The 115,343-nt window shown below is 38.1% G+C and carries 119 protein-coding genes, 1 pseudogene, 1 riboswitch and 1 other annotated feature (2 of these 122 only partly in view); of the genes and pseudogenes, 101 read left to right on the top strand and 19 right to left on the bottom strand.

Annotated elements, in window-relative coordinates; genetic code table 11:
• From F4694_RS08005 to F4694_RS07895, 23 genes and pseudogenes are all read left to right on the top strand, one after another.
• Nucleotides 1-609, top strand: partial view of an acyl-CoA carboxylase subunit beta gene (locus F4694_RS08005; RefSeq protein ID WP_179596622.1) — the end only. Its footprint begins 942 nt before the window's first position; the window shows 609 of its 1,551 coding nt (coding positions 943-1,551); its start codon lies beyond the left edge, outside the window; the stop codon is at nucleotides 607-609.
• A gap of 71 nt (nucleotides 610-680) precedes the next feature.
• Nucleotides 681-1,802, top strand: coding sequence for a tripeptidase T (locus F4694_RS08000; RefSeq protein ID WP_179596620.1), 1,122 nt, complete (start codon nucleotides 681-683; stop codon nucleotides 1,800-1,802).
• A gap of 164 nt (nucleotides 1,803-1,966) precedes the next feature.
• Nucleotides 1,967-2,122, top strand: a pseudogene (locus tag F4694_RS07995) (twin-arginine translocase subunit TatC); the annotation flags it as partial.
• 517 nt (nucleotides 2,123-2,639) lie between these two features.
• A complete protein-coding gene (locus F4694_RS07990; protein WP_179596618.1) occupies nucleotides 2,640-3,401 on the top strand; it encodes a DeoR/GlpR family DNA-binding transcription regulator in 762 nt (253 codons plus the stop codon).
• 339 nt (nucleotides 3,402-3,740) lie between these two features.
• Nucleotides 3,741-4,709 carry an ABC transporter substrate-binding protein gene (locus F4694_RS07985; protein WP_179596616.1) on the top strand — a complete coding sequence of 323 codons (969 nt, stop codon included), beginning with the start codon at nucleotides 3,741-3,743 and terminating at the stop codon, nucleotides 4,707-4,709.
• A gap of 100 nt (nucleotides 4,710-4,809) precedes the next feature.
• Nucleotides 4,810-6,369: a sugar ABC transporter ATP-binding protein gene (locus tag F4694_RS07980; RefSeq protein WP_179596614.1), complete on the top strand. Its 1,560-nt coding sequence runs from the start codon at nucleotides 4,810-4,812 to the stop codon at nucleotides 6,367-6,369.
• Nucleotides 6,369-7,346 carry an ABC transporter permease gene (locus tag F4694_RS07975; protein WP_179597107.1) on the top strand — a complete coding sequence of 326 codons (978 nt, stop codon included), beginning with the start codon at nucleotides 6,369-6,371 and terminating at the stop codon, nucleotides 7,344-7,346. The genes F4694_RS07980 and F4694_RS07975 overlap by 1 nt, the downstream gene beginning before the upstream one ends.
• A 207-nt stretch (nucleotides 7,347-7,553) precedes the next feature.
• Nucleotides 7,554-8,366 (top strand): Cof-type HAD-IIB family hydrolase, encoded by an 813-nt coding sequence (locus F4694_RS07970; RefSeq protein WP_179596612.1) that lies wholly within the window; start codon nucleotides 7,554-7,556, stop codon nucleotides 8,364-8,366.
• 132 nt (nucleotides 8,367-8,498) lie between these two features.
• The gene (locus F4694_RS07965) at nucleotides 8,499-9,473 is read left to right on the top strand and encodes a LacI family DNA-binding transcriptional regulator (protein ID WP_179596610.1); all 975 of its coding nucleotides are present in this window, start codon (nucleotides 8,499-8,501) and stop codon (nucleotides 9,471-9,473) included.
• Between the two features lie 175 nt (nucleotides 9,474-9,648).
• Nucleotides 9,649-10,605: an ABC transporter permease gene (locus F4694_RS07960; RefSeq protein WP_179596608.1), complete on the top strand. Its 957-nt coding sequence runs from the start codon at nucleotides 9,649-9,651 to the stop codon at nucleotides 10,603-10,605.
• Nucleotides 10,606-10,620: 15 nt separating this feature from the next.
• Nucleotides 10,621-11,535 carry a carbohydrate ABC transporter permease gene (locus F4694_RS07955; RefSeq protein WP_179596606.1) on the top strand — a complete coding sequence of 305 codons (915 nt, stop codon included), beginning with the start codon at nucleotides 10,621-10,623 and terminating at the stop codon, nucleotides 11,533-11,535.
• A gap of 34 nt (nucleotides 11,536-11,569) precedes the next feature.
• Nucleotides 11,570-13,207 carry an ABC transporter substrate-binding protein gene (locus F4694_RS07950; protein ID WP_257029173.1) on the top strand — a complete coding sequence of 546 codons (1,638 nt, stop codon included), beginning with the start codon at nucleotides 11,570-11,572 and terminating at the stop codon, nucleotides 13,205-13,207.
• Between the two features lie 167 nt (nucleotides 13,208-13,374).
• A complete protein-coding gene (locus F4694_RS07945; RefSeq protein ID WP_179596604.1) occupies nucleotides 13,375-14,862 on the top strand; it encodes a glycoside hydrolase family 32 protein in 1,488 nt (495 codons plus the stop codon).
• A gap of 31 nt (nucleotides 14,863-14,893) precedes the next feature.
• Nucleotides 14,894-15,511, top strand: a complete 618-nt coding sequence (locus tag F4694_RS07940) for a YesL family protein (RefSeq protein WP_179596601.1) — start codon at nucleotides 14,894-14,896, stop codon at nucleotides 15,509-15,511.
• 60 nt (nucleotides 15,512-15,571) lie between these two features.
• On the top strand, nucleotides 15,572-20,977 hold the full coding sequence (locus F4694_RS07935) for a GH32 C-terminal domain-containing protein (RefSeq protein ID WP_179596599.1): 5,406 nt from the start codon (nucleotides 15,572-15,574) through the stop codon (nucleotides 20,975-20,977).
• A gap of 182 nt (nucleotides 20,978-21,159) precedes the next feature.
• Nucleotides 21,160-21,294: an aspartyl-phosphate phosphatase Spo0E family protein gene (locus tag F4694_RS32090; protein WP_308806320.1), complete on the top strand. Its 135-nt coding sequence runs from the start codon at nucleotides 21,160-21,162 to the stop codon at nucleotides 21,292-21,294.
• A 941-nt stretch (nucleotides 21,295-22,235) separates the two neighbouring features.
• Nucleotides 22,236-23,570, top strand: coding sequence for an ABC transporter substrate-binding protein (locus F4694_RS07925; protein ID WP_179596597.1), 1,335 nt, complete (start codon nucleotides 22,236-22,238; stop codon nucleotides 23,568-23,570).
• 93 nt (nucleotides 23,571-23,663) lie between these two features.
• Nucleotides 23,664-24,551, top strand: a complete 888-nt coding sequence (locus tag F4694_RS07920; RefSeq protein WP_257029171.1) for a carbohydrate ABC transporter permease — start codon at nucleotides 23,664-23,666, stop codon at nucleotides 24,549-24,551.
• A 23-nt stretch (nucleotides 24,552-24,574) separates the two neighbouring features.
• The gene (locus F4694_RS07915; RefSeq protein WP_257029170.1) at nucleotides 24,575-25,462 is read left to right on the top strand and encodes a carbohydrate ABC transporter permease; all 888 of its coding nucleotides are present in this window, start codon (nucleotides 24,575-24,577) and stop codon (nucleotides 25,460-25,462) included.
• 75 nt (nucleotides 25,463-25,537) lie between these two features.
• Nucleotides 25,538-26,881: a NosD domain-containing protein gene (locus F4694_RS07910; RefSeq protein WP_179596595.1), complete on the top strand. Its 1,344-nt coding sequence runs from the start codon at nucleotides 25,538-25,540 to the stop codon at nucleotides 26,879-26,881.
• A gap of 59 nt (nucleotides 26,882-26,940) precedes the next feature.
• Nucleotides 26,941-28,689 (top strand): cache domain-containing sensor histidine kinase, encoded by a 1,749-nt coding sequence (locus F4694_RS07905; protein WP_179596593.1) that lies wholly within the window; start codon nucleotides 26,941-26,943, stop codon nucleotides 28,687-28,689.
• A gap of 13 nt (nucleotides 28,690-28,702) precedes the next feature.
• Nucleotides 28,703-30,247 carry a response regulator gene (locus tag F4694_RS07900; protein ID WP_179596591.1) on the top strand — a complete coding sequence of 515 codons (1,545 nt, stop codon included), beginning with the start codon at nucleotides 28,703-28,705 and terminating at the stop codon, nucleotides 30,245-30,247.
• A gap of 208 nt (nucleotides 30,248-30,455) precedes the next feature.
• On the top strand, nucleotides 30,456-31,733 hold the full coding sequence (locus F4694_RS07895) for a DNA polymerase IV (RefSeq protein WP_179596589.1): 1,278 nt from the start codon (nucleotides 30,456-30,458) through the stop codon (nucleotides 31,731-31,733).
• A gap of 45 nt (nucleotides 31,734-31,778) precedes the next feature.
• Here the strand turns inward: F4694_RS07895 and zwf are convergent, their stop codons facing one another.
• The gene (gene zwf / locus F4694_RS07890; RefSeq protein ID WP_218895580.1) at nucleotides 31,779-33,248 is read right to left on the bottom strand and encodes a glucose-6-phosphate dehydrogenase; all 1,470 of its coding nucleotides are present in this window, start codon (nucleotides 33,246-33,248) and stop codon (nucleotides 31,779-31,781) included.
• A 194-nt stretch (nucleotides 33,249-33,442) separates the two neighbouring features.
• On the opposite strand from zwf, the gene rnz reads away from it, so the two are divergent.
• Complete coding sequence (gene rnz, locus F4694_RS07885) at nucleotides 33,443-34,366, top strand: ribonuclease Z (RefSeq protein WP_179596587.1); 924 nt, start codon at nucleotides 33,443-33,445, stop codon at nucleotides 34,364-34,366.
• Between the two features lie 30 nt (nucleotides 34,367-34,396).
• Here rnz and namA read toward each other — a convergent pair whose 3' ends face one another.
• From namA to proC, 3 genes are all read right to left on the bottom strand, one after another.
• Nucleotides 34,397-35,419 (bottom strand): NADPH dehydrogenase NamA, encoded by a 1,023-nt coding sequence (namA, locus tag F4694_RS07880; RefSeq protein ID WP_179596585.1) that lies wholly within the window; start codon nucleotides 35,417-35,419, stop codon nucleotides 34,397-34,399.
• Nucleotides 35,420-35,506: 87 nt separating this feature from the next.
• Nucleotides 35,507-36,646, bottom strand: a complete 1,140-nt coding sequence (locus tag F4694_RS07875) for a glycosyltransferase family 2 protein (RefSeq protein WP_179596583.1) — start codon at nucleotides 36,644-36,646, stop codon at nucleotides 35,507-35,509.
• Nucleotides 36,647-36,698: 52 nt separating this feature from the next.
• Complete coding sequence (gene proC, locus F4694_RS07870; RefSeq protein WP_179596581.1) at nucleotides 36,699-37,544, bottom strand: pyrroline-5-carboxylate reductase; 846 nt, start codon at nucleotides 37,542-37,544, stop codon at nucleotides 36,699-36,701.
• Nucleotides 37,545-37,595: 51 nt separating this feature from the next.
• Nucleotides 37,596-37,815 (bottom strand) — a binding site (T-box leader).
• A 386-nt stretch (nucleotides 37,816-38,201) separates the two neighbouring features.
• Here proC and F4694_RS07865 point away from each other — a divergent pair.
• Complete coding sequence (locus F4694_RS07865) at nucleotides 38,202-39,155, top strand: MBL fold metallo-hydrolase (RefSeq protein WP_179596579.1); 954 nt, start codon at nucleotides 38,202-38,204, stop codon at nucleotides 39,153-39,155.
• Between the two features lie 19 nt (nucleotides 39,156-39,174).
• Nucleotides 39,175-39,972 (top strand): SDR family NAD(P)-dependent oxidoreductase, encoded by a 798-nt coding sequence (locus F4694_RS07860; RefSeq protein WP_179596577.1) that lies wholly within the window; start codon nucleotides 39,175-39,177, stop codon nucleotides 39,970-39,972.
• Nucleotides 39,973-39,996: 24 nt separating this feature from the next.
• On the opposite strand, the gene F4694_RS07855 is transcribed toward F4694_RS07860, so the two are convergent.
• Entirely contained in the window at nucleotides 39,997-40,191 is a 195-nt protein-coding gene (locus F4694_RS07855; protein ID WP_179596575.1) for a YqzH family protein, read from the bottom strand.
• A 165-nt stretch (nucleotides 40,192-40,356) separates the two neighbouring features.
• On the opposite strand from F4694_RS07855, the gene F4694_RS07850 reads away from it, so the two are divergent.
• Together F4694_RS07850 and F4694_RS07845 are read left to right on the top strand one after the other, a co-directional pair.
• A complete protein-coding gene (locus tag F4694_RS07850; protein WP_179596573.1) occupies nucleotides 40,357-41,616 on the top strand; it encodes a Y-family DNA polymerase in 1,260 nt (419 codons plus the stop codon).
• 26 nt (nucleotides 41,617-41,642) lie between these two features.
• Complete coding sequence (locus F4694_RS07845; RefSeq protein ID WP_179596571.1) at nucleotides 41,643-41,972, top strand: YolD-like family protein; 330 nt, start codon at nucleotides 41,643-41,645, stop codon at nucleotides 41,970-41,972.
• 74 nt (nucleotides 41,973-42,046) lie between these two features.
• On the opposite strand, the gene F4694_RS07840 is transcribed toward F4694_RS07845, so the two are convergent.
• Nucleotides 42,047-43,171 (bottom strand): cupin domain-containing protein, encoded by a 1,125-nt coding sequence (locus F4694_RS07840; RefSeq protein ID WP_179596569.1) that lies wholly within the window; start codon nucleotides 43,169-43,171, stop codon nucleotides 42,047-42,049.
• Nucleotides 43,172-43,252: 81 nt separating this feature from the next.
• Nucleotides 43,253-44,203 carry a fumarylacetoacetate hydrolase family protein gene (locus tag F4694_RS07835; RefSeq protein ID WP_179596567.1) on the bottom strand — a complete coding sequence of 317 codons (951 nt, stop codon included), beginning with the start codon at nucleotides 44,201-44,203 and terminating at the stop codon, nucleotides 43,253-43,255.
• Between the two features lie 294 nt (nucleotides 44,204-44,497).
• Between F4694_RS07835 and F4694_RS07830 the strand changes: the two genes are divergently transcribed.
• Both F4694_RS07830 and F4694_RS07825 read left to right on the top strand, forming a co-directional pair.
• A complete protein-coding gene (locus F4694_RS07830) occupies nucleotides 44,498-45,691 on the top strand; it encodes an FAD-dependent monooxygenase (RefSeq protein ID WP_179596565.1) in 1,194 nt (397 codons plus the stop codon).
• Between the two features lie 77 nt (nucleotides 45,692-45,768).
• Nucleotides 45,769-46,263 (top strand): DinB family protein, encoded by a 495-nt coding sequence (locus F4694_RS07825; RefSeq protein ID WP_179596563.1) that lies wholly within the window; start codon nucleotides 45,769-45,771, stop codon nucleotides 46,261-46,263.
• A gap of 51 nt (nucleotides 46,264-46,314) precedes the next feature.
• Here the strand turns inward: F4694_RS07825 and F4694_RS07820 are convergent, their stop codons facing one another.
• From F4694_RS07820 to F4694_RS07810, 3 genes are all read right to left on the bottom strand, one after another.
• Complete coding sequence (locus F4694_RS07820) at nucleotides 46,315-46,521, bottom strand: CDGSH iron-sulfur domain-containing protein (RefSeq protein WP_179596561.1); 207 nt, start codon at nucleotides 46,519-46,521, stop codon at nucleotides 46,315-46,317.
• Nucleotides 46,522-46,681: 160 nt separating this feature from the next.
• A complete protein-coding gene (locus F4694_RS07815) occupies nucleotides 46,682-47,593 on the bottom strand; it encodes an alpha/beta hydrolase (protein WP_308806319.1) in 912 nt (303 codons plus the stop codon).
• Nucleotides 47,594-47,741: 148 nt separating this feature from the next.
• The gene (locus tag F4694_RS07810; RefSeq protein ID WP_179596560.1) at nucleotides 47,742-47,882 is read right to left on the bottom strand and encodes a hypothetical protein; all 141 of its coding nucleotides are present in this window, start codon (nucleotides 47,880-47,882) and stop codon (nucleotides 47,742-47,744) included.
• 190 nt (nucleotides 47,883-48,072) lie between these two features.
• On the opposite strand from F4694_RS07810, the gene F4694_RS07805 reads away from it, so the two are divergent.
• The 4 genes from F4694_RS07805 (at nucleotide 48,073) to F4694_RS07790 (ending at nucleotide 51,253) form a co-directional block, all read left to right on the top strand.
• Nucleotides 48,073-49,260 carry an acetyl-CoA C-acetyltransferase gene (locus F4694_RS07805; protein ID WP_179596558.1) on the top strand — a complete coding sequence of 396 codons (1,188 nt, stop codon included), beginning with the start codon at nucleotides 48,073-48,075 and terminating at the stop codon, nucleotides 49,258-49,260.
• A gap of 27 nt (nucleotides 49,261-49,287) precedes the next feature.
• On the top strand, nucleotides 49,288-49,977 hold the full coding sequence (locus tag F4694_RS07800; protein WP_179596556.1) for a CoA transferase subunit A: 690 nt from the start codon (nucleotides 49,288-49,290) through the stop codon (nucleotides 49,975-49,977).
• 21 nt (nucleotides 49,978-49,998) lie between these two features.
• The gene (locus F4694_RS07795; RefSeq protein ID WP_179596554.1) at nucleotides 49,999-50,655 is read left to right on the top strand and encodes a CoA transferase subunit B; all 657 of its coding nucleotides are present in this window, start codon (nucleotides 49,999-50,001) and stop codon (nucleotides 50,653-50,655) included.
• 343 nt (nucleotides 50,656-50,998) lie between these two features.
• Nucleotides 50,999-51,253: a YqkE family protein gene (locus F4694_RS07790; protein ID WP_179596552.1), complete on the top strand. Its 255-nt coding sequence runs from the start codon at nucleotides 50,999-51,001 to the stop codon at nucleotides 51,251-51,253.
• A 22-nt stretch (nucleotides 51,254-51,275) separates the two neighbouring features.
• Here the strand turns inward: F4694_RS07790 and F4694_RS07785 are convergent, their stop codons facing one another.
• Both F4694_RS07785 and mciZ read right to left on the bottom strand, forming a co-directional pair.
• A complete protein-coding gene (locus F4694_RS07785) occupies nucleotides 51,276-52,187 on the bottom strand; it encodes an aldo/keto reductase (protein WP_179596550.1) in 912 nt (303 codons plus the stop codon).
• 63 nt (nucleotides 52,188-52,250) lie between these two features.
• Nucleotides 52,251-52,382, bottom strand: coding sequence for a Z-ring formation inhibitor MciZ (mciZ, locus tag F4694_RS07780; RefSeq protein WP_179596548.1), 132 nt, complete (start codon nucleotides 52,380-52,382; stop codon nucleotides 52,251-52,253).
• Nucleotides 52,383-52,454: 72 nt separating this feature from the next.
• On the opposite strand from mciZ, the gene F4694_RS07775 reads away from it, so the two are divergent.
• From F4694_RS07775 to F4694_RS07685, 19 genes are all read left to right on the top strand, one after another.
• Entirely contained in the window at nucleotides 52,455-53,009 is a 555-nt protein-coding gene (locus F4694_RS07775) for an NUDIX hydrolase (protein WP_179596546.1), read from the top strand.
• Nucleotides 53,006-54,169 (top strand): endonuclease Q family protein, encoded by a 1,164-nt coding sequence (locus tag F4694_RS07770; RefSeq protein WP_179596544.1) that lies wholly within the window; start codon nucleotides 53,006-53,008, stop codon nucleotides 54,167-54,169. Before F4694_RS07775 ends, F4694_RS07770 begins: the two co-directional genes overlap by 4 nt.
• Nucleotides 54,170-54,296: 127 nt before the next feature.
• Nucleotides 54,297-54,941, top strand: a complete 645-nt coding sequence (gene spoIIM / locus F4694_RS07765) for a stage II sporulation protein M (RefSeq protein ID WP_179596542.1) — start codon at nucleotides 54,297-54,299, stop codon at nucleotides 54,939-54,941.
• Between the two features lie 110 nt (nucleotides 54,942-55,051).
• On the top strand, nucleotides 55,052-55,516 hold the full coding sequence (gene fur, locus F4694_RS07760) for a ferric iron uptake transcriptional regulator (RefSeq protein WP_179596540.1): 465 nt from the start codon (nucleotides 55,052-55,054) through the stop codon (nucleotides 55,514-55,516).
• Between the two features lie 148 nt (nucleotides 55,517-55,664).
• Nucleotides 55,665-55,892, top strand: coding sequence for a YqzK family protein (locus tag F4694_RS07755; protein ID WP_179596538.1), 228 nt, complete (start codon nucleotides 55,665-55,667; stop codon nucleotides 55,890-55,892).
• A gap of 5 nt (nucleotides 55,893-55,897) precedes the next feature.
• On the top strand, nucleotides 55,898-56,824 hold the full coding sequence (xerD, locus tag F4694_RS07750; RefSeq protein WP_179596536.1) for a site-specific tyrosine recombinase XerD: 927 nt from the start codon (nucleotides 55,898-55,900) through the stop codon (nucleotides 56,822-56,824).
• Nucleotides 56,825-57,040: 216 nt separating this feature from the next.
• Nucleotides 57,041-58,225: a phosphopentomutase gene (deoB, locus tag F4694_RS07745; protein ID WP_179596534.1), complete on the top strand. Its 1,185-nt coding sequence runs from the start codon at nucleotides 57,041-57,043 to the stop codon at nucleotides 58,223-58,225.
• 13 nt (nucleotides 58,226-58,238) lie between these two features.
• The gene (locus F4694_RS07740; protein ID WP_179596532.1) at nucleotides 58,239-59,060 is read left to right on the top strand and encodes a purine-nucleoside phosphorylase; all 822 of its coding nucleotides are present in this window, start codon (nucleotides 58,239-58,241) and stop codon (nucleotides 59,058-59,060) included.
• A gap of 22 nt (nucleotides 59,061-59,082) precedes the next feature.
• The gene (locus F4694_RS07735; RefSeq protein WP_179596530.1) at nucleotides 59,083-60,387 is read left to right on the top strand and encodes a pyrimidine-nucleoside phosphorylase; all 1,305 of its coding nucleotides are present in this window, start codon (nucleotides 59,083-59,085) and stop codon (nucleotides 60,385-60,387) included.
• Between the two features lie 125 nt (nucleotides 60,388-60,512).
• Nucleotides 60,513-61,682 carry a D-alanyl-D-alanine carboxypeptidase family protein gene (locus tag F4694_RS07730; protein ID WP_179596528.1) on the top strand — a complete coding sequence of 390 codons (1,170 nt, stop codon included), beginning with the start codon at nucleotides 60,513-60,515 and terminating at the stop codon, nucleotides 61,680-61,682.
• Nucleotides 61,683-61,845: 163 nt separating this feature from the next.
• Nucleotides 61,846-62,196 (top strand): anti-sigma F factor antagonist, encoded by a 351-nt coding sequence (spoIIAA, locus tag F4694_RS07725; RefSeq protein ID WP_179596526.1) that lies wholly within the window; start codon nucleotides 61,846-61,848, stop codon nucleotides 62,194-62,196.
• 1 nt (nucleotide 62,197) lies between these two features.
• Nucleotides 62,198-62,638: an anti-sigma F factor gene (gene spoIIAB, locus F4694_RS07720; protein ID WP_034677305.1), complete on the top strand. Its 441-nt coding sequence runs from the start codon at nucleotides 62,198-62,200 to the stop codon at nucleotides 62,636-62,638.
• 12 nt (nucleotides 62,639-62,650) lie between these two features.
• Nucleotides 62,651-63,409: an RNA polymerase sporulation sigma factor SigF gene (sigF, locus tag F4694_RS07715; protein ID WP_034677308.1), complete on the top strand. Its 759-nt coding sequence runs from the start codon at nucleotides 62,651-62,653 to the stop codon at nucleotides 63,407-63,409.
• Between the two features lie 87 nt (nucleotides 63,410-63,496).
• Entirely contained in the window at nucleotides 63,497-64,117 is a 621-nt protein-coding gene (locus tag F4694_RS07710) for a stage V sporulation protein AA (RefSeq protein ID WP_179596524.1), read from the top strand.
• Nucleotides 64,107-64,529 carry a stage V sporulation protein AB gene (locus F4694_RS07705; protein WP_179596522.1) on the top strand — a complete coding sequence of 141 codons (423 nt, stop codon included), beginning with the start codon at nucleotides 64,107-64,109 and terminating at the stop codon, nucleotides 64,527-64,529. Before F4694_RS07710 ends, F4694_RS07705 begins: the two co-directional genes overlap by 11 nt.
• 152 nt (nucleotides 64,530-64,681) lie before the next feature.
• Entirely contained in the window at nucleotides 64,682-65,281 is a 600-nt protein-coding gene (locus F4694_RS07700; RefSeq protein ID WP_179596520.1) for a stage V sporulation protein SpoVABEA, read from the top strand.
• Nucleotides 65,244-66,728 (top strand): spore germination protein, encoded by a 1,485-nt coding sequence (locus F4694_RS07695; protein WP_306073515.1) that lies wholly within the window; start codon nucleotides 65,244-65,246, stop codon nucleotides 66,726-66,728. The genes F4694_RS07700 and F4694_RS07695 overlap by 38 nt, the downstream gene beginning before the upstream one ends.
• 164 nt (nucleotides 66,729-66,892) lie before the next feature.
• Nucleotides 66,893-68,197: a diaminopimelate decarboxylase gene (gene lysA, locus F4694_RS07690; protein WP_179596518.1), complete on the top strand. Its 1,305-nt coding sequence runs from the start codon at nucleotides 66,893-66,895 to the stop codon at nucleotides 68,195-68,197.
• Nucleotides 68,198-68,620: 423 nt separating this feature from the next.
• Nucleotides 68,621-68,971, top strand: coding sequence for a GNAT family N-acetyltransferase (locus F4694_RS07685; RefSeq protein WP_179596516.1), 351 nt, complete (start codon nucleotides 68,621-68,623; stop codon nucleotides 68,969-68,971).
• 27 nt (nucleotides 68,972-68,998) lie between these two features.
• Here F4694_RS07685 and F4694_RS07680 read toward each other — a convergent pair whose 3' ends face one another.
• The gene (locus tag F4694_RS07680) at nucleotides 68,999-69,520 is read right to left on the bottom strand and encodes a DUF309 domain-containing protein (protein WP_179596514.1); all 522 of its coding nucleotides are present in this window, start codon (nucleotides 69,518-69,520) and stop codon (nucleotides 68,999-69,001) included.
• Nucleotides 69,521-69,644: 124 nt separating this feature from the next.
• Nucleotides 69,645-69,734 (bottom strand): YjcZ family sporulation protein, encoded by a 90-nt coding sequence (locus F4694_RS07675; protein ID WP_179596512.1) that lies wholly within the window; start codon nucleotides 69,732-69,734, stop codon nucleotides 69,645-69,647.
• 197 nt (nucleotides 69,735-69,931) lie between these two features.
• Between F4694_RS07675 and F4694_RS07670 the strand changes: the two genes are divergently transcribed.
• From F4694_RS07670 to F4694_RS07585, 18 genes are all read left to right on the top strand, one after another.
• Nucleotides 69,932-70,705 carry a segregation/condensation protein A gene (locus tag F4694_RS07670; protein ID WP_179596510.1) on the top strand — a complete coding sequence of 258 codons (774 nt, stop codon included), beginning with the start codon at nucleotides 69,932-69,934 and terminating at the stop codon, nucleotides 70,703-70,705.
• Nucleotides 70,692-71,279 carry an SMC-Scp complex subunit ScpB gene (scpB, locus tag F4694_RS07665; protein WP_179596508.1) on the top strand — a complete coding sequence of 196 codons (588 nt, stop codon included), beginning with the start codon at nucleotides 70,692-70,694 and terminating at the stop codon, nucleotides 71,277-71,279. The genes F4694_RS07670 and scpB overlap by 14 nt, the downstream gene beginning before the upstream one ends.
• Before the next feature lie 101 nt (nucleotides 71,280-71,380).
• Nucleotides 71,381-71,800: a hypothetical protein gene (locus F4694_RS07660; protein ID WP_179596506.1), complete on the top strand. Its 420-nt coding sequence runs from the start codon at nucleotides 71,381-71,383 to the stop codon at nucleotides 71,798-71,800.
• A gap of 33 nt (nucleotides 71,801-71,833) precedes the next feature.
• A complete protein-coding gene (locus F4694_RS07655; protein WP_179596504.1) occupies nucleotides 71,834-72,322 on the top strand; it encodes a YpuI family protein in 489 nt (162 codons plus the stop codon).
• 103 nt (nucleotides 72,323-72,425) lie between these two features.
• A complete protein-coding gene (locus F4694_RS07650; RefSeq protein WP_179596502.1) occupies nucleotides 72,426-73,316 on the top strand; it encodes a superoxide dismutase in 891 nt (296 codons plus the stop codon).
• Between the two features lie 146 nt (nucleotides 73,317-73,462).
• A complete protein-coding gene (locus F4694_RS07645; protein WP_179596500.1) occupies nucleotides 73,463-74,608 on the top strand; it encodes a D-alanyl-D-alanine carboxypeptidase family protein in 1,146 nt (381 codons plus the stop codon).
• Complete coding sequence (locus F4694_RS07640) at nucleotides 74,601-75,188, top strand: nucleoside recognition domain-containing protein (RefSeq protein ID WP_179596498.1); 588 nt, start codon at nucleotides 74,601-74,603, stop codon at nucleotides 75,186-75,188. The genes F4694_RS07645 and F4694_RS07640 overlap by 8 nt, the downstream gene beginning before the upstream one ends.
• A gap of 5 nt (nucleotides 75,189-75,193) precedes the next feature.
• Nucleotides 75,194-75,730 (top strand): spore maturation protein, encoded by a 537-nt coding sequence (locus F4694_RS07635; RefSeq protein WP_179596496.1) that lies wholly within the window; start codon nucleotides 75,194-75,196, stop codon nucleotides 75,728-75,730.
• A 208-nt stretch (nucleotides 75,731-75,938) separates the two neighbouring features.
• Complete coding sequence (gene rluB / locus F4694_RS07630; RefSeq protein WP_179596494.1) at nucleotides 75,939-76,676, top strand: 23S rRNA pseudouridine(2605) synthase RluB; 738 nt, start codon at nucleotides 75,939-75,941, stop codon at nucleotides 76,674-76,676.
• Between the two features lie 103 nt (nucleotides 76,677-76,779).
• On the top strand, nucleotides 76,780-77,304 hold the full coding sequence (resA, locus tag F4694_RS07625) for a thiol-disulfide oxidoreductase ResA (protein ID WP_179596492.1): 525 nt from the start codon (nucleotides 76,780-76,782) through the stop codon (nucleotides 77,302-77,304).
• Nucleotides 77,305-77,327: 23 nt separating this feature from the next.
• Entirely contained in the window at nucleotides 77,328-78,959 is a 1,632-nt protein-coding gene (gene resB / locus F4694_RS07620) for a cytochrome c biogenesis protein ResB (protein WP_179596490.1), read from the top strand.
• Nucleotides 78,960-80,144 carry a c-type cytochrome biogenesis protein CcsB gene (ccsB, locus tag F4694_RS07615; protein WP_179596488.1) on the top strand — a complete coding sequence of 395 codons (1,185 nt, stop codon included), beginning with the start codon at nucleotides 78,960-78,962 and terminating at the stop codon, nucleotides 80,142-80,144. It begins immediately after the preceding gene.
• A 173-nt stretch (nucleotides 80,145-80,317) separates the two neighbouring features.
• Nucleotides 80,318-81,034, top strand: coding sequence for a response regulator (locus tag F4694_RS07610; protein ID WP_179596486.1), 717 nt, complete (start codon nucleotides 80,318-80,320; stop codon nucleotides 81,032-81,034).
• The gene (locus tag F4694_RS07605) at nucleotides 81,031-82,812 is read left to right on the top strand and encodes an ATP-binding protein (RefSeq protein ID WP_179596484.1); all 1,782 of its coding nucleotides are present in this window, start codon (nucleotides 81,031-81,033) and stop codon (nucleotides 82,810-82,812) included. Before F4694_RS07610 ends, F4694_RS07605 begins: the two co-directional genes overlap by 4 nt.
• Before the next feature lie 166 nt (nucleotides 82,813-82,978).
• A complete protein-coding gene (gene sigX / locus F4694_RS07600; protein WP_179596482.1) occupies nucleotides 82,979-83,551 on the top strand; it encodes an RNA polymerase sigma factor SigX in 573 nt (190 codons plus the stop codon).
• Nucleotides 83,526-84,695, top strand: coding sequence for a hypothetical protein (locus F4694_RS07595; RefSeq protein ID WP_179596480.1), 1,170 nt, complete (start codon nucleotides 83,526-83,528; stop codon nucleotides 84,693-84,695). The genes sigX and F4694_RS07595 overlap by 26 nt, the downstream gene beginning before the upstream one ends.
• A 368-nt stretch (nucleotides 84,696-85,063) precedes the next feature.
• On the top strand, nucleotides 85,064-85,786 hold the full coding sequence (locus F4694_RS07590; protein ID WP_179596478.1) for a peptidoglycan DD-metalloendopeptidase family protein: 723 nt from the start codon (nucleotides 85,064-85,066) through the stop codon (nucleotides 85,784-85,786).
• Nucleotides 85,787-85,876: 90 nt separating this feature from the next.
• Nucleotides 85,877-86,009, top strand: a riboswitch (FMN riboswitch).
• A gap of 175 nt (nucleotides 86,010-86,184) precedes the next feature.
• Nucleotides 86,185-86,742, top strand: coding sequence for an ECF transporter S component (locus F4694_RS07585; RefSeq protein WP_179597091.1), 558 nt, complete (start codon nucleotides 86,185-86,187; stop codon nucleotides 86,740-86,742).
• Between the two features lie 105 nt (nucleotides 86,743-86,847).
• Here the strand turns inward: F4694_RS07585 and F4694_RS07580 are convergent, their stop codons facing one another.
• On the bottom strand, nucleotides 86,848-87,096 hold the full coding sequence (locus F4694_RS07580) for a ferredoxin (protein ID WP_063251244.1): 249 nt from the start codon (nucleotides 87,094-87,096) through the stop codon (nucleotides 86,848-86,850).
• A 235-nt stretch (nucleotides 87,097-87,331) separates the two neighbouring features.
• On the opposite strand from F4694_RS07580, the gene F4694_RS07575 reads away from it, so the two are divergent.
• The 5 genes from F4694_RS07575 (at nucleotide 87,332) to F4694_RS07555 (ending at nucleotide 91,666) form a co-directional block, all read left to right on the top strand.
• A complete protein-coding gene (locus F4694_RS07575) occupies nucleotides 87,332-88,369 on the top strand; it encodes a YpbB family protein (protein ID WP_179596476.1) in 1,038 nt (345 codons plus the stop codon).
• Nucleotides 88,369-89,877, top strand: a complete 1,509-nt coding sequence (locus F4694_RS07570) for a RecQ family ATP-dependent DNA helicase (RefSeq protein ID WP_179596474.1) — start codon at nucleotides 88,369-88,371, stop codon at nucleotides 89,875-89,877. The genes F4694_RS07575 and F4694_RS07570 overlap by 1 nt, the downstream gene beginning before the upstream one ends.
• The gene (locus tag F4694_RS07565) at nucleotides 89,874-90,482 is read left to right on the top strand and encodes a CPBP family intramembrane glutamic endopeptidase (protein ID WP_179596472.1); all 609 of its coding nucleotides are present in this window, start codon (nucleotides 89,874-89,876) and stop codon (nucleotides 90,480-90,482) included. Before F4694_RS07570 ends, F4694_RS07565 begins: the two co-directional genes overlap by 4 nt.
• Nucleotides 90,475-91,122: a LysM peptidoglycan-binding domain-containing protein gene (locus F4694_RS07560; protein WP_179596470.1), complete on the top strand. Its 648-nt coding sequence runs from the start codon at nucleotides 90,475-90,477 to the stop codon at nucleotides 91,120-91,122. Before F4694_RS07565 ends, F4694_RS07560 begins: the two co-directional genes overlap by 8 nt.
• An 88-nt stretch (nucleotides 91,123-91,210) precedes the next feature.
• Nucleotides 91,211-91,666 (top strand): DUF2663 family protein, encoded by a 456-nt coding sequence (locus F4694_RS07555; protein ID WP_179596468.1) that lies wholly within the window; start codon nucleotides 91,211-91,213, stop codon nucleotides 91,664-91,666.
• 33 nt (nucleotides 91,667-91,699) lie between these two features.
• Here F4694_RS07555 and F4694_RS07550 read toward each other — a convergent pair whose 3' ends face one another.
• The 3 genes from F4694_RS07550 to F4694_RS07540 form a co-directional block, all read right to left on the bottom strand.
• Entirely contained in the window at nucleotides 91,700-92,269 is a 570-nt protein-coding gene (locus F4694_RS07550; RefSeq protein ID WP_179596466.1) for a manganese catalase family protein, read from the bottom strand.
• 76 nt (nucleotides 92,270-92,345) lie between these two features.
• Nucleotides 92,346-92,606, bottom strand: a complete 261-nt coding sequence (locus F4694_RS07545) for a spore coat protein CotJB (protein ID WP_179596463.1) — start codon at nucleotides 92,604-92,606, stop codon at nucleotides 92,346-92,348.
• Complete coding sequence (locus tag F4694_RS07540) at nucleotides 92,603-92,833, bottom strand: spore coat associated protein CotJA (RefSeq protein ID WP_179596461.1); 231 nt, start codon at nucleotides 92,831-92,833, stop codon at nucleotides 92,603-92,605. The genes F4694_RS07545 and F4694_RS07540 overlap by 4 nt, the downstream gene beginning before the upstream one ends.
• 142 nt (nucleotides 92,834-92,975) lie before the next feature.
• Between F4694_RS07540 and F4694_RS07535 the strand changes: the two genes are divergently transcribed.
• From F4694_RS07535 to fni, 16 genes are all read left to right on the top strand, one after another.
• Nucleotides 92,976-93,608 carry a CBS domain-containing protein gene (locus tag F4694_RS07535; RefSeq protein WP_179596459.1) on the top strand — a complete coding sequence of 211 codons (633 nt, stop codon included), beginning with the start codon at nucleotides 92,976-92,978 and terminating at the stop codon, nucleotides 93,606-93,608.
• 57 nt (nucleotides 93,609-93,665) lie between these two features.
• Entirely contained in the window at nucleotides 93,666-93,908 is a 243-nt protein-coding gene (locus F4694_RS07530; RefSeq protein ID WP_179596457.1) for a hypothetical protein, read from the top strand.
• A gap of 73 nt (nucleotides 93,909-93,981) precedes the next feature.
• Nucleotides 93,982-94,749, top strand: coding sequence for a metallophosphoesterase (locus F4694_RS07525; protein WP_179596455.1), 768 nt, complete (start codon nucleotides 93,982-93,984; stop codon nucleotides 94,747-94,749).
• Between the two features lie 45 nt (nucleotides 94,750-94,794).
• Nucleotides 94,795-95,706 (top strand): MerR family transcriptional regulator, encoded by a 912-nt coding sequence (locus F4694_RS07520; protein WP_179596453.1) that lies wholly within the window; start codon nucleotides 94,795-94,797, stop codon nucleotides 95,704-95,706.
• Nucleotides 95,707-95,777: 71 nt separating this feature from the next.
• A complete protein-coding gene (locus tag F4694_RS07515; protein ID WP_179596451.1) occupies nucleotides 95,778-96,359 on the top strand; it encodes a genetic competence negative regulator in 582 nt (193 codons plus the stop codon).
• 209 nt (nucleotides 96,360-96,568) lie between these two features.
• The gene (locus F4694_RS07510) at nucleotides 96,569-97,846 is read left to right on the top strand and encodes a Glu/Leu/Phe/Val family dehydrogenase (protein WP_179596449.1); all 1,278 of its coding nucleotides are present in this window, start codon (nucleotides 96,569-96,571) and stop codon (nucleotides 97,844-97,846) included.
• An 87-nt stretch (nucleotides 97,847-97,933) separates the two neighbouring features.
• On the top strand, nucleotides 97,934-98,905 hold the full coding sequence (locus F4694_RS07505) for a YpdA family putative bacillithiol disulfide reductase (RefSeq protein WP_179596447.1): 972 nt from the start codon (nucleotides 97,934-97,936) through the stop codon (nucleotides 98,903-98,905).
• An 8-nt stretch (nucleotides 98,906-98,913) separates the two neighbouring features.
• Complete coding sequence (locus tag F4694_RS07500) at nucleotides 98,914-99,870, top strand: asparaginase (RefSeq protein WP_179596445.1); 957 nt, start codon at nucleotides 98,914-98,916, stop codon at nucleotides 99,868-99,870.
• 95 nt (nucleotides 99,871-99,965) lie between these two features.
• Nucleotides 99,966-100,655: a glutamic-type intramembrane protease PrsW gene (gene prsW / locus F4694_RS07495; protein WP_179596443.1), complete on the top strand. Its 690-nt coding sequence runs from the start codon at nucleotides 99,966-99,968 to the stop codon at nucleotides 100,653-100,655.
• Between the two features lie 89 nt (nucleotides 100,656-100,744).
• Nucleotides 100,745-101,626 carry a spore cortex-lytic enzyme gene (gene sleB, locus F4694_RS07490; RefSeq protein WP_179596441.1) on the top strand — a complete coding sequence of 294 codons (882 nt, stop codon included), beginning with the start codon at nucleotides 100,745-100,747 and terminating at the stop codon, nucleotides 101,624-101,626.
• A gap of 12 nt (nucleotides 101,627-101,638) precedes the next feature.
• Nucleotides 101,639-102,991, top strand: a complete 1,353-nt coding sequence (ypeB, locus tag F4694_RS07485) for a germination protein YpeB (protein ID WP_179596439.1) — start codon at nucleotides 101,639-101,641, stop codon at nucleotides 102,989-102,991.
• Nucleotides 102,992-103,054: 63 nt separating this feature from the next.
• The gene (locus tag F4694_RS07480) at nucleotides 103,055-103,231 is read left to right on the top strand and encodes a YpfB family protein (protein ID WP_179596437.1); all 177 of its coding nucleotides are present in this window, start codon (nucleotides 103,055-103,057) and stop codon (nucleotides 103,229-103,231) included.
• 152 nt (nucleotides 103,232-103,383) lie between these two features.
• Complete coding sequence (cmk, locus tag F4694_RS07475; protein ID WP_179596436.1) at nucleotides 103,384-104,058, top strand: (d)CMP kinase; 675 nt, start codon at nucleotides 103,384-103,386, stop codon at nucleotides 104,056-104,058.
• A 2-nt stretch (nucleotides 104,059-104,060) separates the two neighbouring features.
• Nucleotides 104,061-104,642, top strand: a complete 582-nt coding sequence (locus F4694_RS07470) for a lysophospholipid acyltransferase family protein (RefSeq protein WP_179596434.1) — start codon at nucleotides 104,061-104,063, stop codon at nucleotides 104,640-104,642.
• 127 nt (nucleotides 104,643-104,769) lie between these two features.
• A complete protein-coding gene (gene rpsA / locus F4694_RS07465; protein WP_179596432.1) occupies nucleotides 104,770-105,909 on the top strand; it encodes a 30S ribosomal protein S1 in 1,140 nt (379 codons plus the stop codon).
• Nucleotides 105,910-105,921: 12 nt separating this feature from the next.
• Nucleotides 105,922-106,980, top strand: a complete 1,059-nt coding sequence (gene fni, locus F4694_RS07460; protein ID WP_179596430.1) for a type 2 isopentenyl-diphosphate Delta-isomerase — start codon at nucleotides 105,922-105,924, stop codon at nucleotides 106,978-106,980.
• A 30-nt stretch (nucleotides 106,981-107,010) separates the two neighbouring features.
• On the opposite strand, the gene F4694_RS07455 is transcribed toward fni, so the two are convergent.
• Complete coding sequence (locus tag F4694_RS07455; RefSeq protein WP_095247280.1) at nucleotides 107,011-107,154, bottom strand: YpzI family protein; 144 nt, start codon at nucleotides 107,152-107,154, stop codon at nucleotides 107,011-107,013.
• Nucleotides 107,155-107,263: 109 nt separating this feature from the next.
• Here F4694_RS07455 and F4694_RS07450 point away from each other — a divergent pair, with 109 nt between their 5' ends.
• The 9 genes from F4694_RS07450 to mtrB form a co-directional block, all read left to right on the top strand.
• Nucleotides 107,264-107,872 (top strand): YphA family membrane protein, encoded by a 609-nt coding sequence (locus F4694_RS07450; protein WP_179596428.1) that lies wholly within the window; start codon nucleotides 107,264-107,266, stop codon nucleotides 107,870-107,872.
• A 229-nt stretch (nucleotides 107,873-108,101) separates the two neighbouring features.
• Nucleotides 108,102-109,412 (top strand): ribosome biogenesis GTPase Der, encoded by a 1,311-nt coding sequence (gene der / locus F4694_RS07445; RefSeq protein WP_179596426.1) that lies wholly within the window; start codon nucleotides 108,102-108,104, stop codon nucleotides 109,410-109,412.
• Between the two features lie 22 nt (nucleotides 109,413-109,434).
• Nucleotides 109,435-110,490: an NAD(P)H-dependent glycerol-3-phosphate dehydrogenase gene (locus F4694_RS07440; protein WP_179596424.1), complete on the top strand. Its 1,056-nt coding sequence runs from the start codon at nucleotides 109,435-109,437 to the stop codon at nucleotides 110,488-110,490.
• A 474-nt stretch (nucleotides 110,491-110,964) separates the two neighbouring features.
• A complete protein-coding gene (locus F4694_RS07435; RefSeq protein ID WP_179596422.1) occupies nucleotides 110,965-111,150 on the top strand; it encodes a DUF2768 domain-containing protein in 186 nt (61 codons plus the stop codon).
• A gap of 30 nt (nucleotides 111,151-111,180) precedes the next feature.
• Nucleotides 111,181-111,891, top strand: a complete 711-nt coding sequence (locus tag F4694_RS07430) for a hypothetical protein (RefSeq protein ID WP_179596420.1) — start codon at nucleotides 111,181-111,183, stop codon at nucleotides 111,889-111,891.
• Nucleotides 111,892-112,216: 325 nt separating this feature from the next.
• Entirely contained in the window at nucleotides 112,217-113,695 is a 1,479-nt protein-coding gene (gene spoIVA, locus F4694_RS07425) for a stage IV sporulation protein A (RefSeq protein WP_179596418.1), read from the top strand.
• A gap of 359 nt (nucleotides 113,696-114,054) precedes the next feature.
• Complete coding sequence (gene hbs, locus F4694_RS07420) at nucleotides 114,055-114,327, top strand: non-specific DNA-binding protein Hbs (RefSeq protein ID WP_034676225.1); 273 nt, start codon at nucleotides 114,055-114,057, stop codon at nucleotides 114,325-114,327.
• A gap of 264 nt (nucleotides 114,328-114,591) precedes the next feature.
• Nucleotides 114,592-115,158 carry a GTP cyclohydrolase I FolE gene (gene folE, locus F4694_RS07415; protein ID WP_179596416.1) on the top strand — a complete coding sequence of 189 codons (567 nt, stop codon included), beginning with the start codon at nucleotides 114,592-114,594 and terminating at the stop codon, nucleotides 115,156-115,158.
• 12 nt (nucleotides 115,159-115,170) lie between these two features.
• Nucleotides 115,171-115,343 carry the 5' portion of a trp RNA-binding attenuation protein MtrB gene (mtrB, locus tag F4694_RS07410; RefSeq protein ID WP_179596414.1) on the top strand. The gene runs 64 nt beyond the window's last position, so the window shows 173 of its 237 coding nt (coding positions 1-173); the start codon lies at nucleotides 115,171-115,173; the stop codon falls past the right edge of the window.

Below are 115,343 nucleotides of genomic sequence, written 5' to 3'. Positions count from 1 at the left end.
AGGCTTAAAGGAGAAACAGTGGGTCTTGTTTGTAATCAGCCAAAGGTTATGGCTGGCGGGCTTGACATTAACTCCTCTGATAAAGCAGCAAGATTTATTCGTACCTGTGATTCATTTAATATCCCGATTATCACATTTGAAGATGTCACCGGCTTCTTCCCAGGGGTACAACAGGAGCATGGTGGGATTATCCGCCACGGTGCAAAGATTCTGTATGCTTATTCGGAAGCCACTGTTCCGAAACTAACTGTTATTTTAAGAAAAGCGTATGGAGGCGCATATGTAGCCCTTAATAGCAAGTCGATCGGAGCTGATTTAGTCTTTGCTTGGCCAAATGCCGAGATTGCTGTAATGGGCCCACAGGGTGCTGCTAATATCATTTTTGCGAAAGAGATCCAAAATAGTGATAATCCTGAACTGGTTAGGCAACAAAAAATCGAAGAATATCGTGAAAAGTTTGCCAATCCATATGTGGCGGCAAGCAGAGGGATGGTCGATGATGTCATTGACCCGCGTGAAACGAGGATAAAAATAATCCAAGCATTAGAAATGCTTCGAAACAAAAAAGAATCAAGGCCGTATAAGAAACACGGGAATATACCACTTTAATCAATCATTTGAAGACAAGTATCCGAAGGAGTATACTTACAGTGAGTACATAAAACGGAGGGTTTATTCAGATGATTAATCATGAACGTCTTTTAAATGAATTTTTAGAGCTTGTACAAATTGATTCTGAAACTAAATATGAAACAGAAATTGCAAAAGTTTTAAAACAAAAGTTTACAGATTTAGGTCTTGATGTTTTCGAAGATGATACAACCGCTGTAACCGGGCATGGTGCAGGTAACTTAGTTTGTACACTTGCCGCCACTAAAGATGGCGTAGACCCTATTTATTTCACTTCTCATATGGATACAGTAGTTCCAGCAAGAGGTGTTAAACCATCGATCAAAGATGGCTATGTGGTGACAGATGGAACAACTATTTTGGGTGCTGATGATAAAACAGGTTTATCTGTTATGCTTGAGACCATCCGCGTCTTAAAAGAACAAGATATTCCTCACGGACAAATCCAATTTGTTATCACGGTGGGTGAAGAATCTGGCCTTGTAGGGGCAAAAGCACTTGAGCCTTCCTTGTTGAAAGCAAAGTATGGCTATGCCTTAGACAGTGATGGTTTAGTAGGTAATATCGTGGTTGCTGCTCCTACCCAAGCTAAGATTAAAGCAGTCATTTACGGAAAAACTGCTCATGCTGGTGTGGCTCCTGAAAAAGGAGTTTCAGCGATTACGATTGCAGCAAAATCGATTGCGAGAATGCCATTAGGCAGAATTGACTCAGAAACAACGGCAAATATTGGCCGCTTCGAAGGCGGTACACAAACGAATATCGTTTGCGACCGTGTAGATATTCTTGCAGAAGCACGTTCCCTTATTGCTGAAAAAATGGAAGCTCAAGCGGAAAAAATGAAAAAAGCCTTTGAAACAGTAGCGGCTGAAATGGGTGGAAGAGCTGAAGTTGAAGTTCACGTTATGTACCCTGGATTTAAATTTGGCGAAGGCGATCAAGTAGTTGAGATTGCACGAAAGGCAGCGGCAAAAATTGGGCGCAGCTGTGAATTACAGCAAAGCGGCGGCGGAAGCGACGCCAACGTTATTGCAGGCTTTAACATTCCAACGGTTAATCTGGCTGTCGGTTATGAAGATATACATACTACAAATGAACGTATGCCGATTGAAGAATTAAACAAGCTTGCAGAAATGACAATTGCTATTATTGAAGAGGTTACGAATCAATAAGGATTTTCACTTACAAAAAAGTCGGAAATAGACAAAAAATAAAGAAATTTAATACATTCATTATGTTTGACTGTTATTTTTAAACCATAATCTAGTATAAAAGACAAAATCAAAGGGCCCTAACTGAATATTGGTTAGGGCCTCTTTAATATATGAAGGGGAACTTTACTACTTTCTTTACAACGGAGAAATACTTCCAATTTTTTCTTCACCTGACATAGCCTTTTGGATTTCTGTTTGAACTTCCCGTTGTCATTATGTTTTTAACAAGTTTAGGAATTATAAATCCATACCGTTTGCATAAAGTTAGGAAATATGCATAATTTCTGTTAATCTTCGTTTTAATTTTGATTACGCCTCCAGACTTTCTTTAAGATATCCTGGTGGTTATACTTTATACTCTTATATGTCGAAATTGATTACAATCATCGGATGACTGGGCTCCTAAACAAGGAGTCTATTTTCATTATCCTCTCCTTACTCGGGGGAGGATTTTTCATTTGCTTTTATACATGGATTCTATAATCTTTAACACAAAATCTATGTGGTAATACAGATTTAGTAGAGATTAGATATAACGTTTAGTAGGGCACTCGCGGCTTCGGCATTTGTTAAAACTATATCTATGTTCTACTTTAATTATCCCGATACAAAATCTAAAGGCACTCTATTTATGAAAAAATATTTTACATTCTTGTGAATTTTTAAAATATTTATTGTGTTTTGGAAAAAATGCACATATAATCAAAAGTGAGCATAAGTAAGCAAATTCATTCAAAATGATTATCTGAAATAATCATTATTTACATTCTAAAAAAATAGGAGGGAAATGATTTTGTGTACGGTATAGAAAGAAAATCTGCCATATTAGATTTACTTAACAAAAATTCTAGAGTGGATGTGCAAGAATTAAGCCAATACTTTAATTTGTCTGAATCAACCATTCGCAGGGACCTAAAGGAACTAGAGGAAGCCCAATTGTTAAAAAGAACACATGGTGGTGCTGTCCTTTTCCAAAGTGTGACGTTTGAACCGACTTACAACGAGAAAGAAGTGACTTTTCAGGAAGAGAAAAAGGCTATAGCAAAGGAGGCTGCTAAGTTTATAGAAAACGGAGAAAGCATTTTACTTGATTCGGGTACCACAACTTATTATCTTTCTCAAGAACTACGAAACTTTTCAAGCCTACGGGTTGTAACGAATTCAATCCTCTGTGCCAACGAGTTAAAGGATGTACCAGGAATAGAAGTGGTTTTATGTGGAGGAAGTCTACGCTCTGAAACTCTAGCGTTAGTCGGTCCTTTAGCCGAGATTTGTTTTGACCAAATCCGTGTAGACAAAACCTTTATTGCTACGAATGGCGTTGATGTTGAAAATGGTTTAACCACCCCAAACTTAACTGAGGCAGCAACAAAAAAGAAAATGATCGCTTGTGGGAAAAAGGTAATTCTCATCACCGATCATACCAAAATAGGTCAGGTAAGTTTTGCAAAGTTTGCGGATATTCATGACATAAATTATTTAATAACCGATAGTGCAGCACCTAATACGGTAGTTAATCGCATTAATGAAGCGGGTATTACGGTTCATATTGTCTAACCATGGTGGCCTAGTAAACTACCAAGATAAATGAAAGTGTTTGGAAATGAAAGCGGTTTAAAGGGGTTTGATTGAAGTTTAGGAGGTGAGGCCTATAAATATAAGGAAAGGAACAGCTCTTTCATAAGGTATGAAAATGAGAAAAATTCACAAAAAAAGATGCGATTCAGGCTCCCACGACCAAATGGAATTTAGCCCTAAATCACACCTTTGCTTGAGTTTGACTAAAATTAATAAAATTTTAGCACTCATTTTCATAGTAGAGCATAACTGATTTTTTTACAAGGATTGACTTATTTAAAAATCTTTTACTAACTATTATTCGGGGGTTTGCACACTATGAAAAATATAAAAATTTTTAGCATTGTACTAGTAATTGTCACTTTATTCTTATTAAGTGCATGTGGCAGTAATGAAAACGTTTCTGGTTCTGATAATAAAGATAAAAATAACGATACTGATAAAAAACTTAAAATTGGATTAACTGTTCCAACATTAGGTAATCCGTTCTTCGTAGCAATGTCCAAAGGTGCTAAAGAAGTGGCTTCTAAGTATGATGCGGAAGTGATCACGGTAAGTGCGGATCATGACCTCGCGAAACAAACAGCACAAATCGAAGATTTCATTACAAAGAAAGTTGATTTAATCTTGTTGAGCCCATTTGATTCTGCTGGTATCGCAGGTGCGGTTGCTCAAGCAAAATCAGCAGGCATTCCGGTTGTGGCTCTTGATGGTTTTGCAGAAGGTGGCATTGACACAGTCGTTATGTCTGATAACGTTCAAGCAGGTAGATTAGCGGCAGAGTACCTTGTGAAGCAGCTTGATGGAAAGGGCAACATTGTAATTATTGATGGTCCTCCCGTTTCTGCAGTAACAGACCGAATAAAAGGTTTTAACGAAGTGATTAGCAAATATCCAGACATTAAGGTTGTTGCAAAACAAAACGGTGAAGGAAACCGTGAAAAGGCACTAACGGTAATGGAAAGTATCCTTACTGCAAATAAAGAAATCAATGCAGTTTTTACCATCAATGATGAAGAAGCTACAGGAGTACAAATTGCTCAAGAACAAGCAGGCAGACAAGATGAATTCTTCGTGGTAAGTGTGGACGGCGCACCTGCAGCGGTGGATGCTTTGAAAAAAGGTGGAAGCTTTGCGGGTACTTCCGCACAATTCCCCAACCAGATGGTGATCGATGGTGTCGCTTTGGCATTAAAAATCATTGACGGAGAGAAAGTCGAGTCAGAGGTTCTTATTCCAACTGAATTTATCACTCAGAAAAATGTTGATTCCTATAAGGGATGGTAATCATACCCCTTAGTGGTGTATTAATATATGGTGCTCTTTCTAGAGCACTATATTTACATCATGGAAAAAACACATAAAAGTGACCTAGGGAGTGGAATTAATGGCAGTATCTCAAATTCAGGAACATACCAATCGTCAATCACAAATACGATCACCTATCATGAGTATGAAGGCAGTAAACAAACAATTTTCCGGTGTTAAGGTGTTACAAAACGTTAATATAGAACTTTTTAAAGGGGAAGTTCATGCACTAATGGGCGAGAATGGTGCAGGGAAATCTACCTTAATGAAGATCATGGCAGGTGTGTATCAGCCTGATGCTGGAATGATTGTATATAAAGGTCAGGAAGTGCATTGGAATAATCCAATGGAGGCTAGAAATAGGGGAATTAGTGTTATTCACCAAGAGATAAGCCTATCACCCAATTTGTCCATTGGCGAGAATATTATGATGGGTACAACCTTTAAGAAAAATAGGTTTGGCCTAATCAAGTGGAATGAAATCTATGAAAAGGCGGGGCATGTTTTAAAATCAATCGGATCAAATTTAGATCCTCGTGCGGATGTATCTACCCTAAGTGTAGCACAACAACAAATGGTTGAAATTGCCCGTGCCTTATCCCTTAACTCTGAGATTCTAATTATGGATGAACCAACAGCCTCCCTTACGGATAAAGAAATAGAAAAGCTATTTGGTATTATTGAAGAATTAAGGCGAAAAGGCGTAGCGATCGTATATATTTCACATCGGATGGATGAAATATTTAAAATTTCAAATCGCTTTACTGTCCTTAGAGACGGGCAGTGGGTTACTAGTGGTCCGATATCAGAAACAAATCCCAAGAACCTAGTAAGGCTTATGGTAGGAAGAGAGTTAAATGAGCTGTTTGTAAGAGAAAAAAACAATAGTATGGTTAGGCCTGAGGAACGGAAACCAGTGCTTGAGTTGAAAGGTGTCTCTGACAAAAAGTTTGTGAAAGATATATCGTTGAAACTATACCCTGGTGAAATTGTAGGTTTAGCAGGCCTTGTCGGTGCCGGAAGGACAGAGCTTATAAGAACCATCTTTGGCTTATCGGAATTGTCAAATGGTCAAATCATCATGAATGGCCAGCAGGTCCATATAAAAAGTCCCATTGAAGCCATGAAACTTGGCATTGCCCATGTTCCTGAGAGTAGGAAGGAACAGGGGTTATTACCGAATTTATCTGTAATAGAAAATATTCTCATGGCACAATTACCAACGTATCGGAAATTTAAGTTGTTGCAGTATAAGAAAATGAATCAGGATGCCGATCGATATATTGAAGAATTAGGTGTAAGAACAGCCTCGAAGGAACAAAACATAATGGGCCTTAGCGGTGGAAATCAACAAAAGGTTGTCATTGCTAAATGGCTATCTATCGGTCCTAGAGTGCTCCTCCTCGACGAACCGACACGTGGTGTAGACATAGGAGCGAAGACAGAAATTCATAAAATTATCAGTAAACTAGCCGATCAAGGGCTTGCGGTATTAATGATTTCGTCTGAATTACCCGAAGTTCTAGGAGTAAGTGATCGAATTTTAGTCATGCATGAGGGGAAACTTAGAGCTGAATTGTCTCGTGATGAAGCGACACAAGAAAAAATCATGTACTATGCTACAGGAGAGGTTAAATGATGAATACAAACATACAAACGTCTAGTCCAATTGTAGTTTCGATCAAGGATCGTTCAAAAAAGATTTTTAATCAGCTGGGCATGTTAATCATTCTTGCTTTATTGATAATCATTATGATGGTTTTTGCACCAAATTTTACGGATTCAAGTAATATCTTGAACGTATTGAAGCAAAGCTCGATTACTGCCATCCTAGCAGCTGGGATGACCCTCGTTATATTAACAGGCGGCATTGATTTGTCGGTAGGCTCAACCTTAGCGTTGACAGGTGTCATCTCTGTATTACTTTCAAACGCTGGAATTCCTCCAGTTGTGGCTATGTTAGCAGGTGCAGCAGTCGGATATGTGGCAGGGGCCATAAATGGTTTTTTAACAGCTATCCCCAAACTGCCATCTTTTATCGTGACACTTGGTAGTATGACCTACCTGAGAGGTTTGGCCTATGTTATAACGGGGGGATATCCTGTCGTTTTGGCATCAGAGCAATTCAAGTTCATAGGAGCAGGTAAAATTCTTGGGATACCTACCCCTATTTATGTCATGTTAATTGTTTATATCATAATGTTCATCGTTTTGAAATACACAATGTTCGGACGACATGTTTATGCGATTGGTGGTAATGAGGAAGCAGCGCATCTTACAGGAATTAAGGTTAATCGAACATTGATCCATGTCTATTCCATTAGTGGCTTGCTCGCAGGTATAAGTGGTGTTGTTATGGCAGGACGATTGTTTTCAGGGCAGCCCATGGTAGGTATTGCATTTGAGCTGGACGCGATAGCAGCTGTTGTTCTTGGGGGCACTAGTTTTGTAGGTGGCCGTGGCCGTATCCAAGGTACAATCATCGGGGTTTTAATTGTAGCCGTATTAACAAATGGAATGACTTTGCTTAACGTTGATTTTTACTGGCAACAAGTTGTAAAAGGCATAGTTATTGTTATTGCCGTATTACTTGATAGATTACGCAGCAGAACATAACTTAGATTAAATTCAAAAAACACACATAGCCAGAAGAGCATCCTTCTGGCTTAAAATTTCTACTAAATGAGAGAGATTCACATGTAAGAGGCGTTTTTATGAGATGAGAAAAAGAGTTGAAGAATATTGATTAATGATAGAGTATTAGTAAACATGGGTATTAAATTCCGATTAAACATATTCTGTTAGTATCAAGGAGGTTTCCTTTTGAAAACTTACAAAATGGTATGTTTAGATATTGATGGAACTTTATTGAGTTCGAGGCATGAGATTACGGAGCACACAAAACAAGTCATTCGTAAAGTCGTAAATGAAAAACAAATTCCGGTCATCTTAGTTTCGGCAAGAATGCCTAAAGGAATTCTGTTTTTGCAGAAAGAGCTAAATATTGTACAGCCGATTATTTGTTACAGTGGTGCTCTTATTTGGAATCATGGTGACCAGCGGTTGAGCATTACAATACCTGTTTCAAAGGTAAAGATGGTGTATACCATAGTTAAAAGATTGGGCATTCATATCAGTTTATATAAGGATGATGAGTGGTTTATAGAAGAATTGGATGAATGGGCCAAACAAGAGAGTGAAATAACAAAAATTACTCCGAGTATTGCTGATTTTAGTAATTTATTTTTAATCTGGGAGCAAAATAATACGGGAGCAAATAAAATTTTATGCATGGCTGATTTTGACAGAATACAAAAATTAGATGCAAAACTGAAACAACATCTTTCTACTCATTTAAATGTTTATCCCTCAAAGTCTACTTATTTGGAAATTATGTCCAAACACGCAACTAAGACTTCTGGCATTGAATACTTGTGCAAAGAATTTGGTATCCAAAGAAGCGAGATTATTGCTATAGGCGACAACTTTAATGATACAAATATGATTGAATTCGCTGGACTAGGCATTGCTATGGGAAATGCACCAATACAAGTTAAAGAAATTGCGGATGATATCACTCTTTCTAATGATCAGGACGGTGTTGCAGAGGCTTTAAAAAAATACCTACTATCCTAAATTGAAATTTATTTAACTTTTCTGAAAAAAACGTTGAAACGTTTCCAATACGGTGATATTATAGGTTTAAGGAAATGGTGAAACGTTTCCAAAGTAAGAAAATAAAATTGTTTTATTAATGGAGGTATTGTAGTGCCAAGTATAAAAGATGTTGCGGAACTAGCAGGTGTGGGTGTTGGCACTGTTTCACGAGTCATTAACAACCATCCAGCCGTAAAGTCCGTAACACGTGAGAAAGTAAATGCAGCAATAAAGGAATTAAATTATATTCCAAACGAAGTAGCAAGAAACTTTAAAATGCAAAAATCAACAATGGTTGCATTATTGCTTCCGAGTATATGGCATCCATTTTTCTCGGAACTTGCCTTTTATATTGAAGATCAGCTGGATCGGGAAGGCTATAAATTGATGCTTTGCAATAGTGGCGGCAGGCCTGACAAGGAGCTTTATTATTTAGATATGCTCAATCAGAATAAAGTAGCCGGTATTATAGGGATTACCTATAATGATATAGAAGATAGTGTCCGTACTGATATTCCCATTATTAGCTTGGACCGGCATTTTGGAAAAAAAATCACTTGCGTAACTTCTGATAACTATACAGGCGGTCGAATTGCTTTACAAGAGCTCGTGAAGGCAGGAGCTACAAAAGTGGCTTACTTAGGAGTAACCAGTTCAGCTTATAGTGAAGTTGTACTAAGGAAGTCAGGTTTTATTGATGAGGCAAAGATACAAGGGATCGAATTTAGTACCTATGAGGAACATGATGAAGTATATGAAGACGATTCATTCTTTGAAAATTTCTTTAATCTGCCGCACCACCAAAACGTAAATGGAATATTTGCTAATACAGATTTACTTGCAGCTAAGTATATTGATAAAGCTAAGCTAAATGGATTACGAACTCCAGAGGATGTTAAAGTAATCGGATATGATGGTATTCAAGTTAATAAACTGTTTCGTCCTATTTTATCAACAATTCGACAGCCAGTCGAAGAAATGGCAAGGATGTCTGTAAAACTACTCTTAAGAAAGATTGAGGGTGAAATGTTAGAGCAAGAGATTTATCGAATCCCTGTCATGTATAGGAGAGGGGAAACGACGTAGGGTTTTATATTTTGGTCTTTAATGGAAACGTTTCAATTTGTAGATTGAGCAGGTACTTTTTATAAAATGTGCGATTAACATTACAGACCAAATTTTTTTATAACAATTTGGAAACGTTTCAAAAATGATAAGAGGCGCAGAAATAACAAATTTAACGTGAAAGTGAGGCAAGGATATGGAATTGGCAAAGAAGGCAAATTCTGTTATCGATTCACATGCCAAAGTAAAAAGGGGTTTAAAGATTAAGAAGATTTTTAGTAATTACCAGCTCTACTTATTTCTTTTACCTGCATTAATTTATTTTATTGTTTTTCATTACCTCCCTATGTATGGCATTCTAATCGCATTTAAAGATTTTGTAGCCACAAAAGGGATTATGGGAAGTCCGTGGGTAGGATTTAAACATTTTGGTAGGTTTTTTGAATCCTTTCAATTTTGGACACTGATTAAAAATACACTCGGACTTAGTGTGGTCCAATTAATCGTTGGATTTCCGCTGCCGATATTCCTTGCACTTATGTTAAATCAAATTAGAAGCGAGAAATACAAACGTTTTGTTCAAACGGTAGTATATGCACCGCATTTTATCTCGGTAGTAGTGTTAGCTGGTATGATCTTTGTTTTCTTTTCGAATAACGGTTTGATTAATAATATTATTTTGTTATTTGGCGGAGATCCGATATCGTTTATGGCAAAACCAGAATGGTTTAAACCATTATACATAGCATCCGGAGTCTGGCAGGAAACAGGATGGGCCGCGATTATTTACCTGGCTGCACTTGCAGGGGTAAGCCCCGAACTACATGAAGCAGCCGTAATGGATGGAGCAAATAAATGGCAGCGAATCTTTCATGTTGATATACCAGCCATTATGCCAACGGCGGTTATTTTATTAATCCTGTCCGTGGGCGGCATTATGAATATCGGCTTTGAGAAGGCCTACCTACTACAAACACCTATGAACCAGCCATCTGCAGAAATCATTCCAACGTATGTATACAAAATGGGGTTACAACAAGCACAATATAGCTTCGCTGCTGCAGTAGGTTTATTTAATGCAGTAATTAACTTGATTTTATTAATAGCGGTAAATAAGTTCGCGAAAAAATTGTCAGGGACAGGATTATGGTAAGGGGGTGCAACGAATATGAGTTTACTAGCTTTGAAGAATAAGAAGATTACTAGAAGATCGAAGGAAGACAGGGTCTTTGATATCATCAATGTTTTCTTAACAGCGATGATCTTGATATTGGTAGTGTATCCTCTATATTTTATCGTCATTGCCTCATTTAGTGATCCTAATATGATTTACGAAGGGAAGGTATGGTTGCTGCCGAAGGAAATCACTTTCGAAGGATATGAAAGGATATTCAGAGACAGTAAGATTTGGCTGGGTTATAAGAACTCAATTATCTATACAGTTGTTGGTACATTCGTAAATGTAGCATTCACTTTAATGGCTGCCTATGCATTATCCAGAAAAGATTTATATGGAAGAAACGTGTTTATGTTCTTATTTCTGATGACGATGTTTTTCTCAGGAGGATTAATTCCTACTTATTTAGTAGTAAAAAATTTAGGCTTGCTTAATACCATGTGGGCGTTGATCTTACCAAAGGCAGTAGCCGTTTGGAATGTGATAGTAGCCAAAACCTATTTTGAGACAAGCATCCCAAATGAACTATTAGAAGCGGCAAAAATGGACGGATGCTCCGATGCGAAATTTTTCGCGAAGATTGTCCTGCCACTATCCAAACCGATTGTTGCCGTAATGGTGTTATTCTATGCAGTTGGCCACTGGAATTCCTATTTTGATGCACTAATCTACTTGAATAATGAAAACTTATATCCGCTGCAGTTAATATTACGAAATATCTTAATTCAAAATCAGGCATCCACCATGATGATTAGTGATCTAGATTCGTTAGCAGCGAAACAAAGAGTTTCTGAATTGATTAAATATGGTGTAATTATTGTTGCTTCTGTTCCGCTCTTAATCGTATATCCTTTTGTCCAGAAGTATTTTGTTAAAGGTGTTATGATTGGCGGAATTAAAGGTTAATAAAAAAACTTATAAAAATTGAGGGGGAAACAAAATGCTTAAATCGATGAAAAAAGGAATGGTGAAGAACAAGAAGAAAGTATCAATGGCTTTGGTTTTAGGATTAACGGCATCGCTCGCTTTGACTGGATGTACGAACAATGAGTCCGCAGGATCAGATAAAGCAGAAAAGGTAGCCTTTAATAAAACAGGTTTACCGATTGTTGATAAACAAGTTACGTTAAACATTGTCTCACCAAAGGCAGCCTTAGCACCTGATTATTCTGAAATGGTCATATTTGACCGACTTCAAAAGGCAACGAACGTAAAAATTAAATGGAATAATATCCCTGGCGATGGATATCAAGAAAAGAAAAATTTAATGCTGGCAAGTGGCGACCTGCCAGATGCGTTCTATGCGTCAGGATTTAGTGATCATGACCTCATACAGTATGGTCAGAACGGCACTATTATACCACTAGAAGATTTAATCGACAAATATGCACCTAATTTAAAGAAACTATTTGAGCAAAGACCGGATTTGAAAAAAGTTGTAACTGCACCAGATGGACATATTTATTCCTTACCACGTGCGGAAGAAATGGATTTAGTTGGAATGCCGAACATTATGTTTATTAATAAAGTTTGGTTAGATAAACTTGGTCTTGCCATGCCAACAACATTGGAAGAATACCATGATGTGTTAAAAGCATTTAAAGAGAAAGATCCGAACGGTAACGGAAAGCAAGACGAAATTGGATTAACTTTCTGGTACAACGGCTGGTGTGGTAACGAGGGTGATCTAATTGGTTTATTCGGCTTACCAGACTCACCTTTTGAAGCCGATCACCGTGTCGTGAGAGATGGAAAAGTACTTTATGCTGCAGTACAGCCAGAATTTAAAGAAGCAATCAACTATTACAATGGCTGGGTGAAGGAAGGTCTTATTGACCCCGAGGTAGTAACACAAAAGACGGAACAATTATTTGCCAAAGGGAAGACGGAAGATCCAACATTAGGCTCTTTCATCTGGTGGGAAAATACCGAAGTAGTCGGAACGGATCGAGTGAAAGATTATGTTGTTTTACCTCCATTAAAAGGGAAAGATGGCAAGATTGTCATTGGCCGTTCCAATTATTCTGAGTATGGCAGAGATGCATTCGTTATTACGTCAGCAAACAAAAACCCTGAGGTTACCATGCGTTGGGTCGATGAATTATATGAACCAAAAATGTCTGCTCAAATTAACTGGGGTCCGATCGGTGAAATTTATGAGGAAGATGCAAATGGTATGTTAGTAAATAAAGAGCTTCCGGACGGCGTTGCAATGGGTGAATTGCGTCAAAAGGTTGCCCCAGGTGGTCCATTTGTTGTCTTGAAAGATCACTTTGGCAGTGTGGTAGACATGGAGCCAAGAGCAAAAGAAAGATTAGCCATACTTGATGAGTATTACAAACCACATATGGTGCAAGAAAACTATCCATCTATCTTCTTTAGCCCTGAGGAACTTGAAATTATTAACACGATTGAGCCAGAAATCAAAACATTTGTGAAACAAAAGGAAGCTCAATGGTTGATAGAGGGTGGAATTGAGAAAGAAATGGATGCGTATGTGAAGCAATTAAACGATATGGGACTTGAAAAATTAATGGATGTTTACCAAAAAGGGTTGGACCGTTATAACAAACAATAATTCTTATAAAGCCAGATTTCCTGCCCGTCTGGCTTTTCTTTTCAAGTAAGAAGAAACAGGATAATTGATATGAAGTACCATCCATGGAACAACTCGTTGATTTTTTGAAAAAGAATAATAGTTATTTATTTCGGAATGACTATTAATGAAAGGAAGAACGAAATCATATGAATAATGTCATAGAAAAACAGAATTATCTGGAAAAATATCGTCCACAATATCATTTCTCACCTGAGAGTAATTGGATGAATGATCCAAATGGGATGGTGTTCTATAAGGGAGAATATCATCTGTTTTATCAATATCATCCAAATGGAACTACATGGGGCCCCATGCATTGGGGACATGCGGTAAGTAAAGATCTTGTTCATTGGGAACACCTTCCAATCGGTTTGGCACCGGATGAGCATGGAATGATATTTTCTGGCAGTGCCGTCGTCGATTGGAATGACACTAGTGGCTTCTTTAATGGGAAATCAGGATTAGTATCCATCTTTACTCATGCAGATACTTATCCAGATTCTAATCGACCAAGACAACGTCAGAGTATTGCCTTTAGCAAAGATAATGGACGTACATGGACGAAATATGTGGGAAACCCTGTTCTTCAAGAGGAAAGTATAATAGATTTTCGTGATCCAAAGGTGTTCTGGCACCGTGACACCAATCGTTGGGTTATGGTATTAGCAGCTGGCCAAACCATTAGAATATATACTTCAAAAAATTTAACTTCATGGGAGTTTGCCAGTGAGTTTGGTGAAGGACATGGATCACATGATGGTGTATGGGAGTGTCCCGACCTATTTCAACTACCGGTTGATGGTGATGATAATCAGCAAAAGTGGGTGCTATTTGTCAGTATAGGTGAAGATCCTAGCTTACAGGAAGGCTCTAGAACACAATATTTTATTGGTCAATTTGATGGTCATTCGTTTGTAAATGAACACTCACCTGAAACCGTATTATGGATTGACCATGGGCGTGATAATTATGCAGGAGTTTGTTGGTCTGATGTTCCAGTCGAAGACGGGAGAAGGATTTATCTTGGCTGGATGAGTAACTGGCGCTATGCAAATGTAACCCCCACAAAAGAATGGCGAAGTGCAATGACGATTCCTAGAGTGATTTCACTAAAGAGAACCGAAGAAGGTGTTCGTCTTGTACAAAACCCGATTCGTGAATTACAAGGTCTTCGTGTTGAAAATATTTCAATCCGAAACGAAGTAGTCGTACCCGGAGTAAATCTTTTATCTAATGTAAATAGTAATACATTCGAAATCATTGCCGAGTTTGAAATGAGTTCTGCTGCGGAATTTGGGTTCAAGGTGTGTAAGGGAAGCAAAGAAGAAACAATTATTGGGTATGATGTCAAAAACAAAAATTTCTTTGTTGATCGAACAAATTCGGGAGAGGCATCTTTCCACGATTCCTTCGCAGGAAAACATGACAGCAATCTACTATCACAAAAAATGGTAAAATTTCATATTTTTGTTGATCGGTCTTCGATAGAGTTATTTGGAAATAACGGAGAGTCCGTAATAACCGACCTAATCTTTCCAAATGAAGAAAATAAACAAATGGAACTCTTTGTTAAAAATGGTGAGGTTAAGTTGCATTCGTTAGAGTTATATATTTTAAAATCTATTTGGCGGTAATGAAGAGAAATGGTAATTGGGGGATACTAGAATGAAAATTTTTAACAGCAGATTATTTCAGACATTGAATACCGTTGTAGACTTATTTCTACTAAACTTATTATGGTTTATTACTTCGCTTCCCCTAATTACCTTTTTCCCAGCGACTGCTGCATTGTTTGGTGTTGTTCGAAAACGAATTATGCAAAACGACACGGACGGTATGTTTAAAAATTTCCTTGCACTGCTAAAAGAAAACTTCAAACAAAGTTTAATCCTTTCTGTCCTTTGGACTGTGCTTGGCATTTTTTTGTTATTTGATTATCGTCTCATTCAGCCAGAGTCCTCAATTATTCATCTTATTCTTTATATCATCTTAGTTCTTGGCATTTTATTATTCTGTTCGATATCGATATACCTTTTTCCGATTATGGTCCATTTTGAACTAAACTGGAAATGGGTTATCCGGAATGCCTTTTTCTTCTCACTTATGAATCCGGTCTTAACGATTCTATTATTGGTCATTGTTGGCGTGTGTTTCACTCTAATCTATTTTTATCCAGTCACGATATTATTCATCGGTAGTTTCACAGCCTATGCGGTTTATTACCTATGCCAAATTTGGTTTAATCAGATCCTTGACCTGAAGAAATCTAACCGCGATTTGTGATACTCAGCACATCAGGAAAGAGCAAAACGTAATGAAAATTTTCCTAAAAAAGGTGATGGCATGTATCAAGTCATAAAAGGGAACAAATTCCTCCATGTGTTTATTATTGTTATATTGACGATTCAATCGTTTATTCCGTATTTTACTAGTGTTAAAGCTGCTACACTTCCAGTGAAAAATAACGAAAACTATCGCCCAGGATATCATTTTTCACCTATAAAAAACTGGATGAATGATCCAAATGGAATGGTATATTATAACGGAGAGTATCATTTGTTTTTTCAGCATAATCCCACTGATAAAGTTTGGGGACCGATGTATTGGGGGCATGCCATTAGTAAAGATTTAGTAAACTGGGAGCATTACCCTATTGCAATTTATCCAGATGAAAATGGTTTTGCCTGGTCAGGCAGTGCTGTAGTGGATTATCAAAATACCTCTGGTTTGGGAACAAAGGAAAATCCACCGATGGTAGCACTTTATACAAGTGAACTTGGCGGTGATAACCAACATGTAAGCGCCACCTATAGTGTGGACAATGGCAGAACTTGGACAACACTTCCACAAAATCCAGTTCTAACAATGCCTAATGATCTTAAGGCAAGCAGCGGAGGTTCAGGTGTTTTCCGTGATCCAAAGGTTTTTTGGCATGAGCAAAGCAAGCAATGGATCTTTGTTATAACGAGCGGGAAACGTATTGATTTCTATTCATCTAGTAATCTATTAGATTGGAAAAAGGTAAGTGAATTTTCCGATCCAAAAGCAGCGGAACAAGGTCTTTGGGAATGTCCCGATTTATTCGAGCTGCCCGTATATGAAGCTAACGGAAACCAAACCGGCTCAAAATGGGTTTTAACGGTAAGTATCAATCCTACACCAACTGGTGGAACCGGCATGCACTACTATGTTGGAGATTTCAATGGAACTACATTTACTCCTGATGAAAGCACAGACGAATTAAAGTGGGCAGACTTCGGGGCTGATTTTTACGCGGCTGTAACATGGAGCAATACCGTTAACCAACCAGAAGATGGCCGCCGAATATGGCTTGGGTGGATGAATAATCCTGCTCAATATGCTGGACAAATTCCAACTTCAACCTGGCGTGGTTCTGCCACCATTCCCCGCGCGTTATCGTTAGTTCAGAAAGAGGAAGGGATTCTTTTAAAACAACAGCCAATCGAAGAATTAACGAGTTTACGAGATACAGCGAATGAAGTAAAGATTGAGAATAAAAAATTCACTTCTGAAAATCTATTAAATGATATTCAAGCTGAAATGTTTGAGATTGAGGCGGAATTTAATCTTAATGAAACAACAGCAAAAGAATTAGGATTTCATGTCCGTAAAAGCGACAATGAAGCTACGACGATTTCCTATAATATCGCAGAAGGCAAATTGGCTGTAGACCGAAGACAGTCAGGTAAGACAGATTTTCATCCAGGATTCCCTTCTATCCAGCAGACGAACTTGTCCGTAAAAGATGGGATCTTGAATATGAAACTTCTCGTTGACCGCTCATCTGTCGAGGTATTTGCTGAAGAGGGTACAACCGTATTTACCAATCAAATCTTCCCAAGCGAATTCAGTAAAAATATAGAGTTATATGCAAAAGACGGAGAAGTAACGATAAATTCGCTATCCTATTATCCGTTGAAAGAAGCAAATTTTACTAGGTATGTAGATGAGGTAGATGTGGATAACCTTCCGAATACAATCGAAAATCCTGATTTCGAAACGGGTGATTTATCCGGATGGACCGTTACAGGCTCCGCGTTTAGAGAACCAGTCTCTAATATAAGTGAATTTTGGGGTGGTCCGTTTGAGCACCAAGGTACCTATCATGCGTGGGGGTTCCGAGGGGCGACTAGCGACGACAAGTCTGATTTACGAACAGGAATGATGAAGTCATCTCCTTTTGTCCTTGGGGGGAACGGAGTCATTGACTTCTTAGTCGGCGGAGGACAAGATCTAAATACATTGTATGTTTCCCTTGTTCATGCAGCCACCGGCGAGGAACTAATGAAGGCAACGGGGGCAAATACCGAAAAATATCGCAGAATAACTTGGGATGCCTCAGAGTTTATTGGTGAAGCTCTTTATATCAAAGTTGTCGACTATCACTCCGGAGGATTTGGCCATATTAATGTCGATGATTTTCATGTCTACAATGTAGATGAGAGAGTTCCCAACGACCTAATAAACCCAGGGTTTGAAACTGGAGATCTAGCAGGATGGTCAGCGGAAGGAAATGCATTTGATGGAACTGTCACTGATCAATCAACCTATTGGGACACTCAAATTCCGTTTGGACATAAAGGAAATTATCATTTATGGGGCTTTCATGGTGCCGTCCCTGAAGAAACAGATAGAAGAACGGGAAGTTTAACATCCAACACCTTTACTCTATCGGGTAATGGAGAAATCTCGTTCCTTTTAGGAGGAGGAGATGAAATGGATGGCGGAACAAAATACGACTTATATGTTGCGCTCGTCCGTGCCTCGGATGGTAAGGAGTTATTTAAGGCGACAGGACCGGAATCTGAGGCTTACAATCGTGTTACTTGGAATGCGGCAGACTATTTAGGGGAACAGGTCTTTATTAAAGTAGTTGACCAACATCCTGGAGGATTTGGCCATTTAAACCTCGATGATTTTCAAGTAAAAAGCCGTGGAATTCTAAGTCATTTGAAATTTGACGAAAATGAAGGGAATACCGCTCTTGATACAGTTAAAAATGAAAATTTAAAGGTCGAATATGTCTTTAATGATGCAAAGTTTAAGCCATCTACCGATCCTCATTGGAGGAAAGGGGTTGTCAATAATGCGCTTTTATTTGATGGGTATTCTACCTATATGAAGCAGTCTGTAAAAAAATCGGCCCAGCCTAGTGATGCCATTACAATTGAAGCTTGGGTGGCACCGCGTTCCTATGAATGGGGAGATTTAGGTCAGCTTTCTGCGATTGTTAATCAGCATAACAAAGCACGCGGGGAAGGCTTTATTTTAGGAATGGGCCGACATGGTAAATGGTCCTTTCAAGCAGGTCTAAACGGAGAATGGAAAGAAGTGTGGGCAAAAGAAGATAAAATCCTTGAAAAAGATCAATGGTCTTATATTGCTGCCACTTTTGATCAAGACACGAAAAAGATGAAATTGTTTTTAAATGGTGAACTAGCTGGAGAAGTGGATACTCCGCGAAATGCAACGATTACCGCTTCTGATAACGATCTTTTAATCGGAAAACACAATACAGCTGCTGTAATAAGTGCGTTCACGGCTAATATGTTTAATGGCATGATCGATGAATTAAAAATCTATAATAAAGCATTATCTGATGAAGAAATTAAAACGAATTATTCTCAAGTAATTGACAGCTTTGAAAATAGTCAATTGCCTAGTCCAGATTTATCGTTCGATCGAAGTGTGTATGATGGAGATCGTTATCGACCACAATATCATTTTATTTCACCAGGTCATTGGATGAATGAGCCACATGCTCCATTTTATTTCAATGGAAAATATCATATTTTTTATCAGCATAATCCACAGGGGCCATATTGGCACCAAATCCATTGGGGTCACGCCGTAAGTGATGACATGGTTCATTGGGAAGATGCACCTGTTGCTTTAGCACCTTCAGGTGTTTCACCAGATGGTGTATGGTCAGGTTCGGCAACTTTTGATAAAAATGGTGATCCGGCATTATTTTTTACCGCAGGAGATGATAGCAAGACTCCGAATCAAATGACAGGCTTAGCTAAGCCTGTTGATGTAACAGATCCAATGCTGAAAAAGTGGGAAATGCTAGATAAACCTGTCACAGTCCAACAGCCTGATTTACCAGCTGAGGAAGGGAAAGTCATGTATGGTCAATTCCGTGATCCGTTTGTTTGGCAGGACGGAGATACTTGGTATCAAATAGTGGGTTCTGGTATTGAGAATGTTGGTGGGACAGCGTTACTTTACAAATCAAAGAACTTGGAAAATTGGGAGTATGTCGGTCCTTTCTTTACTGGAGATTCCAAGGCGAATCCGAAAACAGGTGATGTATGGGAATTGCCGGTGTTCCTTCCGATTGGCAAAGATGGTAATGGCGAACAGAAGTATGCCTTCTTTATCAATCCTTGGTTCAAAAGCTATAGTGAACATAACGTAAAATATGTATTCCATTGGGTTGGTTCATGGGACAAAGTAAACAATAAATTTATCCCGGATCATGAGGAGCCTAAGTTATTTGATTATGGTGAACACTTTACAGGACCTAGCGGGATGATTGATGAACAAGGACGTTCTATTCTTTTTAGCATTGCTCAAGACAGAAGAACGGATGCGCAGCATTATGATGCCGGATGGGCACATAACGCTGGTTTACCTTTAGAATTGTCTTTGCTGGATAATGGTGAGCTCGGAGTTGAACCGATTAAGGAATTAGAGACGCTTCGTGGTGAAAAAATTATTAATATTAAAAACTCAACGATATCAAAAGCGAATAAGCGTTTAGCGAAAATCAAAGGTGATATGCTAGAAATTACACTTGAGATTAAAGCGAATTCGGATGAAAAGTATGGTATTAAAGTACGTCAATCGTCCGATTCATCAGAAGAAGTAAACTTATATTTTGATGAATCATCCGAACAATTTGGTGTAGATGCTTCTAAAATGAGTTTAGATCCTGACATCGCTAAAACAAGCAGTGCCGGAACCCTTTCTTTAGATGGGGAAAATTTAAAGCTTCATATCTTCCTAGACAGATCCATGATTGAAGCCTATGCTAATGGCGAAAAAAGCATCACCACAAGAGCATATCCAACGAGAGCGGACGCTTTAGGATTTGAACTGTGGAGTCAAAATGGAACAGCTAAAATTGTATCGATGAAAGTAAATGAGATGGGCTCAGCTTATAGTGACGACGTTGTCCCAGCATATTATGGGGATGAATCCGAACAGGAAGAAATTCCACATGGTGAATTAACAAATCATGATTTCCAAACAGGTGATTTGTCAGGCTGGACCATTGTGGAAGGAAATACATTCACAGATAATCATGTTACAAATAAAATTGATTGGGGCTGGGGTGGTCCATTCGGGCAGGCAACAACTTCGATAGACCCAAGTAGGTACCATCTATGGGGCTTTAACCCTGATCAGGGTGGAGATTCAGCTACAGGTATATTAAAATCTGAAAACTTTACGCTTGGGGGGGATGGTCAAATTGATTTCTTAACCTCCGGAGGGGCAGATGAGCAGCTTCTCTATGTTGCTCTTGTCGATGCAGAAACAAATGAAATTCTAATGAAAGCCACTGGTCATAATGGTGAAGCCTATCGGCGTGTCTTTTGGGATGCATCAGAATATAAAGGTAAAAACCTCTATATTCAAGTAGTCGATAAGCATACTGGTGGCTGGGGCCACATTAATTTAGATGATGTAAATGTTCCAGTTCAAATTGAAGAAAAGCCTTAAGTAGAAATCTTTAAAACGTAAGCAGTATTAACCTATTATTTTTTAAAGCCTTCAAATAATAACTAATAATATTTGGAGGCTTTTTATTTCAAGCAGCCGACAAATTCTAATAAAAACCTTTTTATTGCATTTGCTTTCACTTGGTAAAATCATTTATTAATTTTGATAAGGGGCGTATATTTGTGAATAAAGATTTAATTAAACGCATTGAAAAGCTTAGAAAAAAAATGATTTCAGTCGGAATGACTAAAGGATTTACTGCTGAAGAAACCATTAATCTCAGTCAAGAGGTTGATAATTTATTAAATTTAACATGAATATTACTAAGAAAAACGTCTGCGTAATTTAAACGTAGAGAAACCCAATATTTTATAATCAAATTTAAATAAATTTAAGCTAAACAATATATCGCGCATGCCTTAATAGTGATTTTACCCAGTATAAGAAAAGTGATTGTGAAAACTTTCACTTAAAGTAACTGGGGCGATGCTTCAAAAACGAAGGATAGCTTTTCTTAATCAAGTAACGGGTGAGTTTAGCTAGAGTAGAGACAACCTCAGTATTTCGTTTTTGAAACAAAATAAGCATATTTATAATAAATAAAAAGGCCGTTCCTTATTTCCAATAAAAATCGGTGCAGGTGTGATTGGCAGCTCCTGTTAGCGAAAAAAGGCTACTAAACAATCATAAAAATAGGACGCTGCCAGTGTGATAGCGTTTTACTTTATATTCTGAAGGGGGAGGCAAGAGACAGGATTCTATTGCTTTTTTTGATTTTGCTCCTGCAATCTCTTTACAAACTTTAACACACCTACTGAGTCTGGATCGCGGTCAATTGGATCACAAACGAAAACTAATAGATCTATAGTTTTATTGTCTGAATGCCTGATTTCCCTTTGAGAAGCATATGTCTTTTTTTCCGGTTTTAAAAGATGATTTGGGGACCTGGGGCTCTTAAAAAAGTTCTAAATATATATAACCTTATCTAAAAAAGTTAGAATTTTATAAAAATAGATTTGAACTTACAATAAAGGTGTAAAGAAGATTTAATAAAAACGAAAGAGGGGGCAATAAGAAATATAAGTTTAAGCATATTTACTTCAATATGTAACCGTTAACAAATACTTAAAAAGAATTATAACAATGGAGGAGAATGATCAATGAATGTATAGCAGCCTTATCTCGTCTTCCAAGAAGATGGCCTGAACATGGTTTGTGGGATAGATCATTTATTTAATAATTAAGGGGGCTTGTTACGGTGAAGAAAAAAGGGATCCTATCAATTGTTTCATTATTATTAGTATCATCTCTCTTTTTATCGGGTTGTTCGGGAGAAAAAACAGGAAGTTCCGAAGCAAAAGGTGATAACAAAACGATTACGGTTCTTGTTGAAGGAGGAAGCCCGGCCTTTAAGGCAGCAAAAGAAACCGCTGCGGAATTTAAAGCGGAAACAGGCTATAGAGTTAAAATTGAATCCGTTCCCTATACCGGAGTCTATGACAAACTTAAGGCTGAGGTAGCTTCACAGGCAGGAGCATTCGATGTTGCAACCATCGATATACTTTGGTTTCCTGCTTTAGCTGGCGGACTTTTACCGTTAGAAGATCTCATGACAGATGACCTTAAAAATGATCTATTCCCAGGATTAGTAGAAGGCGGAAGTTATCAGAGTAAGGTTTATGGAATGCCGGTATGGACGAACGCCAAAAATTTAATCTACCGTAAAGATCTTTTCGAAGATGAAAAGAACAAAGCTGATTTCCAAGCGAAGTATGGATATGAGCTACATCCCCCAACAACATGGGATGAATATAGTGATGTTGCCAAGTTTTTTACTAAAGATACCAATAATGATGGAAAAGTGGATATGTACGGAACAACGGTCTTTGGTGCGAACAATGGAGATGCAGTAGCCAGCTGGCTTGATCATGCAGCCCAAGCAGGTGCGAAACCATTGGTAGTTGGTGATAAAGGTAAAGTTCTTGTCAATACGAAACCGTATGTTGATTCTTTACAATTCTTAGTTGATCTTTTGAAAAAGGATCAATCGGTTCCATCAGGTGCACTTGAAATGGCATCTGCTGAAACTTCTGAGCTATTTTGGAATGGGAAATCTGCGATGATGCTTGCATGGGGTCACTTTTATGTCCCTTCAAATGACTCTAAACAATCAAAGGTAGCAGGAAAAGTTGGAAGTGCTCCAATGATTGGCGGCAAAGCAGGAATAGGTGCTGTCCCAGGCCCATGGTATCAGGTTATTCCTAGTTCTTCCAAAAAACAGGAGATTGCCAAGGAGTACCTCAACTTTATTTATGAAAAGAATGAACTATTTATGAAATCATTGGGCGTAGCAGCGAGAAAATCTGTATTTGAAAGTTATAGTACGCAGCAGGGCTATGAACATTTGAAACCGCTTATGACGACATTAAGCGGACCACAAACACAAAATCGACCTGCTATTAAGGAATGGCAAGAAATTGAAAGTGAAGCACTCATTCCAGCCGTGCAATATGCACTTTCAGGTGAAAAAACACCTCAAGAGGCACTTGATTGGGCAGCAGATGTAATCAAAGATTTATTACCGCCACAGTAAAATAATATTTTTAAATAGAATCTTTTCATTGGACTATTTTTTTCAATGAAAAGGTTCTAAAAAATAACATTTTGATAGAAAGGAGCGGTTTTCTTGAGACTCAAAAATGGGGCGTTATCGACGATCTTTTTCTTTCCTGCTGGGATCTTTATGCTGGTATTTCTGGTCTATCCAATTTTTCTTTTAATTAGAGACAGTTTTTATAAGATTGATATCATTAATCCTTCATTACGAGAATTTGTCGGTTTTGCAAACTATACAAACTCGTTGACTTCCGAACGTTTTTTAAAAGCCCTTTGGAACACAGTGGTATATATAGGAGTAGCGGTGGGTTTCGAGTTTATCTTAGGGCTTATCCTTGCTTTGCTTCTCAGCAATGCTTTTAAAGGAAGCCAATTTATTCGGACTCTATTGTTAAGCCCACTTATGCTGGCACCTTTAGTTACAGGAATAATTTGGAAATTTATGCTTAATGATCAATTCGGCATTATCAACTGGGGGCTTTATAAACTTGGAATCCTTTCTGACCCGCATCAAATACTCTGGTTATCAGACTCACGTTTTGCACTCTATTCTACGATTATTGCAGACATCTGGTTAACAACGCCTTTCATTATGCTCGTTCTATTAGCAGGTATTAAAGGAATTCCTATTAGTTTATATGAATCTGCTGATATGGATGGGGCCAATAAATGGCATAAGTTCCGTTACATTACTTTTCCTTCTCTTATCCCAGTCGCCACCGTAGCCCTATTAATTCGTATGATTGATGCTGCAAGAACATTTGATATTGTGTGGGTGCTAACGCAAGGAGGACCAGGTTTTTCTTCCGAGCTGCTAAGTACCTATATGTATAAGACATTGACCCGTTATGGAGAAGTGGGGCAGTCAAGTGCCATGGCCGTCATCTTTATCATCATTTTATTAGTCCTAAGTTCCTTCTTCATTACAAAAATGTGGTCACCTAGGAGAACACATTAATGATAGGAGAGGTGAAATAGATCATGGCCCACATGCCAATAAAAGAAACGATCGTTGAAAAACCAGTTCGGTTTGCTAATTTTCATTTTAAGCATAAAATATGGACACTAATGGTATTAGTGGTCACCTGTTTGCTGGCTTTATTATTCTTAGGTCCGTATCTCTATCTGCTATTAACATCGTTGAAACCATCCGCCGAGGCAGTTACTGCACCACCGACTTTATGGCCCTCGAGATTTTCGATAGAAAATTATATAAAAATGTTAGATTACTTGCCTATAGGAAAATATTTTTTTAATAGCTTAATTACGGCCGGCGCAAGCACCATTTTAAGCGTATTCTTTGGTGCCATGGCTGCATATGGAATTTCTAGGTTTTCTTCCATAACAGGAAGTTACTTTTTGTTATTTACCTTAGTGATCAGAATGGTACCAATGATTAGTATTGCGATTCCGATGTATATGATTATAAAAAGTATGGGCTTGATTGATACCCATTTTGCTTTAATCTTGGTGTATACCAGCTTAAATGTACCATTTGCCATTTGGTTAATGATAGGTTTTTTTGACTCGGTTCCAAAGGAATTTGATGAAGCGGCAAGGGTGGATGGATGCAGCTGGATCGGGGCCTTTATCAGAATTATTCTTCCGGTGTCACTTCCTGGACTGGCAACGACTGCTATCTTTACTTTTATGTTAGCTTGGAATGATTTCTTGTTCTCGTTACTCATGACCAGTACGAATGCCAAAACGGCGACAGTAGGCATTTCAGAATTTTTAACTGCGTATAATCTTGATTTAGGTCCAATGACAGCGGCGGCCATCTCATTTAGTCTTCCTGTTATGATATTTTCCTTTTTCATACAGCGTTATATTGTAAGCGGCATGACGTTAGGAGCAGTGAAAGAATAACGACTTCATCTTGATCTGTGAAAAAAAGCAAATTGCGGATGAACAAACACACTAAATTGATAGGAGAATTTATTAATGGCTAGTAAAAATTATTACGACGTAACAGAGTGGCCTGTCGGTAATCCGTATGCGGATATTGGTGAGGTAATCAATAGCATGATAGCAGATATTAAAAGTAGGCAAACTGACACTGATGTAAATAAAGGTGGAAAGCCGGGTGCGGTTATCTATATTCCACCGGGAGATTATCATCTTGGCAGTCAAGTAGTTATAGACATCAGTTATCTTAAAATTATGGGTTCTGGACACGGGTTTACATCTTCGAGTATTCGTTTTAATACTTCTGAGAAAGAATGGGCGGATTTGCATGAATTGTGGCCGGGAGGAAGTCGCATTCTCGTAGATATTCCCCTAGAAGTAAATGACGAGGAATATAAAGGAGCTGCATTTTATGTTGAACGAAGTGGAAGTCCCCGAATAAGTTCGGTAGAGTTTTCTAACTTTTGTATCGATGGTTTGCATTTTATTGAAGATGGTTCAGGAGAAACAAAACCGGAAAACACATACACTAACGGGAAAACGGGTATTTATGTTGCAAGTGCTTGTGACTCATTTCGGATTACAGGCATGGGGTTTGTGTATTTAGAGCATGGAATTACTATTTATCATGCAGATGCACTGACTATACATGATAATTTCATAGCTGAATGTGGGAACTGTATAGAACTGCGAGGCTGGGGACAGGCTTCAAAAATAACCGATAACTTAATAGGAGCCGGTTTTAAAGGATATTCAATTTACGCTCAAAATTTTGGTGGACTTTTGATTACAGCTAATAATGTTTTTCCACGAGGTGCGAGCAGTATCTATTTTGATGGTGTGACACGTTCTAGTATCACAAATAATAGACTTCATTCATTTTATCCAGGAATGGTGGTATTCAGGGAAAATTGTTCGGAAAACCTGGTTTCTTCAAATCACTTTTTACGTGACCATGAACCTTGGACTCCTTTTCTGGGAATAGACAATGGTTTAGATGATTTGTATGGTCTCCTCTATATCAGTGGCAATAATAATTCTGTAATAGCTAATCACTTTTCTGAAGTAATTAATACTCAGAACATCAAGCCAGTAGGTGCAACACCTGTAATCATACGTATTGTTTCGGGTAATGGAAATTATATTTCTAATAATCATGTTGTTGCCACGGAGGTTCATGCCAAGATCAGTGATTCTTGTTTCTCTGCTCAAGTAGAAGCTTTGTTAACTACCGAAGCATCAGTGCCGCTTACCATAACAACAGTATTGGTAGAAAAAGAATCGCTTCAAAATACGATTCTTGATTCGGGAAGTGATGCACAGGTTGTTATAGACAAAACTGTAAATGCACTCAGGGCCACTCCAACGTCAGGACAGTAATAGGGTATAATGTTGAAAAAGAGGAAATCTACCAAAAATTAATAAACTGGAGAAACATAATGGCTAAACTAATGAGACTCATCGAATCTCCCATTAAGCGGAAGATTATCTTATTAGCACTGTTTTCAGCACTAATCCCTTTACTTGTTATTGGTCCTTTAACGTTCATTTATTTTAATAAAGTAATAGAAAATAAAGTGTCTACCACGATTGATAACTTTTTAACGATTGTCGATTGGAATATTAATGCTTTTGCAAGCAATGTAGAGAATTTATCGAATGACATCTTTCTTTCAAATGAAATACAATCTTATTTAACCTATAAAAAAACAGATGCAAAGTTATACAGATTAGAAACGTCATCTCTAGAAAACTTGAATAATATTACAGTGGTAAATAACCCCTATATCAATGCGATTTACGTTGGGAATGAAAATCACGGTTTTTTGAAAGTAAACCGCGGGGAACGGAATATGAAATATGACATCTATCAAGCGGTAAAAAAGTCCAATATCTATCCGCGTTTACTCCATAGTCAGTGGCAGGGTGAATGGCTAAATGGCAGTAATTTAGAACTTGTGAAAGATAGTAATCAATCTTTACTTTATGGAAGAAATATTCGAGATCTTGGAACGAAGGAACAAAATGGGATTGTCCTGATCGATCTGGATCGATCTTATTTTGAAAATATGTTTAAAAATAGTAATCCCCCAGGCGATATTTTAATATTGGATGATGATAAAATTTTGTTTTCAAGCAGCAATCGTTTCTCTTCCTCTCAGGTAGCCGACATCATTCAAGGTCGTGAGAAAAGTGGAACAAGTAAAAAAGTAATCAATGGAACACGATATTTCTTTAATGTTCATACAAACAAGAAAACAAATTGGGATGTCGTCAGTATGATCCCCTATGAAAATATTGTTCGCGAGGTTAACCAGCTTCGATTGGTAACAATTTCACTATTAGTCATTGCGTTAATCATCTCCTTAATTTTTGCTTTATTTATAACGAGGAGAATAACAAACCAGTTAAGTTTGCTGCGCATGGTTACAGAAAAAATGGAAAAACGAGAGAAAATAGTGGGTATTGATTTTAATAATGAGGATGAACTTGGAGAGATTGGGAAACAGATTGTTCACCTCTATAATTGGAATAATGATTTAACAAAAAGGTTATATAAATCACAAATCAAGGAAAAGGAAGCAGAACTATTAGCCTTGCAAAGCCACATTAATCCGCATTTTTTATATAATACGCTGAACACTATTTTTTGGATGGCAGAGAAAGTAAAGGAGAAACAAATAGCAAAAATTGCGATTAACTTGTCAAAAATCTTTAAACTTACCTTAAATGATGGAAATCATATTACCTCTGTAAAGAATGAAATAGAACAAGTTAAAAGTTATCTGGATATCCAAAATATTCGTTTTGACCATAAAATCCACTACTCATTCACGATTGAACCTGAAATCATGGAAGAAAGTATCATTAAATTGCTGTTACAGCCCATTGTAGAAAACGCTGTTTACCATGGGTTGGAACATCAGGAAAGCGGTACGATTATGATTGAAGGTACAAAGGTCGAGAAAGGTTTACTTTTCATTATTCGTGATACAGGAAAGGGATTTGACATGAATGTAGTAGATATTAACAAAAATGGTTATGCTTTAAAAAATATTAATGAACGATTGAAGATTTATTATGGAAAAGAATATGGATTACAGATTGAAAGTGAAATAGGAAAGGGAACTACTGTTTATCTTAAGGTTGGCCGAAAGAATGACGAAATCACTCATGACAATTTTTAAGGAGCTTTCTATTATGTATAAACTTTTAATTGTTGATGATGAAAAAATTGTAATTGAAGGCTTAAAATCAGCAGTCAACTGGCAGGAGCATCAGATTGAAATTGTAGGATCTGCTACAGATGGAGAAGAAGCACTTAAAGAAATTATGAATAAGAAGCCTGACATTGTGTTAGTAGATATAAGAATGCCTAAATTAAATGGTTTGGATTTAATTAAGGAAACAAAGGCTCTTAATCTAGATACTGTTTTTATCATTATAAGCGGCTATTCACAATTTGATTACGCCAAAAGGGCGATTCAACTCGAGGCAATCGACTATCTAGTCAAACCTATTGAAGTAGAAGAAATTGTTCATTCTATTAAAAATGCCATGTTAAAACTAGAAAATATAAAAAATGAAAAACAGGCAACCGAGCGGATTAATGAATATCAAATCGCTTTAGAAGAAAAGCGTGTTCTTGATTACATGTTAGGCCAAAGATTGGTTGCGCCGGAAAAGGAGCAAAAGCTGCACCGTTTTTCTTTTTTTAACATCGGATTGAAGGGATTTGCTTGGGAAAATTCAAATGCAACTGAAAAAATTCAAGCTTCCTTAGACCGTGTAAAAAGTCTATTAAAAGACAGAAAGATAGATAGTTTTATCTATACGATTGATAGTGAAATCGTCATCATGTTTTCACACGCTGGTTCAGAGTTTGGGGATGACTTGGTTCAGGATCTTCTGTCGTTGATCGATCATGATATGAAAATAAGACCGATGGTTGGAATCAGTAATATATATGAAACGATACCGGACATAAAGAAAGCCTATAATGAAGCAAAAGAAGCGTTGAAAAATGGTATTTTTTCAAACCAGTTAATAACCTATTATAAAGAATTAGAAATGTTCAATCATTCCTTTGATAATCGCATTATTGAAAAAATTGATTCATTTTTTAATGAAAAAGGCCCGGACCTTCTTAGCGGCATGAATCTTTTCATGGACAAAGTTTTTCTCGATTGCCAAAAGAGCAGCCTGCCCCCGGAAAAATCAAAATTCGTCTGTTTTAAAATCGTTAATCATTTCTTGGAATATATCGAAAGTGAATATGAAGTAAAGAAAAGCGGCGGCGGACGATATTTAGTTTACCAAGAGTTAAATCAACTTCAGTCTTTGGAAGAAATCAGAGTTTGGCTTGAACAATTTATTGAGCAATCAACTGCTTTTTTAAATGAAAACCACGTGTCATATAATGAAAAATTAATCATCGATATAAAAAGTTTCATTCATGCTAATTATAAAGCACCAATCGTTTTAGATGATTTAGGCAGGCTATTCCATAAGAACCCTGCCTACCTTTGCAGCTTGTTTTCTAAGGCGGTCGGTAATACCATCTTTGAATATATTACAAAGGTCAGATTAAATAATGCAAAAAAACTGTTAAGAACCACAAATTTAAAGGTATCCGAGATTTGCAAACAGGTAGGCTACGAAAATCAAAAATACTTTAATCAAGTATTCAAGAAAAATATCGGAACAACCCCTGGTCTCTATCGTTCACAGCACATACTTAAGTAAGTGTTGGACGATTGTTATTTGTTGGGGAGCCCATAGTTTGGGGGCATTTTTTGATTATCTCGTTTATGAATAATATTTATAATGTTTTTTAACCATTAATAAATTGCTGGATTTTTTGTTAGTGAACAAGGATATGTGAGAGGGGAGCCAACTGGTTCTCCTTTTTGCTATACTAAAGATACCATTGATTATAGGAGAAGTGTCACGGATGAAGGAAATGTATCCGAAAAAGGGAAGAGTTATTCTACATGTAGATATGAACAGCTTTTACGCCTCCGTGGAGATGGCTTATGAACCAGAATTGAAGGGGAAGCCCGTAGCAATTGCCGGAAACGTGGAGGAACGCAGGGGAATTATTATTACCTGCAGTTATGAAGCTAGAAAGTTTGGAGTCAAGACCACGATGCCGCTGTGGGAAGCGAAAAAGCTCTGCCCCCAGTTAATTATTAGGAAACCTAATTTTGAACGCTACCGGACTGCCTCTATCGCAATGTTTGAGATTCTCAGGAATTATACGGAACTTGTGGAACCTGTATCGATTGATGAAGGATATTTGGATATTACAGATTCATTTGAACTGGGCAGTCCAATCGAAATTGCTCAAAGTATTCAAAAAAGGGTTTTTGAACAGCTTGATTTGCCATGCAGCATTGGAATTGCTCCCAATAAGTTTTTGGCAAAAACAGCTTCTGATATGAAAAAACCAATGGGAATTACGATACTGCGCAAACGAGACATCCCTGCTGTGTTGTGGCCGTTAAACACGAGTGAGATGCATGGTGTTGGTAAGAAGACTGCTGAAAAGTTAACGACAATTGGCATTCATACTATTGGAGAGTTAGCAGCTGGCAATGAGATACAGCTTAAATCATTGCTCGGCATTAATGGTATTCGCATAAAGGAAAGGGCAAATGGAGTCGATAATCGACCCGTCGATCCTGAGGCGGTGTCTGATTTTAAAAGTATTGGAAATTCAACAACGCTGCCAAAGGATACAACCAATCAACAAGAATTATACCGGGTATTGGAATCATTGGCAGAAACGGTTTCAGTAAGGTTAAAACGAAAAAATGTTCTTGCTGCAACACTGGGCATTACCATCCGTTTTAAGGATAGAAAAACCATTACCCGCAGTAAAAAACTTTCCAATCCTATACAGCAAAAAGAAGATATCGCTTCAATGGCGAAGCAGATTTTTATCAAGGAGTGGAATGGGAACTCTATCCGTTTGTTAGGCATAACAGGCTATGATTTAGTGGAACATGATCTTGCCTTTAAACAGCTGGATTTGTTTTCATTTGAAAAAGATGCAAAAAAAGAGCCGTTACTTAAAACCCTTTCGACATTACGAGATAAATATGGGAAGAATATTATTGAAAATGCCGGAACGCGAAAATTAGACAAGGCTCATAATGTAGGAACGGGAACAAGTTTTAATAAAGATTTTCTTCGTACTTTTCCGCAAAAAAAGAAGGAAGATGATTAAAAAGCTCCGTCTTTGTTTTATAAACAAATCCGGAGCTTTTTTGTATTATTTACAGATATCTACATCTAGAGCATTTACTGGCCACCAGAAAAATCCGTCTTTTTCTAACAGTTCATCAGCAGCTTTCGGCCCCATTGATCCAGACTCATAATTTGGATAGTCTGCGGCTTTCGTTTTTTCCCATACTTCAGAAATATTATCAACAAAGGCCCAAGAATAGGCGACTTCATCCCAGTGTGTAAAATTAGTTGCATCACCGCGCATACAATCATACAAGAGCTTTTCATATCCTTCAGGAGTGTTCATCGCATGAATTCCTGTGTTAGCAAAACTTAATTTAACCTCTTGGGCATCTAGATGTCCACCAGCTTTTTTCGCGTTAAGATGGAGGGTGATTCCTTCCTCAGGCTGAATATGGATGACAAGCAGATTAGGGTTCAATAGTTTTTCCGGCTGATAATAAAGGTTCATCGGAATGTCTTTAAATTGAACAACAATCTTTGTTGATTTTGTTGTCATTCTTTTACCAGTTCGAATGTAAAAAGGCACACCAGCCCAGCGGAAATTATCTATCATAATTTTTCCCGCTACAAAAGTTTCTGTGTTAGACTCTTTGTCTACCATTGGTTCTGCGCGATATTCAGGTACGAGTTGATCCTCGACCAAACCGGCACCATACTGTCCTCGGACAAAATATTTATTTATTTTTTCTCCTTTAATCATTCTTAATGAACGAAATACCCGTACCTTCTCAGAACGAATCTCATCTGTTGTCAATTTAATCGGAGGCTCCATTGCTAATAGTGCCACCATTTGCATTATATGATTTTGAACCATATCCCGAAGAGCACCGCTCGTTTCATAATAACGTCCCCGTTCTTCAACACCAAGTGTCTCGCTCGAGGTAATTTGAATATTGGAGATATAACGGTTGTTCCATAAAGGTTCAAAAATGGCATTCGCAAAACGAATTACTTCGATATTCCGAACCATTTCTTTACCTAAATAGTGATCGATTCGGTAAACTTCACTTTCTGAAAAGGCCTGACGAATTTGTTTGTTTAACACCTTGGCAGATTCTAAATCATGTCCAAATGGTTTTTCAATTACTAGTCGTTTGTACCCCTTAACATCTGTTAATCCATCCGATTTTAAGTGTAAAGCGATTGGGCCGAAAAATTCAGGAGCCATGGCAAGATAGAAAATACGATTCCCTTCTAACTCATATTTATCATCAATTTGCTGTGCTAAATGTTTTAGGGTTTGGTATGAGCTGGAATCTGCAACATCATGTGACTGATAATAGAAATGAGAGATAAACTCATCGATTTTTTCCTTTTTGCCGAGAGCGGTTATTACCGAGTCTTTTACAGAATTCTGAAACTCTTCCGTCGTTAAGGGTCTTCTTGCTACGCCTATAACTGCAAATTTGTCTAACTTACCTTTCTGAAACAACCTGTAAAGGGATGGAAAGAGCTTCCGAACGGCTAAATCTCCTGTTGCACCAAATATCATAATTAATGAAGTCATATTCTTAGATTGTTCCACGATAAATACCTCTCTTTATATGTATTCAATTTAGATTTCGCAAAAATTGACTGAAGCATGTATTCAAATCTATTCCTTTAAAAGAGAATATACGCTCAAAGGGCAATTGTGCAAGCGATATGCTATATTATTTATATAATTATTGGGAAGGCGTGTTTTTATTGGACATATTATTTTTAGGCACTGGTGCTGGTATTCCAGCAAAGCTGCGAAATGTTACTTCGATTGCCTTAAAATTACTCGAAGAACGTGGAGCCATCTGGTTGTTTGATGCAGGTGAAGCGACTCAGCATCAAATTTTACATACTTCGATCAGACCTCGCAGGATCGAGAAAATTTTTATTACCCACCTTCACGGCGATCACATCTATGGGCTGCCTGGCCTATTAGCCAGCCGTTCTTTTCAAGGTGGAGAATCAGAAGTGATTGTCTATGGACCAAAAGGACTAAAAGAATACATCACGATAAGCCTTTCCGTCAGCCAAACCTATTTAAAATATCCGCTAAAAATAGTCGAAATCGACGAAGGGATCATTTTTGAAGATGATCAGTTTACTGTCGAAGCTCGACTTTTAGATCACGGTATTCCTTCATACGGGTATCGGATTATCGAGAAGGATAAACCAGGGACCCTATTAGCGGAAAGACTTGTCGAGGCGGGAGTACAGCCAGGACCAATTTTCCGGAAAATTAAAGAAGGTGAAACCGTTACACTGGATGATGGCACCATTATCGTACCAGCAGATTTTCTCGGTCCGGATATAAAGGGCCGGATTGTCACAATTCTTGGAGATACAAGACACTGTGAGAACGCAATACTTTTAGCTAAGGACGCAGATTTATTAATACATGAAGCAACCTTTTCCAAAGGGGAAGAGAAGCTTGCCTATGATTATTTCCACTCAACCACCCATCAGGCTGCAGAAGTTGCGAAACAATCCGGAAGTAAGAAGCTTTGTTTGACCCACATCAGCTCACGCTATGATCGACAAGCCTGGGCTGAACTAGCTGCGGAAGCACAGGAAGTCTTTGCGAATACAGATATTGCTGAAGACTTTAAAGAAATAAACATAGCTTCAAAATGAAAAGACGGTCTAAAAGCCGTCTTATTTTATTTAAAACATCCATCCACGCTCGTATTGTTTTGGTCTCTCAATACTTACTCCTAACTCTTTAGCAGCTGTTCTAGGCCAGTAAGGATCACGCAATAATTCTCGTGCCAAAAATACTAAATCTGCACGGTCGTTTTGAAGGATTTCCTCCGCTTGGATACCAGTTGTAATTAATCCGACTGCTCCTGTAGCAATTTCGGCACCACTTCTAATTGTTTCTGAGAATGGAACTTGATAGCCGGGATAATCTGTTATCTTTGCAGGTACCACTGCCCCTGAGCTGACATCAATTAAATCAACACCTTGTTCCTTCATCCATTGACTGAAAAATACGTAATCCAGCGGTGTTAACCCCTCTTCGTGATAGTCATGAGCCGAAACACGCACAAACAGGACACCATCCCATACAGTTTTAATCGCTTCGATGACCTCACGAAGGAAACGGTAACGGTTTTCAGCCGACCCTCCATATTCATCGGTTCTTTTATTCGATAATGGGGAGAGGAACTCATTGATTAGATAGCCGTGGGCACCATGTATTTCTATGACATCAAAGCCAGCTTTTGCTGCACGCTCAGCACCCTTTTTAAACGCCTCAACAGTCGCGGTAATATCTTCTTTGGTCATTTCTTTAGGAGTCTTCATTTGTTCATTAAATGAAATCGCCGAAGGGGCGATGATTTCACCTTCTAGGACTGCCTTTCTACCCGCATGTGCAAGTTGGATACCCGTTTTAGACCCATGTTCCTTCATCAAGTTTACAAGTTCTGTGAACCCTTCAATGTGGTCATCACTCCAAATACCTAAATCCCTAGGTGAAATCCTGCCCTGCTTCGTTACTGCAGTTGCTTCAACAATAATAAGGCCTACTTGTCCAACTGCCCGGCTAGTATAATGAGTGCGGTGCCAGTTCTGTATATGACCATCTTCGTTATGACTGGAATACATGCACATCGGCGCCATTACAATTCGATTTTTCAGCGTAACATCCTTAATCGTATAAGGAGAAAATAACTTTGCAGACATTATGAACCTCCTACATAAATAATTTTTTCGGTCACTATACCACTAAAGTGCATTTTAGTATAGCAAAAGGCTCTCTTTTGTATAAATTCACTCTTTGTCCCTTAATTCTCTTAATTTATATAAGGTGCCTCTCCACATGATTCCGCCGCGTTTGTACGTTAGATAACTGGCACGGATGATGGAATAGATAAACAGGAGAGCCGTCACAGGCAATACGAGAAACATAACAGGGGAGAAGATGGTCATTTTTTTGATGACCATAACGTAATGAATCCCGCTTAGCAAAATAATCCCTAAGCTTAAGAGGACAATTATTTTATCAGAAGAAAATAGGGTAATAAATGGGAGGACATTGGTAATAAAAACGCCGAATATTGCAAAAAACACCATACTAACCCGATAATGTAATCCTGCAAATGTATTTTTTTCGAGTCCGATAAATGCTTCCTGTAAACTTCCATACCATTCTACCTCAACCAGCGTGAGTGCGGTGACAATCCTCTGAGCATATCCTGCTTGTTTCATTCTCATTCCAAGCTGCAAGTCATCATCTGGCCGCATTTTCACCATTTCATGTGTTCCAAAGCTGCTATACGCTTCTTTGGAAACAAGATTAAACGCGCCAATTCCAGTCCCAACTTTTGATTTGGGGTTATTTGCCGCCCATGGTCTTTTAAAATATGAAAAACCGAATAGAAAAAAGGCGACAAATGATTTTAACCAAAACGTTTTCGCGCTCAGGTTTGGTGCGACAGTTAAATGGTCAAGCTTATGTTTCTCAAAATAATGAAGTGCCTTTGCAAATGCCTCTTTTTCAAACTTTACATCCGCATCGGTGAACAATAGCCATTTTCCAGACGCTTTAAGGAAGCCTTGATATAAGGCATTATTTTTTCCAAGCCACCCTTTAGGCAATCCTTCTATGTGAAGAACAGAAATTCGCTGATCTTCCTTTTTTAATTCTTCCATCATAAGTCCAGTAGAATCCGTTGACCTGTCATTAACGAGAATCCATTCAACGTTTCTATAAGTTTGCGCCAACTGACTGAGGATACTAGCTCTTATTTGATTTTCTTCATTGCGTGCCGCTACAATGACCGATAAAAGAGGTCCATTTTCTAACTTATCCGCATCTTCTAAAGCGTCTATTTTCCGTAAACCGATTAGCCCGTCTATGAGAAAAACAATCCAGACCAGGATACCCATTGAAAATAATACCGTCAGCATTTTTTTACACTTCCTAGTCTTTTTTACCCTAGTTTAAATCAATAGACACAAATTAGGAAGTTGGTTCGGTAACTTCCAGCTGTTCACGTAATGCCGCTCCCATTTTTTTCGATTGTTCGGTTGCAGCCTTAATACAAGAAATGAACGCATGCTGGACTTGATGTTCTTCGAGTACTTTTACCCCTGCCTCTGTTGTACCGCCTGGGCTTGTTACATCTCTTCGTAACTGTTCAGATGATTTTGTGGAGTTTTTCACCATCTCAGCTGCTCCAATTAAGGTTTGTACGATTAATTCACTAGCCATCTCCTTATCGAGACCAACCTCAACAGCACTTTTTTCCATTGCTTCTATAAGGTAATAAATATACGCAGGTCCGCTGCCGGAGAGTCCTGTAACAGCATCCAGCTGTTCCTCTTCTACAAAAGTTGTCAAGCCGACGGTTCCAAATAGATCCTTCATTAATTCAATTTGCTTAGGGGTAACTCGTTCATTTACGGCAACGGCAGTGGCAGATTTACCAACTGCTGCTGATGTATTTGGCATGGCTCTCACAACGGCAATCGGTAATCTTGCTATTGTCTCAATGGTACTCATCGACACCCCTGCTAACACAGAAACTACCAGCATTTTTTCGGTTAAATATTCACGAATATATTGGATAGCGGTTGCGGCATCCTTTGGCTTCATCGATAAGATGACGATGTCAGCTCCTGCAAACAATTCCTTTAAATCGTAAGTGGTACGGACGCCATACGTATCACTTAGCCTCTTCAACCGCCCTTCATTTGAATTATTTGTAACCCATACATTCTTTTTATCAATCAAACTATTTTCAAGAATCCCTGAAATAAATGCCTCAGCCATTGAACCGGCACCGATGAATGCTATTTTTTTCATGCATTTTTCCCCCTTTTACTTTGTTTTTAAAAACAAAAAGACCTCTCATCCGAAAAGGACGAAAGGTCTAGCTTCCGTGGTACCACCTTCATTTACCCAAACTAAATACATAATAGGGTTCACTCGACTCCGATAACGCCGGATTACGTTAGGTTTTCCTAAGTGCTCATAAGCTAGGTTCAATGATAAAGAGGGCTGTGAAGACTTTCAGCCGATGGACTTCACTCTCTTTTGCCATTTTTCATTTACTGGTCTTAATCATCGCGAATGTTCGAATCAAATTTTAATAGTGATTATCCAAGATAATGGCCCTTCTGTCAAGTGATAAAATCTGAATTTTTTATTTATTTTAAATATATTATGCAAAAATAATGACAATCGAAAGGGAAATTCGTTACACTTACCATATAAATAATTGTCAAAAAATGTTCACATTCTATTTAAGGCTATTTTCGTAAATATTGTTGTTAAAATCTTAAAGCCGATTTTAACGTGAAAATAGGTATTTTGCACTTTAGAATTTAGTTTGCAGGCTCTTTTCTTATTACAGTTTTGCTATTTCCTGCTGAAACTTCGCACAATCAAAATCCTCGTTCCAAAAAGCAACGAAGGTTAAGAAAAGAGCCTTATTTAAAAATAACGTTAGGAGTTTTTTGAATGGCAGAATGGAAAGACGGTATCGCAAAAATAATTTTGCCGACTCCTTATGCAGTCGGGGACGTTAATGTTTACTTGATTAAAGGTGAGCGGTTGACACTTGTCGATTGTGGTGTCAAAACGAAGGAGTCGTGGATTGCTTTTAAGGCCCAGCTGTCTCAATTACAATTAAGCCCGGATGATATTGAACAGGTGATAATTACCCATCATCACGCTGATCATGTTGGTATGCTTGATTTTTTATCAGATCAGACAGAGGTCTATGGGCACCCGCTGAATGAACGCTGGATTAAACCAACGGAGTCTTTTTTTCACGACCAAGAGGCTTTTTTTCGAAGACAATTTATTGACTTTGGAATCCCCTCAGAATACTTTTCATCTATCTTAGATTTAAAACAAACATTCAGGTACTCCTGTAATCGCTCCTTGACGGGAGAACTGGTTGAAGGGATGATCCCACCGGGGTTAAGTGGATGGAAAGTCATAGAGACACCTGGACATGCCCAAAGTCAAATTGCTCTATTTCGAGAAAGTGATGGAATTCTTATAGGAGGGGATTTGATTCTTGCACATATCTCACCAAATCCATTACTAGAGATGCCGGCACCAGGCGAAGTAGAGAGACCGAAGCCGCAGCTGCAGCATAATGATTCGATGAAAAAGTTGTTATCCTATCCAATTCAGTTCGTTTACACAGGCCATGGCGAGGAAGTTTCCCAATTAAAAGAGCTAATTGAAAAAAGACTAATTCACCAGCATGACCGTGCTATGAAGGTTAATAATTGGCTAAAAGAGGAGCAGCATACCGTATTTGAACTTTGCAAGCGGCTTTTTCCTACAGCGTATAAGCGGGAATTGATATTAACATTATCGGAAACCGTCGGCCAGCTTGACTATTTAGCCTCAATCGGCGAGATTAGTAGTAGTGAGGGATGGTCAACCAGTCCTCTATGAAGCTAGATGAGGTGTGAATATGGTTAGGGAACAACTTAAGGGTAAAAATATAGTCATTACCGGTGCATCCGGGGGGATAGGTGCTGAAATCGCCAAGCTTTGTGCGGAAAGTGGTGCCAACCTTGTCCTAATCGCAAGAAGTATGGAAAAATTGAAACAGCTGCAAATGGAATTGCAGCAAAAGCATCAAGTAAGGGTAGAGGTCTATCAATTAGATGTCTCTGAAACGGAAAAAGTGAAGGAAGTTTTTACAGCTATTTTTGCGACGATTGGTGAGGTAGATATCCTAGTTAATAATGCGGGGTTCGGTGTGTTCCGTGAAGCGCATGCTGCAACAATGGATGAAATTAAAGGAATGTTCAATGTTAATGTTGTCGGACTAATGGCGTGCACAAGCATGGTGCTTCCGGAGATGCGTGAACGCCGTTTCGGCCATATCATTAATATCGCCTCCCAAGCAGGAAAAATCGCAACGCCAAAATCCAGTGTATATTCGGCTACTAAGCATGCGGTTCTTGGCTACACGAATTCGCTTAGAATGGAGCTTAGTGATTACAATGTTTTCGTAACATCTGTGAATCCAGGGCCTATTGAAACGAACTTTTTTAACATTGCTGATGAAAAAGGCACGTATGTTAAAAATGTTCAAAAGTTTATGCTTCAGCCCGAATATGTCGCTCGGAAAGTTGTTGACAGCATGCTGACGAAAACGAGAGAAATCAATCTGCCTCGCTGGATGAACATGGGCAGCGTTGCTTATGTTCTCTTTCCAAGACTGTTTGAACGTATTGGCAAAAAGGCATTTAACAAAAAATAAAACCGCGACAGCGGTTTTTTGCATTCATCCTGTTAAAAATTCGTATACAGTATCATTCACAGCCTCGTATAAATCAACCGCGGGTTGTTCTACTTTTATTTGAATAATCCGCTCCGCAAGCGCCTCTAAATCGCTGCTGCTCATTGGCAGTGAATCTATCTCAGAATAATATTGTTTGAAGCAATTTTTTATCATTTTAAGAATTAACTTTTTCTCCATGTATGTACACCTCACTCACAAATTATATCGTTTTTTCCTCAAGAAAAATAACCAAAACCATGAAATATGTCAAAAAATTCCCATTGAATGCGAACGCATATTCGCGTAATATATGTATATAATATAAGGAACAGATGTTCGATGTTTAAATGGAGGGAAAAAGTCATGGTCGATTACAGCACGTTACCACACAATCATATATTATGCGTCGACATGAAGAGCTTTTACGCCAGCTGTTCCGCTGTCATGCATGGTCTTGATCCCTTAACTTGCTATCTAGCTGTGGCCGGTAACAAAGAACGGAATGGAAGTGTTGTGCTAGCGGCATCACCACGTTTGAAGAAAGAATTTGGAATTAAAACAGGTTCCAGACTATTTGAGATTCCCGATGATCCCCGCATTCAAGTAGTCGAGCCCAAAATGGCAACTTATTTGCGTATTTCTACTGAAATCACCCGCGTATTTAATCGTTATGTACCAAAGGAAGCCATTCACACGTATAGCGTTGATGAAAGTTTTATCAAGGTGGATGGGGCACTTCATTTATGGGGGGACGCCTTTACGATTGCAGAGAAAATTAAGAATGATATTGAACGTGAGTTCCAGCTTCCCTGTGCGGTCGGAATAGGCCCGAATATGTTACTGTCAAAGCTTTGCCTCGATCTTGAAGCAAAGAAGCATGGAATTGCGGAATGGAAGTACGAGGACGTCCAGAATAAGCTTTGGAAGGTTTCACCGCTAAGAGAAATGTGGGGAATCGGCAGGCGCGTTGAAAAAACCCTAAATGGGATGGGCATTTTTACGGTTGGCCAGCTGGCTCGCTATGATTTAGAAGCACTGGAAAAGAAATTCGGAATCATGGGCAATCAGCTTTATCATCATGCTTGGGGAGTAGACCTTTCAGACTTAGGAGCACCCCTGGTTGAGGGGCAAATCAGCTTCGGAAAAAGCCAAATTCTTTTAAGAGATTATAAGGAAGAAGAAGAGATAAAGCATGTAATTTTAGAAATGTGTGAAGAAGTAGCCCGAAGAGCGAGATCTCGCCATAAGGCTGGGAGAACAATCAGCCTTAGCATTGGCTATAGCCAGGATGAACTCGGCGGCGGCTTTCACCGCTCAAGAACCATCAAGCAGCCAACGAATGTAACGATGGATCTTTACCGAGTCTGTCTCGAATTATTCCACGAACATTATACAGGAAAGACCGTAAGGCAAATTGCTATTAGTATTGGAAATATCGTCGATGATCATGAGTTTCAGCTCGACCTGTTTGACATGGGTGCGGTAAAGCGGCGGGAGCTTGGCTACGTAGTTGATTCTATCCGCAGACGCTTTGGTTCAGGTTCGCTGCTGCGGGCTGTTTCCTATACAGCTGCTGGAACAGCAAAACATCGAGCTACGCTGGTTGGGGGACATAAAAGATAAGAAGTAAGAGTAAGGAGGAGAATGAAATGATTCGCGACCGAGGAAGAATCAAATGGGTTTCAATGATGCTTCCTGAGCATATTAAATTGCTTAGAGACTGGGTGAAGGAAGATCAGTATGAAGAGCAGAAACAAATCGATGAGCAGCAGCTCGAACTTATGAATATGACCTTATCTGAAGCAATTGAATTCGATCAATTGGTTACCATCACTCATTATCGAAATCGAAATTATGAAATCGTCATTGGAAAAATTCACCGTTGGGACCAAATAACTGGGAGGCTTCATATTGTCGATCACTTTGAAGACGTACATCGCATCCCGATTTCATCCATTGCGGATATCCGATTGACATAGAAAAGCGGCCTCACATCGGAGGCCGTTTTTTTTAAATCCATTGTTGAAAACAGCAGCAGTGATGTGAACTTTCCTTATCTGAAATCTGCTTTAAATTCACCAGTAACTTTTTGGTGACCGTTATTTTCATCTAACGATTGCTCTTGTTCTAAATCGAAACGGTTCATAATAGGTAAATCGTTTACCGAGAATAGATAAGAGTCTTCTGAAGCAGAGTGTTCATACCAAGCCCAGTTTGGAACAACGAAGTAGTCACCCTTTTTCCAATCGAAACGAATGCCATTAATGACTGTGTGACCTGCACCTTTGTGTACCTGGTAAACAGTTGAGTGTGTATGGCGTAATGCCTTTGTTTTAAAACCATGTGGTAAATGCTGCATTCTAGTACCGAGTGTCGGGTTAGCAGATTTACCTGTAGATGGGTTAATGTACTCTACAGCATATCCATGATGTGGGTCTGGATCGAATTCCATCAAGCCTTTAATTCCTTCTACCGTACGGTCCCATTTATAATTAGCAAGTGGAGCAACGGTGAATTTATCATCACCAACAGGACGAACCATGCCGCCGCGATAACGTCTTTCTGAAAAATTATCAGGAATATCTGGCTGCTGTAAACCATCCTCATAAGGTTCAAAGAATGTACCGCCGATTGCGTAAATAGTAGGAATATCTAGGGCATCCATCCAATACATAGGCTCTGTCCCTAAATGGGCGTGACCATGCCATAAATTCTTTGGAGTAATTAAAAAGTCGCCTTCTTCCATGAAAATACGCTCACCTTGAACAATTGTATATGCTCCTGACCCTTCAGAAATGAAGCGTAGTGCACTTTGTGAGTGCCGGTGAGATGGTGCTTTTTCACCAGGCAATAACATTTGCACCGCTGCATAAATCGTTTGAGTAGTCGATCCCCATCCCCAAGGTTCCCGATAGGTTAAGCCAGGATTTTGGAAATAGATTGCACGACGTTCTCCACCTCGTTCTGGTGTGAAGATTTGAGCTGCTTCAGCCATTTTCTTTTTGATTAATTCATCGCTCCAAAGATAAGCTTGTGCTTGAGGCTTTGGCGTTTTATGCATGATTGTAGGAATTGCTTCCCACAGAGGTCCTAAGTTGTATTGTTGAATATCTTTTGTGTAATCGGTTACAACTGAACTTTTCATAAACTCTTGAACTTCTGGATTTACTTCAGCCATTTTACATTCTCCTTTGCCCTTCAAATTTTATAGAGAAAAGGGGAACAGCCTATTTGCTGCTTGACCCCTTGCAATGTCTAATTAAACAGTGACTACCGCTTCCGTTGCCTTTACTTTATTTTCAAGTGCACCAATTTGGTCGATTTCAATGCGAACGACATCTCCATCTTTTAAGAATTGCGGAGGATTCATCGCCACTCCAACGCCTCCAGGAGTACCTGTTAAGACAACATCTCCAGGCTCTAACGTCATTAAATTGGATAAGAAAGCTACTAATTTTTGAACAGAGAATACTAGATTAGCAGTATTCGTTTTTTGACGTACTTCACCATTTACTTTTAGGACAACATCTAAGCCAGATGGATTTTGCAGTTCATCGGAGGTTACCAAATATGGTCCCATTGGTGCGCTGCCATCTACTGTTTTTCCTTGCAGCCATTGAAGCGTGCGTCGTTGAATGTCGCGATAGGTTACGTCATTTGTAATGGTGTAACCTGCTACATAATCTAATGCATCTTCTTTTGCAACATTACGAGCTTGTTTACCTACAACAAACGTAAATTCTGCCTCATAGTCAAGTTGATCAGAAATCGGGAAATGTGGAATATCGTCCTCTGGCCCTAAAATCGTATTAGCGAATTTAGCGAAAATAACTGGGTTCGATGGGATTTCACGCCCCATTTCTAAAATGTGCTCACGATAGTTGTGACCAACACAAATAATTTTGCCTGGACGCTGAACTGGAGCTTCTACTTTAACTTCCTCAATAGTGTAAATCACTTTTTTATCAAAGCTTTCAGGATTAGCGAGAATGAAATCGATTGCATTTTGAGCGAGACTCAGTGATTCTTTGCCACCTTGGTATAATTCGTCGGTATTATCCGGCACATACGCTTTTGCGATTGCCTCATATCGGTATTTTCCTTCTGCCTTTAACTGTGCTTGGTAAGCATAGTTTAAGTCGACTACTTTGTTATCAACGATTGCCCCTGCACGTGTATGCCCAGCGACAGTAAAATTAATAAGTTTCATGGTTTGCCTCCTTATTTTTTCACTAATTATGAAACTAGTTCACTATTTATAAAAATATTAAAATATTTCGAAATGATTGTCAATATTATTTGTTTTCAGAATTTTATTTTGCAAATCGAAGTACTTGACCCCATTTTTGGTTGGTTTTGGATAGTAGTAGAAAAAATGATTACTAGAAATATTCTAAATTTTAAAAGTTTTTGTTGACGAATTGGTGAAAAATGATTTAGAGTTTTAATATAGGTAACAGGGTTCTCTATTTGTGGAAAAAATCCAGTTGGAGGGAAAATGTCAATGACTAATGTAAGCGACATCATTATAGTAGGTGGAGGAATTGGTGGTTTAGCGGCAGCACTATCAATCCAAGGAACGGGTAAATCAGTAGCGGTTTTTGAGCAGGCACCTGAATTTGGAGAAGTAGGTGCAGGTATTCAGTTAGCACCAAATGCATTAGAGGTTTTAGATCGTTTAGGTGTAAAGGAAGAAATCTTAAAACATGCGGTAGTACCAAAACGCCTTGTCCTAAAAGATGTTTATACTGCAAAAGAATTAGCAACTCTTGATTTAGGAGAAGGGTTCCAAAAAGAATTCGGCCAGCCATACATCGTATTACATCGCTCCGACCTGCACAGAGTACTTTATGAAGCATGTCAAAAACGCAGTAATATCAAATTCTTTACCAACCAATGTATTCAAACTGCAGAACAAAATGGAGATACTGTAACAATTGTTAACCAAAATGGTGAAACGTTTACTGCAGAAGCAGTTGTTGGTGCCGATGGGGTAAAATCAAACATGCGTAAGCAGCTAGTTGATGATAAGCCAGTAAACTCTGCGTATGTAGCTTACCGTGGAACGATTCCAATTGAAGAAGTTGCTACTACAGCAAACTTAGACTTAGACGATGTCATCATGTGGATTGGACCAAACCTGCACATGGTACAATACCCAGTTCGCCGCGGAGAGCTTTACAACCAAGTAGTCGTATTTAAATCATATGATGCGACTGTAGAAGACTGGGGAACACCAGAAGAAATGGCACGTCGTTTTGAGAATTGTCATCCAAGGGTTGAAAACGCTTTAACTTACATTAACCGTCAATTCCGCTGGCAAATGTATGACCGTGAACCAATCGACAATTGGACAAATGGCAACATTACGCTATTAGGAGATTCTGGTCATGCCATGCTTCAATATTTAGCACAAGGCGGCGTTCAAGCCCTCGAAGATGCATTTGTATTAGGTGAGAAATTAAAAGAACATAAATCCTACGAGGAAGCATTTAAAGTATACCAGGAAATTCGAATCCCACGCTCTGCAATGGTACAAGGATCAGCACGCAGATGGGGCGAAATTATTCATGCAGAGGATCCAACTGCTCTTGCACTTCGCAACTTTATTTTCGAACATCACAAACCAACTGATTACAATGTTGTTGATTTCCTATATGGCTATTTCAAGAAAAATTATGAACGTGTAAATTGCTAATTAAAAAACGCGTTAGAGCTGGCTCTAACGCATTTTTTAAATTTATGTATGAAGTGAATTGAAGGAGGACGTAAAAGATGGCAACGGCATTACTGAATGAAAAATTAGAATTATTTAAAAAGAGTATAGATGATATTGCAGCGGTATTGAAAAAAACCGATGAGGCTGCACTTTATGTTAAACCCTCTGAAGCAGAATGGTCCGCAATGCAAATTGTTTCTCATGTTTTAGAAGCTGTAGAGTTTTGGGTTGCTGATTTAGAAGCATTGTTAGTGGTTCCAGGTGCAAAATGGGGACGTAATCATGAACATGTGCGCCGTTTGGCTGCAGTGGATGAAACCGTTGTATCTCTTCTTAACAAAGATGATGTGATAACAAAACTACAAAACTTAGTTCCGAAGGTAGAGGCGGCACTTGTAAAGGTTACTGAGGAGGACTTGGTAAAAACCGCTCCAAGTTATAATCCAAACTTTGACGGAAAACCGTTATCATTCTTAGTCGACCATTTAATCGTTAAGCATGTAACTGGTCATTACGGACAGCTTGTACGACATTTAGAAAAAATTCAATAATTGATCAGAAAAAGGACTCCATTACCGGGAGTCCTTTTTCTATAGAATATACTACTCTTCTTTTGCAACTCGCACTTGAGAGTCAAATTTCCCTTTATGAGAACCATCACAAAAAGGTTTGTTGTTGGAAAGCCCGCAGCGGCAAAGAGAAAAAGCCGGCTTCGTTTCCATGACATTGCCCGCACCATCTAGCAATTCTACCTCACCAGTAATCCGCAGTGAACCATTATCATTTACTTTAATTTGTACTTTTGACATCCCTGACACTCCTTTTAAGTATATTTTTCAGAATATAGTGAACAAAAGAAAAAAGCGAATGTTCTCAAATGGAGACTGGCCCATTTGGATAGTCTGTTTTATGAAAAGCAGATAGATATATTATCATATTTAGGTAATATATACCCAAAAATTACTTCGATTAAGCTTTCTCAACATATTTTTGCAAAAATTTGTCTATGACAGTTCGATATTCTTCAGGATTCTCATTAAATGACTGAGCATGACGGCCGTTTGTAGCAACATAAAGCATTTTCGGACCTCGTTTTTTTTCATATAATTCCTTTGTCATGGCAGGAAGAATAAAATCATCGTTTTCGCTGTGAATAAATAAAATGGGATGTTTGATATTTTCAATAACCGATATGGGCGAGACGTGACGAATCGAATATTTTTCACGAAGGCGCAAAATTAAATCAGCTATGGGTATTAAAATGGTTGAGACATTCTTTAATTCTTTTTTTAGTTGATACGATACTTGCTCTTTCAAGTCAGAGAACGGACAGTCTGCTATATAAAAATCAGCACCATCTTCAAGCATTCCAGCATAGAGCAGCATTGTAGCCGCTCCCATCGATTCCCCATGAATACCGAGCGTAAGTGTCGTTCCCTTCTCTTTTTTTAACCAATCAATAATTGCCTTTAGATCGAATTTTTCATAATGACCGAAGCTGGTTGTCTTTCCACCTGATTCACCGTGTCTGCGATGGTCATAAATCATCGCATTAAATCCACGCTCTAAGAAAAGATTCATATATTTTATCGAATTAATTTTTGTTTCCGTTACTCCATGGGAAATAATGACATAGCGATTGGAATCGTGTGGTTCTACCAGTAGAGCTTTAATGGGATAGCCAAAAGGTGAATCAATGATTACCTCTCGCTTAGGCAGTGATTCGAAATGCTCGGGATTGAATCTGCCCGCTTCCTTTTCCCGCTTTAGGATAAATTGTTCATCTTTCTTTTTCATATATATAAGCCTATTTGTAAAGTAAAAACCTAAAGAAAATGTAATCAAGAATGAAATTAGAAGAGCTCGCAACGCCTTTCGCACAAGTACACCTCCAAAGGTTCAATAGTAGTAATTATTTGGTAATTAATGTTGGCTTTTATTCTAACATAGGAAAAGCCGCTAACTCCATTTAGCGGCTTAATAAATTTATTTATGCCTGTCGCCTTTGGGTAAGGCGCTTCTGCATTTCTTATTGCTCAGCATTTTGTCTTTTCGTAGGATGAGTTGCTTTTTCTATTTCTTCAGCAGCAATCATTCGTTTACCTGTACCGGCGGATTCTGCATAATCCTTACCTTTTTGGCTGTAACCCTTATCACGTTTTTGACTCATAATCGTTAGACTCCCTTCGAATGGATTCATTTAATAAAGTGCTTATATAGGAGTCTGTTTATTCATATCTTTATTGTAGAGGTGCTAAATTTAAAATTCAAGAATAATAGAAATTTTGACAAAATAAGAGGGTTTTCTGTCTTCGCACTCGAAGTAGTAAAGGTAAAAGTGCTAAAAGGAGAGGAAAAAAATGAATCAAACAGATGTAGTAATTGTAAGTGCAGTTCGTACAGCACTAGGTAATTTTAACGGAAGCTTAAAAAATGTATCCGCACCTGAATTAGGCGCCATGGTCATCAAAGGAGCGCTTGAACAAGCTGGCGTAAAGCCGGAGCAAGTAGACGAAGTTATTTTAGGAAATGTACTTCAAGCAGGACTTGGTCAGAATCCAGCTAGACAGGCCGCAATTGGAGCAGGCATTCCTGATAGCGTTTCCTCAATGACAATCAATAAGGTATGCGGTTCTGGTTTAAAGGCGGTTCACCTAGCAACACAGGCAATTCTAGCAGGAGATGCTGAGATTGTTGTTGCTGGTGGAATGGAGAATATGAGCCAGGCACCTTATCTATTAAAAAATGCCCGTGAAGGATTTAAAATGGGTGATCAAAAATTAATCGATACTTTAACAAGTGACGGACTTACCTGCATTTTTAACCACTATCATATGGGAGTTACAGCTGAAAACTTAGCTGATAAATATTCCATTACGAGAGAAGAACAGGACCAGTTTTCAGCATGGAGTCAGGAGAAGGCGGTTAAGGCAATTGAAGCAGGTAAATTTAAAGATGAAATCGTCCCTGTCGTACTGAAGCAGCGTAAAGGAGATCCGATTGTTTTTGATACAGATGAGTATCCGAAAAAAGGAACAACAGCTGAAAAGCTCGGAGGATTACGTCCAGCATTCAAAAAAGACGGCAGTGTAACAGCTGGAAATGCATCTGGTATTAATGATGGTGCAGCAGTGGTGGTCGTAATGAGCAGGAAAAAAGCAGAAGAATTGGGAATTAAGCCTTTAGTAACGATTAAAGGGAATGCCAGTGCAGGTGTTGATCCTAGCATTATGGGAATCGGACCGGTTCCTGCAGTAAAAAAGGTTCTCGAAAAAACGTCCATTTCGATGGAAGAGCTAGAATTAATAGAAGCAAATGAGGCATTTGCGGCACAGTCCCTGGCTGTTGATCGTGAACTTCATTTTAATAAAGAAATTTTAAATGTAAATGGCGGGGCGATTGCACTCGGTCATCCAATCGGTGCAAGCGGTGCAAGGATTCTCGTTACGCTAATTCATGAAATGAAAAGACGGAATGCAAAGAAGGGACTCGCAACACTTTGTATTGGCGGCGGACAAGGGGTAGCAACAGTCGTTGAGCTAGCTTAAGCCTACAATGAGGGGAGAAAGAGCACGATGAAGAAGATTGGTACATCCTTCCAGGAAGCAGTCGCAGATATTCAAGATGGAGCGACGTTGATGGTCGGTGGTTTCGGTTTGTGCGGAATACCTGAAAATCTAATTCAAGCACTGGTTGATAAGGGCGTAAAGGATTTAACGGTTATCTCTAATAACTGTGGAATCGATGATTGGGGACTGGGTCCACTTTTAAAAAATAAACAAATTAAAAAAATGATAGGATCCTATGTGGGAGAGAATAAAGAGTTTGAAAGACAGGTTTTAGCAGGGGAACTTGAAGTAGAGCTGACACCACAAGGTACATTAGCTGAAAAGATAAGAGCAGGCGGAGCTGGTATACCGGCCTTTTACACTCCTGCAGGGGTGGGAACGCCGATTGCTGATGGCAAGGAAACAAAAGTTTTTAATGGCAGAGAGTATCTGCTAGAGGAAGCATTGACTACTGATTTTAGTTTTGTTCGCGCATGGAAGGGAGACAAGATGGGGAATCTTGTTTACCATAAAACAGCACGAAACTTTAATCCGATGATAGCGGCAGCAGGAAAAGTAACAATTGCCGAAGTGGAGACACTCTGTGAAATTGGAGAACTCGACCCGAATTTTATCCATACTCCTAGCGTTTATGTTCAAATGATTATTGAAGGTAAGCAGGAAAAAAGAATTGAAAGATTGACAGTTAGAAAATAGAGGTGGAGGGGGAGAGTGCCGATGGTCTCTGTTAGAGAAAGAATTGCAATAAGGGCAGAGAAAGAAATCGAAAACGGTTATTATGTGAATTTAGGAATCGGGATGCCGACGCTGGTTGCGAATTATATATCAGATAATAAGCAGGTGGTTCTGCAATCGGAAAATGGACTGCTGGGTATTGGTCCATATCCAACGGAGGAAGAAGTAGACCCGGATTTAATCAATGCAGGAAAAGAGACGGTTACTGCAATTAGTGGTGCTTCTTACTTTGATAGTGCAGAATCATTCGCCATGATACGCGGCGGTCACATCAACATTGCTATCCTTGGCGGAATGGAGGTTTCTGAGAAAGGAGACCTTGCGAACTGGATGATACCAGGTAAAATGATAAAAGGAATGGGCGGTGCCATGGATCTTGTCCATGGAGCGCAAAAAATCATTGTCATCATGGAGCATGTGAACAAGCGCGGTGAATCAAAAATCTTAAAAGAATGCACCCTTCCTTTAACCGGAAAAGGTGTGGTTAACCGAATTATTACTGAACGTGCAGTGATGGATGTAACGGACAGCGGTTTAAAATTGGTTGAGGTTGCAAAAGGGTTTACAGTCGAAGATGTAGTTAACTCAACAGAGGCAACACTAGCAGTGGACGAAAACGTGGTTCTAGAAGCTTATTAAAAAGTATGGCGGGCTGAGTAGCATAACAGCCTGCTTTTTCTATTGGCTGTGTTAAAGGATAATGTTGATTTAAGAACCTGTTGATTGGAGGGGAAGGCGCTTGACTCCTGCGGGATGAACGAGCTGAGTGAGACCCCGCAGGTCGGAACGACCGAGGAGGCTCACGGGCGAGCCCGCGGAAAGCATAGCGCCTCGTGACAGGCAAAGACCGCCTGTCACTGCGGTGATTATTCAAAGAAGCTTTCCTTAGTGGAGCGCAAATCAACAGCCTAGGTTAACACAGCCTTCTATTAAAAATAATGCTATAATACATATGAAATAAAGATTTTTGGGGGAGTTTAGGATGAAAAAGAAATCGAAACAAAAAAATCAATCTAAACCAAAAAAAGAAGAAGTGTCAGTTACGCTTAAAGATATGATTAATCCGGAATTAATAAAGCAATTAAAAGAACAACAGGAGCAGTTAAAGGCCAAAGAGGAGCGTAAACGAGCAGAAGAAGAACAACGTAAACGCGAGGAACGCCGTTTAAAAGATAAGAATAAATCGTTTGAGGAGCTGCTAAACGAAAGCGGCATGAACTGGAAGGAATTTAAATAGGAGAGCCAAGCGGCTCTCCTTTTTAACGATGTTCTTTAAATTGCCCGGCTTTTGAAATCTCTTTAATCAATGTAACTTCTTCTTCGGTCAGCTCTTGGCTTCTCACCGCACTGGCATTGCTTCTGACTTGTTCCGGACTGCTGGCTCCCGCGGCTACTGTGGCCACGGCAGGGTGCGCCAAATTATATTGAAGAGCAATTTCTGTAAAAGAGCGTTGTGCAGCCAGTTTTTCCTTCAATGAGGGTAACGCTTTAAGCAGCTCTTCCTGACTATAGTCTGGATACCCTTTTGGAGAAATTTTTTCTAGCATTTTATCACTTAACAGCCCTTTTGCTAAAGGACCACGGGTTACTACACTGATTCCATGCTCATACAGATATGGCAATGCCTCTTCTTCCGGTCGTCTATCTAAAATACTATATTGCATCATGACAGAAACAATATGGGATTTCTTTACATACTCACGGATGACATTTGGACGAATCGATGAAATTCCATAATAGCGGATAAAGCCCTCCGACTTTAATTCGTCAAAAGCTTCTATTGTCTCATCAATCTTATCTTCGATTGTGCCGCCATGAAGCTGGTATAAATCGATATAGTCTGTCCCAAGTCGTTTCAAACTTTGTTTGACTGCTTCCTTTATGTACGATTTGGACGGATCCCAAGCCCATCCTGTTTTATCAGGATTCCAGCGGTTTCCAACCTTTGTTGCAATAATGACTTTTTCACGTACATCCTTTAGAGCAGTCCCAACGATTTTTTCGTTCTCTCCAAAATCATACAAATCAGCAGTATCAAAATAATTGATTCCCTCGTCCAAGGCAGTCTCAATAATCTCTCGCGCTCTTTTTTCCTCTGTGCCAATCGACATGCAGCCCAAGCCTAATTCAGTAACCCATAAGCTAGAATTTCCTAGTTTTCTTTTTTTCAATACAATCACCCCGTCCTTTACTATAATTTTACGAAAGTCCGGGGAAGACTACAAACGGAAAGATTATTTTGGAGCGACTTTTTCTACCCATTCAGCAACGGTGGAATGTTCCTTATTGTATTCTTTTAGCTTTTGGAGAATCTCCCAGCCCTTGCCAACGAGAATAATTCCCTTAGTATGCACGTATACCTTCATCCATACCCCTCCAAATAATGTATGGTAAAATGTATGAGCAGCACATAGCGAATTAGAACAGGAGTGACACAGGTGACTAATCTAATTGAAAAAACGATACATAGCGAAGAAATATTTTCAGGAAAAATTATTAGCCTTCATCTTCAGGATGTTGAGCTGCCGAATGGAAAACAGTCAAAAAGAGAAATCATTAAACACCCAGGTGCCGTTGCTATTTTGGCAATTACTGATGATAAAAAAATTGTTATGGTTGAGCAATTTCGTAAAGCACTTGAACGGACAATCGTTGAGATACCTGCAGGAAAGTTAGAAAAGGACGAAGAGCCAGCTCTCTGTGCACGAAGGGAGTTAGAGGAAGAGACAGGATATGAATGTGAAAGTTTGGAGCTGCTTGTCTCTTTTTATACTTCTCCAGGATTTGCAGATGAAATCGTACATCTATTTGTGGCAAAAGGACTAACCAAGAAAGAAAATGCCGCGGCACTTGATGAAGATGAGTTTGTGAACGTTGAGGAAATAACACTTGATGAAGCGATTAAATATATAAAGGAACAAAAAATTTATGATGCAAAAACCACCTATGCCGTTCAATACCTTCAGCTACAAGAGGCATTAGGTAATAAATGAAACGCTATTATGTAGATTTACATATTCATATCGGAAGAACCTGGACAGGCAAGCCTGTAAAAATAACAGGTGCTAAATCATTAACGTTTACCAATATCATTGAGCATGCCCGGCATGAAAAAGGGCTGAATATGATTGGTATTATTGACAGCCACTCACCAGAAGTAATCCTTGAAATGGAAAGCCTCGTTTCAAGTGGGGATATGATTGAACATCGTGATGGCGGCTTAGTATACGGTGATTTAACAGTAATTCCAGGTTCGGAATTAGAAATTTATGATAAACAATGTAATGGTCCGATACATGTGCTTGTGTTTTTTCCTACGATTGCGATCATGAGGAAGTTCTCTATTTGGCTGTCTGGTCATTTAAAAAATGTCCAATTAAGTTCGCAGCGGATTTATGTATCAGGTCTCCAATTGCAAAGAAAAGCAAAAGAACTAGGCGGCTTATTTATTCCGGCCCATGTGTTTACGCCCTTTAAAAGCCTATATGGTAAAGGAGTCAATAAATCGTTAACTGAAGTATTTGACCCAGCATTCATTGATGGAATTGAGCTTGGTTTAAGTTCTGACACAATGATGGCAGACCAGATCAAAGAACTACACGAATATCCCTTTTTGACTAATTCAGATGCCCATTCCTTAGCAAAAATTGCCCGTGAGTATCAGGTTGTATCAATGAAAGAACCCTCTTTTAAAGAATTGGGAATGGCATTACGGAATGTTGAAGGAAGACGTATCATAGCCAACTATGGATTAGACCCGCTACTAGGTAAGTATCATAAAACCGTCTGTGCAGAATGTTCTCATCCAGCAGGCGAGGAAGACCAAATTTGCACCCTTTGCGGAAAAAATAAGATTATAAAAGGGGTAGCAGACCGAATTCTTGAGTTGAAGACAGCAGATCAAAGTCCTGAAGGGCGTCCTCCTTATGTCCATCAAATTCCACTAGAATATATACCGGGATTGGGACCAAAGCTACTAGAAAAGCTCGTCAATCATTTTGGTTCAGAAATGGCAATTCTGCATGAAGTTCCCTTTCAAGCTTTGAACGAAGTCGTCCCGTCCAAAATTGCTGATCTGATAATGAAAGCTAGAGAAGGAAAAGTGACTTTGGCAGCCGGCGGAGGCGGAAAATACGGAAAAATTTCAGAGTAATGAACAAACCCGACAAATAAAAAGTCGGGTTTTTCTTTTTATAGTAATTCTATTAAATTATGGTCATAGAAATACTAGAGAGGCATAAAATGTAATAACTGATTAGGAGAAGTAGGAGGGACTGCAGATGAAGAAACGATTGTACCAGAACGATGCCGCCAGTTATTTCCGTGAGCATTCCTCAATTTTTTTATTTATTGTTATTTTATTTTTAATGGGTGTCATCTTTGGAGCCATTGTCGTAAATAGTATGAGTATCACCCAAAAAGAAGATTTGTTTTACTATCTATCACAATTCTTTGGTCAAATATTAAATGGAAAAGTGGCTGAGAACAATGATTTATTTGCACAAAGCTTTCTTCATAATAGCAAGTTCATTGGGTTAATATGGATTTTAGGAATCTCAATCATCGGACTTCCGGTAATTCTTATTCTATTATTTATAAAAGGTTTAGTGGTAGGCTTTACGGTTGGTTTCTTAGTTAGTCAATTGGGCATTAAAGGATTTTTACTTGCATTTGTGTCCATTCTGCCACAAAATTTGATTATCATTCCCGTTTTCATTTTGATGGCTGCTTTATCCGTTATATTCTCATTGAGAATGATAAAAAAACAATTCTTTAAAACCTATGGTCAGCCAATATTGCCATTTTTTAAAAACTACATCATAACCTTTGTAGTAGCTGTTATACTTATTTCTGCGGCTTCTGGTGTAGAGGCTTACGTTTCACCATTGCTGATGAAGTCAATGATGGGATCGCTGAATTTATAGTAATTATCATATAACATTAAATATCATCTCTTGTTTATAATAATTTTATTTTGACACCTCTTTCTCATCTGTTATAATGAGAATAGCAGCGGCGAGGGAGGGACTTCGGGATGGAGACTAGGATTGAGAGAATTAAAAAGCAGTTGCATTCATCGAGCTATAAGCTAACACCTCAACGTGAAGCAACCGTTCGAGTATTGTTAGAGCATGAAGAGGATCATTTAAGTGCAGAAGATGTATACCTCCTCGTTAAGGAAAAGTCGCCTGAAATCGGATTGGCAACTGTATATCGTACACTTGAATTACTAACTGAATTAAAAATTGTTGATAAAATTAACTTTGGTGATGGAGTTTCGCGTTATGACCTTCGCCAAGAAGGGGCAGCACATTTTCATCATCACCTAGTTTGCATTGAATGCGGAGCGGTGGATGAAATCCAAGAAGATCTTCTTGAAGATGTCGAAGCCGTCGTTGAACGAAGATGGAATTTTAAAATAAAAGACCACCGCCTTACGTTTCATGGTATCTGCTATCGCTGCCAAGATAAGGTTAAAGCTGAAGAAACTGCAGAATAATAGCCAAAAGTCCTTTAATGTTAAAGGACTTTTTTTCTGTCTAACAAACTCTAATATAATTAAATTTCTCCAAAATAGTAACTCTAGGTATAAAAGTTGGACAAATTGGCATATCTTTTACTAGGCTAAACTGTTTGGGGGAAGGTAAATGTTCTCTTTTATTAAAGTAGTACTACAAACCTTAAAGGTTTTTATCATATTCACTGGATGTACGATACTCTTTTACTATGGTATTATGTGGGTAAATGAGGAGTACCAAAATTATCACCGTTATGATTCACCGGAAGGATCCGCCTTAAAGGTTTCAACATTAAATAAAGATGAGAATCCGATTTGGCTGGACCGGCTGATTTTGTTTTACTTAAATGGGGAGTAGTATCAATGGATGATTATTTAAAAAAATTTATGCAGTTTTTGCTCGTCGAGAAGAGAGTGGCCCAGAATACGCTGCTATCATATGAACGGGATTTAAAAACGTATCTTCACTATTTAAAAAATGTAGAAGCTGTTGCAGCATTTAGTCAAGTCCAACGGCCGCACATTTTACATTTTCTTTCCTTTTTAAAGGAGCAAGGTAAATCCACAAAGACATTGGCTAGACACGTTGCTTCAATCCGAGCTTTTCATCAGTTTCTATTAAGGGAACAGGCAGCGAGTCACGATCCTTCTGTTCTAATCGAAACCCCTAAATTAGAGAGGTCAATTCCAAAGGTTTTAAGCTTTAAAGAAGTTGAAAAACTTTTAGATTTCCCCACTGGGCAAGGGCATTTTGGTTTAAGGGACAAAGCAATGTTAGAGCTGCTTTATGCTACTGGTATTCGTGTCAGTGAACTTATTCAAATCGATGTAGAGCATGTAAATATAACGATGGGGTTTGTCACCGTCAGCGGTAATAGTAATAAAGAACGAATCATACCAATTGGGAAAACGGCGGCAGGAGCACTAAAGAATTACATTGATAAGGGCAGAACAAATTTTATTTCAAAACATGGAAAGAGCTCTGTGAATTTTCTACAGGAAAATCACTCTGATCGTGCATTGTTTTTAAACCATCAAGGAAAGAGATTGACTCGTCAAGGATTTTGGAAAATCCTAAAAAAGCTAGCTAAAGAGGCTGGTATTGAGAGTGAATTAACTCCGAATACACTTCGACATTCGTTTGCGACGCATCTATTGGAAAATGGTGCCGACCTAAAAGCTGTTCAAGAGCTGCTAGGACATGCTGATATCTCTACGACGCAGATATATACACACCTAACGAAGACAAGGTTAATGGATGTATATAGCAAATTCCATCCTAGAGCTTAATAGGATACTAGATACATAAATATTTAAAAGTGTCGAAAAGCTGCCTAAATTATTGGCAGCTTTTTCTTGTAATTTTATTATTGTTTAGTAAAATAAAGAGGTCAGACTTCTGACATTACATTTTTAAAATTGGTTAATAATCCTATTTTAATAAGGGTAATCTATTTTTATTAATTACAAACGTTTTCATGGTATAGAAAAAGGAGGAAGACTTGAATGACTCGAAATACATATAAGCGTATTTTTTTAATTGTAATGGACTCTGTTGGAATTGGTGAATCACCTGACGCAGAGAAGTTTGGAGATAAAGGGGCAGATACCCTTGGGCATATTGCGGAAAAAATGAACGGTCTAAACATGCCTAACATGGGCAGGTTAGGTTTAAGCAATATCCGTGAAATAAAAGGGATCAATAAGGCTGATAAACCGGTAGCATATTATACAAAAATGATGGAAGCTTCGAATGGAAAAGACACGATGACAGGTCATTGGGAAATTATGGGGTTGAATATTCAAACACCTTTCCGTGTTTTCCCAGATGGATTTCCAGATGAACTTCTTTCTGAATTAGTACAACGTACGGGAAGAAAAATAATCGGTAATAAACCTGCTAGTGGAACAGAAATTCTCGATGAGCTTGGGGAAGAACATATGAAAACAGGAGCATTGATTGTCTACACTTCCGCAGACTCAGTACTTCAAATTGCTGCACATGAAGAAATTATTCCAATTGAAGAGCAATATAAAATATGTAAAATTGCTCGTGAGTTAACGCTTGATGAAAAATACATGGTTGGCCGCGTGATTGCTCGTCCATTCTTGGGTGAACCGGGTAATTTTAAGCGGACAGCTAATCGTCATGACTATGCATTAAAACCGTTTGATAGAACGGTCATGAATGAGATGAAAGATGCTGGATTAGATGTCATTGCTATTGGTAAAATCTCTGATATTTATGATGGAGAAGGAGTTACCCAATCTCTAAGGACAATCTCAAATATGGACGGTATGGATAAGCTTGTACAGACATTGGATATGGATTTCACAGGGATGAGTTTCTTGAATTTAGTTGACTTTGATGCCCTTTATGGACATCGCCGTGATCCAGGAGGCTACGGGAAAGCACTAGAAGAATACGATGCCCGCTTACCTGAAGTGTTTGCAAAATTAAAAGAGGATGATTTGTTAATTATTACAGCCGACCACGGTAATGACCCGACAGCTCCTGGAACGGATCATACACGTGAATATGTCCCATTAATTGTCTACTCTAAAATGATGTCAGAAGGCAAAGAACTTCCAATAAGAGAAACGTTTGCTGACATTGGGGCAACTGTTGCAGAAAACTTTAAAGTCAAAATGCCTAACTTCGGTAAAAGTTTTTTAAATGAACTAAATTAAAAGGGGTATGAATATGAATATCGAAAAGATTCAAAATGCAGCAGGCTTTTTAAAAGAAAAATATTCAAATACACCAAAAATCGGACTTATCTTAGGCTCTGGTCTTGGTGTTCTAGCTGATGAAATTGAGGGTCCTGTTAAGATACCATACAACGAGATACCTGATTTCCCGATTTCGACTGTTGAAGGTCATGCTGGGCAGCTTGTGTTTGGTATTTTAGAGGGTGTCGAAGTCGTTGCAATGCAAGGTCGTTTCCATTTTTATGAAGGTTATGGTATGGACAAAGTAACCTTCCCTGTACGTGTGATGAAGGAACTAGGTGTGGACATGTTAATTGTAACGAATGCAGCTGGCGGGGTTAATGAAAGCTTTCAAGCAGGAGATTTAATGATTATTAATGATCATATTAATTTTACAGGCACGAATCCTTTAATAGGTCCAAATGATTCAAAATTTGGTCCTCGTTTCCCCGATATGTCGGAAGCCTATACAAAAGAATTGAGGGGTGCAGCGAAAGAGGTTGCAGCCCGCTTAAATATAAAAGTTAAAGAAGGCGTATACTTCGGATTTTCTGGACCAGTTTATGAAACCCCGGCAGAAATTAGAATGGTCAGAACATTAGGTGGAGACGCTGTTGGTATGTCAACAGTCCCTGAAGTGATCGTGGCACGACATGGAGGGATGAAGGTCCTTGGAATTTCTTGTATTACGAATATGGCTGCAGGTATCCTAGACCAGCCATTATCACATGAGGAAGTTATTGAAACAACAGAAAGAGTAAAAGCCAATTTTCTATTATATATAAAAGAAATTGTTAAAAGTATAGCTAAATAATCTTGTAAAAGTGGTGATTAGTATGAGAATGGTTGACTTAATTGAGAAGAAGAGAGACGGGGAAGAACTAACTGCTGAAGAAATAAAGTTTATTATAAATGGATACACAGATGGTTCCATACCAGATTATCAGGTTAGTGCCTTAACGATGGCAATCTTTTTCCAAGGGATGACAGAAAAAGAAAGAGCAGATTTAACCATGGCTATGGTTGAATCAGGCGATCAAATTGATTTATCACAAATCGAAGGAATAAAAGTGGATAAGCATTCAACCGGCGGGGTTGGAGATACAACAACATTAGTTCTTGGACCGCTCGTTGCCGCATTGGGGGTTCCAGTTGCGAAAATGTCAGGACGAGGTCTAGGACATACTGGCGGAACCATCGACAAATTAGAGGCAGTAAAAGGATTCCACGTTGAAATTGAGAACCAGGAATTTATTGAACTGGTGAATAAAAACAAGATTGCTGTCATTGGGCAAAGTGGCAACTTAACTCCTGCTGATAAAAAGTTATATGCGTTAAGAGATGTAACAGCAACCGTTAATAGTATCCCGCTAATCGCAGGTTCAATCATGAGCAAAAAGATTGCTGCAGGTGCTGATGCCATCGTTCTAGATGTAAAAACGGGTGCAGGTGCATTCATGAAGACAATTGATGACTCAAGAGAACTTGCGAAGGCAATGGTGAGTATCGGAAATAATGTTGGTAGAAGAACGATGGCTGTTATCTCTGACATGAGTCAGCCGCTCGGGTTTGCGATCGGAAATGCACTTGAAGTGAAGGAAGCGATTGATACCTTAAAGGGTGAAGGTCCAGAGGACTTGACCGAACTTTGTTTAACTCTTGGCAGTCACATGGTTTACTTAGCTGAAAAGGCAAGTTCATTGGCCGAAGCACGCACTATGCTTGAAAATGTTATTAAAGATGGCTCTGCACTTGAAAAGTTTAAGGTCTTCCTAAGCTCACAAGGTGGAGACGCGTCCATTGTAGATGACCCAGCTAAACTTCCGCAAGCACAATTTACATTCGAGTTAGAAGCAAAGCAAGATGGATATGTCTCAGAAATTGTTGCGGATGAAGTGGGAACAGCTGCAATGAAATTAGGAGCTGGAAGAGCGACAAAAGAGTCTGTAATTGATTTAGCTGTAGGACTTGTTTTAAGAAAGAAAATTGGCGATCAAGTGAAAAAAGGTGAATCGTTAGTAACCATTTATAGTAATTTTGAAGATGTAAGTGAAGTAAAAGAAATGCTTTATGAAAATATCATCGTTTCTTCAGAAAAAGTAGAGGCACCAATACTCATTCATGAAGAAATAACAGAATAAAACGAATTAGTAAAAGTTCAGGAAAAAATCCTGGACTTTTTTTATTTTATTAACAGGAAAATACTGTATAAAGTTGTTGGAATTGGAAAAAATGGAATCTATATAAAGAATGGAGGGTTATGCGAATGAAACGATATATCTCTTTACTGGTAATAGTCTTGTTACTAACAAGTTTATGGATACCATCCGTATCTGCAGAAGAAAAAGCGAGTACTGATATCACAGAAAATGTAAGATCTGCGATTTTAATTGAGCGTGATACTGGTCAGATTCTTTATGAAAAAAATAGTAATGAGGAGCTTCCACCTGCGAGTATGACGAAAATCATGACCATGCTGCTTATTATGGAAGCAATTGACCAAGGAAAACTCAAATGGGATGAAAGTGTCCGAACAAGTGAGTATGCTGCGTCAATGGGCGGCTCGCAAATTTTCCTTGAACCAGGTGAAGAAATGACCGTAAAACAAATGCTTCAAGGCATTGCAATTGGTTCGGGAAATGATGCTTCTGTTGCGATGGCGGAGAAAATTGCCGGATCAGAAGAGGCATTTGTTGACATGATGAATAACAAAGTAAAAGAACTTGGTTTAAAGAATACCGTTTTTAAAAATACTACTGGCCTTCCAGGAAGTGGTCATTATAGTTCCGCACACGATATGGCAGTTATGGCCAAAGAACTATTAAAATATGAGGACATCACAAAGTTTACGGGAATGTATGAAGCTTATCTTCGTGAAAATACAGATAAAAAGTTTTGGCTTGTTAATACCAATAAACTCGTTCGTTTTTACCCAGGTGTAGACGGTCTAAAAACAGGTTTTACTGGTGAAGCAAAGTATTGCTTAACTGCAACGGCACAAAAGGATGGTATGCGTGTCATTGCTGTTGTCTTTGGGGCACCGACTTCGAAGGAGAGAAATGCTCAAGTTACAAAAATGCTAAATTATGCGTTTGCCCAGTATCAAACACACCCGATGTTTAAGAGAAACCAAGTGATTGGTGATGCTCATGTTAATAAGGGGAAAGACAAAAAAGTTGAGGCAGTAACAAGCGAACCACTTTCTTTACTTACTAAAAAAGGCGAGAAGACTGAGGATGTAACACGTAAAGTGAAACTAGATAAAAACCTTAACGCCCCTATTAATAAAGGAGATAAGGTTGGAACCATCCAGTTTGTAAAGGAAGGGAAAGTGGTCCTTGAAAGTGAATTGGTTGCCAAAAACGACGTAAAAGAAGCCACTTGGTGGACTCTCTATAAACGTTCATTTGGAATGTTCACAAAAGCAGGCAAGTAACAAATGGTTTTGTGTCTAACTGCAGCGCCTAGGGGCGTTTCCGCTTTTCGTGTCGAATTCCAACTTTTTTTAGCAAATATCAACTAGTTTTGTCTTGAGAGAAGGAGATTGCTCTAACGGTAACGAATTGACTCACTATACCAGATGAAGGAGGCTAGGAATAGTGAGTCTTAACATTGAAATGGAAATAAAACATGACGTTTTATTGCTGCGTTTAAGTGGTGAACTAGATCATCATACAGCCGACGAATTACGAGAACAGGCAGCTAATGCAATAGAAAAGAATAATATCCGTCATATAGTTTTAAATCTAGAACAGCTTTCTTTTATGGATAGCTCTGGATTAGGAGTCATTTTAGGGCGGTACAAGCAAATAAAGCAGGTGCATGGTGAAATGGTCGTTTGTGCAATTTCCCCTGCAATACAACGATTATTCGATATGTCGGGGATGTTTAAGATTATCAAGCTAGAACCGACTGAAGAGTTTGCATTGCAAAGATTGGGGGTGGCCTGAGATGAAGAATCAGATGAATCTTCAATTCAGTGCATTAAGTCAAAATGAATCATTTGCTCGTGTCACGGTTGCTGCTTTTATTGCACAGCTTGACCCTACGATGGATGAACTGACTGAAATTAAAACCGTTGTATCTGAAGCAGTAACCAACTCCATTATCCATGGTTATGAAAATGACCCAGATGGAATTGTTTATATCCAGGTAACAATTGAGGACAATTTAGTGGATATTTCCATTAAAGATGTCGGATTAGGAATTGTAGATGTGGAGGAAGCTCGACAGCCATTATTTACAACGAAGCCAGATTTAGAAAGGTCTGGTATGGGATTCACTATCATGGAAAATTTCATGGATGAGGTTGAGGTTCTCACACAGCCAGGTAAAGGAACCGAAGTAAGACTAAAAAAGCATTTACACACAAGCAAAATGCTATGCAATTAAGGAGACTTGCCAATGGATGTGGAGGTCAAAAAAGATAAAGCGCAAACGTATTTAAAGGACCATGAAGTAAAGGAATTGATTAAAAAAAGCCAAGACGGAGACCAAGCAGCAAGAGACCTAATTGCTGAAAAAAATATGCGTCTTGTTTGGTCCGTTGTCCAGCGGTTTCTAAATAGGGGATATGATCCTGATGATCTTTTCCAAATAGGATGTATCGGATTGCTGAAATCAGTGGATAAGTTTGATCTTTCCTATGATGTGAAATTTTCTACCTATGCGGTTCCAATGATTATTGGTGAAATCCAAAGGTTTATTCGTGATGATGGAACGGTTAAGGTTAGCCGTTCATTAAAGGAAATGGGAAACCGAATTCGAAAGGCGAAGGATGAATTATCGAAGACATACGGAAGAATTCCAACTGTTAACGAAATTTCAGAGCATCTTCAGCTGTCGCCGGAGGATGTTATTCTTGCCCAGGAGGCAAGTCGGACGCCATCTTCTATTCATGAAACGGTATATGAGAATGACGGAGATCCTATTACCTTATTAGATCAGATAGATGACGGAAATGAAGGTAAATGGTTCGATAAAATTGCCTTAAAAGAAGCAATACGGGAATTGGATGAACGTGAGCGGCTAATCGTTTATTTACGGTATTATAAAGACCAAACCCAATCAGAAGTTGCAGTCAGACTGGGTATTTCCCAGGTGCAGGTTTCAAGACTTGAGAAGAAGATATTGCAGCAAATGAAAGACCGAATGGATCTCTGATGATCCATTCGGTCTTTTTTTTAGTAAAGATTAATTTTTTGCTCATACTAGTTATACAAGGAAATCAATGTGTGGGGAGTGAATGTTTTGGAAAAAACAATCTACATCCGCATGCGGAATCGTGTTCTGGCTAAGCCCGAAGAAAGTATCTATTTAGACGACATAGCTCAAATCATTGCTCCAGAAACCATAATCCCTAAATTAAAAAAACTAAAAGTCCATCAAATATCCGTTCATGACAGAAATATCGTCATCATTGATGTTATGAAGGTTATTAGATTGATTTCAAATCTTATCGAAAATGCAGATGTCCAAACCATCGGACCGGCGCAAACGATTGTAGAAGTCATACTAAAGAAAAAACAAATGTCGTTACCTTTCTTTATCTTAATATGGTTTTTGTTATTTTTTGGTTCTGCGATGGCGATTATGAACTTTCATGACGATGTCAGTATGCGAAGTGTTCAGGAAAAGCTATACAAAATCATTACGGGTGTGGAGGATACCAAGCCGTGGATATTTCAAATTCCCTATTCAATTGGGTTAGGCTTAGGGATGATTTTATTCTTTAATCATGTATTTCAAAAAAGGATCAACGAAGAACCAAGTCCCCTGGAAGTCGAGATGTTTAATTATCAAATGGACTTAGATAATTATGTCATCATTCATGAAAATAAAGAAAGTATGAAACGAACAAATGACGATTAAAGTAATTGCGGTTATGTTTATTGGCCTTGCAGGTGGATTAGCAGTTGGTTCAGGTTTTGTAGCTTTTCTGACAGTACTTGGTATTATCCCGAGACTTACACAGCTGACAAAGACAATGAAAATGATTCGGTATTACGAATGGGCCGTTGTTATGGGGGCACTAACAGGGATAGCAGGGAGTTTAAGAGACCCAATCTTAGGAATCTCTCCTTATTTTATGGTGCCTCTTGGATTGGCTGGAGGGGTCTTTGTTGGGATGTTAGCCGCAGGGCTCACAGAAGCATTAAATGTATTCCCTGTCCTTGCCAAAAGGATGGGGATAGATGGGAAAATTATCATTCTTATAATGGCGATTGTTCTAGGGAAAATTGCTGGGTCAATTTTTCAATGGGTCTATTTTGTGCATCATTAATCCGGGGCTTGTCTAGCTTCAGGCGCCATCGGCTCGAGGTCAAAAGCCAATCCGGCAAGAAGGTTAAAGGGCAACCTTCATGCCGGCTCGTCTTTTGCTTGTCGCCGATGAGCGGGCGCCTTCCGCATTTCTAACTAGAAAGGACAACAAGTATGAGCATTCGAAGGCGGGTTATATTAATTACTGATGGTGATGAGTATGCAAAAAGGGCAGTTGAGCATGTCGCACGCGAAGTTGGCGGGCGATGTATCACTATGTCACATGGAAACCCCTCCGTTTTAACAGGGGAAGAACTTGTGAAGTTAATAAAAAAAGCAGCTAATGACCCAGTATTAGTAATGTTTGATGATAGTGGACTTGTTGGAGAAGGTGCAGGCGAACGGGCATTAAAATATGTCGCCACCCATAAGGATATTGAAGTTTTGGGAATTATTGCTGTAGCTGCAAAAACCCATCAGGCAGAGTGGACAAGAATTGATGTGAGTATCGATCGAGATGGTGAACTAACACCTTATGGCGTCGATAAACACGGTATACCAGAGCTAGAGATTGGAAGATTAAATGGAGATACGGTTTACTGCCTTGACGAACTTGATGTTCCAATTATCGTAGGAATCGGAGATGTGGGGAAAATGGCGCGGCGTGATCACTATGAACGCGGAGCGCCTATTACGAAAAAGGCGGTAGAGTTAATACTCGAAAGGAGTGGATTTCGTGACGAGAGAGAACGAACAAACATGGCCGATTCCTGAGTCACTGCTAGAAATAGAACATTACATGAAACAGCGGGTCGGTTTAGGTGTGAGTTTTGACTTTGGGGTACGGAAGTTAAAAATTCTTAAAAAGGATGTACACTTCTATTGGATAACTGGTTTATGTGATACTGGTTTTATTATAGAAACAGTTGAAGAACTAGTTCAAATTAATGATCATGAAAAATTATCTTCTGACCTTTTTAAAATAGTTGAAAACAGGCTGGTAAATCAATCTGTACAGCCAATAAAAACACTGGATGAAATGGTTACACAGGTATTATCTGGATTAATAGTTGTTGTAGTCGAGGGTGCAAATACTGCACTTGCCGTTGATGTAAGGAGCTATCCGGGTAGAACACCTATGGAACCTGACACGGAAAAAGTAGTTAGAGGTTCTCGTGATGGTTTTGTTGAAAATATAGTGCTGAATACTGCATTAACAAGAAGACGAATACGAGATGAACGGCTGCGTTTTGAAATTCTTAAGGTAGGTGAACGTTCAAAAACTGATATAGCAATTGGTTACATAAATGACATTGCCGATCCTAACCTAGTAAATATTATTCGAAAAGAACTTAAAGCCATTAAAGTGGATGGAATCCCAATGGCAGATAAAACCATTGAAGAGTTTCTTTTAAAACAAGGATTAAATCCATATCCATTAGTTAGGTATACAGAACGTGCTGATGTCGCCGCCGCACATCTATTAGAGGGTCATGTCGTTATATATGTTGATACCTCTCCGAGTGTCATTATTGCACCAACCACTTATTTTCATCATGTCCAACATGCTGAGGAGTTCCGTGAAGCTCCTGTTATGGGGACATTTGTCCGTTGGTCTCGATTTTTAGGTATTTTAACATCAATCTTTTTACTTCCATTATGGATGTTATTCGTGTTAGAACCATCTTTGCTTCCAGAAAGGCTTTCGTTTATTGGACCAAACGAGCATACCAATATTCCAATTGTATTACAGATACTATTAGCAGATTTCGGGCTGGAATTTTTAAAAATCGCAGCAATACATACGCCTACTCCTCTTTCAACAGCAATGGGGTTAATTGCTGCAGTGTTAATCGGCCAGATTGCCATTGATGTTGGCTTATTTGTTCCAGAAGTGATTCTTTATGTTGCTGTTGCTGGTATTGGTTCCTTTACGACACCAAGCTATGAATTAAGTGTAGCCAATAAAATAGCCAGAATGATCCTGGTAATACTCGTGGCAATCTTCCATACTCCGGGCTTTGTGATTGGTTCTACACTGCTGTTTATTCATCTAGTAACAACACGAGCACTTAATACTCCCTATTTTTGGCCCTTTCTCCCTTTCGAACCTAAGGGATTCTTGCAAATTATTTTTCGCCGTGCTGTACCAGGAGCGATATTTCGTCCTAGTATCGTACATCCTAGGAATCGATACCGTCAGCCGCCGGGGGAACAATAACTTATTGCGGAATGCGAAAGGTTATGCTAAAGTATTTTTAATTGTATAAAAGGATAGGAAGCTAAAATAGGCAGTATCCTTTCTGGATTCTGTCTATTTATTATTACTTTTTTAAAGCACGCACCATACACTAATAAAGAGTCTTTACGGAGAGAGGGAAGGAAATGTATTTTTACGGGACAACAGGCGTAAACGGCAAGGGTAATTTGGAAATAGGCGGAGTAGATGCAGTAGAGTTGGCCGAGCAATTTGGAACTCCTCTCTATGTTTATGACGTTTCATTAATGAGGGAAAGGGCTAGAGGTTTTAAAAAGACGTTTGAAGAACAAAACGTCAAAGCCCAGGTTGCATATGCAAGTAAGGCATTTTCAACGATTGCCATGTTACAGCTGGCGGAAGAAGAAGGGTTATCGCTTGATGTTGTATCGGGTGGAGAGTTATATACCGCCATCGCGGCCGGGTTTCCATCAGACAGAATTCACTTTCATGGAAACAATAAAAGTAGAGAAGAACTAGAAATGGCGCTAGAACACAAAATTGGCTGTATTGTGGTGGATAATTTTTACGAATTAGAACTTTTAAAAACCATTTGCCTTGAAAAAAATGAAACAATAAGCATTCTGCTTAGGGTTACTCCTGGAATTGAAGCACATACCCATGATTACATCTTAACAGGGCAGGAAGATTCTAAGTTTGGATTTGATTTGCAAAATGGACAAGCAGAAGAGGCGTTAATGACCGCGCTGCGAATTAAGCATTTCGATGTTTTAGGTCTGCATTGTCACATAGGGTCACAAATTTTCGAAACAACTGGGTTCTTGCTTGCTGCTGAAAAAATTGTTGGCAAAATGAACCAATGGAAAAATACTCTTAATTTTGAAGCTAAGGTACTAAATTTAGGCGGCGGTTTTGGAATACGCTATACAAATGAAGATGAACCACTGTTGCCTTCACAATATGTTAGTGAAATTATTAAAGAAGTTAAGAGATTAATTCAGCAATACTCCATGGAAATGCCTGAGATTTGGATAGAGCCTGGACGCTCACTGGTAGGTGATGCAGGTACAACCCTTTACCACATTGGTTCATCAAAAGAAGTTCCGGGAGTTAGAAAATATTTGGCTGTTGACGGTGGAATGAGTGACAATATTAGACCGGCTCTCTACCAGGCTAAGTATGAAGCTGTTTTAGCAAATAAACCTTTAGCAGAAGCTACAGAAAAAGTTTCTATAGCAGGTAAATGCTGTGAATCAGGTGATATGCTGATTTGGGACTTACCACTACCAGAGACTGAAGACGATGACCTTCTGGCAGTATTCTGTACCGGTGCTTATGGTTATTCAATGGCGAACAATTACAATCGTATACCACGCCCAGCAGTGGTATTTGTAGAAAATGGCAAGGCGGCTCTTGTTGTTAAAAGAGAAACGTATGAAGATCTTCTTCGGTTAGACCTTCCCTTAAAATAAGCAAGCTGCCGCAATGCGGCAGTTTTCTTATTTTTATTCTAGCTCCGAGCGCCTAGGCGCTACCGCTTTTTTGTTTGTAAAATGGATTATTTTTTAGATATAGTGTAGAATGACAACATGTACGCTATCTTCAAATTGCATTTGGAGGATTTAAATGAAGAAAAGTAATTGGATGGTTTTTAGTATCCTTGTAGGACTGGCACTTATATGGGGGATTATTTATTGGGTTTTTATTGTACCAAGATAATAATTATAATTGGGATTGATAGATAAACAATTATTATGTATGATTGACAATAATGAAACACTTTACCAATTCGGACTACATATTATAGAGAAAACGAAAACCGTTATTTGAAAATTGTGTGAACAAATATACTATCCGCTAAACTGGGTTTTATTTAATATAATGAGGGAGCTATTATGTTAATTCGTTATAAGAAAACATTTGAAAAAATAGCCATGGGCTTATTGTCCTTTATGCCTACTGAAAAGGACTTGAAGAAACTCCAATTTACCATTAAGGAGTATGAAACGGAAGAAAACTTACAGCTTTTTCTTTGGAAGGAAGAAGATATTATCGGACTTATTGGGGCTCAAATGAACGATGATGATTCTTCAATCATGATTCAACATATTTCTGTTAATCCCTCACACCGCTATCAAGGGGTAGGGAAACGAATGGTTAAAGCTTTGAAGGATATGTATCCAGATAGGGCTATAACAGCGAATGATAATACCGCACCGTTTGTTGAGAAATGTGACCTTTGCTAACCCTAAAATAGAAAGGCAGCGAAATTTTTATTCGCTGCCTTTTTTATTTTTCAGTGCTTCCATTCGTTCTTCAATTACGTTTGTACGGTCTCGTAACTTATGTCTATTGATAATAGAAACATCTTCTAAATTACTTTCCTTACCCCAGTTAAAGCCTTTATTTTGACATTCCTTAATACAAGCTTCTAAAAGTGCGGGGTCAGATATCGGCAAAGTAACGCTTGCGTATCTTTCTTCTTTATCCGCATGCGCCAAAAGTTTTGAAAGCATAGGAAAAAAAATATCCATATCTAACCCCATTTGGAAAAGCTCACGTTCATGTAAGGAGAAGATTTTTATTGCCTTTTCTAATGTTCGTTTAGCACCATTAAAGTTCTTCCTCCGATGATGATACCTCGAAACCGCTAAAAGGATGAAGCCTACCCAAATAGAATCTTTACTTCTGTCGCTAAATTCTTTCCAGTACTCTTCAAGTATCTCGTGGCATTCAAAATAATCCCTATCTCCATTAAAATGGGCTAAAAATTCAATATACTGCGCTGGGTACAAAAAATCACCCTCTCATTGATAAGATATGTACAGTGTAGCATATAATGAACGATTCTTCAGGGTTTTGCCATAGAGAAAAAGCCCGCCTAAAAAAGGCGGGCTCGCTTCCAATGCAACCTCTAACTTAGAACCAAGAAGCACCAACAATAATCAACAGAATGAATAGAACCACGATTAAAGCGAAACCGCCTCCGAAACCGTAACCATCAGCCATGTGTAAAACCCTCCTATAGTTGTTTTGTTATTCTTTTCCCTCTCATCATATGTACCGTCGTTGTCCAGTGTTATGGGCAAACATCATTTTTTCAATAAATACTAAAGCCAATAAATTTCTATTGGATAACCTATTTGATTCCTCTATACTAATAAGAGTCATGAATATGAAAATTACATCAAGGATTCTGGTGAAAGATGATACACTATAATGTAAAAATTGATGCGTTTGAAGGTCCATTGGATTTATTGCTCCATTTAATAAATCGGCTTGAAATTGATATATATGATATTCCTGTTGCTCAAATTACTGAACAATATTTAATCTATATAAAAACAATGTCTGAACTTAAATTGGATATAGCCAGTGAATTTCTTGTGATGGCTGCAACCTTATTAGCGATCAAAAGTAAAATGTTACTACCAAAGCATGAAGAGGAATTGGATGATTTAGATTCCGAAATAAATTACGAAGAAGACCCAAGGGACGAGTTAGTCGAAAGGCTGATTGAATATCGGAAATACAAAGAGGCTGCTCATGATTTAAAGTCGCTTGAGGAAGAACGGGGACTCATGTATACGAAACCACCGAGTGACCTATCAGATTTTGCAAAAGACAAACAACCGGAAAAAACTGAACTAAATGTAACTCTATACGACATGCTGGCCGCTTTTCAAAAGCTATTGCGCAGGAAAAAGCTGCAACGTCCAATGGCAACAAAGATAGCCAGACAAGAAATATCAATTGAAGCAAGAATGACAGAAATTATGAATGAATTAAAGCTCATAAAAGGCAGGAAAAACTTTAACGATTTATTTCCTGTTGCTGCAAAGGAACATATCGTTGTGACATTTTTGGCGGTATTGGAGCTTATCAAAAGAAAAGAAATAGACGTTGAACAACATGAAAACTTTGGGGATATATTTGTTCATGCAGTTAAGGAAGGAGCAGAAGGGCTTGGAAATAGTTAAATGGCAAAGTATTTTAGAAAGTCTTTTATTCGCTGCCGGTGATGAAGGACTCACTTTAAAGCATGTGGCTGAGGTCCTGGACGTAGAGGAATTGAAGGCTGGCGAGATAATAGAAGAGTTAAGACAAGTATATGAAAAAGATACCCATCGCGGAATTATGATTGTTCAACTCGCTGGTACCTATCAGCTTGCAACCAAAAAAGAGAATGCAGCCTATCTTAAGAGACTTGTCGACTCACCAAATACCTCTGCTTTGTCTCAGGCTGCTTTAGAAACATTGGCTATTATTGCTTATAAACAGCCGATCACACGTGCAGAAATAGAGGAAATCCGGGGAGTAAAAACGGAGAGACCACTTCATACTCTAATGACAAAGGCACTTATTAAGGAAGTGGGAAGGGCTGAAGGTACGGGAAGAGCATACCTGTATGGAACCACAAAAGAATTTCTTGACTACTTCGGTTTGAAAAACATTCAAGAATTGCCCAAGCTTCCTGATAGAGTCGAAGAAGAATTTGTACAAGAAGAAGCCGACCTTTTCTTCGAAAAGTTTCAGGAGAGTTTAAATTCTTAAAAGTAAAACAATTTCATTAAGATGTGATAAAATAGAAGTATGATTTCGAAGATTTCCGAAACTTCTACTTATTTGTTACTGGCTAAAGGGGATTGATTTAATTGCTGATTAAAGAATGCACCGGATATGAATTGGAAAAGGAAAAATCAAACACTTCAGAGGATTTCTTTAATAGAAGTGAAGTAACTTTTATTGATGGTTCTGAAGAAAAAACATTTCACGTATTGTATGTTAGATACTTTGATGAGTTGTTTCAAGAATTCACTCCTTTTCAACAAAACCCAATTCTAACAAAAGACAATATTGAAGTAACCTTCAAGGATATTGTGGCATTAGTATGTTTAATCAAAAATCCGGGTTTGCGTAATCGCAAACGGTTATACATTAATTCTAAACAGGAATTTGCTTCATATTTTCAAGATATTGATTTTGAAAAATTACCTGAAATAGTACTTGCTGTTAAGCAAAACCATAAATTTGAACTCCGTTCTCCACTGGACTACATTAAACAACCGAGGTAGGAAGGGTATAAAAGAATACAAAGGAGTGTTTGGATGGGAAATTCATTAGTTAAGACGCAGCTAAATGATGTTGGAGGATTTTTAACCTCAACAATCGGAACATTAGAAAATTATTTAAATGAAACGACCGTTTCACAGATGGAACAAGAATTAACAGGAGATTCAAGTTATTATAAATTAATTCTATCCAATTTGAGAAAATTGCTTGTTTATTGTGAAGAAAGCCTAGATGCTTGTTCAGTGATCTTGCAAAGTGAACCTTTTCAAAAGCCCACAGCTGAGAAAACTCTTTATCGTATTTTTCATCAGTGTATTGAGGAATTTTTCTCTCCTAAAAATGACGCTTGGTTTGAGGATAGCCGTTCTGCCTATACAGGACGAAATTCAATAAAGTTTTATAAAACTGTACCTGAAAGTGTACAAAAGTTAGTGAAAGGTCTTGAGGGAGAATTTCAAAGGGTAAGAGAAGAACTGGAATACTATGAAACAGATTACCGTACAAAAATGATTCAATCAAAATAAATGATTAAAAACTGTCCTTACTTAGGGCAGTTTTTTTTTGTTCATAATCCATCATATTTTTCATACCTTTTAGGGGAGATTCAAAATAAAAGGGTGGGATCGTATGAATCGATTTAGTCAATATGTCCACGAGTTATTTGAATGGAATGAGCAAATGAAGGAGTTCCTAGAAACAGATGATGTCAAAGATAATTTAGAGTTATGGGAGCAGCTCGAACATTTCACCGATTTGATTGAGAATACGAGTGGATCATTATCTGATCATGACATGCTAAGTCTACAATCAAAAGCAGAAGAAATCCATGAGCAACTGGAGAGTTATTTTTCTCGTAAACAAGGGGTTGGAACGATTTGGGTTGAAAAAAAGACCGTCCTGCCTGGCGGTCATACACTCCCAGAGCTACCATATGCCTATAATGCTTTAGAACCCTATATCTCGGAGGAAATCATGAGACTTCATCATGATAAGCACCACCGCTCCTATGTAGATGGTTTAAACAAAGCGGAGGTAAATTTAAAGAAGGCTAGAGATAACAATGATTTTTCCCTTGTCAAACATTGGTCAAGAGAATTGGCCTTTCATGGTTCAGGGCATTACTTGCATACAATTTTTTGGAAAAACATGATCCCGAAAGGAGGAGGAAGCCCTCAAGGACTTCTAAAAAAAGAAATAGAAAATTATTTTGGCAGTTTTGAAAAATTTAAAAAACAGTTCTCTGAAGCAGCAAAACAGGTCGAAGGTGTAGGGTGGGCGATCCTCGTATGGTCTCCTCGTGCCAGGCACCTTGAAATATTACAATCAGAAAGACATATGCTGTTAACACAATGGGACACCATACCTCTATTAGTTTTAGATGTTTGGGAACACGCATATTATCTACAGTATAAGAACAATAGATCTGGCTACGTTGACAATTGGTGGAATCTTGTAAACTGGAATGATGTTGAAATGAGGTTTGATAAAGCATTTGAGATTAAGTGGCCAGCATTCTAAATGGTTAGGCAGTCGGCAAAAGTCGATTGCCTTTTCAATTTTTAGGACAAATAGTCATATCAAGCCTTGTCCTGCATAAAATTTTAGAAAGCTAGGCAGTAAAATATTGCTGCTAGAAATGTTAACGAAGGGGACGAGGTAAACTTATGAGAATGATTTGGAAGCTAGTCATTTTTGCCCTCATGGTCTCACTATTCATTGCAAACATTCCTCAAAAGGTGGATGCTTCCGTTTCCGTAAGTGCACGTGGTGCAGTTCTAATGGAGCAAGAATCAGGGCGTGTCCTATTTGAGAAAGATGCCCACACAAAACGAAGGATTGCTAGTATTACAAAGATCATGACGGCAATTCTTGCGATCGAATCGGGAGAAATGGATGAAATAGTGAAAGTAAGCGAACAAGCTACCCGTGCGGAAGGGTCGTCTGTCTATTTAAAGCCCGGGGAAAAGATTAAGCTGGAGCATTTAGTATATGGTTTAATGCTTAGGTCTGGCAATGACACGGCCGTGGCAATTGCTGAACATGTTGGGGGAAGTTTGGATGGGTTCGTCTATTTAATGAACCAAAAAGCTAGAGAGATTGGTATGTTGAATACCCATTTTTCCAATCCACATGGTTTAGACGACCATGAAGACCATTATTCAACTGCCTATGATATGGCTCTATTAACTCGGTATGCTATGCAAAATGAAACATATCAAAAAATTGCTGGAACCAAGACTTATAAAGCGCCAAACCCTACTGAAAATTGGGACCGTCAATGGAAAAATAAAAACCGATTACTAACAAAATACAAATATACAACTGGCGGTAAAACTGGGTATACCAAACGTGCAAAAAGAACCCTTGTGTCAACAGCAACCAAAGGGGATATGAGTTTAATTGCGGTTACATTGAATGCTTCGGATGACTGGAATGATCACATTGCAATGTATGAAAATGGTTTTAAAACCTATGATATGGCGGAAGTGTTGTCAAAAGGAAAGATAGATATTAAAACAAATAAGGTTTATCAAGAACATTTATATATAAAAAACACTATTGTTTACCCTGCCACTAATGAGGAAATGGACTTGTTCTCTATCAAATATAAACTAAATAAGCCCGGTGAAGATTGGGAGGAATCAAACCGTAACGGAGAAGCCGTAGGTAGAGCACAGGTTTTTCTGGATGGAAAAGTTGTTAGAGAAACACCTATTTATTATCAAGGAGGTCCTGAGAAGAAAAAGGGACTATTTGAATCAATAAAAAATATATTTCTTTCTGTTATTGGCGTGAGATTATATGGTTAATTATATTTGGGTCTTTATGACAATAGTTGGTTTTATTTTTGCGATGATTAATGGAACAATGGCGGAAGTTAACAAAGCGATATTTGATGGGGCAAAGGAGGCTGTGACTCTGTGTATTGGATTGATCAGCATTCTTGTATTTTGGCTGGGTATGATGAGAATTGCCCAGGAATCAGGGTTACTTGAAGTATTATCAAAGTTATTTCGCCCGCTTGTACGAAAGTTATTTCCCGATGTGCCAACGAATCATCCTGCAATGGGGTATATATTATCTAATATGATTGCGAATATGTTTGGTTTGGGTAATGCCGCCACGCCGCTTGGAATTAAGGCTATGGAGGAATTAAAACTATTGAATGGCGGCAAGAATTCAGCCAGTCGTTCAATGGTTACGTTCCTGGCGATAAATACAGCTAGCATTACCATCATACCGACTACAGTCATAGCAATTCGAATGAACTATAATTCTGCATCCCCAACAGAAATAGTTGTACCAACGTTAATTGCAACCATCATTTCAATGCTAGGAGCAGTTATGATAGATCGTTATTTTTATAATCGACGAAGTCGTAAAGGATGAATGGAATGGAATTTCTCTCTCAGATATCCCTAGGTTTTATCCCTGTTTTAATAGGAATTATCCTCCTTTATGGAACCTTTAAACAAGTTCCGACCTATGAGAGTTTTGTTGAAGGCGGAAAAGAAGGCATCAAAATTGCCTTTTCCATCATTCCATTTCTAGTAGGAATGTTAGTTGCGATTACAGTCTTCCGTGCTTCAGGTGCCTTAGAAGCATTAATGAACTGGATAAGACCAGTGATGGAAGCCATCGGTGTTCCGGCTGAAATTGTCCCTCTCATCTTAATTAGACCCATTTCTGGAACAGCAGCACTTGGTATGACGAGCGATTTAATTGCTGTCTATGGTCCTGATTCTTTTATTGGGAGGCTGGCATCTGTTTTGCAGGGCAGTACAGATACTACCTTTTACGTGTTGACTGTTTATTTTGGCGCAGTTGGGATCAAAAAAATGGGGGACGCCTTAAAGGTTGGATTACTTGCGGATGTAGTGGGTATTATAGCAGCTATTGTGGTAGTACTATTAGTATTCGGAGCAAAATAAAAAAACTATTAAGAAAAGGCAGATTCCTTGGGAGAGATTTACTAAAGGGGGTCTGCTTTTTATTTTTCTACAATAAGATAACCGTGCTTTGAAAAAAGGCGATTTTGTGTCATAATTCATTAGGAAAGAATAACTATTGTTTTCCTAATAAACTGTGGTGCAGCACATAGTATTCAAAATAAAAGGTAAACAGCTGAGGTGGATCATAATGGAAAGATTGCAAAAGGTAATAGCACGAGCTGGAGTAGCTTCAAGAAGAAAATCAGAAGAGTTAATTAAAGAAGGTAAGGTAAAAGTCAATGGCAAAATAGTTACTGAGCTTGGCGTGAAAGTTACATCATCTGACCGGGTTGAAGTGAATGGAATTCAAATTGAGAAAGAGGAGCCTGTTTATTTTCTACTCTATAAACCACGCGGTGTCATTTCGAGTGTAAGTGATGATAAAGGAAGAAAGGTAGTAACTGATTTCTTTCCCTATCAACAAGAAAGAATTTTCCCGGTGGGACGGCTAGATTATGATACTTCTGGATTATTGCTGCTAACAAATGATGGGGAGTTTGCCAATTTGCTTATGCACCCTCGGAATGAGATAGAAAAAACGTATGTAGCTAAAACGAAAGGAATTCCTTCAAAGGAGAACTTAAGAAAATTGGAAAGAGGAATTCGTCTCGAGGACGGGAAAACGGCTCCTGCTAAAGTCAAAATGCTTTCGGTTGATAAACAAAAACAAACCGCAATTATCGAAATCATCATTCATGAAGGGCGGAATCGTCAGGTTCGAAGAATGTTTGAAGCGATTGGGCATGAAGTTTTGAAACTGAAACGAGAAAAATATGGTTTTTTAACATTGCATGGACTATCTGCAGGGGATGCTAGAGAATTGACACACCATGAGGTGAAGCTATTAAGAGGACTATCATTGGAGTCTACTAAAAAAAATTCATAAAGCTGTCACAATTGCATTTGAATGTATTTACTATAGATATAGTGTAAAGTGATATAATTTAGACAATTGTGTTTAGAAATTGAAACTTTCAGGGGGGAGAAAGATGAAAAAACGGCGATTAGTCATGAGGACAACAATCCTCGTTATTCTGGCTGCGGCCGTTGCCTATACGCTGTATGCCAACTTAACAAAGGATAATAGAATGAAAGTAGAGGTTGGTAAAAAAGCTCCTGATTTTGTATTGGTTGATATGGAAGGTGAAAAACATAAACTTTCCGATTATAAAGGACAGGGAGTATTTTTGAATTTTTGGGGAACATGGTGTAAGCCATGTGAAGCGGAAATGCCTTATATTAATAATCAATATAATCATTATAAAGACAAAGGTGTTCAAGTGCTGGCAGTTAATGTCAGTGAGTCTGAATTAGCCGTAAATCGATTTGCAGAACGAAAAGGGCTAGACTTTCCTATTGTAATCGATACAGACTCTCAGGTTCAGGCTGCATATGGAATTGACCCTCTTCCTGCAACATTCTTGATTGACAAGGATGGGAAAGTGGTTAAATATCATACAGGAACATTAACGGAGTCAACAGTAAGGGAGTTTATGGAGAAAATTAAACCTTAAGGGTTTGTAGGGAGTTTTTTGCAATGAAAGATGTTAAATGTGAATGCGGACATGTAAATCCACATGGAACCGTATTGTGTGAGGCATGCGGAAAGGTTTTTGATGAACAATCAAAAGATAAATCTCTTCTGGATATGCGTTATGAAGGCAGTGCTCGCCGTTCACAAACATATAATAAAACCATTGTTGATAAGATATGGAACTTTTTTTCTTCCGTTAAGGTAGGTGTGTGGCTCATCATCGTCACCTTAATTGCTTCTGCGGCAGGGACGATTCTACCGCAGGAAATGTACATACCACCTACTATGCCGGCAGAAGAATATTATGAAGATCAGTACGGTTGGTTTGGGAAATTATACTATGAGTTAGGCTTTAATAATTTGTATAGCTCATGGTGGTATTTAGTATTAATCGCAATGATAGGTATTTCTCTGGTCATTTGTAGTCTAGACAGGGTGGTGCCTTTGTATAAGGCACTAAAAGCGCAAAGAGTAACAAGGCATGAGGGCTTTTTAAAGCGCCAGCGACTGTTTGGAACAAGCGGGAACGTTGATGTACAAGACATTGCAACGGTTAAACAACGATTAAAAACAAAACGCTATCACGTACGAGAAGAAAACGGTGACTTGCTTGCTGAAAAGGGTCGTTTTTCTCGTTGGGGTCCATATGTGAACCATGTGGGATTAATTATTTTCTTAATCGGAGGCATGCTGCGATTCGTTCCTGGCATGTACATCGATAAAGTCTTATGGCTTCGTGAAGGTGAAACCAAGGTTGTCCCTGAAACAGATGGACAATACTATGTAACAAATGAAAAGTTTATACTGGAGAATTATGATAAAGATAAGGACAAAACCTTTGAAGCAGCGATTGATCGTGCAGGTATGGTAGTTAAAAATTATCAGACAAACGCAGTGCTTTATAAAAGAGTAGGACCTGCTATTCCAGGGGAAAAGCCAGAGTTAGAAAAAGTTAAAGAACACAAAATCAAAGTCAATCAGCCATTGAAATTTGAAAAGTTTGCTTTATATCAAGTAGACTACAAACTCGATGAACTAAATACAATGTCATTTTCTTTAACGAACAAAGCCAGCGGTGAAACCTTTGGAGACATAAAAATAAATCTTTACGATCCAAAGCCGAAATATGATCTAGGAAATGGATATCATGTGGAAGTTTTGAGTTTTTTCCCAGACTTTGAATTTGCAAAAAACGGCGAGCCAACAACAAAATCTAGGATACCTAATAATCCTGCCTTTGTGTTCAAAATGACGTCACCGGAAGTACCAGATGGGGAAACAAGCTTTGTTGCGATTCAACAAACCATTGAGCCATTAGGTGATAATCAATATAAAATGGCGTTCAAAGGAATCGAAACCAAAAATGTCACAGCCTTAACAGTTCGAAAAGACCTAACGCTTTGGATCATTATTTTAGGCGGTATTATCTTTATGATTGGTGTTATACAAGGCGCTTATTGGAACCATCGCAGAATTTGGGTACAAAACAAAAATGGTGAAATCTGGGTTGCTGCACATACCAATAAAAATTGGTATGGTCTTAAAAGAGAAATTGAAAGTGTACTATCTGAAACGAAGATTAATATACCTGCTGATCAGATTCAAAATGAAAAAGTGGATAAGGAGGGAATCTAGTTGGTAACAATAAGTAGTAATTTACTTTATATTGCATTTGTTCTTTATTTAGTTGCGACCCTCTTCTTTGGTGGAGCCATCAAGGCTAAAAAAGATATAGAAGGAAAAAAAGGTACAAATCGCTGGGGAAAAATTGCCGTTTTTTTAACAATTATAGGCTTTATTTCTCAGGTGGGATATTTTATTACAAGATGGATTGCTGCAGGACATGCACCTGTAAGTAATCTATTTGAGTTTACAACCTTTTTCGGAATGTGTCTCGTTGGTGCATTCATAGTCATTTATTATATTTATCGGACACCGCTCCTTGGGTTGTTTACTATGCCGGTTGCAATACTTGTTATTGCTTATGCAAGCATGTTTCCTAGAGATATTTCGCCATTAATACCAGCGTTGCAAAGTGACTGGCTCCATATCCATGTTACAACCGCAGCCTTAGGTGAAGCGATTTTAGCAATTAGCTTTGCGGCCGGATTGATTTATCTAGTAAAAGTAATTGATCAATCGAAAGCGAGCAAAAGAACTTTTTGGCTCGAAACGGTGATGTTTGCGTTAGTAACTACACTAGGGTTTGTTCTTGTTTCCACATTATTCTCTAGCTTGGATTACAAAGCAGAATTTAATTGGGTTGATAAGAATGACCAAGCAGTGACAATGGAATATACCATGCCAGCCATTACGGGTCCTCATGAAGGAGAACTCCTAACAAAAGGGAAATTTGAACCTCTAGTTGAAATGCCTGCATTAATAAATGCGAAAAAAATGAATTCTGTTATTTGGTCATTTATTGGAGGATTTATTCTCTATGGGTTAATAAGATTAATACTAAGAAAACGTATCTCTGCTGCACTTCAACCTTTAGTTAAAAATATTAACCTGGATTTTGTTGATGAAATTAGCTATCGTTCAGTACTAATTGGTTTCCCTGTATTTACTTTAGGGGCATTAATTTTCGCTATGATCTGGGCGCAAATTGCTTGGACTAGATTCTGGGGCTGGGATCCTAAAGAGGTATGGGCGTTAATCACGTGGTTATTCTACGCAGCCTTTTTACACCTCCGTCTTTCAAAAGGATGGCATGGGGAAAAATCAGCATGGCTTGCCGTAATCGGTTTTGTCATTATCATGTTTAACTTGGTGGCAGTAAACCTAGTTATCGCTGGACTCCATAGTTATGCTGGATAATAAAAAATTATTTGTATAGCCTTTACTTTTTCCAAGTAAAGGTTATTTTTTAAATAATAAGATAAAAATTAATTGGTTTGTCAAAAAATCGTCACTATTTGAAGAGACAATTACGTTTAGTTATAGATTAAAATAGTCACATTTTGTAAAATAACTGCATGGAGGGATTATTAATGGATAAAGACGTAAAAATTTTAGTGGTAGATGACGAGGAAAGAATTCGCCGTTTATTAAAAATGTATTTAGAGCGTGAAGAATATTTGATTGATGAAGCAGAGGACGGGAATGAAGCCTTAACGAAAGCGATTGCGAATGATTATGATGTAATCCTTTTAGACTTAATGATGCCTGGTAAAGATGGTTTAGAGGTGTGCCGAGAATTAAGGGAAAAGAAGGCTACGCCTGTTATCATGTTAACTGCAAAAGGTGAAGAGGTTAATCGTGTCCAGGGCTTTGAGGTAGGAACAGACGACTATATTGTTAAACCATTCAGCCCTAGAGAAGTAGTACTACGAGTAAAGGCACTATTAAGAAGGTCATCTCAAACTAGTTATCTGCAAACAGATACAACAACAAAGGATGTTATTGTGTTCCCACATTTAACGATTGACAATGATGCCCATCGTGTTCTTGCTGATGGTAAAGAAGTAAGTTTAACTCCAAAAGAATATGAATTACTTTATTTCCTTGCTAAATCACCTGATAAGGTTTTTGACCGCGAGCAATTACTGAAAGAAGTCTGGCATTACGAATTTTTTGGTGATTTGAGAACGGTTGACACACATGTTAAGCGTCTTCGTGAAAAGTTAAATAAAGTCTCTGAGCAGGCAGCAAGAATGATTCTTACTGTTTGGGGAGTTGGTTACAAATTTGAGGTAGTTAATGAATGACCTTTTTACGAAGTGTAGTTGGTAAACTCTGGTTTACCATCATATTTTTGGTGGCTTTTATCCTTTTCATCTTAACTGTAATGCTCCTGGAGTTTTTTGAGAATAACACCATTATGGAAACCAAAAATGATTTAACTCATCAGGCTGAGAAAATCGCTAAAGTATTGGAAAATCATCCTGATGAGCAATTACCTTTAGGGTTAGAAATCTCTTGGGAAATTATTGATGAAGTTACAAATGTGGTTATCATTAAAAATGACCAGGAAGTCTTTATCTCTCCAAACTCGGAGAAATCAGTAAAGTTATCGGTTCCAGACATCCGAAATGATGTGGAATTGTCGAAAGTATTTAAGGAAAACAGGACGGTTGAAAAAGTCTCAAGGCTTACTTCTAATGAATTAAACCAAGACAGTGCAAAATATTCGATCATTGGTGTTCCGCTGCACATAGATGATGGACAAAATGGTGCTGTTTTTATTTATCAATCCTTGGAGGTAGTGGAAGAAACTACTCATTCAACAACTAATTTTATACTACTTGTTGCGGGTGTTGCAATTATCCTCACAACTATTTTTGCATTCTTTTTGTCTACAAGGATTACAGCACCACTTAGGAAAATGAGAGAAGCAGCATTCGAAGTAGCAAGAGGTAAATTTGATACCAAAGTACCGATCCTAACGCATGATGAAATTGGTGAGCTTGCTACAGCTTTTAACCAAATGGGACGGCAATTAAAGTTCAATATGAATGCCCTTAGCCAAGAAAAAGAGCAGCTTGCTAGTATCCTAAGTAGTATGGCAGACGGTGTAATAACCTTTAACCGTGATGGAACGATCTTGATAACCAATCCTCCAGCAGACCGCTTTTTGCAATATTGGTACTATGAAAATGGTGGTCCTGGAAACACCTCTGGGGAAATACCAACTGAGGCAATGGAACTTTTTCAACGAGCTGTTGATACAGAGAAAGAACAAGTAGGGGAAATTTCTCTTCAAGGCCGCCATTGGGTCATTCTGGTCAGCCCTCTTTATAGTAACCGATTTATTCGGGGAGCAGTGGCTGTACTTAGAGATATGACAGAGGAACGGGTACTAGAAAAAATGAGAAAAGACTTCATTGCAAATGTTTCTCACGAGCTTCGAACACCAATTTCGATGTTACAGGGCTATAGTGAAGCGATTGTGGATGACATTGCGGAATCTCAGGAAGAGAAAAAAGAGATGGCTAAAGTCATCTATGATGAATCATTAAGGATGGGCAGACTTGTTAATGAGTTGCTTGACCTCGCTAGAATGGAAGCAGGGCATATTCAATTAACACTTGATGAGGTTAACCTTCATTCGTTTATGAATAGAATTGTTCATAAATTTCAAGGGCTTGCTAGAGATAATGATATCCATTTAAGTGCTGACCTAGAACATGATATACCAAATATATTATTTGACCCTGATCGTATTGAACAAGTGCTGACCAATTTAATTGATAATGCTATCAGACATACTCCTCAGGGCGGATCAGTTAGATTACTTGTAAAAAAGGATGATTTTGGCATAAAAGTAGAAGTGTCAGACTCAGGTTCAGGAATACCGGAAGAAGATTTACCATTCGTTTTTGAACGTTTTTATAAAGCAGATAAAGCACGTACTAGAGGAAGAGCTGGTACTGGGCTGGGACTTGCTATAGCAAAAAATATTATTGATGCACACCGAGGGCATATCTCCGTACAAAGTAAAATAGGACAAGGAACGACATTTACCTTTTTACTTCCACGAAAATAAGAAAAAAATGGCGATTTCTCTTGATTCACGGGAAACAATTAAAACTCATCTTTTACTGATGAGTTTTTTGTTTTTTTATCGTTTCTGTAACATGCCTTCACTTTTTGACTTAAAAAGTCTATATTTAAAATATGTAACTTTTTGGACATAAGTATCGACTAATTCAATGAACGGGGAGGGGAATGGAATGGACTCCGTTTTCGATGAACTATATCAAAAATATCATCATGACGTTTTTCAATTTTTATTTTATATGGTAAGGAACAAGGAACAGGCAGAGGATTTAGTACAAGAAGTATATATCAGGGTGTTTAAATCCTATCATCGTTTTCAAGGAAAGAGCAGCGAGAAAACGTGGCTTTTTTCTATCGCACGGAATGTCGCAATCGATTCATTTCGAAAGCAAAAGGGATGGAAGGGAAGACTGCTTGAAAAGTTTGATTGGACTTCCAGCCAAGTAAAAGATGAATACCCAATTCCAGACGAAATTATGGTCCATAAAGAAGAAGTCAAATGGATTTATCAGTGTCTAGAGCATTGTACAGTAGATCAACGTTCTGTTGTCGTATTACGTTTCTTAAATGATTTATCGATTACCGAAACTGCCGAAACCTTGGGGTGGACAGAGAGTAAAGTGAAAACGACACAACACCGCGCATTAAAGGTTTTAAAGAAGTATATGGAAATGTTTAATGAAAAGGAGGGATTAGAAAGTGAAAAAGTCAGAGTGGAGCGATAAGCAGCTCGAAGAATTACTAAGGCAAATGCCCAAAATACATGACAATCGCAATCCTCGTGACATATACCAAAATCTTTCTATAAAAAAGAGAAAAAGATCGGCGTGGCTCATTCCAGGTTTTGCAGCTGCAGCTGCCTTACTCTTATTCTTCTTATTAGTACCTAAAATGTTGAATGGAACACAAAATTCTTTTGATAGTTCAAAACAAGAAGAATCGTCAAGTGAAGCAAAAATGAGCCAGTCTGATGATCACTCATCGCTTTTGATGAAAAAAGAAGATAGTAAATCAGGTTCTAAACCTGAAATGCGGATAACCGAAATCAATAAAAACGCTTTATACGATGATGAAGCGGGTGATGGAACTGTAATCACGTATTGGATTCCTGATTCGCAGGCACAAAATCTAGTACCTATATCCATTGTTGTTACACCAGATAATAATAAGAATTGGTTAACTATATTTACAGAATCAATGGAATTATTAAATGAAGAGGAATGGGGACTTGCTGATTATTATCCTTTAAATGCCAAGTTCGAATTGGATGAAACTAAGAATACAGTCATAGTTGACGTACCTAAAAATCATCCTTATGGGCAAGGTTCTACAGCTGAAATTAATTTTATCACTACTCTTAAGAATAATATAGCTTCAAACAGTAACGTTAATAAAATTATGTTAAAAACCGATGGTCAGCCGGGTGTAGAACTTGGTAATTATGGGGTATTGGAAGAGATAGAAGTAAAACCAGAAGGAAAACACGCCTATTTCTTTTATAAACCTGATGGGATGGATACCACCTACCTCGTCCCTTCGACTGATACGTATCAAGATATTAACGCTGCTTTGGAAGCAATGAAGACCGATCAACAAGAGCAAGCTCTAAAAGCCTCATTAATACCATCCTTCCCGATTAAGGATGTTACAGCCAAAGAAAATAAGTTAATCATCACCCTGGATGAAAATGCAGCAATGGAGAATAGCCAGGAAACCGTGAACTCCTATGAAGCTATTTTACTAACTGCTAAGGAGTTTGGGATAGATACAATAACGATAGTAAATGCTCCGATTCAGCTTTTGGGACCATTTGACTTAACGAAAGAAATGAAAGTTCCACTAGCGCCAAATCTTCGTCAAATCCAATAAAAAAAGAAAGAGATTGACCATAACATGGTTAATCTTTTTTTTGTCTAGTTCCACAAGAGTAAGCTTCGGAAGCGACGCCTCGCACGAAGGAAAAGCGTTAGCTTTTACAAGGAGGCGCCATCGGCTCTTTGGTCTACAGCCAATCCGTCAAGAAGGTTAAAGAGCAACCTTCCTACCGGCTCGTCTTATGCTTGTCGCCGATAGGCAGGCGCCTTCCACTTTTCTATTTATTTGTGTATAAAAAACCATTTGTCTCCAAATTATAACAAGTATGTTCAACCGTCTCTTCAAACTATATGTTCTAAACTTGATTAGTTTAACATATGGTTTGTGGAGGAGAGGACAAGATTAAGGAGGAAAAAAATTAAATGCGAGACTACATAAGGCGGCTTTTAATCGCCGCAATTATGGCGCTTTGTGTCAGTTTATTATTTTTAGGAGGTAAACAGACGGAAGCGAGTATGCAGGATTCACAAGCAATAAAAGCTGGATGGATATGGCCCACAGATGGTGTCGTATCTGATACATATGGGACAAGGCATGGAACACATAAAGGTATTGACATAGCTGGGAGTCTTAACTCACCTATAGTTGCTGTAGAGGATGGCGTAGTAGGTAAATCCTATTATTCGAAAACGTATGGGAATGTGGTCTTTATTAATCACCCAAATAATTTTGTTACCGTATATGCTCACTTAAATAATCGACTTGTAAGTGAGGGACAAGAGATTAAACAAGGTGATAGAGTTGGAACAATGGGGAGAACGGGTGAATCCACTGGTGTTCATCTCCATTTTGAGAGTCATCAAATTGAATGGACTTATGATAAGAAAAATGCTATTGATCCTGAAAGACTGCTTGGGAATGCTGAGGTAGGTGTGGCAGTTAAAGGTGGAATGGAAGGAACTTCTGAAAGTCTAACAGCCAGTACAAACGTGAAAGGTCACAGTGCCCATTATATTGTACAAGCAGGAGACACCTTATCATCCATTGCTCTAAAAAGCAACCTATCAGTTGCAAAACTAAAAGAAGTCAACCAGTTAAAATCAGACCTCATCTTGCCTGAACAGGTTTTAGTAATCCAGAACTAAATATTTAGCGCTAACCGTCACAATCGGTTAGCGCTTTTTTCTTTTCAAAATTAATTATTATTAGTATAATTAACAAGAAATTAAATATCGATCTATCTTCGGGGCAGGGTGAAATTCCCGATCGGCGGTATTAGAGTAAAAACTCTTGAGCCCGCGAGCCTTTATGGCAGGATTTGGTGTGATTCCAAAGCCGACAGTATAGTCTGGATGGGAGAAGATGGAGGTTCTGCGACGTTCTAAAAACGCTGGTATATTGAACGTTTATTAAGAGTGCCTTTGTAAACTCCCTCAAGATATATTCTTGAGGTTTTTTATTTTACTGGGACACCTTAAAAGCTGCTGAACCTCTCTTCCTAACTTGATGGATCAAAAGGAGAGAGGAAAAATTGAAGAAAAAAATGAGTGTCAAAGCAATTGTATCAATCGGAATGCTGAGCAGTATCGCATATCTTTTAATGCTGATAAACTTCCCGCTCCCGCCATTCCCAAATTTCTTATTTATCGATTTTAGCGATATCCCAGCATTAATCGCAGCTTTAATTTTTGGACCTGTTGCAGGAATTTTAGTCGAGTTTTTCAAAAATGCGCTTAATTATGTAGCTACTGGAAGTACAACTGGAATTCCGGTTGGGCATATTGCCAATTTTTTAGCTGGTATTTTGTTTGTGTTGCCTACTTTCTATGTTTACAACAAAATGAAAACCAGAAAAGGAATGACGCTTGCACTTATTGTTGGAACACTTATTATGGCGATAATGATGAGCGTTTTAAATTACTTGTTTATTTTACCGGCGTATACTTCGCTGTTGCAGTTCCCTGACATGCGTAATTTAGTCGTACCAGCTATCTTACCATTTAATATCATAAAAGGTTTAATTATGTCTTCAATATTTATGCTGTTATTCCTTCGGATGCAGTCATGGATTAATAAATTAACAATCGTAAAGAGTGCTTAATTAAAAAGAAACCAGGTGCAGCCTGGTTTTTTTATTTTTTAAAAAATAAATAACCCCCGCCATTAGGCAGGGGCAGCAGCTTAACAATATTTTAATGACAAAATATTATTCGAATTTAGTTGCGTTGCCATCAAATGGTTCATCAGCAACTTTAATTGAATCTGTTGGACAGCCTTCGAAAGCATCCATCATATCATCAATTAAAACATCAGGGATTTCAACAATACCCTCATTATCATCAAGAGTTACAAATGCAATACCCTCATCATCATAATCGTAAATGTCTGGTGCCGCTGCGCCACATGCTCCGCATGCAATGCAAGTTTCTTTGTCAACAATCGTATACTTTGCCATGAAAAAAAAACCTCCCAATAAAATAACTTACTACCTTCCATATATAATGGAAACGCATTACCCATTCCTATTGTAAAACTCTGTGAGTAACTTTTCAATAGAAAAATGCTATATAGAAAATGGATTCCCCTAATCTTCCACAATTTTTAGCAACACGATACGCCGTTTCATGATAGAATAAGGGATAGAAAAATAGGTAATTTTGTCGATTATGAACAAAAAGTGGTGGAAAGAAATGTGTAGAATTGAAAACATTTTGTTATATTGTTTAAAACAATTAAATGGTGAACGAACAATTTATTCCATCTATCATCTGTTAAATGGAAAAAAATCATCACAAACACTTCAGGATGCACATTTATTTTCACTAAAAAGGTACTTTCGGATTCTTGAACCGTTAACGCGTGAATCCTTTGATGAGATTTTCAGCAAGTTACTTGAAAATAAACTGGTTGAACCATGTGGGGAACAAAGATTTCTACTTACCCCAGCTGGTGAAGATTATTTATTAAATAATGAACAGCCATATTATGTGAATGGATGGCGATATCAACCCTTTACCTTATTAGTTTGGGAAAGACTCTCGCTGTTAGTACAAGTAACTTCAAATTTTACATTCCATGAAACCAAATATATCCCAATTCAAAAAAATGTTGATGTTCATAACTGGTTAAAGGGGTTTCTAAAGTCTACCTCTGTACCAAAGCAAGAGCTTGGAAGATCCCTTTTTTCGGAATTGATTGAAATTCTTGAACTTGCCAGAGATGTAAATCCAAAGGTTTTAATATTTCGATTAACTGGATACAAGCAGATTGGGTTGACCTCTTCTCAAATTGCGAAAAAATTAAATATCGATTCATTACATTTTCATCTGGAATTTATTAATACAATTCATTGTTTACTTCATTTTGTTGAAAATGATCCTTCTCGATTTAAAGTATTATCATCGCTGCTTGCTAATTTAGACCAAAACGATTCTTTAACACTTTCGGCTCGTAAAACCCTTGTACTTCTCAATCAAGGATTTACTGCGGAGGAAATCGCAAGCATTCGGAATTTAAAAATAAGTACGATTGAAGACCATCTTGTAGAGTTTGCTTTGAATGTTAAGGATTTTTCCATTAACTCGTATGTAAATGAAGAAATTCAGCATCAGATTCTAGAAATTTCAAAGCGAGAATCTACTAGGCAGTTAAAGGTAATTAGGAACACACTAAAAACAGTTTCCTACTTTCAAATCAGACTCGTTCTTGCAAAGTATGGTGATAGATAATGGAATTAGAAAATCTTCTGAATAAGTATTTTGGATACAACACCTTTAAAACGGGGCAAAAGGAAGTTATTTCTTCTCTGCTAGGAGGGAACCACACGATTGCAATGCTCCCAACAGGCACTGGTAAGTCCTTATGCTACCAACTCCCTGGATATTGTCTGGATGGTCAAATTATAATCATTTCCCCTCTGTTATCCTTAATGCAGGACCAGGTGGAACAATTAATGAAATTTGGAGAGAAAAGGGTCATTGCATTGAATTCTTTCCTTGACGCTGAGAAGCGAGGCTATGTATTACGTAATTTAACAAAATACAAATATATTTTCGTCTCGCCCGAGATGTTAAGCTTACCTATTATAATGAAAAGATTACAGGCGCTTTCTGTATCATTATTTGTAGTAGATGAGGCACATTGTATTTCACAGTGGGGCTTCGACTTTCGACCAGAATATTCGAAGTTAGGAGAATACCGGGATCAATTGGGGAATCCCCTAACTCTCGCTTTAACAGCAACGGCGACCAAAAAAGTAAGAGAAGATATTATTCAATCTCTCGACTTACAGAATTATACCAAGATTGAATCAACGATAGACAGACCTAATATCGCCTTTTATATTGAAGAAGTACCTAACTATTATGATAAACAATCACGTCTGATAGAATTAGTGTGTCAACTTCAGAAACCAGGAATCATTTATTTTTCAAGTAAGAAGATTGCTGAACAAATGGCTTCGCTATTAGCGGAGAAGGGGATATCAAGAGCCATGGCTTACCATGGAGGCTTAGACCAGGAACAAAGAATCTTGATACAACAACAATTTATTCATGGGCAACTCGATGTAATCTGCGCAACAAGTGCTTTTGGAATGGGAGTTAATAAAGAAAATATTCGATTTGTTATTCATTACCATATGCCAATGCAAATGGAATCCTACCTGCAGGAGATTGGTAGAGCTGGACGCGATGGTGAGGAAAGTATTGCGATTTTACTATATTCTCCAGGAGATGAACAGCTTCCTGTACAGCTGGCGGAAAGTGAATTGCCGTCAGAGCAGCAAATTGACTGGCTATTTTCATATTTTCCCAAGGAAGAAAAACTGATTGACCATTTTCTTGAAATGAATCAACATTTAAGAGAAGATGGGGGGTTCTCAGAGATTCAGTGGCGTATAATTCAGGATTTTATAAAAAAGCCTCTAGAAATATACTCTCTAGAACATTTAAAACAGGGCTTAAAGGATTTTGTTAATGATAGATTAAAGGTTAAAAAGGGCAGTATACATTATTTAAAGAAGTGGATTAAATCCGAATCGTGTAGAAGAGAATTAATTCTAGATTATTTTGACGAAGAGCCAGTTAAGAGAAGAAATCAGAATTGCTGCGACGTTTGTGGAATTCAGTTTGAACAATACCACGCACAAGCTGGCATTCAAAGCTATCCTGTTAAGGATGAAACTTGGAAGGATTATCTAGCAAATATTCTACTAAATGGTGAGATGAGTAAATGAAAAATAAATATAATGAACTAATTAAAGGATTAACTGATAAAGAACTGCTCTCTCATCTATATTTGACCCAAATCTTACTGCTTGGCATTACTTTTATTTTAGGCATTCTATTATTTGATCACTTTTCATATTTGCGAAGTATTGATTTTTCTGATGTGAGAATTTTGTTAATTGGCGTTTCAGCAGGTGCAGCTGTAGTCATTGTAGATATTATATTAATGAAATTACTCCCTAAGTCTTTTTATGACGATGGAGGTTTGAACGAAAGAATTTTTAAGAATAGAAGTGTGCTCCACATAGCGTGGATTGCTGCATTAGTTGCATTCAGTGAAGAGCTGCTTTTTCGTGGGGTAATCCAAACGAAGGTTGGATTAATTCTTGCAAGTCTTATTTTTGCAATCATACATTTTCGATACCTTTTTAATTGGTTTTTATTTTCTAATATTGTCATCCTTAGTTTTTTTATTGGCTCCGTTTATGAATGGAGTAACAATTTAGCTCTTACGATGATCATGCATTTTACAATTGATTTTTTATTAGGGCTATATATTAAATATAAACACACCATAGATGTCGATGAACAGGAGGGGCTGCTTAATGAATAAAGAAGAACCTTTTAGAAGCCAGGCGGAACGGCTAAAACGGCGAATTGAAAAAATTAATGAAGAAACAACTGAGGTTCGTGACCAATTACCTCCTAGAGAACAAATCCATAGGGAAAAAAGAAAGAAAACGAAATTGAAGATAAAATATCCGGTAATTCGTATCCTGGTACTATTTTTTATTCTTCTTCCTATCGTTATTTTTAGTGCTTACTCCTATCTTGAGGAGGGAAAAGGCAGCAAGACTGAGAAAGTCACCGGCGACTCTTCCGGATATGAAGTCATTAACTTTGAAAAATCTGAAACTGAAAGTACCGTTGAAACCGAAGCAGAGGAAAAAGAAAATGTTCCTGTGGAGGATAATCAAGAGGCTGTCGAAGTTCAAAAGTCCATCAGCCAGGATACTCCAATTGAGAGTCCAGCTCCTGCACCAGCTCCTATTAGCGGGCAGGGCACTGATAAAAATGTTGAACCTGCACCTCAAGTCATTTATCATACTGTTAAAGCGGGAGAAAATCTTTATCGAATTTCTCTGAAATATTACCATTCAAAAGCTGGAGAGGATATTATTCGAAAAGCGAATAACTTGAAAGGTAATGAAATTTATTTAGGTCAAGTTCTAAAAATTCCATTAAATAAGTAGCCGATCATTTTTTGATCGGTTTTTTTTATGTAATTTTTCATATTTTATCGGACAAGTTCATATTTATTTAACTGAGGTGGTTGATAGTATGGATAAAGCAATCCGTTCACTGGAGTATACTGATGAGGCAACAAAACAAATGCTGGAAAACGTACGCAAAAGGAAAATTAAGTTTGATACAGCCAAGAGATGGCATTATTTAACGATCTATTCTATGCTTCTTTTTGCATTCCTATTTTTTAGTTATTTCTATTTTATGATTGCTAAACAATACTCTTATTCTTTCTTTGCGATGTTTTCAGCCTCTGTTAGTGACGCCATAAATATTAGTTTGTTTGCCATTACAGCAATTCTATACGGAGCAATGAATGTTTTAAGACAGCAGAAAGATAAAAAGGAAAAAGAATACCAGGAATTAAGGTGCGAAATCGTAAATCGCAGCAAGGATCTTTGGAAGAAAGAAGATCATTGGAAAAATCGCCATCTCGATTTTGAGGTGATGAAAAAAACCTACGACATTAATCTTTATCACGAAAAAAAATAAGAAGCAGCGTCAAACTGCTTCTTTCTGCTATTTTTAAAAAAACTTCTTTTTACCTTGTTCATCTTTTAATATTTCTACTGCTTCACGGAAACGCTGTGAATGAACAATCTCACGTTCGCGCAGGAATCTAAGACCATCATTAAGATCTGGGTCATCGCTTAGATTAATAATCCATTGATATGTGGCCCTGGCTTTTTCTTCCGCCGCAATATCTTCGTAAAGGTCTGCAATCGGATCTCCTTTGGCTTGTATATAGGAAGCTGTCCACGGGACACCTGCCGCATTATGGTAAAATAATGCATTATCATGGTTGGAATAATGGTCACCTAAACCAGCAGCCTTCATCATTTCTGGAGTAGCGTCTTTGGTGAGCTTATATATCATAGTAGCAATCATTTCGAGGTGTGCGAATTCCTCTGTCCCTATATCTGTTAATAAACCAATTACTTTATCAGGTATGGAATATCGCTGGTTTAAATATCTTAAAGCGGCCGATAGTTCACCATCTGCACCCCCGTATTGCTCAATTAAATATTTTGCTAATGTTGGATTACAAGTACTAACACGAACTGGATATTGAAGCTTTTTTTCGTATATCCACATGGACAACATTCCCTCCCTGTTTCGAATTAGATTAATTATCTAGTTGCAGCGCCAAGTGACAAGACACTTCTGCTTTTTAAACCTGCCAAGGCCATGGAGGATCGTTCCAATTCCATGGGTGTCCGGAATAGCTGTTACCAAACTGCTGAAGGGGTCCAAATTGGCTTTCAAAAGCCTTTTTTAACGATTTTCTTTCTTTTGCATAATGATTAAATTGCTTAATAGCTTCAAGATCGTCCGGATGAGTATCTAAATACAATTGTAATTCAACTAAAACAAAGTCTACTGCTTGAAGCTGCTCTAGCATCTCATAATATTCGGCCGGAATTTGTTTCATCGTGGCAATCCCCCCTTCGCTTTCTCAAAAGGGTTGAAGTAAGGGTCATAAAATGGTTTCCATAGTGTCCCTGCTTTTAATGCCTCAAGTGGTGTGAATTGTGGAAGATTTGGAGGTTGAAAACCGATATAAAGATTCGGCGGAGTCGAATATACTTTTTCAGGTATTGGTTTGCAGGGGTCAAACGGACTGACGACGGGACAGTATGATTTATAATGTGTAAACATTGTCTCCCTCCCTTAGTAAACATCAATAATAAATATGAAAATTTTTGAGACGGCATGACATAATACGTGAAATAAAAAGGATAATTCAATGTTTTGTTGAAATATAATAGGAGGGTAGGATATTACTTAGAGGTGATGGAAAGTGTTTGTAAAAAATATGATGATTCCAAATCATGCTTGTGTGACAGTACAGGAAGATACGACATTGGGTGCTGCATTAGAACAATTAGAGACGAATCAGATTGATGGTGTACCAGTCTTACAAGGAGAAAAGTATTTAGGAGTAGTTACACGATACAATATCTATGAAAGCTACTTTTTATCTGGAAAGCAGAAGGATGAATATTTAAGCAGTGTCACTGTAAATGAAATTGCTACCCACCAAGAAAAGTTCTTATTGGGCGAAGAAGTTTTTGAAAAGACACTGCTTGATTTAAAAGACTTTCCCTTATTGGCTGTAGTTGATATAAATCGTAAATTTCTAGGGGTTGTGACACGTTCAGATGTACTTTCCACTTTTCAGAGCGCTTTCGGTGTAAATCGACCTGGGGTAAGGATTGCCTTTACATCGGTAGAAACAGAAGGTCGAATCGCCCGTCTTTCTGAAATTGCCCATCACTTCCATGAACATATTATTTCACTTGTAACGTTTGATGAGACTGATAAATTAGTCCGAAGAATTGTTATGAAAGTTGAAAAGAAAGATAATATTGATCGGTTTACAAAGAAGCTAGAAGAGCAAGGTTTCCGGATATTAAGTATTCAGGAAGATTAGTAAATTGTACCGGAAAGAAATCGAATCCTTCTCATACAATGTATGGGAGGGATTTTTGTGTTGAGGATAATCTGGCGGTTATTTTTTATTATTTTGTGTGGATATTTATTTAATGAATGGTTTCCAATTACAGATCCATTTCATTTTTCTGATATCTTGGTTGGACCGATTATTTATCCGTTGGAATTTTTTGCTGCCTCATTAGCTTTATTCTTAGGGGTAGTCATTAGTATACAACTATTCAAAGAAATCCTACAACTTACGATAAAGGGAATAAAGAAAAGGCGGAGTAAGCATTAGTCCTTTTTAGTTTTAGTTTTCTTTATGGTATGATTTCCATAGAACATTTTTAGAATGGAAAAAGGGGAAATGGATGATTATTATACTTGGTTTATTTATAATTCTGGGAATAGCTCTAATCTTATATATGGTAAAAGAAGCGTTCCTAAATCATGTAGTAACGCATGTAATGACCTTTGAAGATTTTCCAGCGTCGTTTGGTGCGGTATCAATATTTTTTATCTCTGATATACATAAGCGCCTTATTTCGGATGAAATTATCAATGCAGTTAAAGGGAAATCTGATATTGTCCTAATTGGCGGGGATTTAACGGAGAAAAAGGTTCCTTTCGAAAGGGTTAAGCAAAACCTTGAGAAATTAAAACAGGTAGGTCCAGTATATTTTGTTTGGGGTAATAATGATTATGAAACCGACTTTCGTAAATTGGACGCCATTCTGTTGGATTCTGGCATAAAAGTTTTGGATAATACTGCAGCAATTTTTGAATCTAAAAACGGTGAAAAATTATCTTTACTTGGTGTTGATGAAGTAGGTCAAGGGCGAGATAGATTAGATTTAGCGTTGTTAGACGCGGAGGATAAAAGCTTTAAAATATTGGCTAGTCACTACCCGGACATCATAGATAAAATATTACCTGAACATAATATACGTCTTGTACTGAGCGGGCATACTCATGGCGGACAAATACATATTTTTGGGTACAGCCCATTTAAAAAAGGGAAAGTAGAAAAATTAGATAATACTACTTTACTAATTAGTAATGGCTACGGCACAACAGGGGTCCCGTTAAGGCTAGGGGCACCTGCACAATGTCATTTAATTACCATTAAAAAGGGTTAGTTATTTTTCTCAAGAATGGCTGTGGTAATTATCGGAGGAATTAGGATGGCGGACAAAGAGGGTAAATATAATATTAAAGCAGCAGCGTTAATGCTGGGGATTCAGCCAGGAACGTTAAGAGCATGGGAAAGACGATATCAAATGATTGCTCCCGTTAGAAATGAAGCAGGTCATCGATTATATACAGAAGAGCATATCAAAATATTAAAGTGGTTAATTAAGAAGGTTAATCAGGGGTTTACCATTAGCCAGGCTATCTCCTTGCTGGGCCACAATCAATCCCAGATGGATTCAGAAGCCTTAAACCTAAAGCAGGATAATCCACTAATCGGTATGATAGACTCACTGTATGAAGCCTTAATTCACTTTGAGCATGAGAGAATAGATGAAATTATTAATAAAATGTTTAGTATCTTCACTATGGAAAAAGTAATCATTGATATCTTTAGTCAGATTCTAAAGAAAATAGAGGATAATTTCAGAGACGGGAATATATTACCTGCACAGAAGTATTTTGCCTCATCGCTCATAAAAGACAGGATCTCGTTAATTCTTCACAGCTGTCCTATTAATTTACAGCAGAACAAAGCGGTTTGTATCAATTGGTCGGATGAAAGGGATAATACGGAACTGTTAATGTTTACTTTTTATTTACGAAAACGGGGTATTCAAGTAATAAATATAGGTAAAGTTAGTTCAGAAGATGAGAATGACCAAATAATGGATCTGATTCATCCTGATTTAGTTATCATCTGTTGTGAAATCCAGGACGAGTTAAAAGAAGTACTTTTGCTAGTTGATCACTTATCGGTGAATTATAAGGATCTTATCGTTGGAGTTGGGGGTAAGTCAATAGCTGCAATGAAACCATTTGATAAAAGTCAATATTCATCCAATCTTCTTGGACACACCATTAATGAGTGGGAAATGTGGCTATTGGAGAGGATGGTTTTTTAGACAAAGCACCAACCAAAGCCATTGACATACACTAGGGTTAAGAGTTATGTCATGGCAGGGGGCAAAAGAGCATGCGCTTAGAACGCTTAACAGTCAATAAGATAAAAATTTTTTTAACCTCTGATGATTTAATGGAAAGGGGACTTTCCAAAGATGATATATGGAAGGATTCTATAAAATGGCATCAACTTTTCCACGACATGCTGGAGGAGGCAAGTGAAGAATTTGATGTTGAGATACAGGGTTCTGTTGCAGTTGAAATTTTCTCCTTGCAAGCTCAAGGAATGATTATGATCATAACGGTTGACGATAATATTGAAGATGAAGAAATATTATTAGATGGCTTTGTGGAGATGCAAGTAAGAGTTGAAGGCTGTGAAAACCTTCTATATCAATTCGAAAGTATAGAAGATGTTATTTCACTCTCACACAGACTGTTTGTCTTAAACGTAAATGGCGGCAGTTTATATTCTTATAACAATCGATATTACTTAAATATGAATATTATTGATAGTACTGTAGTAGAAAAAATTGCAGCATTTTTATCTGAGTACGGTAATCCATCTATTCTTAGTACACATGTACTTGAAGAATATGGAAATCGAATTATTGAAGATAAAGCGGTGGAAACCATTCGAAAATATTTTAAATAATTTTGATACTTTGAGGAACTTAAATAGGAGTCCGCCGCTCCTATTTGCTTTGGTGAAAACCCCAGTTCCACGGGGATGATAGCGCTTGCAAAAAATGGCTCAATAATAATGAATTGTGAATTTTTCATCTTGCATAAATCATTTAAACGTGTATACTTGTGTCTGAAAGCGACAACATTTGTTAAAGTGATTTTTTAGGAGGTTTACAAATGGTAGCCGAAAATAGTAATGAAAAAACTAATCAAGAGGAAGAAAATAATGTATTAACTTCAACACAGACTGTTATACATAAAGCTCTTGAAAAGTTAGGTTATCCTGAAGAAGTATATGAGCTCTTAAAAGAGCCGTTACGTATGATGACAGTTAAAATTCCAATAAGAATGGATGACGGTTCAATAAAAATATTTACGGGCTACCGTGCGCAGCACAATGATGCTGTCGGTCCAACAAAGGGTGGGATTAGGTTTCATCCCAATGTATCCGAGACTGAAGTTAAGGCCCTGTCCATTTGGATGAGCTTAAAATGTGGAATTGTTGACCTACCATATGGCGGAGGAAAAGGCGGAATTATTTGTGACCCGCGTGATATGTCATTTAGAGAACTTGAAAGATTAAGTCGTGGGTATGTACGAGCGATTAGTCAAATTGTTGGTCCTACTAAAGATATTCCAGCACCGGATGTGTTTACAAATTCCCAAATTATGGCTTGGATGATGGACGAGTATAGTCGTATAGATGAATTCAACTCTCCGGGATTCATTACTGGTAAGCCGCTGGTTCTAGGAGGATCTCACGGTCGTGAATCTGCTACTGCTAAGGGCGTGACCATTTGTATTCGTGAGGCAGCTAAAAGAAAAGGTATCGAAATTGAGGGTGCAAGGGTTGTTATTCAAGGCTTTGGTAATGCAGGAAGCTATTTATCAAAATTCATGCATGATGCAGGCGCAAAGGTTGTAGGTATTTCCGATGCGTATGGTGCCTTATATGATCCGGATGGACTCGATATTGACTATCTTCTAGATCGTCGTGATAGTTTTGGTACCGTTACAAAATTATTTAATAACACAATCTCGAATAAGGAACTACTCGAACTCGAGTGCGATATTCTCGTACCTGCTGCCATAGAAAATCAAATTACAGCAGATAATGCACATAATATTCGTGCGGGAATCGTTGTCGAAGCTGCTAACGGACCAACAACATTAGAGGCAACAGAAATATTAACAGAGCGCGGTGTTTTATTAGTCCCGGATGTACTTGCTTCTGCTGGCGGCGTTACGGTATCCTACTTCGAATGGGTTCAAAATAACCAAGGTTATTACTGGTCTGAAGAAGAAGTAGAAGAAAAACTCGAAAAAGTAATGGTCAAATCATTTAACAATATTTATGAAACAGCACAAACTCGACGTGTAGATATGCGTCTGGCTGCATACATGGTCGGTGTACGTAAAATGGCCGAAGCAAGCCGTTTTAGAGGTTGGATATAAAAGCATTACTATTGAAACATATTGGAAAAACTCCTATCATATGACGGTAGGAGTTTTTTTATGGAATAATAAATTGAGGTGATCAATTTGCAATTAGAAGATATTATTATTGTCGGTGGTGGACCATGCGGCTTAGCAGCAGCCATAGCCTTTAAAGAAATTGGGCTTAACCCACTTATTATTGAAAAAGGGAATATTGTAAATGCTATCTACCATTATCCAACCCATCAAACATTTTTTAGTACCAGTGAAAAGCTAGAAATCGGTGATGTACCATTCATTACTGAAAGTTATAAGCCAAAAAGAAATCAAGCCCTTGTTTACTATCGGGATGTAGTAAAGAGGAAACAACTGCGCATCAACTCGTTTGAACAAGTTCTAAAAGTTTTAAAAGAAGAAGAAGTTTTTCATATTATTACTGACAAACAAACCTATCAAGCCCCCTATGTTGTAATTGCTACAGGTTACTATGACCATCCAAATTACATGAATGTCACTGGGGAAGATTTGCCGAAGGTGTCTCATTATTTTAAAGAAGCGCACCCTTATTTTGATAAAAATGTATGTGTTATAGGCGGAAAAAACTCTAGTGTGGATGCGGCACTTGAACTGGTAAAAGCGGGTGCGAGAGTAACCGTTTTATACCGTGGTAAAGAATATTCATCGAGCATAAAGCCGTGGATTCTCCCAGAATTTGAGGCATTGGTACGAAATGGAATCATTAAAATGGAATTTGATGCTCATGTGATTGAAATAACGGAAGACCAGGTAAGGTATAAAAAGGATGAAGAAGAAAAGACCATATACAATGATTTTGTTTTTGCTATGACAGGATATCATCCAGACCACAAGTTTTTAAAAGCTATGGGGATAAAAATTGACGAAGAAACAGGAAGACCGTTGTTTAATTCTGATTCTATGGAGACAAATATTGAAGGAGTTTATATTGCGGGAGTCATCGCAGCTGGGAATAATGCGAATGAAATATTTATTGAAAATGGCAGGTTCCACGGGGGTCTCATTGCTCGATCTATTAAAGAAAAACAAGTTATGGGGTGAAGTATTTTATGAAAAAAGTAGTTTTGTTAACAACAGGAGGTACCATTGCCAGTAAACCCAATAAGGACTCTGGAAAATTAGCTTCGGGCGAGTTAACCGGTGAAGAACTTGCCGCAATGTGTAATCTTCCTACAGACATTGAAGTCATTGTGGAATCAGTATTTCAAAAGGCCAGCATTCATATTACGTTTGAAGATTTAGTCGCATTGAAAAATAAAATTGAAAAGTATTTTGAGGATGAAGGGATTTCGGGAGTTGTTGTTACTCACGGTACAGATACCATGGAGGAAACCGCCTATTTTCTTGATTTAACTATCAGGGACCCGCGGCCGGTTGTAATCACTGGCTCGCAACGCTCTCCAGAGGATTTAGGTAGTGATGTCTTCATTAATCTGAGGCATGCTATTTATTCAGCCTGTTCAACGGATTTATTGAATGCAGGTGCAGTTGTCGTGTTCAATGAACGAATATTTGCTGCCCGATATGTAAAAAAAGAACATGCGTCTAATATCCAAGGATTTAACGTTTTTGGATTTGGTTATCTTGGAATTATCGATAATGATGCAGTACATATCTTTCAAAAGCCAATAAAAAGAGAATATTTTTCTATTCAATCACCTATTCCTCAAGTAGATATCGTAAAATGTTATATCGGTGCTGATGGTAAATTTATTAAGGCTGCGAGGGAATCAGGGGTAAAAGGAATGATTCTTGAAGGTGTTGGACGTGGTCAAGTAGCACCACAAATGATGGAGGAAATAGAAAAATCACTTTCAGAGGGAATCGTCTTAGTAATCACAACAAGTGCTGAAGAAGGGTCGGTGTATACGACTTATGACTATAAAGGCAGTGCCTATGACCTTTACAATAAGGGTGTAATCCTAGGCAGTGATAATGATTCTAAAAAAGCTAGAATAAAATTAGCAGTAGCACTAGCCAGCGGACTAAAGAAAATAAATTTTTAAGCGGCAATTACTAAATGGATATAATCTTTCATTTAATTAATCACAATATCATGTTAGGATGAAAGTAACGAATTGATTTGAAATGAGGATTAACCATGCTGGGAATATTATCAGCCGGTATTGCCCCCGGACTGGCCTTATTAAGTTATTTTTATTTAAAAGATGAATATGAGTCAGAGCCTATATTAGTAGTTTTAAGAACATTTATGTTTGGTGCTCTGCTAGTGTTTCCCATAATGTTTATTCAGCATGTACTTCATACAGAGAATATAATTAAATCTGGATTCATTGAAGCATTCCTTTCCTCGAGCCTTCTGGAAGAATTTTTCAAATGGTTTATCCTTTTCTATGCTATTTACCAGCACGTTGAGTTAGATGAGCCATTTGATGGTATTGTATATGGGGTGGCCGTATCACTTGGCTTTGCGACAGTAGAAAATATTTTTTATTTGATTGCCAATGGAATCGAACATGCCATGGCGCGGGCACTTCTCCCTGTATCGAGCCATGCTTTATTCGGAGTCATTATGGGATTTTATATTGGTAAAGCAAAATTTACAGAAGGAAAAAAGGCAAAATGGGTAATAATCTCCTTATTTTTACCATTCATTCTTCATGGATTATATGATTACATTTTAATTTCACAAGAAAACTGGCTATATATTATTTTGCCTTTTATGATCTTCCTTTGGTGGTTTGGTTTAAGGAAGGTTAAGCTTGCAAGAATACTAACGACTAACCATAAGAAAAAACAATATTCTACTCAAAATTCCTTTCATTCCTAAATGAAGGGGGTTTTTTTTGAATAAATTTGCCATTAAGACAAAAAATAGGTTTACATCTAAAAAGATTTACAACTGGGGGTTACTTAACCATGAAGAAGAAAATCGTGAAATGGATTATTCCACTCTTATTCTTCCTTTGTATAATGCCATTTACATTTTTAGAGAGCAACAGGGTATTTGCATTCTCTAATCAAGTTATCCAACAAGGTTCGGTTGGAGATGATGTTATCGAGCTTCAATCTAGACTTCAGTATTTGGGTTTTTACAATAAGAAAATTGATGGAGTGTTCGGTTGGAGCACCTACTGGGCATTAAGGAATTTCCAGTATGAGTTCGGATTACCAATCGATGGTTTAGCAGGTACAGAAACAAAGGCAAAATTGGTCAAGGCAAGTAAATATAACAAACAATTTGTAAAGGAACAAATCAATAAAGGCAATAAATTTACACATTACGGTGGAGTAGACCAAAAAAAGCAGAGTGCACCACAGCCAAATGCACCGGCTAAAACTCCAGCCAAGGCACCTGCTGCTAAAGCGCCTGGTCCAAAACCGGCTGCGCCTGCTCCTAAAGCAGCACCATCTAAACCAACTGCGGCTAATACTCCAGGTGGATTCTCAAGTAATGATATACAATTAATGGCAAATGCTGTTTATGGAGAATCGAGGGGTGAACCATATACAGGTCAAGTAGCAGTAGCAGCCGTTATCCTTAATAGAGTAAATAGCGCCTCCTTTCCTAACACTGTATCAGGCGTTATTTTCGAACCCGGTGCTTTTACTGCAGTTGCTGATGGGCAAATTTGGCTTACTCCGAATGAAACAGCAAAAAAAGCAGTTTTAGATGCAATTAATGGTATTGATCCTACTGGGAATGCCCTTTATTATTTTAATCCTGCAACAGCTACGAGCAAGTGGATTTGGTCAAGACCACAAATAAAACGAATTGGGAAACATATTTTTTGTGAATAGAGGGGTGATTGGATGATAAGAGGAATAATTATTGGTGTTCTAGCAGTAGGTGTTGCGGGTACAGCCTATTGGGGATATCAAGAACATCGGGAGAAAAATGCGATTCTTATAAATGCTGAAAATAATTATCAACGGGCTTTTCATGATCTAACCTATGGAATGGATTTACTTCACGATAAAATTGGATCGACTCTTGCAATGAATTCTAGGCATTCTTTATCCCCTTCACTCGTGGAAGTTTGGAGACTAACCTCTGAAGCACATAGTGATGTAGGACAGCTGCCGCTGACATTGCTTCCATTTAATAAAACGGAAGAGTTTTTATCTAAAATTGGGAAGTTTAGTTATCAAACGGCAGTAAGAGATCTAGATAAAGAACCCTTGTCAGAGGAAGAGTATGAAACATTAAAGGTTTTATACAAGCAATCTGGTGACATTCAAAGTGAGTTGCGTAAAGTCCAGCATATGGTACTGGAAAATAACCTGCGCTGGATGGATGTCGAACTTGCATTGGCATCAGGAAAAGAACAAACCGACAATACGATTATCGATGGATTTAAAACAGTTGAAAAAACCGTATCAGGCTATGACGAAAGCGACTTTGGTCCGACTTTCGCTAACATGCAAAAGAAAGATGATAATTTCAAGAATATTAAAGGGAAAACCATAAATAAAAAAGAAGCGGTAACCATTGCAAAAAAATACATGGGATTTGATGGAACTGCTGAGGTTAAAGTAACAGAGAATGGTAAGGGATCAGATTACGGTTTTTATAGTATTTCGGTAAGAAATAAGGACACTGGTCAAGAGGGGAACATAGATATTACGAAGAAAGCTGGATATCCTGTATGGTTTATAAATCACAGAGAAGTAAACAAGCAAAAGATTAGCCTAAATGATGCAAATCTAAAGGCTGCAGCGTTTCTAAAGGAAAATGGTTATAAAAATCTAGAGTTATTTGAGAGCACTCAATATGATAATACAGGTGTATTTAATTTTGTCACCACTGAAAATAATATTAGAATCTATCCTGAGGCAATCAAAGTAGAAGTAGCGCTCGACAATGGTAACATAATTGGTTTCTCAGCAGAAGAGTATTTAAAATCATTAAACGATACTAGAGAAATTGAAAAACCAGTGCTAACCAGTGAACAAGCTCGAGCAAAGGTAAACCCTAACTTTAAAGTGATGGAAGAGAGACAAGCAGTTATTGTGAACGATCTAAACAAAGAAGTACTATGTTATGAATTCCTAGGAACTATAGGAGACGATACCTATAGAATCTTTATCAATGCAATAGACGGTGTCGAAGAAGAAGTAGAAAAAATGAAAAATGCTGAAGAAGTCTACGACGAGGTTATCTAAGGTATTAGAATAAAAATATACCATCACTCCAATAATAGTAGTAATTGGAATTGGAGTGATGGTATGAAAATTGTAGAACGAATCTTAATAAAGGTAATTATTATCCAATTTATCTTTCTTTTTTTCGCTCAGCTATTCTTACATCAACTAGATATTTTTCCACAATTAGAACAGTTAACAAAATATGAAGGTGTAAATGAAAATACATTTACCGAGATTCTCCAAACGTTTAGTGATTAAAAGCAGGATGCCTGCTTTTTTTTTATTCTCAAAATGGGAACAGTATAAAAGAAAATCAAATATAATAATGCTAAAAAAAAGAGGCATTCAGCTTTCTTATGGTAAAATAAATATGAGCATACCAGACGAACATGAGTTACTTAGGAGGATTTATGGAAAAAAAATTATCAATCGCAATTGATGGACCTGCCGCAGCGGGTAAGAGCACGGTGGCAAAAGTTGTGGCAGAAAAGTTATCTTACATATATATTGATACTGGTGCAATGTATCGTGCCCTAACATATAAAGCACTGGTAAATAACCTTAACTTAGAAGATGAAAATTCACTGTTAGACACTCTATTAGCAACAAAATTAGAATTATTCCCTTCACCAAATGGTCAATTGGTGTTTCTTGATAATCAAGAAGTAACAGAAGAAATTCGTTCATCAACAGTTACAAATTCTGTTTCGATTGTAGCCAAGCATCAAAAGGTTCGTGAAGAAATGGTTAGAATGCAGCAGTCCTTTGCCGTAAACGGAGGGGTTGTGATGGATGGCAGGGACATTGGGACACATGTACTTCCAAATGCGGAGGTAAAGGTTTTTCTACTTGCAAGTGTAGAGGAAAGAGCGGTAAGACGACATACGGAAAATTTACAAAAAGGCTATCCTTCCGATTTAGAACAATTAAAGGAAGAAATTGCCCGTCGTGATAAAATAGATTCAGAACGTGAATTTGCCCCATTAAGAAAAGCTGACGACGCAATTGAAATTGACACAACATCTTTGACCATCCCAGAAGTAGTAGAAAAAATTATGGATCTCGTGCATGAAAGGGTTGGATAAGTGTGACGTTTTATTCGTTTGCAAGATCAGTTGTTGCTGGTGTTTTTAAACCGTGGTATCGAATTGAAGTTAGTGGATTAGAGTATTTCCCTAAAGAAGGCGGGGTCCTGCTGTGTACTAACCATATCCATAATTTTGACCCTTTAGTAGTGGGGATTACGGCTCCAAGACCTGTCCATTTTATGGCAAAGGAAGAACTATTCAAGGTTCCTGTATTGGGTAATATCGTTAGAAATTGCAACGCTTTCCCTGTAAAAAGAGGGAAAGGGGACAGGGAATCATTAAGAGCTGGATTAAAGGTATTAAAAGACGGAAATGTTTTCGGTCTGTTCCCCGAAGGGACTAGAAGTAAAACAGGTGAAATTGGCAAAGGGCTATCGGGAGCGGGTTTTTTTGCCCTTAGAACGGAAGCGGATGTGGTCCCATGCGCAATAATTGGACCATACAAAAGTTTAAAAACGTTAAAGGTTGTTTATGGAAAACCGATTGCAATGGATGAAATGAGGGCTGTAAAAGCCTCTGCGGAGCAGGTGACTGAATTAATAATGTCAGAAATAGATAAACTTATTAAAGAGCACCGATAGGTTCTGCTTGACAAAATAAGCTATTTGTAAGAAGTTAATAAAAAGAGATTTTATTAGAATATTCACTCGTTTATCATTTTGATATTATATAATTTATTAGCAGTAATTGGATTAAGGAGGAATACATATGTCGGAAGAAATGAACCAAGTAGAAGTAAAAAATTATACCATTGGTGATAAAGTCACTGGACAAGTTACAAAGGTAGAAGAAAAACAGGTAATCGTAAATATTAAGGATAGTAAACATGATGGTATTATCCCAATCAGTGAACTTTCTAGCATTCATGTTGAAAAGGCCTCTGATGTTGTTTCAGAAGGTGATGAACTAGAACTTGAGGTATTAAAAGTAGAAGAGGATGCTCTTGTATTATCAAAAAGAAAAGTAGACGCTGAAAAGGCTTGGGTTAATCTGGAAAATCTTTTTAATAGTGGAGAGGTCTTTGAAACCGAAGTAAAGGATGTAGTAAAGGGAGGTCTTGTCGTTGATCTTGGCGTTCGAGGCTTTGTACCCGCATCTTTAGTAGAAGCTCATTTTGTCGAAGATTTTTCAGATTATAAAGGTAAAAATTTGACTTTTAAGATTGTTGAGCTGGATAAAGAGAAAAATCGTCTTATTCTTTCACATCGTGCAGTGGTGGAGGAAGAAAAGGGAAAACAAAAGAAAAACCTACTTAACTCGATTACTCCTGGATCAATAATTGATGGAACAGTTCAAAGAATTACAGATTTTGGAGCATTCGTTGATATTGGCGGTATCGATGGCCTTGTTCATATTTCTCAATTATCATATCAACATATTGAAAAACCATCAGATGTAGTTCAAGAAGGTCAAAAAGTAAAAGTTAAGGTTCTAAATGTAGATCGTGATAATGAAAGAATTTCTTTATCTATTAAAGAAACACAGCCAGGACCATGGTCTGATATAGCTGAGAAAGCACCTAAGGGCAGCACATTAACAGGAACAGTCAAGAGATTGGTTTCTTATGGTGCGTTCGTAGAAGTATTCCCTGGCGTTGAAGGCCTCGTGCATATCTCACAAATAGCTCATAAGCATATTGGTACACCACATGAGGTATTGAAAGAAGAGCAAGAGGTACAAGTGAAAGTACTAGATGCAAACGAACAAGAGCAGCGACTATCATTAAGTATCAAAGATCTTCTTGAAAAAGATGTGGAAGAAAATTTTGATTACGAACTTCCAGAGGAATCAAAAGGATTCCAGCTTGGTGAAATGATTGGCGACAAATTAAAGAATCTGGGAAAATAATGGTGATATGAAGTGTCTAGATCTGAACGGAAATGGGATCATATTCGCTATGCTCTAGAAACAGGGCAAAAGCGGTCTACAGCATTTGATGATGTTCAATTTATTCATCAAAGTTTACCAAACATGAATGTTTCAGATGTAACCTTTCAGCAAAAAATTGGCGAACTTTCTTTAAGTTCGCCAATTTTTATCAATGCTATGACAGGTGGCGGTGGTGAGAAAACCTATGACCTTAACAAGCAGCTTGCTATTGTGGCGAAGGAAGCAGGCCTTGCTATGGCAGTGGGCTCACAAATGTCAGCACTGAAAGATAAATCTGAAAGCTATACATATGAAGTAGTACGAAAAGAAAACCCTTCTGGTGTATTAATTGCCAATTTAGGGAGTGAAGCTATTCCTGATCAAGCAAAAAAGGCTATAGACATGATTGAAGCCAATGCCCTGCAGGTGCATTTAAACGTAATTCAGGAACTGACGATGCCGGAAGGGGACCGGGAATTTTTTGGCGCTCTAAAAAGAATAGAAGCAATTGTAAAAGAGGTAAATGTCCCTGTTATAGTGAAGGAAGTAGGCTTCGGTATGAGTAAAGAAACGGTTGAGTCTCTTTTATCCATAGGGGTTTCAATTGTGGACATTGGTGGGTTCGGTGGAACAAATTTTGCTCAAATAGAAAACAAGCGCAATGAAAAATCTCAAGCTTTTTTCAATCAATGGGGAATTCCCACAGCCATCTCTATATCTGAAGCTTCATATGCCTCGAAATCGATTTCAATCATTGGTTCTGGCGGTGTTACTACTAGTGATGAACTTGCTAAAGGAATAGCGTTGGGAGCTAGTGCGATCGGCTTTGCAGGCTTTTTCTTAAAAATCCTCGTTGAACAGGGAATAGAGGCTCTATATGAAGAAATCTCGGCACTTCATAATGAGTTAACAATGATTATGACAGCTTTAGGAGCTAAATCTATTCAAGAACTGCAAAGAGCGCCATTGATGATATCAGGTCAAATTCACCATTGGTTAACTCAAAGGGGAATCGATACAAAAATATACAGCCAGCGTACTATAAAATAAGCTCCCGCAGTAAGCGGGAGCTTATTTTTGTCAACTATACTTATTATCGTTTAATCCACGTGCCTCTTCAGGGCTTTGAAGCTTAGTTGCACCAGGGTAATGCAGCGCCTGATCTCGGTCTGATTCAACTTTACCACTTGCTTTTAACTTTTTTTCTTGTCGATCCTTTCCCATTTCTCCACACCTCCTACTATTAACATGATTTTGTTGAGGAAAGATTATTCAGGGAAGTATGAACTACATAAAGAATACCGATAATGGACATAGTAGGAGGTGTGTGATAATGGAAGGTTCAATGTTCTATTGGATACTTTGGGTGTTTTGGGTATATGTGACCTTTTTTATGAACAAACAAATTTCTTATCGTTCAAAATTAGCAGCGGTCATTTTAGTATTGATTACCCTTTCAAATGTACATTTTGTGTTTATGAGTTTTGAGTTTTACGCTAGCGGATTATTTATGCTGCTATTATCTTATTTTATTTTTAGTAAGAAAAAGCTCGGATTACTGCTATATGCCTTTATATGCTCATTCATTGTCACGATTGCATACGTTACCTTTAATTTATTTGTCATCTATGATCCCGTCTGGGTTATTTTTCAAAAGGAATGGATGATGGGAATTTGTTTTAGCTGCCTAGCGATTTTTTTACAAACATCTTTAAAAGACAGACTGTTAATTATTGTAAGTGGCTCCATGCAAGGGGAGATCCTCTATGCCTTTTATCTTAGTAAATTTGATTTTTCTTATCCGATTGCATCCATTGGTTACCTAGATGTGTTTTCGTTAATTACAATACTGCTGGTAAGCTGGAGCATGCTAGAAAATGCAGGTTCATTCTTTCAAAACCATTTTCACTTTTTGGAAAAAGGAAAGCAAAAGTCTTCGTAAAAATTCATTAAAAATTAAATATTTGTCTAGCTTCACGAGTCTTCTGTTTTTCAAAGTTGCAGGAAAGTGCTCACATTGCTAAAATAATATGGTTAGACCCTTCTCTTCAAAGAAGGGTTTCTTTATCATTAGTACGCAATACTTAATTATATAAATTGAGTTTCTCTGCTTTAACGATAATAATAACAAAATAATTGATAATGATATGGATGAAAGGATGGCGATTATAATGGTAAAACCTGTTATAGCCATTGTAGGAAGACCAAATGTTGGGAAATCAACTATTTTCAACAGAATTGTTGGAGAGAGAATTTCCATTGTTGAGGATATTCCAGGAGTGACCCGCGATCGAATTTATAGCTCAGGGGAATGGTTGACACATGATTTTAATGTAATTGATACGGGTGGTATTGACATCGGCGATGAACCGTTTCTTGAGCAAATTCGGCAGCAGGCTGAAGTAGCTATTGACGAAGCAGATGTTATCATTTTTCTAACAAATGGGAGAGAAGGGGTAACAGCTGCAGACGAAGAAGTAGCAAAGATTTTATATAAATCAAAAAAACCAATCGTATTAGCTGTTAATAAAATTGATAATCCTGAAATGCGTGAGCAAATCTATGATTTTTACTCTTTAGGATTCGGTGAACCTATACCAGTATCCGGTTCTCATGGTCTTGGATTGGGTGATTTATTAGATGAGGCAGCTAAACATTTCCCTAAGAATAAGGGACAGGATTATGATGCTGATACCATTAAATTTTCTCTAATAGGCCGGCCTAATGTTGGGAAGTCATCATTAGTCAATGCCATTCTAGGTGAAGACCGAGTCATTGTAAGTGATATTGCTGGTACAACAAGAGATGCTGTGGATTCTCCTTATACATATAATGGCGATAAGTATGTCATTATTGATACGGCTGGAATGCGGAAAAAAGGAAAAGTCTATGAGAGTACCGAAAAATATAGTGTTCTTCGTGCCTTAAGGGCAATAGAGCGGTCCGATGTTGTTTTAGTTGTCATTAATGCCGAAGAAGGAATCATTGAACAGGATAAGAAAATTGCCGGGTATGCACATGAAGCTGGACGGGCAATCGTAATTGTCGTCAATAAGTGGGATGCGGTTGAAAAAGATGAAAAAACAATGAAGGAGCTTGAACAAAAAATTAGAGAGCATTTTCTCTTCTTAAGTTATGCTCCAATTGTTTTCTTATCTGCAAAGACGAAAAAACGTATTCATACGCTGCTGCCAATGATCAATACTGCTAGTGAAAACCATGCAATGCGCGTTGAAACAAGCGTCTTAAATGATATAATTATGGATGCAGTAGCGATGAATCCAACACCAACGGATAAAGGTCGCCGATTAAAGATTTATTACACCACGCAAGTAGCGGTGAAACCGCCAACCTTTGTGGTTTTTGTTAACGAACCAGAATTACTGCATTTCTCTTATGAGCGCTTCTTAGAAAATCGAATCCGAGAAGCATTTGGATTCGAGGGAACCCCGATAAAAATTTATGCAAGAGAAAGAAAATAATTTTACGGTGGGAGTGAGCTAAATGCAGGAAAATAAAGAAGCTGTAGCTGTAATTGGTGCCGGCAGCTGGGGGACTGCACTTGCGATGGTCCTCGCAGACAATGAACATGAGGTCAGGTTATGGAGCCATAACGAATCACAAGTTCAAGAGATCAATCAGTTCCATACAAATAAGAAATACTTGCCAGAAATCAGTCTGCCTGAATTGATTGTTGGATATGCGTCATTAAGTGACGCTTTAGCAGGAATCAAAACGGTGATATTAGCGGTACCAACGAAAGCCATTCGTGAAGTACTTGGGAAAATACGTATAGTACAAAACTCACCATTGACTATTGCGCATGTTAGTAAAGGGATTGAGCCAGATTCCCTTTTAAGAATTTCAGAACTGATAGCAGAAGAAATGCCAAATGAGCTTTTAAAAGCAGTGGTAGTCCTCTCAGGTCCAAGCCACGCTGAGGAAGTTAGCCTTAGACACCCAACAACTGTGACCGTTTCGTCAGAAAATATGGCTGCGGCTGAAGAAATACAAGATTTGTTTATTAATCATAATTTTCGAGTCTATACAAATCCAGATGTTATAGGAGTGGAAATTGGCGGAGCATTAAAGAATATTATTGCGCTGGCTGCCGGAATAACGGACGGGCTGGGGTATGGTGATAATGCCAAAGCTGCTTTAATAACTCGAGGCTTAGCTGAAATCGCGCGACTTGGAACAAAAATGGGAGCTAACCCTTTAACATTTTCCGGTTTAGCGGGAATAGGGGACTTAATTGTAACTTGTACAAGTGTTCATTCGCGGAACTGGAGGGCGGGGAATCTACTTGGTAAAGGGAAAAATCTTGATGAGGTTCTCGATAATATGGGAATGGTTGTTGAAGGTGTGAGGACCACGAAAGCAGCTTATCAGCTTGCCCAAAAGTATAATGTCAGCATGCCAATCACATTTGCTCTATATGATGTTTTATTTAATGGGAAAAATGCGAAAAATGCAGTTGATGTATTAATGGCACGTGGGAAAACTCACGAAATGGAAGATTTAGTAAATATTCTTGAAGAAAGAAACCTTGAAGATTAAAAATTGTGCATTTTCACTGAAAAATAGGCATTCACCTGAGTGCGTTTCCCCACATAGTTGCATACAATGCAAGCGAAGCACACGTGTAGTATGAACCGAAATGTTTGGGTAATTTAGTCACTAAGACTGAAGTAAGGAACTCGCCCCTCTTTACTTCAGTTTTTTTATTGTTGTGGGGTGTGTTGATTTGTGCTCCACTAAGGAAAGCTGCTTTGAAAAATCCTCGCAGGGACAGGCGATCTTTGCCTGTCACGAGGCACTTCGCTTTCCGCAGGCGTTGCGGTGAGCCTCCTCGGCGCTAGCGCCTGTGGGGTCTCTCCTGCTTCGTACTCCTGCAGGAGTCTTCGTGCCTTCCGCACAAATCAACACGTTATCTAAACAAGAAATCCTTCTTTCTTTTATGTAAATAACAAAAGATTTATGAAAGCACGATCCTTATGTTATAATAGCTTTCGGAATAAAGGGGGTGTCCTGATGTCACCAGGTATGTTGAAAATGTGGATATCGATTGCAGGGATGGGACTTATGTTTCTTGCTATTTTTACAATTTATTTGAGCCGTTATAAATTAAAAGGAGTGCTAAAGTTTTTTACAGCGGTCCTTGCTTACATTTTTTTAATCATTTCGGGAATTACGTTGGTTATTGTCCTTTTTACATAAATACAGAAAAAAGAAAAATTAGGTGATTGTATGAATTGGAAGGCCATTGTGTCATTGCTAGTTCTAACTTCTTTGTTTTTAACAGGATGTATGTATCCATCTGAGAAATTAGCAGAAAATCAAATCCCTTATACAGACCAAATCGCTGCAGTTCAACAAGCGGTAAATGCTTTTAGGGAGGATAATGGTGGAATCTTGCCGATCAAAACAAGAGATGCTGTTACTCCAATCTATCAAAAATACCCAATAGATTTCAAAAAAATTGCTCCCAAATATATCTCAGAGCCCCCAGGGAACGCCTTTGAAAGCGGTGGGATCTTTCAATATGTCCTTGTAGATGTTGAAACCAACGCAACCGTAAAACTATTAGACCTGAGAATGGCTGATACCATTCGAGATATTAATTTGAGAATTAAATCCACTGGCTACCCGCCCTATAAAGAAAAACTTGCTGAAAATGTTTATACAATTGATTTTAAAGCATTGGGGTATAAGCAGGAGCCATATGCCATTAGTCCATACTCTAATCAAAATCTGCCGTTTGTAGTAACGACAGACGCAGAAGTCTACGTCGATTACCGTCTAGATTTATTTCAGGAGTTAAAGAAAAAGGACAAGAAGGTAATGCCAGGCGAGGATATTCGTAATTTTCTTGTAGAGGATTCGATGTTTGTTCCCGCCTATTCATTACCGTATACAGTGGATCCTGAGTCTAACGAACCAGTTTTTTTAAAGCAATAAGTAATATCAATAGTCATAACCCTTCTCCTTCGAAATATATTGTAGGAGAAGGGTTTTTTTTGGGCACATAAATGCCTTATTTCAATTAGGTTAAAGACATGCGGTTTAGGAGTCTCTCCCGTGTTACTTTACCATAAACCCTCATTCAATCAACTGTTCAGACACAACAGATACTAGCATATTCAAGGAATAAATAGTTAAGGGGGTAAAAATATTTTTAAAAACTGTCATAAGAATGTAGGACAACGTCATAAATATATATTGTCCAAAAATATCTTGATGGATAATATTATCCCACTTTACTCTATGATCGGGAGGGGATCACTTGGAAAAGGTTGATATTTTCAAAGATATTGCCGAAAGAACCGGCGGTGATATTTATTTAGGAGTAGTAGGTGCTGTAAGAACTGGAAAATCCACATTTATTAAGAAATTTATGGAGCTTGTGGTTTTACCCAATATAGACAATGAAGCAGAGAGATCTCGAACAGTGGATGAGCTTCCTCAAAGTGCAGCAGGGAAAACAATTATGACAACTGAGCCCAAGTTCGTTCCGAATCAAGCTGCTAGCGTTCATGTTGACGAAGGACTTAATGTTAATATTAGACTAGTTGATTGTGTCGGTTACACGGTTCCGGGTGCTAAAGGGTATGAGGATGAAAATGGTCCGAGGATGATTACGACTCCTTGGTATGAAGAGCCGATCCCATTCCATGAAGCTGCTGAAATTGGAACTAGGAAAGTCATTCAAGAGCATTCTACCATTGGTGTAGTGGTGACTACTGACGGCACAATTGGCGAAATACCAAGAAGTAATTATATCGAAGCTGAGGAAAGAGTGATAAATGAGCTTAAGGAAGTGGGCAAACCGTTTATTATGGTTGTTAACAGCGCGCAGCCATATCATCCAAGCACGGAAACACTCAGATCCAGCTTAGCAGAAAAGTATGACATTCCTGTGCTAGCAATGAGTGTGGAAAGCATGCGTGACAGTGATGTTCTTAATGTTCTTAGAGAGGCTCTTTACGAGTTCCCAGTGCTCGAGGTTAATGTTAACCTTCCTAGCTGGGTAATGGTATTGAGAGAGAATCACTGGCTGCGTGAAAGCTATCAAGAGGCAGTTAAAGAAACGGTTAAAGATATCAAGAGATTAAGAGATGTTGACAGGGTTGTGCAGCAATTCAGCGATTTTGACTACATTGAGAGGGCGGGATTAGCCGGAATTGAAATGGGTCAAGGGGTTGCGGAAATCGACTTATTTGCTCCAGACGAACTTTATGATGATATCTTAAAAGAAATCGTGGGAGTAGAAATTAGGGGTAAAGACCATCTTCTTGAACTTATGCAGGATTTTGCACATGCCAAAGCGGAATATGATCATATTTCTGATGCGTTAAGAATGGTGAAGCAAACTGGTTACGGTATTGCATCACCATCGCTTTCAGATATGAGCCTTGAAGAACCTGAAATTATCCGACAAGGAGCAAGGTTTGGAGTAAGGCTGCGAGCAGTAGCTCCATCAATCCATATGATTAAGGTGGATGTCGAATCTGAGTTTGCTCCAATAATCGGAACAGAAAAGCAAAGTGAAGAGCTGGTTCGGTACTTAATGCAGGATTTCGAGGATGATCCACTGTCCATCTGGAATTCAGATATTTTTGGACGCTCGTTAAGCTCCATCGTTAGGGAAGGTATTCAAGCAAAACTATCCCTAATGCCAGAGAATGCGAGATATAAACTAAAAGAAACATTAGAGAGAATCATAAACGAAGGATCTGGCGGTTTGATTGCAATAATACTTTAGTTCTGGAGACTCCGATTTGGAGTCTTTTTTCTATTTTTACAAAAAACAACAACCTGGTTAGTCAAAAAAAGGAGAAATTTGTAGAAATGAAGAAAAGATTACCATTATTTCATGAAATATTCTTGATAAGCGTAAATGATTGTGATAATCTTTTAACAGACTCACGTCTAGTGCTAAAACCTTTACATAATAAGGCTTTTATTAAAAAGTAGATTAAATGATCAAAAACAGTAATTTTTAATTACTTTGCCAATAAAACCGCGCTATGACGTATAGAAATAAGAAAAATTGTTTAGAAATGTAGATAGGTAATCTTATTTACGATTCTTAACTTATATTATTGGGAGGAGGTGAATAGCATGAACAAGACAGAACTAATTAACGCAGTTGCAGAAGCAAGCGAACTTTCTAAGAAAGACGCTACAAAAGCAGTTGATGCTGTTTTTGATTCAATTCTAGATGCTTTGAAAAATGGTGATAAAGTCCAATTAATCGGTTTTGGTAACTTCGAAGTACGCGAACGTGCAGCACGTAAAGGACGTAATCCTCAAACTGGTGAGGAAATCGAAATTGGTGCAAGCAAAGTTCCTGCTTTCAAACCAGGTAAAGCGCTTAAAGATGCAGTAAAATAATTACATAAATTTATTGCTTCGGCAAAAAGGTCATGGTAACACTCCATGACCTTTTTTCTATGAACTTTGAACTTGTCTAGTTCCAGCGTCTAGGGGCTCGGGTCATAAGCCGCACCCTGAAGAAGGCAAAAAATGCCTTCTTGCAGGGTTCGTCTTATGCCTGTCGCCCCTGGTCAAGCCGCTTGAACTTTTCTCTTTAACCACGGTTGTGCTAATATGTATTTGTCATATATACTTGTTTGATACATAGTAGGGGGAATAAGCATGACTGAAGTGAATCGCACGCAGATTGAGGAAGCGGTGCGTTTAATATTAACGGCGATAGGCGAAGATCCGACGAGAGAAGGTCTTCTTGATACGCCGAAACGAGTAGCAAAAATGTATGAAGAGGTTTTCAGTGGTCTGAAGGAAGATCCGAAAAAACATTTCGAAACCATATTTAGTGAAGATCATGAAGAGTTAGTTCTGGTTAAGGACATCCCATTCTATTCCATGTGTGAACATCATCTTGTACCGTTCTTTGGAAAAGCACATGTAGCATATATTCCTAAAGGCGGCCGCGTAACAGGATTAAGTAAATTAGCAAGGGCAGTGGAAGCTGTTGCAAAGAGACCTCAGCTGCAAGAGAGAATTACCTCTACCATTGCTGATAGTATGATGGAAAAATTAGACCCTCATGGAGTAATGGTGGTTGTTGAAGCGGAACATATGTGTATGACAATGCGCGGGGTAAAAAAACCTGGTTCAAAAACAGTAACAACAGCAGTTCGAGGTAATCTTGCAAATGATACCATCGCTAGATCTGAAATACTATCGTTAATTAAGAATTAATGGGGTGATACTATGGAAAAAAGACAACCACAAAATAGTGACTTTGTTGTAATAAAAGCAATTGATGATGGGGTTAATGTGATAGGTTTGACAAGAGGAACAGATACAAAATTCCATCATTCCGAAAAGCTTGATAAAGGTGAAGTATTAATCGCTCAGTTTACAGAACATACATCAGCTATTAA

Origin of the sequence: Neobacillus driksii, assembly GCF_013409995.1 — a bacterium.
Lineage (GTDB): Bacteria > Bacillota > Bacilli > Bacillales > Cytobacillaceae > Neobacillus > Neobacillus driksii.
Note: the sequence above shows the minus strand (reverse complement) of the source record. Positions and strands in the feature narration are given on the sequence as shown.

What these genes read in the sequence shown, in the direction of transcription:
- F4694_RS07895 (WP_179596589.1), top strand. Translation starts at nt 30,456, where the DNA reads ATGAAGGAAATGTATCCGAAAAAGGGAAGAGTTATTCTACATGTAGAT.
- cmk (WP_179596436.1), top strand. Translation starts at nt 103,384, where the DNA reads ATGGAAAAAAAATTATCAATCGCAATTGATGGACCTGCCGCAGCGGGT.
- F4694_RS07810 (WP_179596560.1), bottom strand. Translation starts at nt 47,882, where the DNA reads ATGAGTCAAAAACGTGATAAGGGTTACAGCCAAAAAGGTAAGGATTAT.
- folE (WP_179596416.1), top strand. Translation starts at nt 114,592, where the DNA reads ATGACTGAAGTGAATCGCACGCAGATTGAGGAAGCGGTGCGTTTAATA.
- F4694_RS07940 (WP_179596601.1), top strand. Translation starts at nt 14,894, where the DNA reads ATGAAAATTTTTAACAGCAGATTATTTCAGACATTGAATACCGTTGTA.
- F4694_RS07685 (WP_179596516.1), top strand. Translation starts at nt 68,621, where the DNA reads ATGTTAATTCGTTATAAGAAAACATTTGAAAAAATAGCCATGGGCTTA.
- F4694_RS07585 (WP_179597091.1), top strand. Translation starts at nt 86,185, where the DNA reads ATGAGTGTCAAAGCAATTGTATCAATCGGAATGCTGAGCAGTATCGCA.
- F4694_RS07795 (WP_179596554.1), top strand. Translation starts at nt 49,999, where the DNA reads ATGGTCTCTGTTAGAGAAAGAATTGCAATAAGGGCAGAGAAAGAAATC.
- F4694_RS07605 (WP_179596484.1), top strand. Translation starts at nt 81,031, where the DNA reads ATGACCTTTTTACGAAGTGTAGTTGGTAAACTCTGGTTTACCATCATA.
- F4694_RS07525 (WP_179596455.1), top strand. Translation starts at nt 93,982, where the DNA reads ATGATTATTATACTTGGTTTATTTATAATTCTGGGAATAGCTCTAATC.
- F4694_RS07860 (WP_179596577.1), top strand. Translation starts at nt 39,175, where the DNA reads ATGGTTAGGGAACAACTTAAGGGTAAAAATATAGTCATTACCGGTGCA.
- F4694_RS07580 (WP_063251244.1), bottom strand. Translation starts at nt 87,096, where the DNA reads ATGGCAAAGTATACGATTGTTGACAAAGAAACTTGCATTGCATGCGGA.
- deoB (WP_179596534.1), top strand. Translation starts at nt 57,041, where the DNA reads ATGACTCGAAATACATATAAGCGTATTTTTTTAATTGTAATGGACTCT.
- F4694_RS07610 (WP_179596486.1), top strand. Translation starts at nt 80,318, where the DNA reads ATGGATAAAGACGTAAAAATTTTAGTGGTAGATGACGAGGAAAGAATT.
- F4694_RS07980 (WP_179596614.1), top strand. Translation starts at nt 4,810, where the DNA reads ATGGCAGTATCTCAAATTCAGGAACATACCAATCGTCAATCACAAATA.
- F4694_RS07905 (WP_179596593.1), top strand. Translation starts at nt 26,941, where the DNA reads ATGGCTAAACTAATGAGACTCATCGAATCTCCCATTAAGCGGAAGATT.
- F4694_RS07935 (WP_179596599.1), top strand. Translation starts at nt 15,572, where the DNA reads ATGTATCAAGTCATAAAAGGGAACAAATTCCTCCATGTGTTTATTATT.
- F4694_RS07550 (WP_179596466.1), bottom strand. Translation starts at nt 92,269, where the DNA reads ATGTGGATATACGAAAAAAAGCTTCAATATCCAGTTCGTGTTAGTACT.
- F4694_RS07835 (WP_179596567.1), bottom strand. Translation starts at nt 44,203, where the DNA reads ATGAAACTTATTAATTTTACTGTCGCTGGGCATACACGTGCAGGGGCA.
- F4694_RS07590 (WP_179596478.1), top strand. Translation starts at nt 85,064, where the DNA reads ATGCGAGACTACATAAGGCGGCTTTTAATCGCCGCAATTATGGCGCTT.
- der (WP_179596426.1), top strand. Translation starts at nt 108,102, where the DNA reads ATGGTAAAACCTGTTATAGCCATTGTAGGAAGACCAAATGTTGGGAAA.
- F4694_RS07915 (WP_257029170.1), top strand. Translation starts at nt 24,575, where the DNA reads ATGGCCCACATGCCAATAAAAGAAACGATCGTTGAAAAACCAGTTCGG.
- F4694_RS07740 (WP_179596532.1), top strand. Translation starts at nt 58,239, where the DNA reads ATGAATATCGAAAAGATTCAAAATGCAGCAGGCTTTTTAAAAGAAAAA.
- hbs (WP_034676225.1), top strand. Translation starts at nt 114,055, where the DNA reads ATGAACAAGACAGAACTAATTAACGCAGTTGCAGAAGCAAGCGAACTT.
- F4694_RS07480 (WP_179596437.1), top strand. Translation starts at nt 103,055, where the DNA reads ATGAAAATTGTAGAACGAATCTTAATAAAGGTAATTATTATCCAATTT.
- sigF (WP_034677308.1), top strand. Translation starts at nt 62,651, where the DNA reads ATGGATGTGGAGGTCAAAAAAGATAAAGCGCAAACGTATTTAAAGGAC.
- resA (WP_179596492.1), top strand. Translation starts at nt 76,780, where the DNA reads ATGAAAAAACGGCGATTAGTCATGAGGACAACAATCCTCGTTATTCTG.
- F4694_RS08000 (WP_179596620.1), top strand. Translation starts at nt 681, where the DNA reads ATGATTAATCATGAACGTCTTTTAAATGAATTTTTAGAGCTTGTACAA.
- F4694_RS07975 (WP_179597107.1), top strand. Translation starts at nt 6,369, where the DNA reads ATGAATACAAACATACAAACGTCTAGTCCAATTGTAGTTTCGATCAAG.
- F4694_RS07730 (WP_179596528.1), top strand. Translation starts at nt 60,513, where the DNA reads ATGAAACGATATATCTCTTTACTGGTAATAGTCTTGTTACTAACAAGT.
- fur (WP_179596540.1), top strand. Translation starts at nt 55,052, where the DNA reads ATGGAGACTAGGATTGAGAGAATTAAAAAGCAGTTGCATTCATCGAGC.
- F4694_RS07845 (WP_179596571.1), top strand. Translation starts at nt 41,643, where the DNA reads ATGATTCGCGACCGAGGAAGAATCAAATGGGTTTCAATGATGCTTCCT.
- zwf (WP_218895580.1), bottom strand. Translation starts at nt 33,248, where the DNA reads ATGATATTTGGTGCAACAGGAGATTTAGCCGTTCGGAAGCTCTTTCCA.
- ypeB (WP_179596439.1), top strand. Translation starts at nt 101,639, where the DNA reads ATGATAAGAGGAATAATTATTGGTGTTCTAGCAGTAGGTGTTGCGGGT.
- F4694_RS07770 (WP_179596544.1), top strand. Translation starts at nt 53,006, where the DNA reads ATGAAACGCTATTATGTAGATTTACATATTCATATCGGAAGAACCTGG.
- spoIIM (WP_179596542.1), top strand. Translation starts at nt 54,297, where the DNA reads ATGAAGAAACGATTGTACCAGAACGATGCCGCCAGTTATTTCCGTGAG.
- F4694_RS07430 (WP_179596420.1), top strand. Translation starts at nt 111,181, where the DNA reads ATGAATTGGAAGGCCATTGTGTCATTGCTAGTTCTAACTTCTTTGTTT.
- F4694_RS07435 (WP_179596422.1), top strand. Translation starts at nt 110,965, where the DNA reads ATGTCACCAGGTATGTTGAAAATGTGGATATCGATTGCAGGGATGGGA.
- F4694_RS07830 (WP_179596565.1), top strand. Translation starts at nt 44,498, where the DNA reads ATGACTAATGTAAGCGACATCATTATAGTAGGTGGAGGAATTGGTGGT.
- F4694_RS07790 (WP_179596552.1), top strand. Translation starts at nt 50,999, where the DNA reads ATGAAAAAGAAATCGAAACAAAAAAATCAATCTAAACCAAAAAAAGAA.
- rluB (WP_179596494.1), top strand. Translation starts at nt 75,939, where the DNA reads ATGGAAAGATTGCAAAAGGTAATAGCACGAGCTGGAGTAGCTTCAAGA.
- F4694_RS07875 (WP_179596583.1), bottom strand. Translation starts at nt 36,646, where the DNA reads ATGCTGACGGTATTATTTTCAATGGGTATCCTGGTCTGGATTGTTTTT.
- F4694_RS07850 (WP_179596573.1), top strand. Translation starts at nt 40,357, where the DNA reads ATGGTCGATTACAGCACGTTACCACACAATCATATATTATGCGTCGAC.
- rpsA (WP_179596432.1), top strand. Translation starts at nt 104,770, where the DNA reads ATGTCGGAAGAAATGAACCAAGTAGAAGTAAAAAATTATACCATTGGT.
- xerD (WP_179596536.1), top strand. Translation starts at nt 55,898, where the DNA reads ATGGATGATTATTTAAAAAAATTTATGCAGTTTTTGCTCGTCGAGAAG.
- F4694_RS07855 (WP_179596575.1), bottom strand. Translation starts at nt 40,191, where the DNA reads ATGGAGAAAAAGTTAATTCTTAAAATGATAAAAAATTGCTTCAAACAA.
- sleB (WP_179596441.1), top strand. Translation starts at nt 100,745, where the DNA reads ATGAAGAAGAAAATCGTGAAATGGATTATTCCACTCTTATTCTTCCTT.
- F4694_RS07820 (WP_179596561.1), bottom strand. Translation starts at nt 46,521, where the DNA reads ATGTCAAAAGTACAAATTAAAGTAAATGATAATGGTTCACTGCGGATT.
- F4694_RS07565 (WP_179596472.1), top strand. Translation starts at nt 89,874, where the DNA reads ATGAAAAATAAATATAATGAACTAATTAAAGGATTAACTGATAAAGAA.
- F4694_RS07945 (WP_179596604.1), top strand. Translation starts at nt 13,375, where the DNA reads ATGAATAATGTCATAGAAAAACAGAATTATCTGGAAAAATATCGTCCA.
- F4694_RS07575 (WP_179596476.1), top strand. Translation starts at nt 87,332, where the DNA reads ATGTGTAGAATTGAAAACATTTTGTTATATTGTTTAAAACAATTAAAT.
- F4694_RS07735 (WP_179596530.1), top strand. Translation starts at nt 59,083, where the DNA reads ATGAGAATGGTTGACTTAATTGAGAAGAAGAGAGACGGGGAAGAACTA.
- F4694_RS07500 (WP_179596445.1), top strand. Translation starts at nt 98,914, where the DNA reads ATGAAAAAAGTAGTTTTGTTAACAACAGGAGGTACCATTGCCAGTAAA.
- mciZ (WP_179596548.1), bottom strand. Translation starts at nt 52,382, where the DNA reads ATGAAGGTATACGTGCATACTAAGGGAATTATTCTCGTTGGCAAGGGC.
- F4694_RS07560 (WP_179596470.1), top strand. Translation starts at nt 90,475, where the DNA reads ATGAATAAAGAAGAACCTTTTAGAAGCCAGGCGGAACGGCTAAAACGG.
- F4694_RS07960 (WP_179596608.1), top strand. Translation starts at nt 9,649, where the DNA reads ATGGAATTGGCAAAGAAGGCAAATTCTGTTATCGATTCACATGCCAAA.
- F4694_RS07675 (WP_179596512.1), bottom strand. Translation starts at nt 69,734, where the DNA reads ATGGCTGATGGTTACGGTTTCGGAGGCGGTTTCGCTTTAATCGTGGTT.
- F4694_RS07985 (WP_179596616.1), top strand. Translation starts at nt 3,741, where the DNA reads ATGAAAAATATAAAAATTTTTAGCATTGTACTAGTAATTGTCACTTTA.
- F4694_RS07825 (WP_179596563.1), top strand. Translation starts at nt 45,769, where the DNA reads ATGGCAACGGCATTACTGAATGAAAAATTAGAATTATTTAAAAAGAGT.
- F4694_RS07540 (WP_179596461.1), bottom strand. Translation starts at nt 92,833, where the DNA reads ATGTTTACACATTATAAATCATACTGTCCCGTCGTCAGTCCGTTTGAC.
- F4694_RS07455 (WP_095247280.1), bottom strand. Translation starts at nt 107,154, where the DNA reads ATGGGAAAGGATCGACAAGAAAAAAAGTTAAAAGCAAGTGGTAAAGTT.
- F4694_RS07555 (WP_179596468.1), top strand. Translation starts at nt 91,211, where the DNA reads ATGGATAAAGCAATCCGTTCACTGGAGTATACTGATGAGGCAACAAAA.
- F4694_RS07800 (WP_179596556.1), top strand. Translation starts at nt 49,288, where the DNA reads ATGAAGAAGATTGGTACATCCTTCCAGGAAGCAGTCGCAGATATTCAA.
- F4694_RS07705 (WP_179596522.1), top strand. Translation starts at nt 64,107, where the DNA reads ATGACGATTAAAGTAATTGCGGTTATGTTTATTGGCCTTGCAGGTGGA.
- F4694_RS07440 (WP_179596424.1), top strand. Translation starts at nt 109,435, where the DNA reads ATGCAGGAAAATAAAGAAGCTGTAGCTGTAATTGGTGCCGGCAGCTGG.
- F4694_RS07510 (WP_179596449.1), top strand. Translation starts at nt 96,569, where the DNA reads ATGGTAGCCGAAAATAGTAATGAAAAAACTAATCAAGAGGAAGAAAAT.
- F4694_RS07910 (WP_179596595.1), top strand. Translation starts at nt 25,538, where the DNA reads ATGGCTAGTAAAAATTATTACGACGTAACAGAGTGGCCTGTCGGTAAT.
- F4694_RS07805 (WP_179596558.1), top strand. Translation starts at nt 48,073, where the DNA reads ATGAATCAAACAGATGTAGTAATTGTAAGTGCAGTTCGTACAGCACTA.
- proC (WP_179596581.1), bottom strand. Translation starts at nt 37,544, where the DNA reads ATGAAAAAAATAGCATTCATCGGTGCCGGTTCAATGGCTGAGGCATTT.
- F4694_RS07450 (WP_179596428.1), top strand. Translation starts at nt 107,264, where the DNA reads ATGGAAGGTTCAATGTTCTATTGGATACTTTGGGTGTTTTGGGTATAT.
- F4694_RS07840 (WP_179596569.1), bottom strand. Translation starts at nt 43,171, where the DNA reads ATGGCTGAAGTAAATCCAGAAGTTCAAGAGTTTATGAAAAGTTCAGTT.
- F4694_RS07635 (WP_179596496.1), top strand. Translation starts at nt 75,194, where the DNA reads ATGGAATTTCTCTCTCAGATATCCCTAGGTTTTATCCCTGTTTTAATA.
- sigX (WP_179596482.1), top strand. Translation starts at nt 82,979, where the DNA reads ATGAACGGGGAGGGGAATGGAATGGACTCCGTTTTCGATGAACTATAT.
- F4694_RS07570 (WP_179596474.1), top strand. Translation starts at nt 88,369, where the DNA reads ATGGAATTAGAAAATCTTCTGAATAAGTATTTTGGATACAACACCTTT.
- F4694_RS07955 (WP_179596606.1), top strand. Translation starts at nt 10,621, where the DNA reads ATGAGTTTACTAGCTTTGAAGAATAAGAAGATTACTAGAAGATCGAAG.
- resB (WP_179596490.1), top strand. Translation starts at nt 77,328, where the DNA reads ATGAAAGATGTTAAATGTGAATGCGGACATGTAAATCCACATGGAACC.
- prsW (WP_179596443.1), top strand. Translation starts at nt 99,966, where the DNA reads ATGCTGGGAATATTATCAGCCGGTATTGCCCCCGGACTGGCCTTATTA.
- F4694_RS07950 (WP_257029173.1), top strand. Translation starts at nt 11,570, where the DNA reads ATGCTTAAATCGATGAAAAAAGGAATGGTGAAGAACAAGAAGAAAGTA.
- lysA (WP_179596518.1), top strand. Translation starts at nt 66,893, where the DNA reads ATGTATTTTTACGGGACAACAGGCGTAAACGGCAAGGGTAATTTGGAA.
- F4694_RS07700 (WP_179596520.1), top strand. Translation starts at nt 64,682, where the DNA reads ATGAGCATTCGAAGGCGGGTTATATTAATTACTGATGGTGATGAGTAT.
- namA (WP_179596585.1), bottom strand. Translation starts at nt 35,419, where the DNA reads ATGTCTGCAAAGTTATTTTCTCCTTATACGATTAAGGATGTTACGCTG.
- spoIIAB (WP_034677305.1), top strand. Translation starts at nt 62,198, where the DNA reads ATGAAGAATCAGATGAATCTTCAATTCAGTGCATTAAGTCAAAATGAA.
- F4694_RS07640 (WP_179596498.1), top strand. Translation starts at nt 74,601, where the DNA reads ATGGTTAATTATATTTGGGTCTTTATGACAATAGTTGGTTTTATTTTT.
- F4694_RS07650 (WP_179596502.1), top strand. Translation starts at nt 72,426, where the DNA reads ATGAATCGATTTAGTCAATATGTCCACGAGTTATTTGAATGGAATGAG.
- F4694_RS07655 (WP_179596504.1), top strand. Translation starts at nt 71,834, where the DNA reads ATGGGAAATTCATTAGTTAAGACGCAGCTAAATGATGTTGGAGGATTT.
- F4694_RS07865 (WP_179596579.1), top strand. Translation starts at nt 38,202, where the DNA reads ATGGCAGAATGGAAAGACGGTATCGCAAAAATAATTTTGCCGACTCCT.
- F4694_RS07900 (WP_179596591.1), top strand. Translation starts at nt 28,703, where the DNA reads ATGTATAAACTTTTAATTGTTGATGATGAAAAAATTGTAATTGAAGGC.
- F4694_RS07520 (WP_179596453.1), top strand. Translation starts at nt 94,795, where the DNA reads ATGGCGGACAAAGAGGGTAAATATAATATTAAAGCAGCAGCGTTAATG.
- F4694_RS07545 (WP_179596463.1), bottom strand. Translation starts at nt 92,606, where the DNA reads ATGAAACAAATTCCGGCCGAATATTATGAGATGCTAGAGCAGCTTCAA.
- F4694_RS07645 (WP_179596500.1), top strand. Translation starts at nt 73,463, where the DNA reads ATGAGAATGATTTGGAAGCTAGTCATTTTTGCCCTCATGGTCTCACTA.
- F4694_RS07755 (WP_179596538.1), top strand. Translation starts at nt 55,665, where the DNA reads ATGTTCTCTTTTATTAAAGTAGTACTACAAACCTTAAAGGTTTTTATC.
- F4694_RS07515 (WP_179596451.1), top strand. Translation starts at nt 95,778, where the DNA reads ATGCGCTTAGAACGCTTAACAGTCAATAAGATAAAAATTTTTTTAACC.
- F4694_RS07670 (WP_179596510.1), top strand. Translation starts at nt 69,932, where the DNA reads ATGATACACTATAATGTAAAAATTGATGCGTTTGAAGGTCCATTGGAT.